This window comes from Lentibacillus cibarius (assembly GCF_005887555.1).
Lineage (GTDB): Bacteria > Bacillota > Bacilli > Bacillales > Amphibacillaceae > Lentibacillus > Lentibacillus cibarius.
On record NZ_VCIA01000001.1, the window covers coordinates 3,228,010 to 3,343,352 of the forward strand.

Annotated in this window: 117 protein-coding genes and 7 pseudogenes (2 of these 124 only partly in view); 90 read left to right on the plus strand and 34 right to left on the minus strand. The window is 41.9% G+C overall.

Annotation, left to right across the window (positions count from 1 at the left end; translation table 11 throughout):
- From thiT to FFL34_RS15840, 4 genes are all read left to right on the plus strand, one after another.
- Positions 1-561, plus strand: the 3' portion of a protein-coding gene (thiT, locus tag FFL34_RS15830; protein WP_138604291.1) for an energy-coupled thiamine transporter ThiT. 12 nt of this gene lie to the left of the window's left edge; only the last 561 of its 573 coding nucleotides appear in the window; the start codon falls outside the window, past its left edge; the stop codon is at positions 559-561.
- Positions 562-763: 202 nt separating this feature from the next.
- Entirely contained in the window at positions 764-901 is a 138-nt protein-coding gene (locus FFL34_RS18375; RefSeq protein ID WP_171046415.1) for a hypothetical protein, read from the plus strand.
- Positions 902-1,010: 109 nt separating this feature from the next.
- Positions 1,011-2,432, plus strand: coding sequence for a hypothetical protein (locus tag FFL34_RS15835; protein WP_138604292.1), 1,422 nt, complete (start codon positions 1,011-1,013; stop codon positions 2,430-2,432).
- 672 nt (positions 2,433-3,104) lie between these two features.
- Complete coding sequence (locus FFL34_RS15840; protein ID WP_234031526.1) at positions 3,105-3,506, plus strand: helical membrane plugin domain-containing protein; 402 nt, start codon at positions 3,105-3,107, stop codon at positions 3,504-3,506.
- A gap of 22 nt (positions 3,507-3,528) precedes the next feature.
- On the opposite strand, the gene FFL34_RS15845 is transcribed toward FFL34_RS15840, so the two are convergent.
- Positions 3,529-4,107 (minus strand): ribosomal eL19 family protein, encoded by a 579-nt coding sequence (locus FFL34_RS15845; RefSeq protein ID WP_138604294.1) that lies wholly within the window; start codon positions 4,105-4,107, stop codon positions 3,529-3,531.
- A 130-nt stretch (positions 4,108-4,237) separates the two neighbouring features.
- Between FFL34_RS15845 and FFL34_RS15850 the strand changes: the two genes are divergently transcribed.
- The 4 genes from FFL34_RS15850 (at position 4,238) to FFL34_RS15865 (ending at position 8,355) form a co-directional block, all read left to right on the plus strand.
- Positions 4,238-5,983, plus strand: a complete 1,746-nt coding sequence (locus FFL34_RS15850; RefSeq protein ID WP_138604295.1) for a carbon starvation CstA family protein — start codon at positions 4,238-4,240, stop codon at positions 5,981-5,983.
- 95 nt (positions 5,984-6,078) lie between these two features.
- Positions 6,079-6,336 carry a cory-CC-star protein gene (locus FFL34_RS15855; RefSeq protein ID WP_129673782.1) on the plus strand — a complete coding sequence of 86 codons (258 nt, stop codon included), beginning with the start codon at positions 6,079-6,081 and terminating at the stop codon, positions 6,334-6,336.
- Between the two features lie 96 nt (positions 6,337-6,432).
- On the plus strand, positions 6,433-7,365 hold the full coding sequence (locus tag FFL34_RS15860) for an ArsA family ATPase (RefSeq protein ID WP_138604296.1): 933 nt from the start codon (positions 6,433-6,435) through the stop codon (positions 7,363-7,365).
- 6 nt (positions 7,366-7,371) lie between these two features.
- Positions 7,372-8,355 (plus strand): zinc-binding dehydrogenase, encoded by a 984-nt coding sequence (locus FFL34_RS15865; protein WP_138604297.1) that lies wholly within the window; start codon positions 7,372-7,374, stop codon positions 8,353-8,355.
- Positions 8,356-8,490: 135 nt separating this feature from the next.
- Here the strand turns inward: FFL34_RS15865 and FFL34_RS15870 are convergent, their stop codons facing one another.
- From FFL34_RS15870 to FFL34_RS15900, 7 genes and pseudogenes are all read right to left on the minus strand, one after another.
- Positions 8,491-9,348, minus strand: coding sequence for a DUF421 domain-containing protein (locus FFL34_RS15870; protein ID WP_138604298.1), 858 nt, complete (start codon positions 9,346-9,348; stop codon positions 8,491-8,493).
- An 88-nt stretch (positions 9,349-9,436) separates the two neighbouring features.
- Positions 9,437-9,640 (minus strand): DUF1657 domain-containing protein, encoded by a 204-nt coding sequence (locus FFL34_RS15875; RefSeq protein WP_138604299.1) that lies wholly within the window; start codon positions 9,638-9,640, stop codon positions 9,437-9,439.
- Positions 9,641-9,650: 10 nt separating this feature from the next.
- The gene (spoVAE, locus tag FFL34_RS15880) at positions 9,651-10,001 is read right to left on the minus strand and encodes a stage V sporulation protein AE (RefSeq protein ID WP_138604300.1); all 351 of its coding nucleotides are present in this window, start codon (positions 9,999-10,001) and stop codon (positions 9,651-9,653) included.
- A complete protein-coding gene (gene spoVAD, locus FFL34_RS15885; RefSeq protein WP_138604301.1) occupies positions 9,998-11,014 on the minus strand; it encodes a stage V sporulation protein AD in 1,017 nt (338 codons plus the stop codon). The genes spoVAE and spoVAD overlap by 4 nt, the downstream gene beginning before the upstream one ends.
- Entirely contained in the window at positions 11,014-11,493 is a 480-nt protein-coding gene (gene spoVAC, locus FFL34_RS15890) for a stage V sporulation protein AC (RefSeq protein WP_138604302.1), read from the minus strand. Before spoVAC ends, spoVAD begins: the two co-directional genes overlap by 1 nt.
- Before the next feature lie 18 nt (positions 11,494-11,511).
- On the minus strand, positions 11,512-11,967 hold the full coding sequence (locus FFL34_RS15895; RefSeq protein ID WP_138604303.1) for a YhcN/YlaJ family sporulation lipoprotein: 456 nt from the start codon (positions 11,965-11,967) through the stop codon (positions 11,512-11,514).
- Between the two features lie 49 nt (positions 11,968-12,016).
- Positions 12,017-12,223: pseudogene (locus FFL34_RS15900) on the minus strand (DUF1657 domain-containing protein).
- A 197-nt stretch (positions 12,224-12,420) separates the two neighbouring features.
- Here FFL34_RS15900 and FFL34_RS15905 point away from each other — a divergent pair.
- From FFL34_RS15905 to FFL34_RS15930, 6 genes and pseudogenes are all read left to right on the plus strand, one after another.
- Positions 12,421-12,864 carry a hypothetical protein gene (locus FFL34_RS15905; RefSeq protein ID WP_138604304.1) on the plus strand — a complete coding sequence of 148 codons (444 nt, stop codon included), beginning with the start codon at positions 12,421-12,423 and terminating at the stop codon, positions 12,862-12,864.
- 178 nt (positions 12,865-13,042) lie between these two features.
- On the plus strand, positions 13,043-14,308 hold the full coding sequence (locus tag FFL34_RS15910; RefSeq protein WP_138604305.1) for a molybdopterin molybdotransferase MoeA: 1,266 nt from the start codon (positions 13,043-13,045) through the stop codon (positions 14,306-14,308).
- A 20-nt stretch (positions 14,309-14,328) separates the two neighbouring features.
- Positions 14,329-15,338: pseudogene (gene moaA / locus FFL34_RS15915) on the plus strand (GTP 3',8-cyclase MoaA).
- A 14-nt stretch (positions 15,339-15,352) separates the two neighbouring features.
- Positions 15,353-15,760 carry a YwpF-like family protein gene (locus tag FFL34_RS15920; RefSeq protein ID WP_138604306.1) on the plus strand — a complete coding sequence of 136 codons (408 nt, stop codon included), beginning with the start codon at positions 15,353-15,355 and terminating at the stop codon, positions 15,758-15,760.
- Positions 15,761-16,125: 365 nt separating this feature from the next.
- Positions 16,126-17,487, plus strand: coding sequence for a TrkH family potassium uptake protein (locus FFL34_RS15925; protein WP_138604307.1), 1,362 nt, complete (start codon positions 16,126-16,128; stop codon positions 17,485-17,487).
- 21 nt (positions 17,488-17,508) lie between these two features.
- On the plus strand, positions 17,509-19,440 hold the full coding sequence (locus FFL34_RS15930) for a putative bifunctional diguanylate cyclase/phosphodiesterase (protein ID WP_138604308.1): 1,932 nt from the start codon (positions 17,509-17,511) through the stop codon (positions 19,438-19,440).
- Between the two features lie 54 nt (positions 19,441-19,494).
- Here the strand turns inward: FFL34_RS15930 and FFL34_RS15935 are convergent, their stop codons facing one another.
- The 4 genes from FFL34_RS15935 to FFL34_RS15950 all read right to left on the minus strand — a co-directional run bounded on the left by FFL34_RS15935 (position 19,495) and on the right by FFL34_RS15950 (position 23,258).
- On the minus strand, positions 19,495-20,655 hold the full coding sequence (locus FFL34_RS15935) for a S1C family serine protease (protein ID WP_138604309.1): 1,161 nt from the start codon (positions 20,653-20,655) through the stop codon (positions 19,495-19,497).
- A gap of 22 nt (positions 20,656-20,677) precedes the next feature.
- Positions 20,678-21,844: a zinc ribbon domain-containing protein gene (locus FFL34_RS15940; RefSeq protein ID WP_138604310.1), complete on the minus strand. Its 1,167-nt coding sequence runs from the start codon at positions 21,842-21,844 to the stop codon at positions 20,678-20,680.
- 476 nt (positions 21,845-22,320) lie between these two features.
- Positions 22,321-22,845: a signal peptidase I gene (lepB, locus tag FFL34_RS15945; RefSeq protein WP_138604311.1), complete on the minus strand. Its 525-nt coding sequence runs from the start codon at positions 22,843-22,845 to the stop codon at positions 22,321-22,323.
- A gap of 62 nt (positions 22,846-22,907) precedes the next feature.
- Positions 22,908-23,258, minus strand: coding sequence for a PilZ domain-containing protein (locus FFL34_RS15950; protein ID WP_138604312.1), 351 nt, complete (start codon positions 23,256-23,258; stop codon positions 22,908-22,910).
- A gap of 379 nt (positions 23,259-23,637) precedes the next feature.
- Between FFL34_RS15950 and FFL34_RS15960 the strand changes: the two genes are divergently transcribed.
- The 3 genes from FFL34_RS15960 to FFL34_RS15970 all read left to right on the plus strand — a co-directional run bounded on the left by FFL34_RS15960 (position 23,638) and on the right by FFL34_RS15970 (position 25,792).
- Positions 23,638-24,867, plus strand: a complete 1,230-nt coding sequence (locus FFL34_RS15960) for an IS110 family RNA-guided transposase (RefSeq protein ID WP_138601661.1) — start codon at positions 23,638-23,640, stop codon at positions 24,865-24,867.
- A gap of 225 nt (positions 24,868-25,092) precedes the next feature.
- Positions 25,093-25,278, plus strand: a complete 186-nt coding sequence (locus FFL34_RS15965) for an aspartyl-phosphate phosphatase Spo0E family protein (protein ID WP_138604314.1) — start codon at positions 25,093-25,095, stop codon at positions 25,276-25,278.
- A gap of 355 nt (positions 25,279-25,633) precedes the next feature.
- Positions 25,634-25,792, plus strand: a complete 159-nt coding sequence (locus FFL34_RS15970; protein WP_138604315.1) for an FbpB family small basic protein — start codon at positions 25,634-25,636, stop codon at positions 25,790-25,792.
- Between the two features lie 157 nt (positions 25,793-25,949).
- Here FFL34_RS15970 and ric read toward each other — a convergent pair whose 3' ends face one another.
- Positions 25,950-26,660 carry an iron-sulfur cluster repair di-iron protein gene (gene ric / locus FFL34_RS15975; protein ID WP_411712747.1) on the minus strand — a complete coding sequence of 237 codons (711 nt, stop codon included), beginning with the start codon at positions 26,658-26,660 and terminating at the stop codon, positions 25,950-25,952.
- A 31-nt stretch (positions 26,661-26,691) separates the two neighbouring features.
- On the minus strand, positions 26,692-27,627 hold the full coding sequence (locus tag FFL34_RS15980; RefSeq protein WP_138604317.1) for a DMT family transporter: 936 nt from the start codon (positions 27,625-27,627) through the stop codon (positions 26,692-26,694).
- A 111-nt stretch (positions 27,628-27,738) separates the two neighbouring features.
- Here FFL34_RS15980 and FFL34_RS15985 point away from each other — a divergent pair, with 111 nt between their 5' ends.
- A complete protein-coding gene (locus FFL34_RS15985; RefSeq protein WP_138604318.1) occupies positions 27,739-28,053 on the plus strand; it encodes a hypothetical protein in 315 nt (104 codons plus the stop codon).
- A 21-nt stretch (positions 28,054-28,074) separates the two neighbouring features.
- On the opposite strand, the gene FFL34_RS15990 is transcribed toward FFL34_RS15985, so the two are convergent.
- Together FFL34_RS15990 and FFL34_RS15995 are read right to left on the minus strand one after the other, a co-directional pair.
- Entirely contained in the window at positions 28,075-28,581 is a 507-nt protein-coding gene (locus FFL34_RS15990; RefSeq protein WP_138604319.1) for a YkyB family protein, read from the minus strand.
- Positions 28,582-28,753: 172 nt separating this feature from the next.
- The gene (locus FFL34_RS15995; RefSeq protein WP_138604320.1) at positions 28,754-29,602 is read right to left on the minus strand and encodes a metallophosphoesterase; all 849 of its coding nucleotides are present in this window, start codon (positions 29,600-29,602) and stop codon (positions 28,754-28,756) included.
- Between the two features lie 83 nt (positions 29,603-29,685).
- On the opposite strand from FFL34_RS15995, the gene FFL34_RS18380 reads away from it, so the two are divergent.
- Positions 29,686-29,853, plus strand: coding sequence for a hypothetical protein (locus tag FFL34_RS18380; RefSeq protein WP_171046416.1), 168 nt, complete (start codon positions 29,686-29,688; stop codon positions 29,851-29,853).
- Here the strand turns inward: FFL34_RS18380 and FFL34_RS16000 are convergent.
- Together FFL34_RS16000 and trhA are read right to left on the minus strand one after the other, a co-directional pair.
- On the minus strand, positions 29,846-31,255 hold the full coding sequence (locus FFL34_RS16000) for an ISLre2 family transposase (RefSeq protein WP_138601467.1): 1,410 nt from the start codon (positions 31,253-31,255) through the stop codon (positions 29,846-29,848). The two genes, FFL34_RS18380 and FFL34_RS16000, sit on opposite strands and share 8 nt — an antisense overlap.
- A gap of 212 nt (positions 31,256-31,467) precedes the next feature.
- Positions 31,468-32,100, minus strand: a complete 633-nt coding sequence (gene trhA, locus FFL34_RS16005; RefSeq protein WP_138604321.1) for a PAQR family membrane homeostasis protein TrhA — start codon at positions 32,098-32,100, stop codon at positions 31,468-31,470.
- A 377-nt stretch (positions 32,101-32,477) separates the two neighbouring features.
- On the opposite strand from trhA, the gene cbpB reads away from it, so the two are divergent.
- From cbpB to FFL34_RS16020, 4 genes are all read left to right on the plus strand, one after another.
- Entirely contained in the window at positions 32,478-32,927 is a 450-nt protein-coding gene (gene cbpB, locus FFL34_RS16010) for a cyclic-di-AMP-binding protein CbpB (RefSeq protein ID WP_138604322.1), read from the plus strand.
- A gap of 64 nt (positions 32,928-32,991) precedes the next feature.
- Positions 32,992-33,492 (plus strand): peptidase dimerization domain-containing protein, encoded by a 501-nt coding sequence (locus tag FFL34_RS16015; RefSeq protein ID WP_318279691.1) that lies wholly within the window; start codon positions 32,992-32,994, stop codon positions 33,490-33,492.
- A gap of 12 nt (positions 33,493-33,504) precedes the next feature.
- Positions 33,505-33,654, plus strand: coding sequence for a hypothetical protein (locus FFL34_RS18970; RefSeq protein WP_318279692.1), 150 nt, complete (start codon positions 33,505-33,507; stop codon positions 33,652-33,654).
- 75 nt (positions 33,655-33,729) lie between these two features.
- Positions 33,730-33,981 (plus strand): YkuS family protein, encoded by a 252-nt coding sequence (locus tag FFL34_RS16020; RefSeq protein ID WP_138604323.1) that lies wholly within the window; start codon positions 33,730-33,732, stop codon positions 33,979-33,981.
- 160 nt (positions 33,982-34,141) lie between these two features.
- On the opposite strand, the gene FFL34_RS16025 is transcribed toward FFL34_RS16020, so the two are convergent.
- Positions 34,142-34,963 carry a mechanosensitive ion channel family protein gene (locus FFL34_RS16025; RefSeq protein ID WP_138604324.1) on the minus strand — a complete coding sequence of 274 codons (822 nt, stop codon included), beginning with the start codon at positions 34,961-34,963 and terminating at the stop codon, positions 34,142-34,144.
- A 197-nt stretch (positions 34,964-35,160) separates the two neighbouring features.
- Here FFL34_RS16025 and FFL34_RS16030 point away from each other — a divergent pair, with 197 nt between their 5' ends.
- From FFL34_RS16030 to FFL34_RS16045, 4 genes and pseudogenes are all read left to right on the plus strand, one after another.
- Positions 35,161-35,604, plus strand: coding sequence for a TlpA family protein disulfide reductase (locus FFL34_RS16030; protein WP_138604325.1), 444 nt, complete (start codon positions 35,161-35,163; stop codon positions 35,602-35,604).
- A 158-nt stretch (positions 35,605-35,762) separates the two neighbouring features.
- A pseudogene (locus FFL34_RS16035) lies at positions 35,763-37,511 on the plus strand (ABC transporter ATP-binding protein).
- 12 nt (positions 37,512-37,523) lie between these two features.
- Complete coding sequence (locus FFL34_RS16040; RefSeq protein WP_138604326.1) at positions 37,524-39,365, plus strand: ABC transporter ATP-binding protein; 1,842 nt, start codon at positions 37,524-37,526, stop codon at positions 39,363-39,365.
- Positions 39,366-39,507: 142 nt separating this feature from the next.
- Complete coding sequence (locus FFL34_RS16045) at positions 39,508-40,170, plus strand: potassium channel family protein (RefSeq protein ID WP_138604327.1); 663 nt, start codon at positions 39,508-39,510, stop codon at positions 40,168-40,170.
- Positions 40,171-40,640: 470 nt separating this feature from the next.
- On the opposite strand, the gene rnjA is transcribed toward FFL34_RS16045, so the two are convergent.
- The 3 genes from rnjA to def form a co-directional block, all read right to left on the minus strand.
- Positions 40,641-42,308, minus strand: coding sequence for a ribonuclease J1 (gene rnjA, locus FFL34_RS16050; protein ID WP_138604328.1), 1,668 nt, complete (start codon positions 42,306-42,308; stop codon positions 40,641-40,643).
- Between the two features lie 3 nt (positions 42,309-42,311).
- Positions 42,312-42,527: a DNA-dependent RNA polymerase subunit epsilon gene (locus FFL34_RS16055; RefSeq protein WP_138604329.1), complete on the minus strand. Its 216-nt coding sequence runs from the start codon at positions 42,525-42,527 to the stop codon at positions 42,312-42,314.
- A 572-nt stretch (positions 42,528-43,099) separates the two neighbouring features.
- Complete coding sequence (def, locus tag FFL34_RS16060) at positions 43,100-43,651, minus strand: peptide deformylase (RefSeq protein ID WP_138604330.1); 552 nt, start codon at positions 43,649-43,651, stop codon at positions 43,100-43,102.
- A gap of 305 nt (positions 43,652-43,956) precedes the next feature.
- Between def and FFL34_RS16065 the strand changes: the two genes are divergently transcribed.
- The 5 genes and pseudogenes from FFL34_RS16065 to lpdA all read left to right on the plus strand — a co-directional run bounded on the left by FFL34_RS16065 (position 43,957) and on the right by lpdA (position 49,891).
- Complete coding sequence (locus tag FFL34_RS16065) at positions 43,957-44,670, plus strand: YkyA family protein (RefSeq protein ID WP_138604331.1); 714 nt, start codon at positions 43,957-43,959, stop codon at positions 44,668-44,670.
- A gap of 477 nt (positions 44,671-45,147) precedes the next feature.
- Positions 45,148-46,191, plus strand: coding sequence for a pyruvate dehydrogenase (acetyl-transferring) E1 component subunit alpha (gene pdhA / locus FFL34_RS16070; RefSeq protein ID WP_171046446.1), 1,044 nt, complete (start codon positions 45,148-45,150; stop codon positions 46,189-46,191).
- 1 nt (position 46,192) lies between these two features.
- A complete protein-coding gene (locus FFL34_RS16075) occupies positions 46,193-47,170 on the plus strand; it encodes an alpha-ketoacid dehydrogenase subunit beta (protein ID WP_138604333.1) in 978 nt (325 codons plus the stop codon).
- A gap of 22 nt (positions 47,171-47,192) precedes the next feature.
- A pseudogene (locus tag FFL34_RS16080) lies at positions 47,193-48,481 on the plus strand (dihydrolipoamide acetyltransferase family protein).
- A 3-nt stretch (positions 48,482-48,484) separates the two neighbouring features.
- The gene (gene lpdA, locus FFL34_RS16085) at positions 48,485-49,891 is read left to right on the plus strand and encodes a dihydrolipoyl dehydrogenase (protein ID WP_138604334.1); all 1,407 of its coding nucleotides are present in this window, start codon (positions 48,485-48,487) and stop codon (positions 49,889-49,891) included.
- Between the two features lie 198 nt (positions 49,892-50,089).
- Here lpdA and FFL34_RS16090 read toward each other — a convergent pair whose 3' ends face one another.
- Positions 50,090-51,694 (minus strand): BCCT family transporter, encoded by a 1,605-nt coding sequence (locus FFL34_RS16090; protein ID WP_138604335.1) that lies wholly within the window; start codon positions 51,692-51,694, stop codon positions 50,090-50,092.
- Between the two features lie 511 nt (positions 51,695-52,205).
- Between FFL34_RS16090 and FFL34_RS16095 the strand changes: the two genes are divergently transcribed.
- The 4 genes and pseudogenes from FFL34_RS16095 to FFL34_RS16110 all read left to right on the plus strand — a co-directional run bounded on the left by FFL34_RS16095 (position 52,206) and on the right by FFL34_RS16110 (position 54,693).
- Positions 52,206-53,084 carry a polysaccharide deacetylase family protein gene (locus tag FFL34_RS16095; RefSeq protein ID WP_234031528.1) on the plus strand — a complete coding sequence of 293 codons (879 nt, stop codon included), beginning with the start codon at positions 52,206-52,208 and terminating at the stop codon, positions 53,082-53,084.
- A gap of 150 nt (positions 53,085-53,234) precedes the next feature.
- Entirely contained in the window at positions 53,235-53,339 is a 105-nt protein-coding gene (locus FFL34_RS16100) for a GapA-binding peptide SR1P (protein WP_138604336.1), read from the plus strand.
- Positions 53,340-53,449: 110 nt separating this feature from the next.
- A pseudogene (locus FFL34_RS16105) lies at positions 53,450-54,408 on the plus strand (NAD(P)H-dependent flavin oxidoreductase).
- 15 nt (positions 54,409-54,423) lie between these two features.
- The gene (locus FFL34_RS16110) at positions 54,424-54,693 is read left to right on the plus strand and encodes a UPF0223 family protein (RefSeq protein ID WP_138604337.1); all 270 of its coding nucleotides are present in this window, start codon (positions 54,424-54,426) and stop codon (positions 54,691-54,693) included.
- A gap of 58 nt (positions 54,694-54,751) precedes the next feature.
- Here the strand turns inward: FFL34_RS16110 and FFL34_RS16115 are convergent, their stop codons facing one another.
- Positions 54,752-55,372, minus strand: coding sequence for a YktB family protein (locus FFL34_RS16115; protein ID WP_138604338.1), 621 nt, complete (start codon positions 55,370-55,372; stop codon positions 54,752-54,754).
- Between the two features lie 200 nt (positions 55,373-55,572).
- Here FFL34_RS16115 and FFL34_RS16120 point away from each other — a divergent pair, with 200 nt between their 5' ends.
- Both FFL34_RS16120 and FFL34_RS16125 read left to right on the plus strand, forming a co-directional pair.
- On the plus strand, positions 55,573-55,761 hold the full coding sequence (locus tag FFL34_RS16120) for a hypothetical protein (RefSeq protein WP_138604339.1): 189 nt from the start codon (positions 55,573-55,575) through the stop codon (positions 55,759-55,761).
- A gap of 145 nt (positions 55,762-55,906) precedes the next feature.
- On the plus strand, positions 55,907-56,716 hold the full coding sequence (locus FFL34_RS16125; protein ID WP_138604340.1) for an inositol monophosphatase family protein: 810 nt from the start codon (positions 55,907-55,909) through the stop codon (positions 56,714-56,716).
- A 14-nt stretch (positions 56,717-56,730) separates the two neighbouring features.
- Here FFL34_RS16125 and FFL34_RS18385 read toward each other — a convergent pair whose 3' ends face one another.
- Entirely contained in the window at positions 56,731-56,901 is a 171-nt protein-coding gene (locus FFL34_RS18385) for a DUF5325 family protein (RefSeq protein ID WP_171046418.1), read from the minus strand.
- A gap of 266 nt (positions 56,902-57,167) precedes the next feature.
- On the opposite strand from FFL34_RS18385, the gene FFL34_RS16130 reads away from it, so the two are divergent.
- Positions 57,168-57,485 carry a YlaH-like family protein gene (locus tag FFL34_RS16130; protein ID WP_138604341.1) on the plus strand — a complete coding sequence of 106 codons (318 nt, stop codon included), beginning with the start codon at positions 57,168-57,170 and terminating at the stop codon, positions 57,483-57,485.
- Positions 57,486-57,510: 25 nt separating this feature from the next.
- Here FFL34_RS16130 and FFL34_RS16135 read toward each other — a convergent pair whose 3' ends face one another.
- The gene (locus tag FFL34_RS16135; RefSeq protein WP_138604342.1) at positions 57,511-57,714 is read right to left on the minus strand and encodes a YlaI family protein; all 204 of its coding nucleotides are present in this window, start codon (positions 57,712-57,714) and stop codon (positions 57,511-57,513) included.
- Positions 57,715-57,920: 206 nt separating this feature from the next.
- On the opposite strand from FFL34_RS16135, the gene FFL34_RS16140 reads away from it, so the two are divergent.
- The gene (locus FFL34_RS16140; RefSeq protein WP_138604343.1) at positions 57,921-58,178 is read left to right on the plus strand and encodes a hypothetical protein; all 258 of its coding nucleotides are present in this window, start codon (positions 57,921-57,923) and stop codon (positions 58,176-58,178) included.
- A 43-nt stretch (positions 58,179-58,221) separates the two neighbouring features.
- Here FFL34_RS16140 and FFL34_RS16145 read toward each other — a convergent pair whose 3' ends face one another.
- Both FFL34_RS16145 and FFL34_RS16150 read right to left on the minus strand, forming a co-directional pair.
- The gene (locus FFL34_RS16145) at positions 58,222-58,824 is read right to left on the minus strand and encodes a YhcN/YlaJ family sporulation lipoprotein (protein WP_138604344.1); all 603 of its coding nucleotides are present in this window, start codon (positions 58,822-58,824) and stop codon (positions 58,222-58,224) included.
- Between the two features lie 111 nt (positions 58,825-58,935).
- Positions 58,936-59,427 carry a hypothetical protein gene (locus FFL34_RS16150; RefSeq protein WP_138604345.1) on the minus strand — a complete coding sequence of 164 codons (492 nt, stop codon included), beginning with the start codon at positions 59,425-59,427 and terminating at the stop codon, positions 58,936-58,938.
- 170 nt (positions 59,428-59,597) lie between these two features.
- Between FFL34_RS16150 and FFL34_RS16155 the strand changes: the two genes are divergently transcribed.
- The 3 genes from FFL34_RS16155 to pyc all read left to right on the plus strand — a co-directional run bounded on the left by FFL34_RS16155 (position 59,598) and on the right by pyc (position 64,667).
- Positions 59,598-59,879, plus strand: coding sequence for a YlaN family protein (locus tag FFL34_RS16155; RefSeq protein ID WP_171046447.1), 282 nt, complete (start codon positions 59,598-59,600; stop codon positions 59,877-59,879).
- Positions 59,880-60,048: 169 nt separating this feature from the next.
- A complete protein-coding gene (ftsW, locus tag FFL34_RS16160; RefSeq protein ID WP_138604347.1) occupies positions 60,049-61,236 on the plus strand; it encodes a putative lipid II flippase FtsW in 1,188 nt (395 codons plus the stop codon).
- Complete coding sequence (gene pyc, locus FFL34_RS16165; protein ID WP_138604348.1) at positions 61,224-64,667, plus strand: pyruvate carboxylase; 3,444 nt, start codon at positions 61,224-61,226, stop codon at positions 64,665-64,667. The genes ftsW and pyc overlap by 13 nt, the downstream gene beginning before the upstream one ends.
- Before the next feature lie 58 nt (positions 64,668-64,725).
- On the opposite strand, the gene FFL34_RS16170 is transcribed toward pyc, so the two are convergent.
- Complete coding sequence (locus tag FFL34_RS16170) at positions 64,726-65,634, minus strand: COX15/CtaA family protein (protein ID WP_138604349.1); 909 nt, start codon at positions 65,632-65,634, stop codon at positions 64,726-64,728.
- Between the two features lie 500 nt (positions 65,635-66,134).
- On the opposite strand from FFL34_RS16170, the gene cyoE reads away from it, so the two are divergent.
- From cyoE to FFL34_RS16205, 7 genes are all read left to right on the plus strand, one after another.
- Positions 66,135-67,076: a heme o synthase gene (gene cyoE / locus FFL34_RS16175; RefSeq protein WP_138604350.1), complete on the plus strand. Its 942-nt coding sequence runs from the start codon at positions 66,135-66,137 to the stop codon at positions 67,074-67,076.
- A 61-nt stretch (positions 67,077-67,137) separates the two neighbouring features.
- Positions 67,138-68,190: a cytochrome c oxidase subunit II gene (gene coxB, locus FFL34_RS16180; RefSeq protein ID WP_138604351.1), complete on the plus strand. Its 1,053-nt coding sequence runs from the start codon at positions 67,138-67,140 to the stop codon at positions 68,188-68,190.
- A 50-nt stretch (positions 68,191-68,240) separates the two neighbouring features.
- Positions 68,241-70,094, plus strand: coding sequence for a cytochrome c oxidase subunit I (gene ctaD / locus FFL34_RS16185; RefSeq protein ID WP_138604352.1), 1,854 nt, complete (start codon positions 68,241-68,243; stop codon positions 70,092-70,094).
- Position 70,095: 1 nt separating this feature from the next.
- Positions 70,096-70,719: a cytochrome (ubi)quinol oxidase subunit III gene (locus FFL34_RS16190; protein WP_138604353.1), complete on the plus strand. Its 624-nt coding sequence runs from the start codon at positions 70,096-70,098 to the stop codon at positions 70,717-70,719.
- A 3-nt stretch (positions 70,720-70,722) separates the two neighbouring features.
- The gene (ctaF, locus tag FFL34_RS16195; RefSeq protein WP_138604354.1) at positions 70,723-71,046 is read left to right on the plus strand and encodes a cytochrome c oxidase subunit IVB; all 324 of its coding nucleotides are present in this window, start codon (positions 70,723-70,725) and stop codon (positions 71,044-71,046) included.
- 150 nt (positions 71,047-71,196) lie between these two features.
- Positions 71,197-72,117, plus strand: a complete 921-nt coding sequence (gene ctaG / locus FFL34_RS16200; RefSeq protein WP_138604355.1) for a cytochrome c oxidase assembly factor CtaG — start codon at positions 71,197-71,199, stop codon at positions 72,115-72,117.
- Between the two features lie 67 nt (positions 72,118-72,184).
- Entirely contained in the window at positions 72,185-72,640 is a 456-nt protein-coding gene (locus FFL34_RS16205) for a DUF420 domain-containing protein (RefSeq protein WP_138604356.1), read from the plus strand.
- A gap of 71 nt (positions 72,641-72,711) precedes the next feature.
- Here the strand turns inward: FFL34_RS16205 and ytvI are convergent, their stop codons facing one another.
- Both ytvI and FFL34_RS16215 read right to left on the minus strand, forming a co-directional pair.
- Positions 72,712-73,770: a sporulation integral membrane protein YtvI gene (ytvI, locus tag FFL34_RS16210; protein ID WP_138604357.1), complete on the minus strand. Its 1,059-nt coding sequence runs from the start codon at positions 73,768-73,770 to the stop codon at positions 72,712-72,714.
- Positions 73,771-73,957: 187 nt separating this feature from the next.
- Positions 73,958-74,323 (minus strand): YugN family protein, encoded by a 366-nt coding sequence (locus FFL34_RS16215; protein WP_138604358.1) that lies wholly within the window; start codon positions 74,321-74,323, stop codon positions 73,958-73,960.
- 155 nt (positions 74,324-74,478) lie between these two features.
- Between FFL34_RS16215 and FFL34_RS16220 the strand changes: the two genes are divergently transcribed.
- The 9 genes and pseudogenes from FFL34_RS16220 (at position 74,479) to coaD (ending at position 80,874) form a co-directional block, all read left to right on the plus strand.
- Positions 74,479-74,907 carry a CBS domain-containing protein gene (locus FFL34_RS16220; RefSeq protein ID WP_138604359.1) on the plus strand — a complete coding sequence of 143 codons (429 nt, stop codon included), beginning with the start codon at positions 74,479-74,481 and terminating at the stop codon, positions 74,905-74,907.
- A 238-nt stretch (positions 74,908-75,145) separates the two neighbouring features.
- Positions 75,146-76,207, plus strand: a complete 1,062-nt coding sequence (locus tag FFL34_RS16225) for a CAP domain-containing protein (protein WP_138604360.1) — start codon at positions 75,146-75,148, stop codon at positions 76,205-76,207.
- 90 nt (positions 76,208-76,297) lie between these two features.
- Positions 76,298-76,711, plus strand: coding sequence for a YlbD family protein (gene ylbD, locus FFL34_RS16230; RefSeq protein ID WP_138604361.1), 414 nt, complete (start codon positions 76,298-76,300; stop codon positions 76,709-76,711).
- Positions 76,712-76,720: 9 nt separating this feature from the next.
- On the plus strand, positions 76,721-76,954 hold the full coding sequence (locus tag FFL34_RS16235; protein WP_138604362.1) for a YlbE-like family protein: 234 nt from the start codon (positions 76,721-76,723) through the stop codon (positions 76,952-76,954).
- 192 nt (positions 76,955-77,146) lie between these two features.
- Positions 77,147-78,496: an ISLre2 family transposase gene (locus FFL34_RS16240; RefSeq protein ID WP_234031459.1), complete on the plus strand. Its 1,350-nt coding sequence runs from the start codon at positions 77,147-77,149 to the stop codon at positions 78,494-78,496.
- A 183-nt stretch (positions 78,497-78,679) separates the two neighbouring features.
- The gene (locus FFL34_RS16245) at positions 78,680-79,111 is read left to right on the plus strand and encodes a YlbF/YmcA family competence regulator (RefSeq protein ID WP_138604363.1); all 432 of its coding nucleotides are present in this window, start codon (positions 78,680-78,682) and stop codon (positions 79,109-79,111) included.
- 63 nt (positions 79,112-79,174) lie between these two features.
- Positions 79,175-79,450, plus strand: coding sequence for a YlbG family protein (locus FFL34_RS16250; RefSeq protein ID WP_138604364.1), 276 nt, complete (start codon positions 79,175-79,177; stop codon positions 79,448-79,450).
- Between the two features lie 361 nt (positions 79,451-79,811).
- A complete protein-coding gene (rsmD, locus tag FFL34_RS16255) occupies positions 79,812-80,372 on the plus strand; it encodes a 16S rRNA (guanine(966)-N(2))-methyltransferase RsmD (protein WP_138604365.1) in 561 nt (186 codons plus the stop codon).
- Positions 80,373-80,389: 17 nt separating this feature from the next.
- A pseudogene (gene coaD, locus FFL34_RS16260) lies at positions 80,390-80,874 on the plus strand (pantetheine-phosphate adenylyltransferase).
- 111 nt (positions 80,875-80,985) lie between these two features.
- Here coaD and ylbJ read toward each other — a convergent pair.
- Positions 80,986-82,200, minus strand: a complete 1,215-nt coding sequence (gene ylbJ / locus FFL34_RS16265) for a sporulation integral membrane protein YlbJ (RefSeq protein WP_138604366.1) — start codon at positions 82,198-82,200, stop codon at positions 80,986-80,988.
- A 210-nt stretch (positions 82,201-82,410) separates the two neighbouring features.
- On the opposite strand from ylbJ, the gene FFL34_RS16270 reads away from it, so the two are divergent.
- The gene (locus FFL34_RS16270) at positions 82,411-83,442 is read left to right on the plus strand and encodes a SepM family pheromone-processing serine protease (protein WP_138604367.1); all 1,032 of its coding nucleotides are present in this window, start codon (positions 82,411-82,413) and stop codon (positions 83,440-83,442) included.
- A gap of 58 nt (positions 83,443-83,500) precedes the next feature.
- Here the strand turns inward: FFL34_RS16270 and FFL34_RS16275 are convergent, their stop codons facing one another.
- Positions 83,501-84,715, minus strand: a complete 1,215-nt coding sequence (locus tag FFL34_RS16275; protein WP_138604368.1) for a nucleotidyltransferase — start codon at positions 84,713-84,715, stop codon at positions 83,501-83,503.
- Between the two features lie 184 nt (positions 84,716-84,899).
- Here FFL34_RS16275 and FFL34_RS16280 point away from each other — a divergent pair, with 184 nt between their 5' ends.
- The 3 genes from FFL34_RS16280 (at position 84,900) to FFL34_RS16290 (ending at position 86,416) form a co-directional block, all read left to right on the plus strand.
- Positions 84,900-85,427 carry a YceD family protein gene (locus FFL34_RS16280; RefSeq protein ID WP_138604369.1) on the plus strand — a complete coding sequence of 176 codons (528 nt, stop codon included), beginning with the start codon at positions 84,900-84,902 and terminating at the stop codon, positions 85,425-85,427.
- A 44-nt stretch (positions 85,428-85,471) separates the two neighbouring features.
- A complete protein-coding gene (gene rpmF, locus FFL34_RS16285; RefSeq protein ID WP_138604370.1) occupies positions 85,472-85,648 on the plus strand; it encodes a 50S ribosomal protein L32 in 177 nt (58 codons plus the stop codon).
- Between the two features lie 279 nt (positions 85,649-85,927).
- Positions 85,928-86,416, plus strand: coding sequence for an RsfA family transcriptional regulator (locus FFL34_RS16290; protein WP_138604371.1), 489 nt, complete (start codon positions 85,928-85,930; stop codon positions 86,414-86,416).
- A gap of 228 nt (positions 86,417-86,644) precedes the next feature.
- Here the strand turns inward: FFL34_RS16290 and FFL34_RS16295 are convergent, their stop codons facing one another.
- A complete protein-coding gene (locus FFL34_RS16295) occupies positions 86,645-87,124 on the minus strand; it encodes an N-acetyltransferase (RefSeq protein ID WP_138604372.1) in 480 nt (159 codons plus the stop codon).
- A gap of 210 nt (positions 87,125-87,334) precedes the next feature.
- On the opposite strand from FFL34_RS16295, the gene FFL34_RS16300 reads away from it, so the two are divergent.
- From FFL34_RS16300 to FFL34_RS16430, 27 genes and pseudogenes are all read left to right on the plus strand, one after another.
- Positions 87,335-87,715 (plus strand): DUF3397 domain-containing protein, encoded by a 381-nt coding sequence (locus tag FFL34_RS16300; RefSeq protein WP_138604373.1) that lies wholly within the window; start codon positions 87,335-87,337, stop codon positions 87,713-87,715.
- A 293-nt stretch (positions 87,716-88,008) separates the two neighbouring features.
- Positions 88,009-89,634: a bacillithiol biosynthesis cysteine-adding enzyme BshC gene (gene bshC / locus FFL34_RS16305; RefSeq protein ID WP_138604374.1), complete on the plus strand. Its 1,626-nt coding sequence runs from the start codon at positions 88,009-88,011 to the stop codon at positions 89,632-89,634.
- Positions 89,635-89,931: 297 nt separating this feature from the next.
- Positions 89,932-90,363, plus strand: coding sequence for a division/cell wall cluster transcriptional repressor MraZ (gene mraZ, locus FFL34_RS16310; RefSeq protein WP_138604375.1), 432 nt, complete (start codon positions 89,932-89,934; stop codon positions 90,361-90,363).
- Positions 90,364-90,497: 134 nt separating this feature from the next.
- A complete protein-coding gene (gene rsmH, locus FFL34_RS16315; RefSeq protein ID WP_138604376.1) occupies positions 90,498-91,472 on the plus strand; it encodes a 16S rRNA (cytosine(1402)-N(4))-methyltransferase RsmH in 975 nt (324 codons plus the stop codon).
- A gap of 2 nt (positions 91,473-91,474) precedes the next feature.
- On the plus strand, positions 91,475-91,855 hold the full coding sequence (gene ftsL / locus FFL34_RS16320; protein WP_138604377.1) for a cell division protein FtsL: 381 nt from the start codon (positions 91,475-91,477) through the stop codon (positions 91,853-91,855).
- An 11-nt stretch (positions 91,856-91,866) separates the two neighbouring features.
- Positions 91,867-94,077, plus strand: a complete 2,211-nt coding sequence (locus tag FFL34_RS16325; RefSeq protein WP_138604378.1) for a penicillin-binding protein — start codon at positions 91,867-91,869, stop codon at positions 94,075-94,077.
- A gap of 167 nt (positions 94,078-94,244) precedes the next feature.
- Positions 94,245-96,179, plus strand: a complete 1,935-nt coding sequence (locus FFL34_RS16330; RefSeq protein WP_138604379.1) for a stage V sporulation protein D — start codon at positions 94,245-94,247, stop codon at positions 96,177-96,179.
- Positions 96,180-96,485: 306 nt separating this feature from the next.
- On the plus strand, positions 96,486-97,958 hold the full coding sequence (locus FFL34_RS16335) for a UDP-N-acetylmuramoyl-L-alanyl-D-glutamate--2,6-diaminopimelate ligase (protein WP_138604380.1): 1,473 nt from the start codon (positions 96,486-96,488) through the stop codon (positions 97,956-97,958).
- 94 nt (positions 97,959-98,052) lie between these two features.
- The gene (locus tag FFL34_RS16340) at positions 98,053-99,423 is read left to right on the plus strand and encodes a UDP-N-acetylmuramoyl-tripeptide--D-alanyl-D-alanine ligase (RefSeq protein WP_138604381.1); all 1,371 of its coding nucleotides are present in this window, start codon (positions 98,053-98,055) and stop codon (positions 99,421-99,423) included.
- Between the two features lie 54 nt (positions 99,424-99,477).
- Positions 99,478-100,443, plus strand: a complete 966-nt coding sequence (gene mraY, locus FFL34_RS16345; protein ID WP_181954922.1) for a phospho-N-acetylmuramoyl-pentapeptide-transferase — start codon at positions 99,478-99,480, stop codon at positions 100,441-100,443.
- Positions 100,440-101,786 carry a UDP-N-acetylmuramoyl-L-alanine--D-glutamate ligase gene (gene murD / locus FFL34_RS16350; protein WP_171046419.1) on the plus strand — a complete coding sequence of 449 codons (1,347 nt, stop codon included), beginning with the start codon at positions 100,440-100,442 and terminating at the stop codon, positions 101,784-101,786. The genes mraY and murD overlap by 4 nt, the downstream gene beginning before the upstream one ends.
- 137 nt (positions 101,787-101,923) lie before the next feature.
- A complete protein-coding gene (gene spoVE, locus FFL34_RS16355; protein ID WP_138604384.1) occupies positions 101,924-103,036 on the plus strand; it encodes a stage V sporulation protein E in 1,113 nt (370 codons plus the stop codon).
- 149 nt (positions 103,037-103,185) lie between these two features.
- Positions 103,186-103,980, plus strand: a complete 795-nt coding sequence (locus tag FFL34_RS16360; protein WP_138604385.1) for a cell division protein FtsQ/DivIB — start codon at positions 103,186-103,188, stop codon at positions 103,978-103,980.
- A gap of 200 nt (positions 103,981-104,180) precedes the next feature.
- Complete coding sequence (gene ftsA, locus FFL34_RS16365; RefSeq protein WP_138604386.1) at positions 104,181-105,464, plus strand: cell division protein FtsA; 1,284 nt, start codon at positions 104,181-104,183, stop codon at positions 105,462-105,464.
- A gap of 110 nt (positions 105,465-105,574) precedes the next feature.
- Positions 105,575-106,732: a cell division protein FtsZ gene (ftsZ, locus tag FFL34_RS16370; RefSeq protein ID WP_138604387.1), complete on the plus strand. Its 1,158-nt coding sequence runs from the start codon at positions 105,575-105,577 to the stop codon at positions 106,730-106,732.
- 255 nt (positions 106,733-106,987) lie between these two features.
- Positions 106,988-107,683 (plus strand): hypothetical protein, encoded by a 696-nt coding sequence (locus FFL34_RS16375; protein WP_138604388.1) that lies wholly within the window; start codon positions 106,988-106,990, stop codon positions 107,681-107,683.
- Positions 107,680-108,429, plus strand: a complete 750-nt coding sequence (locus FFL34_RS16380; protein WP_138604389.1) for a hypothetical protein — start codon at positions 107,680-107,682, stop codon at positions 108,427-108,429. The genes FFL34_RS16375 and FFL34_RS16380 overlap by 4 nt, the downstream gene beginning before the upstream one ends.
- A gap of 387 nt (positions 108,430-108,816) precedes the next feature.
- A complete protein-coding gene (spoIIGA, locus tag FFL34_RS16385; protein ID WP_138604390.1) occupies positions 108,817-109,737 on the plus strand; it encodes a sigma-E processing peptidase SpoIIGA in 921 nt (306 codons plus the stop codon).
- Positions 109,738-109,814: 77 nt separating this feature from the next.
- Entirely contained in the window at positions 109,815-110,534 is a 720-nt protein-coding gene (gene sigE, locus FFL34_RS16390; protein WP_138604391.1) for an RNA polymerase sporulation sigma factor SigE, read from the plus strand.
- Positions 110,535-110,655: 121 nt separating this feature from the next.
- Positions 110,656-111,435, plus strand: coding sequence for an RNA polymerase sporulation sigma factor SigG (sigG, locus tag FFL34_RS16395; protein ID WP_138604392.1), 780 nt, complete (start codon positions 110,656-110,658; stop codon positions 111,433-111,435).
- Positions 111,436-111,590: 155 nt separating this feature from the next.
- Positions 111,591-111,863, plus strand: coding sequence for a YlmC/YmxH family sporulation protein (locus FFL34_RS16400; RefSeq protein ID WP_138604393.1), 273 nt, complete (start codon positions 111,591-111,593; stop codon positions 111,861-111,863).
- An 89-nt stretch (positions 111,864-111,952) separates the two neighbouring features.
- A complete protein-coding gene (gene pgeF / locus FFL34_RS16405) occupies positions 111,953-112,762 on the plus strand; it encodes a peptidoglycan editing factor PgeF (RefSeq protein WP_138604394.1) in 810 nt (269 codons plus the stop codon).
- A gap of 27 nt (positions 112,763-112,789) precedes the next feature.
- Positions 112,790-113,463: pseudogene (locus FFL34_RS16410) on the plus strand (YggS family pyridoxal phosphate-dependent enzyme).
- Between the two features lie 65 nt (positions 113,464-113,528).
- A complete protein-coding gene (locus FFL34_RS16415; RefSeq protein WP_456085606.1) occupies positions 113,529-113,918 on the plus strand; it encodes a cell division protein SepF in 390 nt (129 codons plus the stop codon).
- Positions 113,919-113,924: 6 nt separating this feature from the next.
- A complete protein-coding gene (locus FFL34_RS16420; protein WP_138604396.1) occupies positions 113,925-114,188 on the plus strand; it encodes a YggT family protein in 264 nt (87 codons plus the stop codon).
- A 9-nt stretch (positions 114,189-114,197) separates the two neighbouring features.
- Positions 114,198-114,974, plus strand: a complete 777-nt coding sequence (locus tag FFL34_RS16425) for a YlmH family RNA-binding protein (protein ID WP_138604397.1) — start codon at positions 114,198-114,200, stop codon at positions 114,972-114,974.
- Between the two features lie 111 nt (positions 114,975-115,085).
- A protein-coding gene (locus FFL34_RS16430; protein WP_138604398.1) for a DivIVA domain-containing protein crosses the window boundary here: on the plus strand, positions 115,086-115,343 show its 5' portion. The gene runs 258 nt beyond the window's last position; 258 of the gene's 516 nt are visible here — the first part of the coding sequence; its start codon is at positions 115,086-115,088; its stop codon lies beyond the right edge, outside the window.

Sequence of the window (115,343 nt, forward strand, 5' to 3'; positions counted from 1 at the left end):
CGTACATTGTTTATGATTGAGGTGGCTATTTTCACAGCACTGGCACTAATGCTTGACATCATTCCGTTTTTATCGATTAAGCTCTGGGCACAAGGTGGTTCTATTTCATTGGCGATGATACCCATATTTATTGTTGCCTTTCGCTGGGGGCTAAAGGGCGGTTTACTTTCCGGTTTTTTATGGGGAATGCTGCAAGTTGCGTTGGGAACGGCTTATGTGCTGCATCCGCTTCAAGGTTTCATCGACTATGCTTTAGCCTTTACTGTCATCGGTTTTGCCGGTATTTTTGCAAAACGGATTCAGGAAGCTGTTCAAGACGGAAATACGAAGACATACCTGACCTATATTACATCCGGGGTGTTTTTAGGAAGTATGCTGCGGTTTGCAGCCCATTACGTGGCAGGTGTTGTGTTCTTTAAATCAGCCGTGGACGGTCAATCGGTATGGTTGTATTCTTTATTATACAATATATCTTATATTATCCCATCACTGATTATTAGTGCCTTTGTGGTCTTTTTCTTATTCCACAAACAGCCTAAAACATTAGTACTTGCTGCATAGCAATGCTGACCGCTCACACGTGGAACAAAGGCGCAAGCGCACTTGCAAGCTAAGAACGCGATGTCCTGTACGTCGGATTCGGACGTGGCTTTACTTTGTCAGTAAAAATTTAATTGCTCATTTATTACTCGATGAAAAACTAGCCTTTTCGTATACAAGGGGCTAGTTTTTTATGTATAGTTGAACAAAAGGGGGGGATTCCATGCGTGAATTGATCGGTTCGTGCCAATCATGCGGTACAAATGTTTATTGTGAAAATGGGTTTTTCGACGGTGTTCAAGAAAATGGCCAACTGCTGTGCAATGATTGCGCCGAAGAAACGAGTGAATCAGAAGCGTAATGAACTTAAGAAATCCCCGAAGATTACTTTGACTTCCGCATGCTAATTCTGCACCGCTTTTTTTCCTTGTGCATAGGCTGTAGCACAGTTAGGAAAGGAAGTGGTGCATTTGGAGTTAACCTTATCCCACGGTCTATACGGTCTTTTTACACTGATTATCATCTTGACTATGATATTCCGTAGAGGGGTTGTCCTGCCGTCATTGCTTGGAACCTTCATTATTGCCTGGGTCTATAAAGGGAATCTTGTTGAAGGGTTTACGGCAATATTCAATGCGAATCTTGTGGCAGCGAAAGAATTGTTCAATATCTTCTTGATTATTACCTTCATGATGGCGTTATTGCATTCGTTACGAGACCTTGGCGCTGATCGGCGAATGATTCAGCCGATTCAAAAGCTGATGGTCAACGGTCATGTTTCCTTCTTTATATTGACTGTGGCAACGTATGTCATTAGTTTATTCTTTTGGCCGACCCCTGCTGTTCCGCTTATTTGCGCTTTGCTGGTGCCGGCAGCCATTCGCTCCGGACTACCAGCAATGACCGCGGCTGTGGCTGTTGCGCTGGCCGGACAGGGGATGGCGCTGTCGTCGGACTATATCGTTCAAGTGGCTCCAAATGTTTCAGCAACATCAGCAGGTATTGATACGGGAGTGGTTGCTGATAAGGCGCTTGTTTTATCATTAATCGCTGGTGGTGTTGCGATTGGATTGGCGTATCTTTTATACCGGAAGACTATCCGCCCGAAAGACAGTGAGCTGAATGAAATAGAAATGAATCAGATGCAAACGGCAAAGGAATCGGAAAATAAAACCAAATCAACCCATTTGAATACGTGGAGCAGGTTGTTTGCTGTCGTTGTCCCGGTATCCCTGTTGGCTGTTGTTGTTTATATGATGTTCACCAAACTCAACGCTGGAAGGATGTCTGGGTTTGAAGGTGGTGACGGCGCAGCATTTGTTGGTGGTGTGGCGGTGATCCTGCTGCTCTTATCAACGGTGGCGTTCGGCCGTGAAAATGCGCTGGATTATATTACGAACCATATCACAGAAGGCTTCGTGTTCGCGTTTAAGGCTATGGGACCGGTTATTCCGATTGCAGGATTCTTTTTCCTCGGTAGTTCTGATTTCTCTGGAAATATTCTTGGGATTGACGGAGAAGCACCAGGGTTGTTGTTCGATCTAGTGAAATCAACACAGGAATTTCTTCCGCAAAATGCACTCCTTGCTGCATTTAGCGTGCTGATTATTGGCATTATTACAGGTCTTGATGGATCTGGTTTTTCCGGCTTGCCACTGACAGGTGCTTTAGCATCATCACTGCAAAACGGTGCCATTGATGTTGGAACACTTGCTGCAATTGGACAATTGGGATCGATTTGGACTGGTGGCGGGACCATTGTTGCCTGGTCATCACTGATTGCCATTGCTGGTTTCTGTGGTGTTTCTGTGATGGATTTAGTTCGGAAAAACTTTGTACCGGTCATTTGTGGTTTGCTCCTGTCCACAGTTGCTGCCTTGATTATTTTTTAGCTGGTAGCTGCCATGTTAAATATTGGATAAAAATGGATATAGGAGAGATTTATCGAATCAATTGAACCTTCTATTTAAAGGCGGTGTTCGCTCTAAGACGAGGCGAATGCCGAGTTTTTCTAAACGACGACTTAAAATGAACTGCACGAAAAAACATGGCCTGAACGCAGGATTCAAGTTTCAATGGCATCAATTGATTCAAAATAGCAAGGGGGTTTATTAAGCTCCCTTGCTATTTTTCTACGTTGGTAAAGTGATGAGTGCCGGATGCGGCGGGAAACGTTACAAATTTAAAAAAAACGACATATTCCCCCATTATAATAAATAAACATAAAACATCGAGTAGTGCAGCGTCTATAAATCGTAAGTAAGAACTGTTTCATTATTTGTACCACCTTCCGAATCGTTGTTTACGCATGACTACCTGTCGCCACCAGCGTATAAGGAGGTTGTGGTGAAAATGGAATTCATCAGGAAAAAAAGGGGAAAATTTTTTGCACCCAAATAACTACCGGCGTGGCAATATACAACCGCAAATTAGTGTCCGTGTTGATGAGAAATAGGAACGCAATGACTATATTTTTCCGGGAAGTCAGGTGAAGCGAAATAGCTGAAAAACTATCAAATGTAAAGCGCAAGGAGGTCCACGCGGAGACAATCCGCCAGCATAATTTGGAAGAAGTAGCAACGGCGGTCAGCGAAAATAAGGAAGCTATCCTGAAGGGGATCGATTTACTGGAATCTTTAAACCAAAGCGAAACACTTGATATGTTGACTGCGCTCGTTAAACATCGGGAAGACGCACTGGCGAATGTCATGCGCGAGCTGAATAAGCCGGAATATGCCGCACCAGTGGAAAATATAACTAAACTCTTTCAAATAGCGGGAAAACTGGACGTGGATGAAACGCGATATGTTGCCGATCGGATGAACCACGCGGTCAAGGAAGCTGCCGCATCGGAGGCTACCGGTAAAACGTCGTATATGGATCTATTGAAAGCATTGAAAGATCCGGAAATTAACCGAAGTATCACCATGATGCTGCAGTTTTTGCGCGGGATGGGGAAAGCGTAAAAATCTAGTTGATTACATGTATCTACTTGAAATCCTGGCTGTGAATGACCACTGTCAGGATTTTTAATTTCAAAAAGATGATATGGAAGAGTGACAACGCTTTAGCAGCCGACATCAACGGAATAGCAGTTAACATCGACGCATTAGCGTCCGACATCAACGGAATAGCAGTCAACATCGACGGAATAGCGATCAACATCAACGGAATAGCGGCCGACATCAACGGAATAGCGGTCAACATCGACGGAATCGCGGCCACAATCAACGGAATAGCAGTCAACATCAACGCATTAGCGTCCGACATCAACGGAATAGCAGTCAACATCGACGGAATAGCAGTCAACATCAACGCATTAGCGACCGACATCAACGGAATAGCAGTCAACATCAACGCATTAGCGTCCACAATCAACGGAATAGCGGCCAACATCAACGCATTAGCAGCCGACATCAACGGAATAGCATTCAACATCGACGGAATAGCGGCCAACATCAACGCATTAGCGTCCGACATCAACGGAATAGCGATCAACATCAACGCATTAGTGTCCGACATCAACGGAATAGCGGCAACCTCCCCCCGGAGTACGCGAAGATCCATAAATGTGACACTATATTCAAAAGGTTTACATTTATCTGTTTTCGCAGTAAAATCAAGTTGTATTAGAAAGCGCTTTATCATATATTGTATTAGCGTTTTGAAAATTAAGATGGAAAAGGGGGAGGAATGGATGAGTGGTATTTTGGCAGCAGTGATCGGGCTGGTGGTTTTTGCGCTTGGTTATCGGTATTATTCAAAGTTAGTTGCGGAGAAAATTTTTCGGCTCGATCCTAACTATGTCACACCAGCACACAAGTATGAGGATGGGGTCGACTTTGTACCGACAAACAAATTTGTTCTATGGGGGCATCATTTCACATCTGTTGCAGGTGCGGCACCGATTCTTGGACCGGCCATTGCTGTTTATTGGGGCTGGTTGCCGGCATTGTTGTGGGTTGTCTTGGGAACTGTTTTTGCTGCGGGTGTTCATGACTTTGGTACGCTCGTTCTGTCCGTCCGCAATAAAGGACAATCTATTGGTACATTGGCGGATAAATTAATCGGTCAGCGGGCAAAGATGTTGTTTTTATTTATTATTCTCATTCTTGTGCTAATGGTGAACGCTGTATTTGCGTGGGTAATTGCTAATCTATTTGTTTCTTATCCGGCTAGTGTTCTTCCGGTGTTTATCCAGATTCCGCTGGCAATTTGGATTGGTCATGCTGTTTATAAACGGAAGACAAAGATGCTTGGTCCGTCACTTGCGGCACTCGCTGTGATGTATCTGTTCGCTATTATTTCCAGTAAATGGGGACTTTTGCAGATTGATTTGGTTCAGTATATGGGCGGAGAAGGAAGTACCGGCCTATTCGGTATGGGGGCTGTCAATTCCGCGTTTCTTATCTGGATTGTCATTTTGATGGCTTACGTCTATATTGCGTCTACTATCCCGGTCTGGAAGCTGTTGCAGCCGCGTGATTTCATTAATTCACATCAGCTTATCGTCGGACTTCTTATCTTATATCTAGGTCTGTTATTCACGAACCCGGAAATTACAGCACCTATTACTAATCCTAGTGCAGATACATCTTGGTTCCCACTGTTATTCATTACCGTGGCTTGCGGTGCGATATCCGGTTTTCACGGGCTAGTCTCAAGCGGAACATCGTCAAAGCAGCTTAATCGGGAAACCGATGCCCGCTTTGTCGGTTACTTTGGAGCGGTCGGTGAAGGGTCGCTTGCATTGATATCCATCTTGGCGGTTGTAACGTTTTTTGGCAGCACGGATGAGTTTTTGGCAACTTACAGCAGTTTTCAAGCGGCGAACGGTTCCGGGTTGAATGTTTTTGTCGAAGGAGCTAGTGCACTTGCTACTGGGTTGATGATTCCGCCTGAGGTCGCTGGAACCATTGTATCGGTCATTATTGTCAGCTTTGCCGCAACAACACTGGATACAGCGGTTCGTATGATGCGCTATATCATTTCTGAACTTGGGATGGAATATAACGTTCCAGCGCTTTCCAAAAAGCATGTAGCCACATCACTAGCAGTCATCTCCAGTACTGTGCTGGTGCTGCTTCCTGAAGGATCGAAAGGGTTCGGATCCGGCGGTTACTTGCTCTGGCCGCTGTTCGGAACCTCCAATCAGCTGCTTGCAGGCATCAGTTTACTGCTTCTGTCCATCTGGTTGAAAAAACGAGGCAGTAATTATCTGATTACGTTAATTCCAATGGTCTTTTTGATGTTCATGACTTTGTGGGCCATGTTCCAGAAAGTCATATTCGAGTGGTCATGGTTTGGCAGTGATCCGAAAATGCTTTTATTCGTTCTCGGGGCAATTATCTTTGTGTTTGCCGTCTGGATTGTATTGACAGCATTTAGCGCATTAACACGGAGCATGAAAACATCAGATGATTTGGATAAAACTGCGAAGTAACCTTTCTAAAGAAGGTGCCAGTACCCAATACCGGCACCTTCTCATTCATTGTAGCGGCACATGGAAAATGCAGGCCCTTAAAGAGAGGTGATCATATGTTTGAACAATTAAAGAAGCTGGCGGCTTTCTATGAAGAAGTGCTAACCATGCCGCATCGTCAGGAAATAGCCAGGGAATTGAGAGACCAGGATGATTTGTTTTTACTTCTTTTGTACTCGGAAATGCTGGGTATCCCTAATCCGGTTTATTACTATACGCTGGAGTTGTATCCGTACATGATTGAGGAATTTCACGACTGGCATTTGCGGATGGGGATGGCCAAATCACCGCTGACAGGTATCCGCTGTTGTTGAAGGTATGAACACTTGTTGAACAAACCGAACAACGTTTTGTGACAGCGGGAAACCTAAAACCGGCTAACGCAGAAAATCGTAAAGGAGAAGCGCTTAATGAAAGTATTAGAGAAAAAAATCATATTTGCAGGTGGCAAAGGTGGAACCGGGAAATCTACTTCAGCTGCGGCAATTGCATGGAGATCAGCGCTGGAAGGATTTCATACATTGCTTATTTCCACTGACCCGGCCCACAATGTAGGGGATATATTTCAGCGGCCGATTGGCGGTAGTTACACCACACTATCCAATAACCTTACTGCCATTGAAATCGATCCGCAAAAAGAAACGGAAGCTTATATCAAAGAGGTTAAATCAAATATCAGCAATGTCGTGCATTCCGGGATGACCGAAGAAGTACATCCTCAGCTGGATACAGCAAAAGCATCACCGGGAGCAGATGAAGCGGCGTTATTTGATAAATTAATATCAATTATTTTAGAAGAAAGCCAAAACTATGATAAGCTAGTATTTGACACGGCACCGACAGGGCATACAATCCGATTGCTGTCACTGCCGGAACTGATGGGCGTCTGGATTGAGGGGATGCTGAAGAAACGCCGGAAAACGAATGAAAATTACAGCCAGCTACTGCATGATGGCGAGCCCGTCGAGGATCCGATTTATGATGTGTTAAAGAAACGGCAGGAACGCTTTTCTAAGGCACGGGAAATACTTCTTGACGACAGTGTGACCGGTTTTGTATTTATCGTTAACCCGGAACGGCTGTCGATTGTGGAAACCGAAAAGGCAATTGAACTACTGGCAGATTATCATTTGCATGTGAAAACGCTGGTTGTCAATAAGGTACTACCTCAAGACGCTGATGGTGAATTTTTGCAAAAGCGGAAAGCGTATGAACAAAAGTATTTAGATCTTATCAATGAAACATTTCCTCATCAAGAGAAGATTTACGTGCCACTTTTTCCACATGACATTACCAGAAAGCAGCATCTCACTGAATTCAGTAACTATTACGAGGAGGGGTAACGGAAAATGAAATCATTTGTACATGAGAATGGGGAATTGAAACATAAGGAGATGGACAAGCCGTTTGCTGATCACGGGCAAGTCACTATCAAGCTGAAAGCGGCCGGATTGAATCGGCGGGATTGTGCTATCCCTGGTCGCAGAGGAGACAAGGCGGAGGCACTGATTCTTGGTTCGGATGGAGCGGGGGTCATTGCATCCGTCGGGGGAGGCGTAACTGATTTTTCCGTCGGTGACGAAGTAATTATCAATCCGGCGCTTGGTTGGTATGACAACAGTGATGCACCACCGGAACAATTTGAGATTTTGGGGATGCCTGATCATGGCACATTCGCTGAGTATATTGCGCTGTCTGCTGAGCACGTGGAAAAAAAACCTGACTATTTGTCGTGGGATGAAGCGGGTGTGCTAGCATTATCAGGTCTGACCGGTTACCGAGCACTGTTTACAAGAGGGAAATTACACCCTAACGAAACGGTGTTTATACCAGGGGCTGGCAGCGGTGTAGCTACGTTTCTTATTCAGTTTGCCAAGAAAGCAGGTGCGCGTGTGATTGTCAGCTCCCGTAGCGATGAAAAACGCAGACAGGCTGAAAAGCTTGGTGCAGATCGTGCCATTGATACAAACAGTAGCTGGCCGGAAAAACTTAAAGACGAAACGATTGATCTTGTCATCGATAGTGTTGGCAGGGCTACGTTCAACCGGTCACTCGAAGTATTAAAAAAAGGTGGCCGTTTCGTCACTTTTGGTGCTACTACGGAAGACACGATTGAACTGAACTTGCGCGCCTTTTTCTACGGACAATACAAATTGATAGGATCAACGATGGGAAGCAGGGAGGAGCTCCGCGCGATGTTATCGTATGTAGAAAAACAGCAAATTCATCCAGTAGTGGACCGGACATTTCCATTCAGCGAAACCGGTGAAGCGATGAATTATCTTCAAGATACGAAACAGTTTGGCAAAATTGCATTAAAAATCAGTGAATAAACCTTTTCACCGGTCAAAAACATGCCTAAAAGGTCATTCTCGTAAAAGTCCGGCTTTGTCTAAGTCAATGGAGCGGGGAGGGACTTCGCTTTTCCGGAAGCGGTCCTGGACATAAAGTGTAAATTACTCCCCGTTTTAGTTCACATATGGTGTTAATTTATCTATTGCCTGCTGGAGTCGTTCACTATTTTTTTGATACAATGCCTTGGCTTCCTCGTTTTCTGTTTCCAGCGCAAACATTTCGAGGTCAGCCTGGCATTTTTTCATGGTGGCGAGAAGAAGTGGTTTTTCTGTTGGACTTGGTACGGTAAGTTTGTCATCGAACAAGTCTACTGTCAGCTGTCCATCACTGTCAACTTGGCCGAGGAAAACATTTTCAATACTGACATTCATCTTCTCCAGTTCCGTTTCCAGCCATTTTGTATTCAGTGAGGCGTTTGCTAGCGGTTCAAGCAGCATTTTCCCGTCCATGATCACGGTTTGCGGTTCTTTGGCCGGGGATACCTTTGTACCAAGCATTTTTGGCGTGACAGGCTGATTTTCCTTTTTAGGAAGTACGTTGACATCCCCATTTGCTTCCATAACCGCAAATTCTACATCAGCAGCCGTAAAGACGTTATTATTGCGCAGTTGCCCGAGTAAATCATCAGTGGTGATGCGTTCTTTTTTTAAGTTATCTTCCATAATTTTACCATTTTGAATCAGCACGGTTCCTTTTCCCTTTGCCACGTCGCGAAATCGTTTGCTTTTAAGTGCAATAAATTCAGCAGCAAAAGGTATGAGGAACCATATAGCTAGTGCTATTAACCCATAGGCAACGGGTGCTGCCGGATTAACCACACTTAGGGCGACGATACCACCAATCACAATCGTCAGCATATATTGAAAGGTAGTAAGGTGTGATAGCTTTTTTTTGCCAAGCCCTTTACTTAGCGCGAATAAAGCAATGAGAAAAACAACCGATCGGATGATAATTTCAATCCATCCTGGCATAGTATCAGTCCTTTTTTGTTTTTTTGATGCTGTCGATCGCATGTGCGCAGGGGTTTCGGCTGGAAACATCAAGCCGTATAACACTTAATTAGCTTTTGTATTGTGGTTCTTCTTTCGTTAGGAAAATGACTTGTTCCTCTAGGTCATTTTTGACGATTTTCACTGCATTCCGAACCTCCCGGAAAACTTGTTCTGTTTCTTGGTTCGTGGTTTTGGCGGTAAGTGTTTCAAGTGTTGCTTCAACATTTTTCAGTGATGCAAAGCACCCTTTTACTTGGGAGCTGACAGTCATATTATTCCTCCTATCCTTTAGGTTTGAAGAGAAGAGCTCCAATAACACCGAAGATAATTGCTGCCGAAATACCGGCACTGGTCACTTCAAATATGCCTGTTACGACACCGATAATCCCGTGCTCCTCCGCTTCTTGCACGGCTCCATGAACGAGCTGATTACCGAAATTTGTGATAGGAACCGTAGCACCTGCGCCGGCGAAATTAATCAGTGGTTCGTATAATCCGAGTCCGTCCAATATAGCACCGGAAACAACAAAAATAGTTAAAGCCACTCCCGGATTAAGTTTGAATACATCAAACATAATTTGTCCGATGACACAAAAGATGCCACCGACAACAAATGCCCAGAAAAATATCATAATACATCACTTCCTGCTTCAATTGATACAGCGTGTGCGATACAAGGAATGGAATCCTTTTGCTGCACACTCAGCGGTGAATGCAGCGCCCCTGTTGCAACTACAAGAATGCGGTTTAGCTCCTTTTTCTTAAGAAGTTGTATAAAATGACCATAAGCGCCGACCGCTGAGCTGGCTGTTCCGCTTGCACCTGAAAAAACAGGCTGATCCTCCCGGTAAATTGTCAGCCCACAATCTTTGTAGTTCTCTTCTGTAACTTCAATATGCTTCTTTTGCAGCATATCTAAGGAAACTTCCCGACCAACCTGTCCAAGGTCGCCAGTTATGATTAAATCATAGAATGACGCATCAACATTACGCTCTCGTAAATGTGCTTCAATGGTATCAACAGCAGCAGGCGCCATTGCCCCACCCATATTAAATGGATCTTTTACGCCCATGTCGACGACCTTGCCAATCGTTGCGGAGGTAACTTTTGGTCCCACGCCTGCTTTTGCGACAAGTCCACATCCGGCTCCAGTTACCGTCCATTGTGCGGTAGGTGGTTTTTGTCCGCCATATTCGGTTGGATATCTGAACTGTTTCTCGGTTGCAGCATTGTGACTTGCAGTTCCACTTAAAATATAATCTGCCCCATTTCCATTAATTAGAAATGCAGCGAGCGCGAGACCTTCCATGGATGTAGCACACGCACTGAATAAACCGAAGTAAGGAAGATCCAGTGTTTTAGCAGCAAAACTGCTCGGTGTTATTTGGTTAATTAAATCACCACTGATGAAAAATTGTACTTGCTCTTTTTGAATAACACTGTTTTTAATGGCTGCCTGACACGCCTCCTCCATCATTGTCCGCTGTGCTTTCTCGAATGAAGATTGGTTCATCCATATATCATCGTGCAAGATGTCAAATGCTTCAGGTATGTTTCCATCAGCTTCCATTGGTCCGCCAACAGTTCCAGTAGAAATGATGACAGGTTCGTTTTCAAAAATCCACGTACGGTGCCCAGCTAACATCAGAAACCCCCCCACTGAACCAGAATTGTTTTAATAAGGGCGACAACAAATGCTGAAAACACGCCATACACAATAACTGGTCCGGCCAGTTTAAACATGTTACCGCCAACACCTAGAATAAACCCCTCGGAACGATGCTCAATTGCCGCCGAGACAACGGAATTTCCAAAACCTGTAACAGGTACAGTAGACCCCGCTCCGGCAAATTGCCCAATACGATCATATACACCAAATCCCGTCAAAAGCATCGTAATGAAGATGAGTGTTGCCACTGTTGGATTACCGGCTGTTTGTTCGGTGAAGTTAAAGAAATAGACATAGCCCGTTGAGATGACCTGACCGAGCAAACAAATAGAGCCACCAACCAAAAATGCTTTAATGCAGTTTTTTAACAGCGGTCTTTTTGTCTCCCGGTTTTTCTGAAATTCTTGATATCGTTGTGCCGCTGGCGGTAAATTTTTCTTTTTGTTATTTGCCATAGGTCCATCACACTCGCTTTATGTTTTATCTTTCATTAGTTTAATCTCTTGTTTAGCTTTTTTCCGCAATTGTTTTTTCGTCAATTTTCCGTTGGCTATTTTCTTTTCAAGCTTCTGAAGGTCAAGGACGATCCGTTTGTCTGTGGATACTTGTACCTTGTGGTCGGGAAAAGCTTTTTCCATTTGTTTATTTATTTTTTTTCTAATGGAATCCAGCTGAAATCGTTTATGGTGTTTGATTTCAAACGCGATGAGAAGCTTTTTATCCGTATTAATGGCATTAATCTTTGTGATAGCTTCCCGTTTTTTAAGCTTTTCCTTAGCTTGGTTGGCAATATGTTGGCTAACGGTATCGGTTGCCGCTATTTTTTGGAAATTTGTTCCGTCTTTTGTTTGTGATGTATCGTCTTGCGTTGTACAGCCTATCAGAAAGTAAATGATGGCGAGTATCAATATGAACCGAAATGATTTCATTGTTACCTCCAATTTAGCTGGGGCTGGCTGCAGCGCCAGCCCCACTATTTTAAAATCCTTTGTATTGTGGCTCTTCCTGCTCAATTTGCTGTACGCGTGTTTCTACGGACTGTAATACGCCTTGTGTTTGCTAAGCGGCATTCTCATAAAGCTGCTTAGCTTGCTTGTTTTCTGTTTGCAGCGCGAATTGTTCAAAGCTTGCTTGTGCACTTTTTAAACCTGCTAATGTTTGTTTAACCTGACTTGATACGGTCATTGGTTCTCCTCCTCGATAAATGTTTTTAAGTGAAAGTAACAAAATAAACATACCTTCACTTTTTCATTTGTTTCACCACTTATTTTTTAAAGAAACATGTGAATTATGCTTTCTATTTTTTTCCCTTTTTTTTTAGGATTTATGGAAACTTTTGGTCGGGTTTATTCGTCCTATAGGATAGGAATTGGAGGACAAGTATGAGAAAAGCAGGAAAGATAATTTTATTTTTATGTGTGATTGCTTTTATATCTCTGTATTTGTTTTATGCACGTGGGGAAGCGGAACTTGTTTGTGATAAGGCTAGGCAGGTTGTAAAAGGTGATTTTATTATGCATATCCGGGTAGAGGATTTAGAAGACGGGTTTAAGGTTTTTCGGTCCATTCAATATACCGGTGACAAACCGGTTGAGATGAAGCACCAGACACCACTTGTTTCTCTCTCGTTCAAAAATCGTAACCATGACTATACCGGCAGTCACATTACGAAAACACTAAGAAAAGGGAGCATTTATCACCCACAAAAGCCAAAAACATTTCAAGATCCAACTCCAGGGGAATATAATCTGTATTGCGAATCAGCATTCACTGTAGATGGTAAAGAAGTAGCAATCAACCTGAAGGAAAAATTAACGTTCGAATGAAAAACAATGCATGAACGGTCATGCATTGTTTTTCGTAAGTCAATAGGATTGCTCAGTTGTTCACAATAAAGTCATGAAATAAGTTACAGAATGATCACGATGGGCGCTCGTTATATCAATTTGCAGCCATCTTTGTTAGACTGGGGATAACGATGAGTTATGGAAGGTCTGATACTTTATGGTAGAAATGCGGAAACCAATACAAGTTAAAGAAGCTGTTGCCCGTGTTTGGGAACAGCGGCAAGAAGGGAACACAACATATGTCCCGCTTATCGAGAGTGACAATAGAAGACTTGCTGAAGATATAATAGCCGCGCATCCCGTTCCGACATTTTCCAAGTCACCTTATGACGGGTTTGCCATTCGTTCAGAGGATACACTGCACGCTGGTCGGAATAATCCAATATCATTGAAGGTTGTCGAACATATCGGCGCTGGTCAGGTTCCACAAAAACAGCTTCATGCTGGCGAGGCAACACGGATCATGACTGGTGCGCAAATCCCTGCTGGGGCAGACTGCATTGCAATGTTTGAAATTTGCCAGACTTACGAAGATGACCATAAGCAATCATATATGTCTATTAAACGTAAAATGGAATCGGGTCAAAATATTATTGAGGAAGGATCCGAAGTGGCAAAGGGCGATTTGCTTGTCCCAAAAGGAACGCTAATTAACCCCGGTGTAAAAGCAGTGCTGGCTACATTTGGATACAGTCAAGTAAAAGTAGCCAAAAAACCAGTCGTCGGAATCATTGCTACTGGTACGGAACTGCTAGATGTAGATGAGGCATTGCAGCCTGGTAAAATACGCAATTCCAATGCTTATATGATTGCCTCGCAAGTAGTCCGAGCAGGTGCTGACTATCATTATTTCGGAAAGCTCAAGGATGAATTAGAGGAAAGCTACCAAACGATTGCGAAAGCCTTGGATCAAGTTGACATTCTGATTACTACCGGTGGGGTGTCTGTCGGCGATTTTGATTTGATGCCGGATATCTATGAAAGACTCGGTGCTGAAGTGCTGTTTAATAAATTAGCAATGCGCCCCGGAAGTGTAACTACGGCAGCTGTCGCCGGGGATAAGATATTATATGGTTTATCCGGAAATCCCTCTGCATGCTATGTCGGTTTTGAATTATATGTACGGCCAATTTTACAGCATAAACTGGCTAATCAGAAACCATTTTTAAAACGGATAAAGGCGAAACTGGCTAACGACTTTCCGAAGCCGAACCCATTTACACGATTTGTGCGCAGTTATATAACTTATGATAATGGCCTTGTTTATGCAAAGCCAGCTGGTATAGATAAATCCAATGTGGTAACGTCTTTGGCGCATACGGATGCTTTAACGGTGCTGCCTGGAGGAACTCGCGGCTTTAAAGCGGGTGATGAAGTGGACGTATTACTGCTGGATGATCAAGAAGGCCAATGTGAATTTTAGTTTCCAAAAGGAGTGGTTCTGTGCAACCAATTAAAGATCATTTCGGAAGAGTGCTGAAAGATCTACGCATATCGGTGATTGACCAGTGCAATTTCCGGTGTACGTACTGTATGCCAAAGGAAATATTTGGCAAAGACCATGTATTTCTGTCTGAAAAAGAATTACTGAGCTTTGATGAAATCATCCGGCTCGCGAACATATTTGCTGATCTCGGTGTGGAAAAAATCCGCATTACAGGCGGTGAACCATTGATGCGGAGAGACCTTGACAAGTTGATTGCTGAGCTAGCAAAAATACCGGGGATAAACGATATTGCTCTAACAACTAATGGCGTATTCCTACCAAAAATGTCCAAAAAGTTGAAAGCAGCTGGACTAAAGCGTGTGAACCTTAGCCTTGATGCTATTGAGGATGAAGTATTTAAAGAAATAAATGATAAAGGCGTAGGAACTCGTTCTGTCTTAAAAGGGATTGAAGCGGCCAAAGAAGCGGGACTTCAAGTGAAAATCAACATGGTTGTTAAAAAAGGAATGAATGAAAGTCAAATTCTACCAATGGCTCGGTATTTCAAAGGGAAAGATATCATATTAAGATATATTGAATTTATGGATGTCGGCAATCATAATGGCTGGGATTTTAACAATGTTATTTCCAAAAAGGATATTATTCGGATGGTTGATAGTGAAATGCCTATCGAACCTGCTGAAGAAAATTATTATGGTGAGGTTGCATCGCGCTATCGTTATAAAGATGGGGAAGGCGAGATAGGGGTCATTTCGTCTGTCACGGATTCATTCTGTGGTTCTTGCACCCGGATCCGGTTACTGCGGACGGGAAACTTTATACATGTCTTTTTGCATCAGATGGCTTTGATATACGGGAAAAAATGCGTAATGAACTAACAGATGCTGAACTGGAAGAAGCTCTGATTAATCTGTGGGGAAGGCGGAAAGACCGTTATTCCGAGGAACGCTCAGAGGAGAAACGGCGGAACCGCAAAAAAATTGAAATGTCTTATATCGGTGGCTGATAAGGGGGATAACAGTGAAGACATTCCAACTTTGTTCAATGAAAATCATTGATAACGATCATAGAGATATGCTGCAACAGGATATCCCCCTGCTCGACGGTCTGATTATTAACCGTGAAGATGAACAGAACCAATGGGTGGTTGAGGCATATTTAGACCAGTCGTATCGTGAGTTTTTCCAGAATTTACGTCAAAAACAAGAAGTACTGCTGCAGGTGAAAATAACGAAAGAAAGTAATCGCCCGGCTACTTTTATCACATCCATCATCGGTATAAATGAAATAGGTAAACAAATGAATGTCCTTTTTAGGGGGACCATTGTTGATCAGCAAAAAGAAATGATTGAAGAAAGATTGAGAGCGCTGATTAAGCAAGGATATCAGGGCCAGTCTTTGTTGAAGAAATTTAAAGAAAAGGTTTGAAGAGGGCTGGACAAGGTGAATCATTCAACAAGATGCCAGGGACAGCTGCAGCACCATGCTAGTGAAGGCGGCCGGGTAGGACGTCGCGTTCTTAAACTGTAAGGGCACTTCCACCTTTGTTCACGTATAACATATCCGAACTGATTCGAAATTTAACAAATAAATTTTGAATCATCGTTCGGATTTTTCTTTGGTTCATACTTATTCCAATCTCCTTTTCTTTTAGCCCATTACTGCTGTAGTTGTATTCAAAAGTCTGTTAAAATTTACTGAAGTGGAGTAAGAAGTAAAATTGCCTGCTATAATATTATTAAGTTTTTACAGGATTAACCGATATAACTAATACAGGCATCAAGGAGTACAATATGTTTAAACTAACCATTTTTCGTTGGATAAAACAGTTGTCGCCGGTACAACTCATTTTTCTGTTCTATTTTATAGCAGTAATCGTATCTACGGCTGTTTTAGCATTGCCGGCTGCCCATCAGGACGGGGTGCATCCCCCGCTGATTGATATCCTATTTACTGCTGTCAGCGCGCTTAGTGTGACAGGTCTGTCCACACTGTCCATTGCAGATACATTCAATACAACGGGTGTTATTCTGCTTGCTATCATCCTTCAGCTGGGTGGTGTAGGGGTGATGGCTATCGGCACGTTCATCTGGATGATTACAGGGAAAAAAATTCGCCTGAAAGAACGTAAACTGATTATGGCTGATCAAAATCAGACATCATTTTCAGGTATCGTCAGGCTGGTTAGAGAAATTTTGCTCGTTATTTTAACGATTGAATTCATTGGATTTATTATTTTGGGAACCTATTATCTTCAGTACTTTCCGACTGTGAAAGAAGCTTATTTCCAAAGTTTTTTTGGTGTGATTAGTGCAACGACAAACGGCGGATTTGATATAACCGGTCAATCTTTAAAGCTATTTAAGGATGATTATTTCGTCCAGTTTATTAACATGCTGCTGATTGTTTTCGGGGCCATTGGCTATCCCGTACTCATTGAAATAAAGGAATATTTGTTTGCGGGAGAAAAAAAACGGGAAACACTCCGCTTTTCGCTATTTGCCAAGATTACAACGTTGACTTTTCTCGTATTGATAGTTGTTGGGACGTTGTTCATTATGCTTCTTGATATAGGTGGTTTTTTCGCAGGTAAATCCTGGCATGAGGTGTTGTTTTACTCACTGTTCCAATCCATTACAACGAGAAGTGGCGGGCTGTCTACAATGGATGTGAGTCAGTTGAGCGAACCCAACCACTTGTTTATGTCTATCCTCATGATTATCGGCGCTTCCCCGAGTAGTGCAGGAGGAGGCATCCGGACAACAACGTTTGCACTCGTGGTCATCTTTATCATTACGTATGCCAGGGGGAAAGAAAATATCCGGATATTCAACAGGGAAATACATGACGAAGATTTACGTAAAGCTGTTACCGTCACATTAATGGCGATTGTATTTGTACTCACGGCAACGCTTATGCTAACCATAGCTGAGCCGTTTGATCTGTCACAAATTCTGTTTGAAGTGTCTTCAGCATTTGGTACTGTAGGCCTGTCATTGGGCATTACCGGCGATTTATCGATGTTCAGTAAAATTGTTCTTATGATTTTGATGTTTATAGGTAGAGTAGGCATACTCACATTTTTATTCATTTTCAAAAGCAATAAGCAGGCTGGAAAATATCATTATCCAAAAGAGAAAATCATTATTGGATAAGCTTTATGAGGGGGTGAACCCATGAGTATACAGCAGCAATTGCCGGTTGATCAACGTATTTTGACCAGACTTAAAGATGCAGTCATATTTGTTGATCAAGACGGCACCATCATCAAAGGCAATCGTGCTGCTTTTTCTGTATTAGGATTGAATGAGGAAAAAGGCTCCTTGTATCAATACTTGGACTTTAGTCTTTTAAAGGCAAACGATGAAAGCCACCTTCTGATGGAATTGAAAAATCAGAACAATAAGCCCGTCGAAGTACAGTCCGTGCGAATGGATACAGATGTATTCTGTCTGATTATCAATGAATTTCCTATAGTTGACAAAACAGAAGAAGTGAAAAAATATATTAACCAGTTAACCATCAATAATGATGAAGGCATAGTCATGTATGACGATGGGGTGATTATTGATTGTGATACAGCATTTGCCCGTATGTTCGGATATACGGAAGAAGAATTAACGGACATGGAACTCCGACAGCTTATTCATCATCTCGACAACACCAATGATCAACTGGACAACCTTCATGAACTGACCGGAGTTCGTAAAGACGGATCACTATTTTATGTTGAGTGGATAGAGCATCCATATAATCATATAGGTGACATCATAGGTGTTGCTATTGTCAAAAATATAACCGATCGGATTGAGAATGAAAAACAGATTGAATACATGGCGTATTACGATGATCTTACTGATTTACCTAATCGAAACTATTTTAACAACGTATTACAAGAAGCTGTAGTCCATGCAGCGTCAAAGAAAGAAATGTTTTCCGTTTATTTTATCGACTTGAATTATTTTAAGGAAATTAACGACACATTGGGCTATGATTTTGGTGATGAATTGTTAAAGGCGTGTGGTGAGCGATTTAAGTCGTTTTTGAATACGAGCACGTTTATTGCCCGTATGGGTGGTGATGAGTTCATTATTCTGCACCGGCATGTGAGAAATCGGCATGATGCTGTCATATTTGCTAAGCGTCTGATTGCAGCATTTGCTAAGCCAATCAAAGTTGGTGATTGTGAACAGTTTACGTCCATCAGTATCGGAATCAGTATATACCCTGATCATGGAAGTACGTCGAGTGAACTGATTAAACATGCCGATTCAGCGATGTATGTCATTAAAGAAAGAGATGGCAGTAATTATAAATTATTTGATGCATCGATTTCGGAAAAATTTAGTGCGATGCTCACCATGGAAAACGATTTACGGACTGCATTGAAGGAAGGGCAGTTTGAGTTATATTATCAGCCTCAAAAAAATCTGTATTCCAACAAAATTGTCGGGATTGAAGCATTACTTCGTTGGAACCACCCTGTGAAAGGTTTTGTTCCGCCGAATGAATTCATTTCACATGCGGAACGGACCGGATTGATTATTGAAATTGGGGACTGGGTTCTTAAAGAAGCATGTCGGCAAAATAAAGCATGGCAGGATAAGGGATTTCCACCTGTTATTGTAAGTGTGAACTTATCGGCAAAGCAATTTCATCAGCGCGAATTGGTCGAGAAAGTTGAGGGCATTTTACAGGAAACCGGGCTTGAACCGGATTATCTTGAACTGGAGATAACCGAGAGCATGGCGATGACTAATGAACCGTATATTTTAGAAACACTGGAACGTTTACGTCGACTTGGTGTAAAGGTGTCTATTGATGATTTCGGTACGGGCTATTCTTCGTTTAAATATTTAAGCATGTTTCCTGTTTCCAAGCTGAAAATAGATAAGATGTTCATGAACGAAAATCAGAAACAAAATCAGGCAATTGTTAAGTCCATTATCCACATGTCCCATTCCCTGAATATGAAGGTCATTGCTGAAGGTGTTGAAACCTATGAGCAGCTGCAGTTCCTTACTGCTGAAAAGTGTGATGAGATGCAAGGATTCTTTTTGAGCAAGCCATTGCCTGCAAACGCAGTTATTCAATTGCTAAGGGAATAGTATGAATCCGAAACAAAACCAGCTTGCATGCGGAAAACAAGCTGGTTTTGATAATCATCGTATGCTATTTTTTTGCTCTGACGGTGACTTGTTGATTTTTAGGATTTTTAACTGATCATTTTCATGCCCGATAGTGAAAACATAAGTGAATGTTTCTTCTTTTGTTTTATCTTTGTCGGGCATGTTTCTTTGAGCTGTGATTGAAAGAGTTGATTGAACCTTACCATTTTGGATAACATCACTTGATAAATCAGCATATTCGAGTTTTGTATAATGGATGAATCGTTCCCGGAAGTCAGGGTAGGATGCCCCCGCCTGCATCTTGCTGCCAAGTAGCGTATAGGCCCCTACATAGTCCCGCATGGTAATACTCTCGAGGAAATAGTCAACAACATATTCCGCATCATCGATTAGTTGCTCGGTGTTTGCCGTGTTTCCAATATCATCAGTTTTGCCGAAGACCAGATCTTTATTTTTTGCCTTTTTCGACCATGCTGACAGTTCTTTATAAACATCCTCAATCGGTATGCTAAATCCGAGCGTTCCATCGTTTGTGCCTACAGCATTGATGCCGATAACCTTACCGGTTTCCCGGTTGAGAAGCGGTCCGCCACTATTACCATCCGTTATTTGTGCGGAAATCTGATATGCGTTCTTGTACTGATATCCATCGACGTCAAAATTTCGTTCTGTCCCTGATATAATTCCAAGTGTAACGGTATTTTGAAAACCGTGCGGACTGCCGAGCGCAATGACCTCATCACCTGTTTCAGCCTTTTTCTCGGTTTCGACGTCCAACGATTGTTGTCCTTCAAGCTGTGGTACACGGATCACAGCAATGTCGGTTTGTTCGCCTGTTCCGATGACTGCTGCGGGGTATATACGGCCATTTGCAGTTCGGACATAAATGACGTCAGCATCATTTACAACGTGGGCGTTCGTTACAATGTCGCCTTTTTCATTATATAAAAATCCACTTCCAGTGACTGTTGTCTGTTCGTTTTGACCTTCTATTTGTACAACGCTTTTTTCTGCTGTATGAATGATGGATTTTAAATCAAGTTTTTGGGTGACTGTGTCCATTTTACTAATAGCCGGATTATTGACGGTAATGCTGTCAGATTGCCATTTGTCATGCATCAGCAGTAAGATGAAGACCCCGCCTGCAATCAGTAGGACGGAAACAATGATTGGACCGAGTTGTTTTCTGTGCATATGTTCACCTCAAATAAAACGCCTATTGTTGTTGATCTGTGTACCACTTGATTCGGTCCACGTTAATAGTTAAATCATCCGTTTTTTGATCAATCTCATAATGCGTAAACGAGAATTGTCCAGTTTCATCGGGATAAAGGGTATCCGGATAAACATAGACCTTATTGGTTACGCGTGTTTTGTCATCAGTTAATAGGGAATACTCGACTAATATGGAATTCACTGGTATGGTTGCGGCGCTTTTAACTTTTCCTTGTACCGTCACTTTTCCTTGCTTATCCCGCTTAGCTTGAACAGTAACGAGTTCAATCGCATCATTCTCGTTCAACTTTCTTTCTTGTTCCGCGGAATTGATAGCTTGTTCCATTCGTTGTCGCTGTGCTGTTTCAAAGGCTGTTTTTTCCTTGTCAATCGTTGTTTTGAGACTATGAAGTTTTTTCGAATCGGGTGCATATTTTAAACCGTCTTCTACAATTAATAGCGCATCGGAAAACTGATGATCGTTGAGTTGTTCGCTTGCTTTAGAAAACGTATAGTCAACAATTTGATTGCGAATGGAGGTCATTATCTTGTCTGCTTCATCTGATTGAATTTCATCGGCTTCCCATAAAAGTACTTTTAAATCATCAATGTTCGGATCCTGATTCAATTTATGCTTTAATTGAGCCAGTTTAAGACGATTCCGGTTCTTTGTAAGCTTATCAATCAATTTAGTTACCGCCTCGCCGTTATAATTAGTAAGGCTGTCTTCTGCTTCATTGATCAGTGCTAAAGCTTGCTGGAATTTCTTTTTATCCAGCAAGTCTGATGCCTGTTCCATATTCTTTTGAATGCTTTTCGCTTTTTCTGTAAAATGCAATGCATCCTTAGCCTGTTGAAAGTTGTGAGCATTGTTAAGCGACTTTTGCAATGTGTCGTTTGCTTTCGTGTAATTACCTTCCATTGCGTACGTTTCTGCTTTTTGATACAGTTTAGCAGCCTTTGTCGATTGGTGCTGCATAAAGATATAATACAAGCCGGAAGCAAGAACCAACAAGAGCAAGACAGACATCGGTATATACCAGTAGTTATTGAAGGATTTCTTCTTTTTTTGCCGTTCCTGCATGTCTCCGGGCAATTTTTCACCGCATTCAACGCAATAAATCTCATTATCCAGGACTTTTGTGCCACAATAAGGGCAATGGTGCATGATTATACCTGCTTTCAACTATTTTCTGACTGTATTGTGGGATATTCTTAAATAGCCCAGATGAGCAGTGAGACACTGTCATTTTTATTTTACCACATTTTCGCTTTATTTTGGATGGAAGAATTGGTATGATAGTATTGAAATGATTCCTGTTTATGCGAAAATAAAACATGCGGATAAAGGGGGGTACAAGCACATGGAAGTATGGGAAACCGTTTTTGGTATCGTTGCTTTTGGTATACTTGTGCTTAATATTGGCTACTGTATCTTTGATAATGAATAATGTGGGTGACAGTTGTCTTTCACTATCAAGAACTTATTTAAGGGTTGGACAAATATGACGGAAACCGGGTCGGCTTTATTGTGGACCCGACTTTCCAGCCATCATTTGCGAAATTATCGGAATGGTATTGCTTTTTCCTGTAAGCTAAGGAAGGAGCCGTCCAACGAACGACTAGCGAGATTTCCTCCACCGTTTACCTGGTTGTTGACCATTCATTAAAAGGGAAAATAATCAACTCTGACTTACCGATAATCTCGCTCTCCCGTATAAAGCCAAGTCCATTTCTGCTGTCTTTGCTTATCGCTCTGTTGTCTCCCATAACGAAATAATTATTTTTCGGCACTTTAATAGGGCCTACATGGCCAGTCATTTTGAGTCGTTTATTATTTAAAAATGATTGGTTATATGCCTCACCATCAATATACAACGTTTTGTTTTTCACCGAAATGGTTTCACCTGGTAACCCGATTACTCGTTTCACATAGTTTTTTAAAGGCCTTTTTATGATAACGATGTCCTCTCGCTCGGGTTCTTCAAACAAATATGTAAATTTGTTAAAAAGAACGGTTTCGCCGTCCTCTAGCGTGGGCTCCATGCTTTCACCGTCAACAATCGATGTTGCGAATATGAACGTACGTAGAAATAGCGCCAATATGATTGCTATCAGAATGGCTTTTCCCCATTCCAGCCACTCGTTTTTCTTTTTTGTTTTTTCCAATTACATACATCCTTTCCCACACCTGAGTCAGAACTTGGCTGCTGATAGGATTTATACCGAGACTATTGTGTTTTGTTTTTGGCCATTTGTTTAAGTTCCGCCAGTATCTTCTCTTTGTATTCATCATCTGTGTCCAAGTGCAACCCAAGTTCCAATGACTGGCGGAATTGCTTAAGCCATACAATTGTACCTGGTGACTGGAAGAAAGTTGAATTTAGTTCAAAGGTCAATGATATCTTGGCATGTTCCTGAAGATTGACGACACTCGGGCAATAAATCTTGGCACCGTGATTACTTACATCAAGTATTTGGACATTCGTTGTCACGGTGTCGTCTGTTTCGGTTTTTGTCAGCTTCCCGTCAACGGGTTCGCTAAACGTGTAACGATAAGGTTCATTTCGTTTAAAATACATATTAATCCCCCTCGTATATTATGTTTAGGCCCTATCATTTGAGCCCATATTTTCTTACTTTTCCTGCTGGATATAGTCAAAAGTCTTGGACGTCCCGTGATGTTCCTAGATAATGGTCTTAGGATCATTTGGGACAATTCTTTTCCCCCTTGTGGCTAGACCACACGTAAAGACTGTTTCCCAGTGTGCGTTCGGACCTTCCTACTCGCAGGCTGTGCACCCTGAATCTCGAACCTGGGTGTTAGTAGCCCCAGGGCGGCTTTCGAATCAGGGTTAGTACTTATACACGAGGTTGCTGATCGGCGTTCACACTAGGGATATCTCAGGGCGTCCAAGAAATAGTACCAATGATTCTAAATCGAAAGGAGGAGAACCCCCCATGAAATTATTTGCTGGATTAGATGTTAGTTCTTTTGATATCAAGATTTGTTTGCTGGATGGTGAAGGAGAAAAGGTTAAATCCTTCACGGTTTCCAATGACCTTCCTGGTGCTAGTGAGCTTCGGGATACTGTTTTGGAATATTTGCGTGATCAGGCTGTTGATACGCTCAAATTCGGGCTTGAATCCACGTCCGTTTATAGTTTTCATCCATCCATGTTTCTTCATCATGATGAGGCACTCAAAGCACTTGGCGCAGAGGTATTTGTCATGAATCCAAAACAGATTGCGAACTTTAAAAAGAGTTATAGCGACATGGACAAAACCGATGAAATTGATGCGTTCGTCATCGCCGATTATCTGCGTTTTGGCCGATTGCCAATGTCTGTTGTCAAAGAGAGCCAATATGTTGCGCTCCAACAGCTTACACGCTCCAGGTATCAGCTAGTTCATCAGGTTACCAAGGAAAAGCAGCACTTCCTTCAACACTTGAGTTTTAAATGCAATACCTTCAAAGAGGAAGTCGATTCTTCCGTTTTTGGGAATGCCATGATGGAACTGTTTTTCGAGAAGTTCAGTCTGGATGAACTTGCGCAAATGCCGGTTGAAGATCTAGCTGATTTTCTACAAGAAAAGGGCAGAAATCGCTTTGGTGACCCGGAATGTGTTGCGAAATCCATTCAGAAAGCCGTTCGTTCTTCTTACCGTCTGGACAAGGTTGTGGAAGACTCTATCGATGTTATTCTTGGTACAACTATCGAAGTCATTCGCACACTCCAAAAACAGATAAAGGAAATTGATAAAGCAATCGAGCGTATCATGGCTGGACTGCCACAAACGCTTGTCACTATCCCAGGCATCGGGCCCGTGTTTACTGCGGGAATCATCGCCGAAATCGGCCAAATTGAGCGATTTGATGATGAAACTAAGATAGCCAAATATGCAGGCCTTTATTGGCGAAAGCACCAATCAGGCCGCTTCACAGCTGACGACACTTCACTTACGCGTAACGGGAATCAGTACCTCAGATATTACCTGGTTGAAGCCGCCAACTCGGTAAGACGGCACGTTCCTGAGTATCAAGCATATTACGCGAAAAAATACAGTGAAGTACCTAAGCATCAACACAAAAGAGCACTCGTCTTAACCGCAAGAAAATTAGTGCGTTTGGTGGATGTGCTACTACGCAATCACCAAATCTACACGCCAAAAAGGAGCGTGAATGCATGAAGCACAAATAGCTTCTAAATCCTTTTACTGATTACCAGTAATTTCCATTTATTTACTGGTCTAGTTTCCTGATGCCTTTTTTCGCAAAATTGAACCTTGACAATCGAATATTTAGTTATTTTCCTCTTGACATATCACCGCAGGTCTTTATCATAGAAACTTGTCACGTTTTGTTGAGATATGCTACAGTCGGGTTAATTAAAAAGGAGGTACAAAGTAATTACAATGTATGCTACAGACAACCTTTTGCAACATATCGAATATTTAAGGAATAAAATGATGGTCGTTGCCACGGAAAAAGGTTTTACCAGTGACGAAGCAATTTTATTAAGCCAAGAACTGGACAAGCTGTTAAATATCTATACGTCGGTGAAAGAGCAAAATACGGTTGAACAAATCGACCAGTATTGATAATGCTTGTCAACTCACTTTGTTTTGTATAAATGCCTCAAGACGATTAAGTTCTTCCTCAATCATATGCATATATATACATGTGAAAGTCGCATATATCCTTCCCCGACAGAAGAAAAGGAAATGCCTGGTACTAACGCTACTTTTTCTTTATTGCTGTTCGCAGTTCAATCAGGATACCATATTGAAAAACTTTCGTATCCCGGAAATCTCAATTCTTTCGACTGTTTTATTGATTTGCGGCTGCATAAAAGGAACCTCCATAGAAATGTTATAAAATGTTCAAACAATTTTGATTAAAAGAGTAAAAAATAGGTTATACTATAAATGAATACTAATAAAGGAGTGCATCAACATGCGTTCAAAATATCAGAATTTTGAAGATTTAGTGAAACAAAATAAACAGGAACTACTGGATGACGATAAAAAAGTACAGCAACTTGAGTATCGTCTCGACGAAAAGGTAATCAGTCAAAGCACTGATAATATGGAGCAGAATTCATTACAACAATGATAACATAAAATTACTGACACAAACCATTTCAGAATCAATAGAAAAGCGGGAGGCATATGATATGTGCCTCCCGCTTTTCTATATAAGAACAGGCGAGTCACCTGTGTCGAGCTGACCCTGAAACCTGTTTGAAACGTAAATATTAGTATTCGCCTTCTTACCCGTTTACGCGGGCTAAATTTTTAAACAATACGTGATTTTCCAAGTGAATATGCTGGAATGTATCTGCTTCCAATTCTGCCAGGCGAGCATATGTGATGCGGTAGGAGTTACAAGCATCTGCCGGTGGTTCAAATCCGTTTGTAATTTCCCGCATCCGTTTTAAAATGTTTCCTGCTGCATCATGCTCATCTTCCAGTCCGCCATTGGCTTCATGAATGCGCTGCAATAGTTCATCATTCGGATTTTCTTCATATTGTTTGATCAGTGGAAAGACTTCTTCTTCCTCTTTTACCGTATGTTCTTCCATGTCCACTTTGAAATCGTTATACAGACGATGCAATTCTTTTAAATGCGGATGATTTTTGCCGTGCACCCGAAAGATCTTTGAAACAAATTTTCCTAATGCTGGCAGTTCCTCATTTAAATAGGCATGGTGTGTGTGGACAATGTGATCGATAATCTCACTCGCAGGTACACGATCCCAGTCAACGGTTTCATGCTCTTCTTTCTGCCAAGCTCTATATGCATCGTTTAGGGCTCCCATAACAGCATTCTCATCCAGGTTCCGTTCTTTACAAACATCCCCCAATGGTCGGTCACCGCCACAACAAAAATCAATCCGGTGCCGTTTGAACAAATCACTAGCCTTAGGGAATACTTTCACAATTTCTGCTGGTTTATGGTCAATTGTAAATTCAGTCATCATTAAAACCCTCCTAATCATTGAGTTAATTCAATCATAAATGGTTTTTTACACGTGTGTCGTGATGGACATCACTTAATGCAATCTTTTTCGGGGTGTTCTCCGGAAAAACTTGAATGAAAATGACGGCACCAATGATGCAAGCCATCCCGGTCATCTGGACGATAGTAAACGGCTCTTGAAACAGGAATATGCCAATCAATGCTGCGACTACCGGTTCAACTGTTGTCAGGATGGAGGCAAATGATGCTTCGGTAAGATTAAGCCCGTATGTATAAATGATATAAGCAAAGGCTGTAGGCAGAAATCCTAATCCAACTGCATAAAACAGGACAAGCGGATCCATCAGCAAATGCATTTTTTCCTCATATGGGAAAAATGGCAGTAGAAATAATGCAGCGACGACAAATGTGAATAGTGTGACGGAAAGACTGGTATATTTCTTCAAGGCGAATTTGCTGAAAATACTATATAACGCATACCCAAAACCTGAACCAAGTCCGAAAAGCACACTGCTGAGCTCGAACGTGCTAAGATTAAGCGGCACCAAGCCGACGACCAGTGCAACACCAGCAAGTGTAACGATAAGCGCTACGATTTTCGGCTTTGTCAGTGATTCCTTAAACAGCAGAAATGACAATATGGTAACAAAAGCAGGACCTGTATAAAGCAACGCGGTCGCTGTCGGTATAGTTGACATATCGATAGCTGTAAATAGGCAGAAGTTAAAGAAAACAATGCTGAAGATGCCTGTTCCGATAAAAAAGCCAATATCACGAAAAGAAGTGAGTTTCAGTTTTTTCGGTGCCGTCATGGCTAAGTAAATGATTAAAAGAAAAGCAGCCGAAGATACACGTAATGTCACTACTTCCATCGGCGTAAAACCATAGGAATATAGGTTTTTCACATACCAGCCAATGGTCCCCCATAATGAGGCGCCCAAAAGAATATAGATGAATGCTTTATTCAATGCCACAATCCCCCTTTTCATCTTACTGTTATTATAGCAGGCTTAATCAAGTATATTGCAGAACTAATTCGTTCATATTGGTAATAAGTGACTGGAAAGGGGTTGAGCTTATTGCCAGAACTAATTACTTTCTGGAGGGAAATCGACGCTGCTTATATGTATATAACCCTCGTAATTATAGTAGTTTATTTGCTTATTCGTCCTGTCGTCAATTGGGTTGTTTTAACAAGAACAACTAAATTATTGAATTACATCGTTAGCAGCCTGCTCATTCTCGTATTATTTCTATCCGGGATTGTGCTGACAACTATTTTTGATAGGGTGCTTCTGGCGACGGTCATGCATTGCCTTGCTTTGTTTGGTTTCTTTCTGACTGTTATTCACATTGGTCAGCAATTCTTCCGGAAAAAAAGGAAGCGCGTCTGAAACGTTCAGGCGCGCTTGCGGTTAGAAACGTGTTCGGGAACTCCGTCGTGTTTTACTGGGTGGCCAATCAATTCTTCCAAGCGATGATGGGGTGAAACAAGCAGATTTATAGTTTTTTGATCTAGCATTTTTTCCCATTACACTGTGCTGTTTTGGCGGTTTCCAGTCAATATGACGATAGATGATTTTTTTCGCTTGTGATAGTGACATTCTTGCTGGGGGGTTCCGGTAGTGTTTGTCCAACTCACCCAAATGCTTCAGTTCTTTAAAATCTTCCTTTGTCGGAGGGATATGAAAGAAATAATCCCCAACCTTCACCAGAAGTGTCGAGTGCTGATTGCTGAATTTAGGGTGGTTTGAGAAGTGCAGGCCTATTTTCTCGGCACGTTTCTCTTTCAAAAGCAAGTTAATGGATTCTTTTTTGATATAATAAAGATGCTTGGGTTCTGGAGCTGTCTTGGCGTGGCGATTGATTGTGAACAATGCCCGGGCAAGTTCATTAAGCGGAATGTGCGTTTTCTGATTCATTTGTGTTTACCTCCTTTCCATCTACTAAGATTTACCTACACTTACTATTAGCCTACCGCATAGCTTGTCTTATTTCAATATACAAACACTGTCTAAGCAGAATAATTTTCTTTTCAACAATGAAAACGTCCAACTAAGCTCTGGGAGGGGAGAATGTATCTGGTGCCACCTGTCAGGATTTTAATTGAAACAGATGAATCTCAGGTTTGCATAGAAAACGGTATGGCAAGCGCGTGGTGCCGATTCCACGGTTCACATACAACGTCAAATTGCTTGTTTCGAATGTATGTTCACCCTGCACATACTTTTGTGCATAAAGTGGTGTATACAAGTGACCGACGAATGGCAGCCGGACTTGTCCACCGTGACTATGTCCAGAAAGCTGTACATCCACTGGGAATTGGACAGTTTCATCAGCATAATCCGGTTCATGTGCAAGCAGGATGGTGAAGGTGTCAGGGTCTGCATTAGTCAAGGCCTTTTCTAGGTCGGGTGAGCCAAGCATGACATCGTCAATACCTGCTACTACAAACTGCCGGTTATTGCGTTCAATGGTGGTATGTGTGTTTTTTAGCAGGTGGAAATCCGCTTTGTCCATCACCTTTTTTACAATGTCCGTACCATAGCCTCCGTGATCGTGATTACCATATATCCAGTATTTTCCGTTATTGGCTTGAAGCTTTTTCAGCAGCTGGGTTAGTTCGCCGCTCCAGTGATAGGTATCCGGCTTATCGACAAGATCCCCGGTGAATACAATTAAATCGGGCTTTAAGCTATTGATTTCATCTACTAATTCCGAAAATTGTTTGAGCGAATAATGAAACCCTATGTGCGTATCTGAAAATTGGACGATGGTAAAGTCATCAAAGGCGGCGGAAAGTTTAGTTGATGATAGTTCCTGCTGATGGATGGAAAGCATTCGAGGCTCAACATCACGTGCATAATAATAGCCTCCACCGCCTAACCCGACAAGCGCAGTCAAACTCCCAATTGTTCGTTTTAAAAATGTGCGTCTGTTCATCTATATCTGCCTCTTTAAGGGAACATTTTGCTGTTAGCTAATATAATCATAACCTATTTTGCATATACAGGAAATATGCCGCGGTGAAAAGTATGTGTCAATCTTTTCTCGATGTGGTTGTCACACCAATATATTTGGCACTCTATTTTTGTACACGTTTTCCGGCTACCGCGCTGTCGCTTGGTGGCCTGCATGTTTTCGTCACGTTCCAAAACCCGGAACCTGACAAAAACATGCAGGGTATTACCTAAAACTCTTCATCAAGTTTCCTATCGCTGATGAATGGGCTGTATATAAACTGATGGAACCTTCTTTTGCGCCAATCGATGGGCGTGTTGGCTGATTCAAATACTCCGTCATGCGAACGGTCTTTTCAACGTCTCGCTGCTTGCGTGCGCTTCGTTTTTGGGATGTGAGATAAACATCCCGCAACGTGTTATTGAGGATACCCTGTTTTACTTTCACCATAGCTTCACTGCCTTCTACGCTCCAATGCATCCCCCGTCTTTTCATCCGGAAAGAAACGCGACGCTGATTGGATTCCATAGCCCCTAAGCCTCGTGCGTCTTCTGGCGGGTCTTCCACTTTCTCACGCCAGTCAAAAATACGATCCCAATTGTGCTGAATGTAAGTTCGAAAACCGTTTACCTTTTCTACCTGTTTTGCGTTTTCCAGGGTACTTTCGTATGTATCCAGCCAAAGTATGAACTGTTGCCAATCGTGTTGTTTTAACGCTTTTCTTATCCCGTCCTTAAATTCACTCTTTTCACCGCCTAATGCCCGATTTAACGCCTGAGCTACATGGTAAGCGTCAAGTTGATTCAACACGGGATAACGGGACTGGGAAAAGGCTTCCTGGAACCGTTCAGCTGTGTAGCCCTGCCCGCCATCACTATTTGTCACAACCTGCGTATTCTCCAGCGAATAACCATGGGCCGCATATGACTGCACCTCTTTCCAAAAGTCATCAGTCGGCTTCGTTGTCATGATTACGTGTTGATTGCTGAGTGAGACCCGTTTGCCATTTTTGACCCAGCCTTCATGCATAATCGCATGCCGGACCTCATGGCTTTTCTTTTTCTTTGTAGAACGGACAAAAACGCCATCTGCCTCTGTATATAAATAGTCAACTTCTTTTCCCTCCGGAAGGGACGCTGCTTCCTCCAGTTCAGCCGCCAGTTCCACATCAGCCTGGGACTGCGCATCTCCAACACGCTTCACGATACTCCCGACTGTTTGATGACTCATCGTTACGGGGGTCCATTCCTTCAAAGTTTGGACTGATGCACGATACGTGCTCTCACTAGCCAATTCAGCCACTTTTACCTCCGTCAGGGGACTGTATCGTTGACTTTTCCGAAGACCAGCCCACTCATCAAAGGGATAGTGAGAATCACCTTTCAGGTCATGCATTAATGTATGCCGAAAACGAACTGCCCCAAACGTGAATTGAACCGTTTTCCAATCTTCACGCTCGACAGTCCAGCCCAACTTCTGTTTCTCAGCTTTAATCACCTTATTAATCTGTGTGAACACTTCCCCCATCTGGGAAGCAAACACCTCATACATATAGAGTCGAATGCTTTCTTCCAAATCAACTAAGTTGTTTGTTTCCTTTATTAATGCGTATAATCTTGATATAATAGTTTCCATGAGAAGGCCTCTTTCGAAATGTATTTGCCCGTCAAAGCATACATTTATGATAGAGTGCCTTCTCTTTTTTGACTAGAAAATTGCCTCAGGTGGCCCCGAGAATTATTTTACACATATCGGTGAAAAATAGTTGTTTGTTAATAAATAAGTTATGAGGACATACGAAGACACCAGCAGTTGTTACTGGTGCTATAGTGTCCATATTCATTTTGTCAGACAACATAATAAAAAATGCAAAGAAAATGAAACATAGACCCCGCCAGTACAAATATATGCCAGATGACATGATGGTAACAAAATCCTCGCCACAAGTAAAAAACAGTACCGATCGAATAGAAAAGCCCACCTATGATTAAAAGTAAAATCCCATTCTCATGCATAGTTGATAATAGTGGTTTCCATACAAATAGAATGAGCCATCCCATCAATAGATAACAGAATGTTGACAATACAAGAAAACGGTCAATGAAAAAAATTTTAAATATAATGCCTACTAGGGCAATTCCCCATACGATTGCAAGCATTTTCCAACCAAGTTCACCGCGTAATTGTAATACTAAAAAAGGGGTATAGGTTCCGGCGATGAATAGATAAATGGAGGAGTGATCAGCAATGACAAAGATTTCTTTCCATCGTCCGTTAGGCAAACTGTGTACAATGGTGGAACACAAGTACATCACAAACATGGTGGTGCCAAAAATGAAGGCTGATATAAGTTGTGTCATGTTTCCGGCCCATGTAGAAGCGGTAAGCAGGATGAGAGCACCAATGCTTAATAATGCACCAATGCCATGAGTTATGGCATGTATAACCTCTTCTTTCTTTGTGTATTTGTGTATTTGCATGTTTATGCCTCTTTTTCTTATGTTATATCGATAGTATACGCAAAGCCAACCCATTCTGTGCGGGAGCGGTCTTGAGCTAGGATGTGAATTTTTTTGTAATGCTATTCGGCGGGAAAAGATGTTTCTATGGTGTTCATATGGTAAACTGTACTATAGATGATGAACCAACTCCTTTCTGCAGCGTAAAATAATAACAAACCACTTTTTTAAAAAGATAAGAAAATAAAAATTGGCGATATGATTTTTACTTGCAAGATTAGCCACGTACGGATCCGACGTACAGGACGTTGCAGGCGCCCGGACAGAATGTCGCGTTGGGCATTTGCGCCTTTGTTTAGTTCTTCATGCATGTTTAGTATTTGAAAGGAGCGTTTTTAATGAGTGCAACCCAAGATAAGAAGTTAGCCGATATTGTTATTGATGATTTGATGATTTCATCGGAAAAAGTCGCCCATGTGCAGGTTAATAACCCATTGGAGCATGCATTGCTGATTCTTGTGAAATCAGGATATTCAGCTGTGCCAGTTTTGGATTCATCTTATAAACTTGTCGGAACAATAGGAAAAACACGCATTTTAAATGCAGTACTGGGACTGGAGCGGTTTGAAACAGAAAAATTGTCGGAGATGCGCGTGCAAGAAGCGATGAACACCGATATTCCACGTTTGTCAAGGACAGATTCATTCATGGATGGTTTGAAAGCGGTCATTAATTATCCATTTGTCTGTGTAGCCGATGAAGAGAATCATTTTGATGGGATACTAACAAGACGTGTCATTCTGAAACAATTGAAACGGGACTTTTATACATTTAAAAGTAATGAGTAATGATTCCATATTCCGGCGATTGCAAAGGCATCTATTCCAGATTACCTTTCATGAGAGCTGCTTGTTGCGAGCGCCGGATGTGTTTGCCAAAGTAAAGCTAACACTATACATATTGTTTGCCAATACCAGTGAATTGTTTCTTGATTTCAAAGGGCAGGGTGGTCATGCTGCATATCCGCATCTAACAAAGGATATGGGTGTGGCGGCATGCAGTTTTGTTGAGAAAACTCAGGAGGTTATTTCCAGGAAGGTAGATCCGCTGGAAAGTGCTGTACTGACAATTGGTAAAATCGAAAGCGGGTTTGTGCAAAATGCAATTGCAGAAACTGCCCGACTGGAAGGAACCATCCGCACGCTTGATGCCTCGTCCATCGATGTTATCAAACAAAAACTGGAAACGGTCATCCGCGGTTTTGAAATAGCCCACGACTGTTTCATTGAGGTTGATTACGGCGCAAATTACTATCAAGTGACGAATGATAAGCGATACGTCGATTTATTTGCTGATGTGATGAGCAACTCCGGTATCGATTATAAGGAAGCAGCACCAGCAATGACAGGTTAAGATTTCGGCTACATGCTTAAAGAGATTCCCGGGTTCATGGTCTGGCTTGGGGTAGATTCGGCATCCGGCTTGCACAGTGCACAGCTGAAGCCTAATGAATCTGCACTTGAAACGGGTGTCCATGCTGCAACAGCTATGATAAATGCTATTTCTGAACAATAATACATCTGTATACTTTCGCCACAAAGGATAAAACTAGGTATGAACATGTTGACTGAACTGGAGGAGGTATACACGATGGCACGAATAGGTGTGGAAGAAACACTTACAGACGTTAAAGAAGCGTTAGCAGAAATGGGGCATGATGTCGTCGATCTACATTCAGAAGATGACACCGGGTACTGTGATTGCTGTGTCATTTCTGGACAGGATAAAGATGTGATGGGGATGTCAACAGCAAGTATAGCAGGCCCCGTCGTTAATGCAGATGGTCAGAATGCCGAAGAAGTATGCCAAATGGTGAGCGACCGACTGAAAACAAATCAATAGAAAAAATAAGCTTCGGTTCAACTGCAATATTGCATAACCGAAGCTTATTTTATTTGTTAGGAATTTATAAATTTGGGTTGCTGAGGACAATCGAGGTACCAAATCAGCCACGTCCAGCAAGACGCACAGGACGTTTCGGTTTGAGCCTGTAAAGGTCTTTCTAATTGCTTTTTTGTATAACAACATGATGCGGGTAGGGAATGGTAATCCCTTCCTGGTCAAAGGCTTCCTTAATGGCTTTCCGCAAGGCACGTTCGCATTCCCACTGCAAACCGTTTTCCGTTTGTCCGACAACACGTAGAATGACTTCAGATGATCCGATGCTTTGTACTCCAATGACATTTGGACCATCCTTGAAACGTTCATCTTCCTGAAATGCAGCGCATACACGCTCGAGCACGGAAATGGCTTCATCCATATTGTCATGGTAACTGATCCGCATATCCACAAGCGCTCGCATATTGCCTCTTGAATGATTGGCCACTCCTTCTATATGGCGATTTGGCACATAATTTAACGTACCGTTGAAACTGCGTATTTTCGTCGTACGCAACCCTACTTCTTCTACTATTCCATCATAACCGGCAGTGGTTATGTAATCATCAATTTCCAACTGATGCTCCAGTAATATGAAAAATCCTGTCACGATATCACTGACAAGTCCCTGTGCTCCAAAACCAATGGCAAGCCCGATAATACCTGCTCCAGCAAGTAAAGGACCAATCGGAATATTCAAGACTGCAAAAAGCATGATAATAAATAAGAAGCCTGCCGCATAAGAGAATACATTCACCAATAACTTTTCCAGTGTTTTAATCCGGGTTGGTGACGCTTTCTGACTTGAACCAGCCCGCTGGATAGATTTCACGATAACTTTTTTCCCAATTGGTATGAAAAGGATAAATAAAAAAATCAGCAGTCCGACTCTTAAGGCAAAACTTATAATGGCTGCCAGATTGAACTGGATTCCCAAAAGTTCCATGTACAACTTCCTCTCTACAACAATTTTACATACAATCACTATATACCTTGTATCGTTTGATTTAAAACGTCCGACTCGGGCGAAGGTGTTTTAACCATAGTGATACAAGCATTTGATTTGTGTCTTAGTCGTCGGAAAAGCCACCGACAGACGGAATAAATTAATAGGGAATTCTTTGTCGGACAGGAGGAAATAAAATGAAATTACGTGATCAGATGCCTGAGCTTAAAGGCGCAACAAAATGGTTAAACAGTAAACCAATATCAAAAAAAAAGCTAATCGGAAAGAAGCCAACGTTCATTCATTTTTGGTCAATTAGCTGCAGCATGTGCAAAAAAATGATGCCGAAAGTGAATGAACTTTGTGCTGAATACAAACAAGATGTAAACGTGATATCTGTCCACATGCCGCTTTCTGAGAAAGATAAGGATCTAGAAGCGGTGAAACGGACAGCAGCAGAACACAACATAACCCAGCCGATTTTTATAGACGATCAGCACATACTGACTGATGCATTTGAAAATGAGTATGTGCCGGCATACTATGTGTTTGATGCAAGCGGTAAATTGAGGTATCGCCAAGCTGGGCGGACAGGAATAAAAATGCTTCAGAAACGTATTAACCGGATTTTAAACGAATAGTGAGTGAAAAAACATCTGCCAGTTCTTGGCGGATGTTTTTTCATGAATGATATTCCAAAAATTTATAAAAGTTTTTAAAATTTGCTCAAAGGGTATAGAATTTTACTTCGGAACCCGTTATATTAGATATGATGAAATGACATGAGGGAGGGAACACATTGCAGACGTTTAAAAAACTGAAGCAATTCTATTGGCCACATAAGAGATTTTTGATTTTCTCAGTGATTGCTTTATGTTTTGTGGTAACGATTACCGTCGTTTATCCGATTGTTTTGCAATTGACGATTGATGAGGTTGTACTAAAGAATCGGTATTATTTAATCCCCCTTATTGCGGGTGGTTTCTTTGGACTTATGCTCATAAAAGCGATAGCTACTTTCTTACATCAGTATATGGGAGATTTATTCGGAATCACTTCTGTTTACAAGGTACGGGAAAAGCTTTACGACAAATTACAGGTATTATCGTTCAAGTACTATGACAATGCCAGAACTGGTGACATCATGTCTCGGCTGACAACTGATGTGGAAATGTTCCGCAACTTTTTGTCATTTGGCTTTTCTGAACTAATTCGTATTGCATTGCTAATTGTGATCAGTCTGGGAGTTATGTTTTTCTATTCCATTCCTTTGGCACTCATTACGATGGCGTCAATGCCGTTTTTGGCAGTCGTTGCCTTTATGTTTGAAAAACGTGCTCATCCAGCCTTCAGAGGGATACGGAAATCATTCGGGCGGCTGAATACAAGGGTGCAGGAGAATATTAGCGGGATGAACACCGTTAAGTCGCTGTCTTGAGAAGACTTTGAAATTGGCAGGTTTTCTGACAATAACGACAACTACCGCCAGAATTATTTATACACTGCCGGCATCTGGTCGAAATACTTTCCGGTTATGGAGCTCATCGGAAATGCTTGTGCAGTGCTGTTACTAGCTTATGGTGGTTACCTTGTCATTAACGGTAATCTTCATCTCGGTGAACTTGTGGCTTTTTTCAGCCTCGTCTGGTATATCATGGATCCGCTTATGGAACTTGGCTTCGTCATTAATCAGTTCTCCCAGGCGAAAGCTTCCGGTGAACGTTTACTGGAGATTCTGGAGGCTAGGGAAGATATTACGGAGAAAGCTGATGCGATTGATATACCGATTAGTGGGCATGTCACATTTCGGGATGTAACACTGACATATATAAAAGAGGATGATACAGCGCTATCTGACATAACATTTGATGCGCCTCCTGGAAAAATCATCGGCCTGATTGGATCAACCGGGGCCGGCAAGACGAGTATCACCCAGCTAATTCCCCGCTTTTATGAGCCGGAAAAAGGGGAAGTGCTTCTGGATGGGAGACCTGTTAGTGATTATACGCTGAAAACATTGCGGAGGCATATTGGATTTGTACTACAGGAATCATTTTTGTTTTCCACAACCATCAGGGAAAATATTCGATATGGCAATATGGATATGCCTGAGGAACAGATCATTGATGCAGCTAAACGTGCACAGGCGCATGACTTTATCATGGAAATGCCTGACGGATATGATACGTTGCTCGGCGAACGCGGTATGGGGTTATCCGGCGGGCAAAAGCAGCGGATCGCGATCGCCCGGGCTATCTGCATTAATCCAAGCGTTCTTGTTCTTGATGATGCAACGTCCGCTGTTGATATGGAAACGGAATTTAAAATACAACAAGCATTAAAGGAAGTGATGAAAGGAAGAACAACCTTTATCATTGCGCATCGGATTTCTTCGTTAAAACATGCCGATGAAATCATTGTCCTTGAGGATGGACAGATTGCTGAACGCGGTAAACACGAGCAATTAGTGCGAAATAATGGTCCATACGAACGGATTTACAATATTCAGTATCAGGATCGTGAGCAAATTATGCATACTGCAACCTAAGGGGGATCTATGATGGCAGTAACAAATGAAGCGTCAAAAGAAAACCGTCAATTGAACAGGTTTCACTACACCATTGACCATGCAGTAGAAAAACCGTTTAATTGGAAGCAGATGTTGCGGCTGCTCAGTTATTTAAAACCTTATGCAACAACCTATTTGCCCGGTGCCATTGCAGCTATGATTATCTCAACAGCAGTCAGACTGATTGTACCGATTCTGATTGGTAAAGTTGCCATAGATATGGTGATTGCCAATAAAAACATGAACATGCTAGTTTATCTTGTCATAGGTACTGGCCTTCTATATTTGCTTAGCTATGTAGGCAATGTATTTCGAATTAAGTGGGTCAATATACTTGGGCAAAATGTTATTTATGATCTGCGGCAGCACCTATTTTCCCATGTTCAACGGCTGTCACACCGATTTTTTGATTCGCGTTCAGGCGGGTCGATTATCGTCCGAATCATGAATGATACAAATGCATTGCAGGAACTGTTCACAAACGGTATCATCAATCTTTTAATGGATATCGTGATGCTGTTGGGCATGATCGCTATTCTGTTTTCGCTGAGTCCAAAACTGGCACTTGCCATACTGGTCATTTTGCCGATTATGTTCTATATTTCAACAAAACTGCGGCGTAACATCAGGCGTTCGTGGCAGCAAGTGCGCATTCAGCAGTCACGGTTAAATTCGCATTTGAACGAAAGTATCCAAGGCGTTCGTATTACCCAGTCGTTTTCCCAGGAAACAGAAAACGCAGCATACTTTGATGGGGTGAATACAGATAACTTTTCCAGCTGGCGCACAGCTACCAAGAAAAGCGCCATGTTCCGGCCGTTTGTCGAAATGAGCAATGCCATCGGAACAATTATTCTTATTTCCTATGGAGTGTATCTTATTTTGCTTGGTGAAACAAACGGCGGCATTACAACCGGTACGTTTGTGTCATTTGGCTTTTACACTGGGATGTTCTGGGAACCGATTTCCCGGCTGGGTCAGATGTATAATCAGCTGCTAATGGCGATGTCGGCATCTGAGCGTATTTTTGAATTTCTTGATGAAAAACCGAATGTAGTGGATAAACCGGATGGCGTAGATTTACCTGATATGAAGGGACATATTGAATTTGATCGGGTTAAGTTTGCGTATGACGAAGAACGGGTTGCGCTGCACGACGTATCGCTGGAAATGAAAGCGGGGCAAACCGTTGCATTGGTAGGACACACAGGCAGCGGGAAATCAACAATCGCCAATCTGATCAGCCGTTTTTATGATCCGACAGAAGGTACTGTCAAGATTGATGGATTTGATTTGCGTGATGTCAAGCTCAATCAGCTTCGTCAGCAAATCAGTGTCGTATTGCAGGATACGTTTATATTTTCAGGTACCATTATGGAGAACATCCGGTTTGGGCGTCCGGATGCAACTGACGAAGAAGTAATCGAGGCATCAAAAGTGGTCGGTGCTGATGAGTTCATCAAGCGTCTTGCGAACGGGTATGAAACAGAGGTGGAAGAACGAGGCAACATACTATCAGCAGGTGAACGCCAGCTGCTATCCTTTGCCAGGGCGTTGCTGGCCAATCCGCGCATATTAATTCTGGATGAGGCAACCGCAAGCATTGATACGGAAACAGAAGTGAAAATCCAGCATGCACTGGAGCGTTTGTTGAAAGGTCGAACAGCGATCATCATAGCTCATCGTCTTTCCACCATTAGGGAGTCTGACAATATATTCGTTCTGGAAAACGGAAAAATACTTGAGAGCGGTAACCATGATGAGCTTATGCAGCAACAGGGGGAATACTTTGAGCTTGTTAAATCTCAATTTGAAATGTTTGATGCCATATGATTATTTAAAAGACATTTGTTGCTCCTGTAGCTGCTCCAGTTGAACGGATGCCTGATGTTCTTGCACAATTAACTTCTTATGTCATTTTTTGTGTGATGTGATAGACTATGAGGGAGCACATTGGATGATGGGGGTCAGTGGAATGAAACGAGATTATGCAGTAATCGGACTAGGCCGTTTCGGCGGCAGCATTTGCGAAGAACTGAACCAGGAAGGAATGCAGGTGCTGGCTATTGACAAAGATGAGGATAAGATAAACGAATTCAAAAATATTGCATCCCATGCAGTTATGGCTGATTCAACGGATGAAGCGACATTACGGGAATTAGGCATTAAAAATATCGATCATGTGATTGTGGCAATTGGTGACAACATTCAGGCTAGCATACTGACGACCGTTGTCCTGACTGACTTGAATATCAAAAAAATCACAGTAAAAGCACAAAATGACTATCATGAGAAAATATTAAACCGGATTGGCGCTCATCAGGTTGTCCACCCTGAACGGGATATGGGAAAACGGATTGCACGAAATATAATATCCAACAATATTCTGGATTATTTGGAGCTTTCAGATGACCACAGTATCGTTGAGGTGAAAGCCGGCGAGCGGATGCGCGGCAAGACGCTTGTGGATTTGGATATACGTGCGAATTACGGTTGTAACGTTGTAGCCATTAAACGTGAAAAGGAAATTAACGTATCCCCGGCAGCAGATGACATCCTAAAAGAGGGAGATATCCTAATTATTATTGGGTCAGATAAGGACATTTCCAGATTCGAAAAGCATCTTGTGATTGATTGACCATCTTTTGTTTGGAGTCGTTATGTTATTGTTGATACAGAAACCTGTAAGAAAAGAGCCGTGAGCATGCCATATGCTCACGGCTCTTTTGATGAAATTGTATCAGGATTCTGGAAAGAAGGGACGTTTAGGCGTTTTTTACCAGGGTAAGAAAGTATAAAGTGAAGCGATATAATTTTTAGTGGCAAAGTTAAGCCACGTCCGGCTCCAGCGCCCAGCGACTAGCGCGACTTCCTTCACCTCCGTACGATAAGTCAACATTGACTCCCTATGGTCGTCGTGTTTCCTTTATCTCCTGCGGCTAGTAGGGAAGATCGGCTAAACCCGCCGCGATGCGCGGCAACGCCAATCCACCTGCGACGCGCAGGCGCAATCCGTACGTCGCTACGACGCACAGGATGTGCTAGTGCAGGCGTTGTCACAGGACGTGACGGTTTTAGCCTGCTAGGGCGCTTGCGCCTTTGTTCTGTTTATACTTCCATAATGATCGGCAGCACCATTGGCCTCCGCTTTGTTTTTTCAAAGAGGAAAGGTGCGATGGTATTAGTTATTTCGTTTTTAATTTCGGACCATTGGCTTGTCCTGCGCTCCATCACCTTATCCAGATGTTTTGCTACAAGTTTTTGCGCTTCATTAATTAAGTCTTCTGATTCACGCATGTAAACGAAGCCGCGCGAAATAATATCAGGTCCGGATGCAATTTTAAATTCCTTCATATTAATGCTTACCACAATCATGACAAGACCTTCTTCGGATAGAATGCGGCGGTCACGTAACACAATGTTACCAATATCACCAATGCCGCTTCCATCGACATAAATGGAACCTGAAGGAATCTTTCCTGCAATCATGGCATTATCTTTTCCGAGTGCTAACACGTCACCGTTATCCATGACAAAGGAATTGTTAGGATTGATTCCACATGCCTCACCTAATTTAAGGTGTTCTTTCAGCATCCGATATTCACCATGGATTGGCATGAAGTATTTTGGCTGTATCAGTCGGAGCATCAACTTTTGCTCATCCTGGCTTCCATGTCCGGAAGTGTGAATATTACTGAGTTTGCCGTGAATAACATCTGCTCCCGCCCGGTAGAGTTTATTAATCGTCTTGCTTACACTGACCGTGTTGCCAGGGATTGGAGATGACGAGAACACGACCGTATCACCGGGGATTATTTGTATTTGCCGGTGAGTTCCATTAGCAATACGGGACAGTGCAGCCATTGGCTCGCCCTGTGAACCTGTACATAAAATGGTAACTTTATGGGCCGGTAAACGGTTGATTTGGTTCGGCTCGATAAATGTATCTTTCGGTGCTTGAATATAGTCTAGTTCCTGTCCGATACGGATGGCAGATTCCATGCTTCGTCCAAACACGGCAATTTTACGGTCATGTTTAACTGCTGCTTCCACTACCTGTTGCAGGCGATAGATGTTGGAAGCAAAGGTAGCAAAAATTAATCGCCCGTCAACCCTACTGAAAATATCATTAATGTTATCGCCAACGACCCGTTCGGACATGGTAAAGCCTGGAACCTCACTATTCGTACTGTCTGAAAGGAGGCATAACACACCTTCTTTGCCAATTTCGGCCATTTTGGCAATGTTTGCAGGTTCGCCAACGGGGGTGAAGTCAAATTTAAAATCACCGGTATGGACGACATTTCCTGGTGGTGTTTTTACGACGATACCGAATGAATCAGGAATACTGTGGGTCGTACGGAAAAAGGAAACAGATGTTTTACGGAATTTGATAACGTCTTCTTCCTGAATTGTATTCAATTTAGTGCTTCGCAACAAGCCATGTTCTTCCAGTTTGTTGCGTATTAATCCGATCGCAAGTTTGCCGGCGTAAATCGGCACATTTATTTCACGCAAGAGGTATGGGATGCCGCCGATATGGTCCTCATGCCCATGAGTTATGAATAATCCTTTAATTTTATCCTTATTTTGTATTAGGTAGGTGTAATCCGGAATGACATAGTCAATACCAAGTAATTCATCTTCGGGAAATTTAATTCCGGCATCCACCAAAATGATTTCATCCTGGAATTGGATGCCATATGTGTTTTTCCCGATTTCACCTAGTCCTCCCAAAGCAAATACCGCTGTCTGATCATTTTTGACAAACTTCATTTACTAGACAGTCTCCAGTTCAAAATGCTCGGATTGTTTTTCATAATTTAAATGTGCATCACTCAGCGGCTGGACAAATTCAATATTTATATCATAATTGCGATCGTACAGTTTATTGCGTACTTCTCTTTCGGATTCAGCTTCAACATATAAGCTTTGCGTGCGTTCACGTACAGGTATTTCATCAGGCAAATCCTGATAATACACTTTATAAATCATTGTTATCTCTCCTTTTTTCGTTTGTCAGTTAAAACGTAAATTCCGTATTCTGTTTCTTCGGCTAAACTAATTTCTTATTTACGCAGATGGATTCAGTAATCCAGCCGTGTAATCTTCTTCCAGTATCATCCTGTTATGGCTTTTTTACACAGAAGACCCGAATCGTCCGAGATTGACTTCGATATGGGTGGCACCTATAACCGATGAAGGTGCATGAAACTTCACATACGCTTTTTCTTTTTCTACTTAAGACAGTCCTTGTTAAATGTAGTAGGTACACGTCCTCTTCCCAGAAAATCTTTCAAGCGTTTTTTTAGCTTTTCTCTCAGGCGTTTCAACATGTGATACGCATCTCCTTTCCGAAGTTTAAGAAAAGCAATAAAAACGTTCTGCCGATCCAATCCCTCTTACCATACAGTATAATACGGTTTCAGTAATTTTGGAAATAAAAATACTGTATTTAGTTAAAAAAAGGTTATTTTCCGGAATTCGTACGTCTATTTTCTGCTGTTGGCTGGTATATTATTCAGTATAAAAAATAGGAATCCATGAACCATAGATTCCCGCAGATATCAGTCGATTGCTTTTGCGTTGTCTGGGATAGCAAAAGGATTTTCTTGATTAATGTGGTCGTAAAACATGACGCCATCAAGGTGATCGATTTCGTGCTGTACAACGATTGCGGCAAAGTCACGTAGACGCAACTTGATTTCGTTTCCCTCCATATCTAATGATTTAACAGTGACACGAGCATAGCGGGGAACATAACCTTCCACGTCCCGGTCGACTGAAAGACAGCCTTCCCCTGAAGCAAGATAAGCCTTTTCTACTGAGTGACTTACGATTTTAGGATTGACGAGTCCGTAGCTATACAGTTTGCCTCTTGGATCTTCAAAATGGACTGCACACAAGCGTTTGCTGATGCCAAGCTGTGGTGCTGCAAGCCCGACACCAGGCCTTAATTGGTACTTGTTTGCTAATTCCTCATTCTGACTGTTTTTAAGAAAAGTTAGCATATCTTCTAACAATTGCCTATCCTCGTCGGAGGGAGGAACAGGCACCTCTTGTGTTTTTGCACGTAATGATGGATGGCCCTCACGTACAATGTTCTCCATTGTGATCATGGTTCACACTCCCTAGTAGTCGAAATAGATTCATTCATCCGCACTTTTTGCCCTTGGATACATAGGGCTTGAGCAGACTTTAGTATGTGTGTAGGTAATCGTATTTTAACATAATTTGTTTACCTGTATCATAAAATTTGTTGTAGGATGTGTGTTTTTTGATTGATGAATTAGTTGATGCAAGTTAGGATGATTGCAAGCAGTGGGTTTATTGCTAAGGCAAAATTGGTAAACAGGATTTGGTAACTTAAATGTATGTTATACTAAAAAAAGCTTGCACCAGAAACGAAGGAGGCCTCATTAACGTGATATGGAAAAAGTCATTAATCATCATGGCTGTTACCTTGGTTGTAATCCTGTCAGCGTGCAGCGGCACATCAGCTTCTGAGCAGATTTACAATCACTTGGAAAAAGCAGTCGAACTTGAGGAGACATTCGAGAAACAGCAAAATCCAATCGTTGCGTTGGAACAGAAGGAACAGGAAATATACAATAAAATTATTGAACTGAGCATGGATGAATACGATAAGATGAAGGAGTTGTCAGAGGAGGCAATTGCCAACATTGAAAAAAGGGAAAAAAAGATTGGACTGGAAAAGGAAAGTATGCAGGCATCCAAAAAAGAGTTCATGAAAATGGAGGACGAGCTTGCCGACCTAGAGGATAAATCTGTCCGTAAAAAGGCTGACAAATTGAACACGGTCATGAGCGACCGCTATGATGCATATATGAAGCTGCATGAAGCATACTCCAAATCTTTGTCATTGGAAAAGGAATTATATACGATGCTCCAGGATAAGGAACTGGAACAGAAATCATTATCAAATCATATTGAAGAACTGAATAAAGCTTACGAAAAAGTCATTGAAACAAATGAAAAATTTAATGAGCTTACAAATAAGTATAACGAATTGAAGAAGGATTTTTATGAAGCGGCTGAGATCAACGTTAAGTACGAGGATACAAGGAATAAAAATGACAAGAAAGAAGAATCTGGGAAAAGTGAATCCGCTGAATAAAAGAACCGGGGACCGGAAACGGCCCGGTTCTTTCTTCGTTAACTACAAAAAGCGTCCAATTTTGAGCCAGTGCTGTTTAAACATTCCAATCCTTGGGAGAAGTGTGTAGTAATACAGTCGTCGTCCAGTATTATAACAGTTCCCTTCTAATGGGCGAAAAAGTCACGAAAACGGTATCATCCCCATGAAAAATGATAAAATAAAACAAAATGATTGACCAATCATCTTGAAATGAGCTAAACTTTAACATGGATTAAACATTGTACTAATTAATTTTGCCTTTTAAATGTAACAGTTTAATGAAACGCTGATAGGATGATTGGCAATGCCTGATAAAGGGAACAGTAATAAAGGCAAATGAGTACAGATTTACTCATATTTTGGGAAGGCTAGACAAGAATATAAAACAGGTGATTAGAAAGGAAGAGGTGAACAATTTTGAAACAAGTACTAGAAAATGTTGAAAATCAGTTCGAAATGTTCCAGGTTCTCGATGAAAATGGAGAAGTCGTGAACAAAGAATATGAGCCCGACCTGTCAGATGACAATTTAAAGGAACTTATGCGTCGTATGGTTTATACAAGGGTTCTTGATCAGCGGTCGATTGCGCTGAATCGTCAAGGGCGTTTAGGTTTTTATGCACCGACGGCAGGACAGGAAGCATCCCAGCTTGGAAGTCATTACGCCCTAGAGCAAGAAGACTTTTTACTGCCGGCATATCGTGACGTGCCACAGCTTATATGGCATGGCCTCCCGCTGTATCAGGCGTTCCTTTTCTCAAGAGGACACTTCCATGGTAATCAATTTCCGGAAGATGTTCATGGGCTTAGTCCACAAATTATTATCGGTGCACAATATACACAGACTGCCGGTGTTGCGCTAGGACTGAAAAAACGCGGCAAAAAGGCTGTTGCTGTAACCTATACCGGCGACGGTGGAACGTCTCAGGGTGATTTTTATGAAGGTGTAAACTTTGCAGGTGCTTATAATGCTCCGGCGCTTTTCTTCGTCCAGAATAATCAGTTCGCTATTTCGGTTCCGGTTGAAAAACAGACAAATGCCAAAACATTGGCACAAAAAGCTGTTGCTGCCGGTGTAGAAGGTTATCAAGTAGATGGTATGGACGTACTTGCTGTCTATGCTGTTACGAAAAAAGCCCGTGAAAGCGCGATTAATGGTGAAGGGCCGGCTTTAATAGAAACGCTGACGTATCGTTATGGTCCGCATACGATGGCAGGTGACGACCCGACACGCTATCGTACAGATGACCTTGATAACGAATGGGAGAAACGTGATCCATTAATCCGTTTCCGTAAATACCTGGAAGCAAAAAATCTATGGTCTGAAGAAGATGAAAACAAGGTTATCGAAGAAGCGAAAGAAGAAATTAAAGCAGCAATCAAAAAAGCGGATAACCATCCAAAACAGAAAGTGACTGACCTAATCGATATTATGCATGAAGAGCTTCCGGTCAACTTGCAGGAGCAAATGGAAGAATACAGGGAAAAGGAGTCGAAGTAAAATGGCGCAAAAAACAATGATTCAGGCAATTACAGATGCAATGCAACATGAGCTGAAAAATGATGATAATGTCCTCGTTTTCGGTGAGGACGTTGGTCAGAACGGTGGTGTGTTTCGTGCAACAGAAGGATTGCAGGATGAATTCGGGGAAGAACGTGTATTTGACACGCCACTTGCTGAGTCAGGCATTGGCGGGCTTGCATTAGGCCTAGCGCTGCAGGGTTTCCGTCCAGTGCCAGAGATTCAGTTTATCGGCTTTATTTATGAAGCGATGGACGCACTCAATGGCCAGATAGCACGTATGCGTTATCGCTCGGGTGACACGAAATCAGCTCCAATCACCGTACGTACGCCATTTGGAGGCGGCGTGCATACACCTGAGCTACACGCTGATTCACTGGAAGGCATGATTGCGCAACAGCCCGGCTTCAGGGTAGTGGTTCCTTCCACACCATATGATGCCAAAGGACTCTTAATTTCTTCCATTCGCAATAATGATCCGGTATTTTTCATGGAGCATATGAAACTTTACCGCTCCTTCCGTGACGAGGTTCCGGATGAAGCGTACACAGTGGAACTGGATAAAGCGGATATTAAACGCGAAGGTAAGGATGTCACTCTTATTGGTTATGGGGCAATGGTGCATACAGCATTGAAGGCTGCTGATGAACTTGAACAGGAAAATATTGATGCGGAAGTTATTGACCTGCGTACGTTATCACCAATTGATACCGAAACCATCGTTGAATCCGTGAAGAAAACGAACCGTGTTGTCGTGATCCAGGAAGCACAGCGTCAGGCAGGAATTGCTGCAAATGTTGTATCCGAAATTCAGGAACGTGCTATCCTGCATTTGGAAGCACCAATCATGCGCGTAACCGCACCTGATACCGTTTATCCATTCTCACAAGCAGAAGAGGTGTGGTTGCCAAACCATAAGGATGTCATCAATAAGGTGAACGAGGTTATTAATTTTTAATGAATAATTGGAGGTTGTCATAATGGCATATAATTTTAAACTCCCTGATATTGGGGAAGGCATTCATGAAGGTGAAATTGCCAAATGGTTCGTTAAAGAAGGGGATGAAGTCAAAGAAGACGACGTACTGTGTGAAGTGCAGAACGACAAAGCCGTTGTCGAGATTCCATCCCCAGTTGAAGGCACTGTCACAAAAGTCCATGTTGACGAAGGGGAAGTAGCTGTTGTCGGCAATACACTCATTACCTTTGACGCAGAAGGTTATGAGTCAGACGATGAAGAAGCCGAAGAAGATGTCCAGGACAAGGAAGAAGAATCCAGTACAACGGATGCCGAATCAGCGGAAAAAACTGATGAACAGGAAGAATCCGTTAAAACTGATGATAAAGGTGACAGCGAGAAGCGTGTAATCGCGATGCCATCTGTACGCAAATATGCACGTGAAAACGATGTGAACATCGGGGACGTGCAAGGCTCCGGAAAGAACGGCCGGATTTTGAAAGACGACATTGATCAGTACTTAAGCGGAGATCAAAAAGCAGAAGAACCTGCTGTTACAAAAGATGAGTCCGAACAGTCGGCTGCTGCAACCAAGGTTCCTGCGGGCGACTATCCAGAAACACGTGAAAAAATGTCTGGTATACGCAAATCCATCGCAAAAGCAATGGTCAATTCAAAAACAAAAGCACCGCATGTTACGCTTATGGATGAGGTTGATGTTCCGAACTCGTTGCGCATCGTAAGAAGTTTAAGTCTGTCGCAGCGGAACAGGATATTAAATTAACGTATCTACCTTATGTTGTTAAAGCACTAATTTCAGCGTCGAAAAATCATCCGATCCTTAACGCTTCCGTTGACGATGAGACAGATGAGATTATTCACAAGCATTATTACAACATTGGTATTGCGGCTGACACAGATAAAGGTTTATTAGTACCAGTTGTGAAAGATGCCGACAGAAAATCCATTTTCACCATTTCCAAAGAAATAAATGAATTGGCAGAAAAAGCTCGCAGTGGTAAACTAGCACCAGAAGAGATGAAAGGTGCATCCAATACAATTACCAACATCGGTTCTGCTGGCGGACAATGGTTCACTCCGGTTATCAATTATCCGGAAGCGATCATCCTTGGTATTGGACGTATCCAAGAAAAACCAATCGTTCGTGACGGTGAAATTGTAGCAGCTCCTGTACTAGCGGTGTCACTAAGCTTTGATCACCGAATTGTGGATGGAGCTACTGCACAGCTGGCCTTGAACCAGATTAAGCGTCTATTGAACGATCCACAACTAATCATGATGGAGGCGTAAACTATGGTAGTAGGAGATTTTCCAATTGAAACAGACACAATGGTTATTGGTGCAGGTCCCGGAGGCTATGTAGCAGCTATCCGGGCTGCCCAAACCGGACAAAAAGTAACGATTGTTGAAAAAGGTGACCTAGGAGGAGTTTGCCTTAACGTTGGTTGTATTCCCTCTAAAGCACTGATTGAAGCCGGGCATAAAGCTCACAGTGCACATGGAAGTGAAGAAATGGGAATTACCACTGAAAATGTATCGGTAGACTTTTCTAAAGTGCAAGAGTGGAAAGGACAAGTTGTCAACAAGCTGACATCCGGTGTGGAAAGCCTTCTAAAGGGGAACAAAGTGGATATTGTTAAAGGGGAAGTCTTTTTCGTAGACCAAAACACCTTAAGGGTGATGGATGAAAAGAACTCGCAAACGTATACGTTTAACAATTGCATTATTGCTACAGGCTCAACACCGATTGAAATTCCAAACTTCAAATATACTGATCGTGTCTTGGATTCCACAGGTGCGCTGAATCTTGATGAAATTCCAGAAAAAATGGTTGTTATCGGCGGTGGATATATTGGTATTGAGCTAGGAACGGCATATGCTAATTTAGGTACCGAAGTAACCATTCTTGAAGGAACAAAAGAAATTTTGGGTGGGTTTGAAAAGCAATTGACCCAGCCGGTTAAGAAAAGTCTTAAAAAGAAAAACGTTACGATTGTTACCGAGGCCATGGCAAAAGGCGTTGACGAATCTGACGATGGTGTAAAGGTTAGTTATGAAGTGAATGGTAAAGAAGAGACGATTGAAGCTGATTACGCTCTCGTTACTGTCGGTCGTCGGCCAAACACGGAAGAAATTGGCCTTGAGCAAGTAGGCATTGAAGTGGATGACAAAGGACTTGTAAAAATTGATAATCAGTGCCGTACAAACAAGGAAAATATTTATGCAATTGGTGATATCGTGCAAGGACCGCCGCTTGCTCATAAAGCATCTTATGAAGGAAAAGTGGCCGCTGAAGCAATTAGTGGGGAAAAAACAATAATTGATTATCTCGCTATTCCTGCTGTAGTTTTTGCCGATCCGGAAGTTGCCGGTGTTGGCTACACAGAACAGGAAGCTAAGGATGCAGGCTATGATGTGAAAGCGTCTAAGTTCCCGTTTGGAGCTAATGGTCGTGCCTTGTCACTGGATAGCACAGATGGTTTCCTAAAACTTGTTACACGAAAAGATGATGGTTTGGTCATTGGTGCGCAAGTTGTTGGTCCAAACGCTAGTGATGTAATTGCAGAACTAGGGCTAGCAATTGAGGCAGGGATGACTGCTGAAGATATTGCACTCACCATTCATGCTCATCCAACATTGGGCGAAGTGACAATGGAAGCTGCCGATGTTGCTTTGGGTACACCTATCCATACGATGTAAAGCAAACGAGGAATTAAAAATGAGCCATGTCCATAACAGCTTGGACAATGGCTCGTTTTTTAGTTTGAACTTATTAAACAACAAGCTCCAGATAAATGCAATCCCGGAAAGACTGGAAAGAATATAACTTCCAGCCTATTCGGCCTTCATAAAAAAGCTGTCCGGAATGGGGAATCCATTTCTGGACAGCTTTTTGTATCAATATTCACTTTCATTATCAGCGTCAGGTAGTGTTTTCTGAAATCCTTTGCGCATTTTTCTCAGTTTTCTGCGTTGCTTCTCCCGGAACTCCGGATCGTGTTCGCGCTGTTTCCTTTCCATTTGCAAAATGTAATGTTCGCTGTTCAATGCTTTAAAGAGCGAAATACACATGAAAATCATCAAAATCGCAAACGGGAATGCAGCAATCAGCATGGCCATCTGAAGTGCTGACAGCCCGCCTGACCACAACAGAACCGCGGCAGTTGATGCAAGGATAATTCCCCACACAACTTTAACGCCCGTACTCGGATTTAATTTGCCACCTGTCGTCAGCATGCCAAGCACAAATGTACCAGAATCGGCTGAGGTAACAAAGAAAGAAGTAATCAAGAGTACTGCAATACCGATAACAACAGTTGCCGCAGGTGTTGACTCAAGAAATGCGAATAGAGCTACTTCATTTCCCATTTCGTTCATCAGCTGATGGATCATGCCACCTTCAGCTGAGTCCATTTCAAATCCGGCAATGCCAAAAACAGAAAACCAAAAAGCACTGAATATAACCGGAATGGCAGTTACCCCAAGAACAAATTCACGAATAGTCCTTCCTCTGGAGACTCGGGCAATAAAGGTTCCAACAAATGGTGACCAGCCAATCCACCAAGCCCAGTAAAAGAGCGTCCATGAATTAAGAAACTCTCGGTCCCCTGTAAATGCATTCATGCTGAATGTCATCGTTGGGAGGTTTTGTAAATAATTACCCATTGTTGTTGTAAATGACTCGATCATCCTTACTGAAGATCCAAGAACAAACACAAAGAGCATCAGTGCGACGGCAAGAACAATATTCGTCCAGCTCAGATAGCGAATACCTCGGTTAATGCCAGTCGTTGCGGAAAGCATGAATAATATGGTGATTACTAAAATGACAATTAGATTCGTAGTCAGTGTATTTGGAATTCCTTCAAAGGTGTAGCTTAAACCGGCTGTAATCTGTGTTGCGCCAAGTCCAAGCGAAGTTGCAATACCAAATACGGTGGCAAAAACGGCCAGTGTTTCAATAGCGATTCCTAAACTGCCTTTGGACCGATTGCCAATCAGTGGCGAAAAAGCAGAACTGATTAAAGCAGGCGCCCCATGACGGAACTTAAAATAAGCTAGTGTTAATGCCAGCACTGCATATGTAGCCCATGGATGGAACCCCCAGTGGAATAAGGTGTACTGCATGGACTCTTCTGCGGCAGCCACTGTTTCCGGATCAGCGGAAGGTGGTGAATAAAGATGTGTTATAGGTTCCGTCACACCGTAGAATACGAGGCCGACACCCATGCCGGCAGTGAATAAAAACGCAAACCAAGTAAAATAACCATACTCCGGATCATCATCAGGCTTTCCAAGCTTGATTTTTCCATATGGTCCGAAGATCAAATACAATGCAAGAATAACAAAACCTGTCGTAACCACTAAATAAAACCAACCAAATGTATGTGAAATAAAACTGTCAACTATGCCTAATACATATTCAACATTTGTTGGTAAAAAGACTCCCCATATAATAAATATAGATACCATTGCAAGAGATACCCAAAAAACGGCCGTCATTGTTTTTGATTTAATAGTAAGACCTCCCTGTTTTTTGAAAATTCGTAGTTTACCATGAAAAGGGCAACATTGGACAACAGAACCTTGTTCAAATTACGAAATTCGACATGCTTAATTTGAATCTGTAACGTTTCCCCTTAGAAGTTGTCGGGGGGTACCTTTATTCCCTTATATGCTCATGGTATTTTTTAATTTATTGCCCATCACTTGAAAACGCATTGTAAGGTTATCGTGTGTAACTTTTTTCATTTTACCTATTCCTTTCTATGTAGATTACGGTGAGGGCTAGCACAATTTAACATTTTGTCATAATTTGTCGTCTAATTCAATTGATAAGGTGCTAAAAATTATTATCCCACTAATTAAAAATATAATACTGCCTTAACTTCTAAAATGATGTATACCCAAATTTTATATAAATAAACAATGAATAATCAGCAGATAGTCAAACCACAGAATATACGATATAATGTATATAATTATTCTAAAAGTGTATTAGGGGGAGCAGCAGTTGAAATACGGCATATGGGTTTTATTTTTTGCACTTATGATACTTGGTGCGTGCACAGAAAATACGGACGGTACAGGAATAAATACTAGCTCTGATCATCATCAGGAACAGGAAAATGAACAAACGGGAAGTGATGGCCAAACAACAACAGACCAAAATAAAAATGAGCCGGAAAAAAATGAGCAAACTGATCAGCAGGAAGCCGATGCTCCTGCCGAACCGCAGTATAAGATTAATGCAGAAACATCTTCTGTGGTCCCGATAGACGATGCTAATGAGAAAGTGGTACTTCTAACATTTGATGATGCGCCTGACGAGTACGCGTTGGAAATGGCAAATACATTAAAGTCAATGGATGCAAATGCGATATTTTTCATTAATGGCCATTTTCTTGAATCAACAGAAGGCCAAAACATGCTGAAGAAAATTGATGACATGGGTTTTGTGATTGGTAATCATACCTACAATCACAGCTATCTACCTGATTTATCCAAACAAGAACAAAAAGACCAGATTGTCCGTTTGAACGATACCATTGAAGATATTATTGGTAAACGTCCGCAATTTTTTAGGCCGCCAAATGGGGCTAACACCGACTTCACTAAAAAATTAGCGGAGCAAGAGGGTATGGTTTCCATGAACTGGACATATGGATATGATTATTTTGAACCATACATGGATACGGAAAAAATAAAAGAAGCAATGATATCCGGTAAAGGTCCGGAAGTGGATGTTCCTTATAGCCTGCTTAAACCTGGGGCCAATTTGTTGATGCATGACCGTGAATGGACGGCTGCGGCGTTAGAAGAAATTGTTACGGGCCTTCGTGATAAAGGGTATAAAATAGTCGATCCAACTCGTATTCAAACAATAGAATAAACAAGTGTGAAAAAGCCAGCCGCATATGATGCGACTGGCTTTTTAACAAAAACATAAATTTTTAATATGATATACTAATACACGGTTGATTTTTTGATTGTGTCATACTATAATAAGAATATCACTTCAGTTAAAAAGGAGCTGGGATTAATGGGGACCATCATTTGCCAAGACTGTCAAGAGGTAATAGAGCACTTTGACGATGAGAAAGTATCGACACTATATGGAACATGCACGAACTGCTGTGATAATTAAATACGTTTTCACCCATAAAAAGCTGTATGTAAACATACAGCTTTTTTTTCGTCTGATTAGCCATTAACGGGTATGAAATGCTATGATGAAAGAAAAATGGGGTGTAACGTGTGAAATGGGAGACAGGGGTAACAAAACTGTTACATATTGATTATCCGATTATTCAGGGGGACTTGCTTACTTGGCATATGCCGACCTAGCTGCAGCTGTATCCAATGCCGGTGGGCTAGGGCAGATAACAGCTATGAGTTTGGATGGACCGGAAGCACTGCGTGAGGAAATCCGGAAAGTGAGAAAAATGACAGAGAAACCATTTGGTGTGAATTTTGCCATCGGGCAACACGGGAGACCTTTTAAACATATGGTGCAAGTGGCCATTGACGAACAAGTGCCAGCCATATCGGTAACAGGCGGAAACCCTAAACCTGTTCTTGATATGGTGCACGCACATCCAATTAAAAAACTGGTTCTCACGGCTGCACGCAGACAGGCTGAAAAGGCGGAAGAACTTGGTGCAGATGCTGTTATGGTTGTGGGGCAGGAAGGTGGTGGTCATCTCGGCCGAGGTGACACCGGTACGTTTGTGCTGACACCGCAAGTTGTTGATGCGGTATCAATTCCGGTCATTGCTTCAGGAGGCATTGTTGACGGACGCGGCATGATGGCAGCAATGGCACTCGGGGCTGAAGGGGTGGAAATGGGAACACGCTTCATCGCCGCAAAGGAATGTGTTGATGCTCATCCTGCTTATAAACAGGCGCTAATTGATGCGGATGAAGAGGCAACGGTCGTTATTAAACGATCACTGGGGACGCCTGCACGCGCGTTGAAAAATCCGTGGACAGAAGAGATACTGGAACTTGAAAAACAGAACGGTAATTATGAATCACTACGCGAGCATATAAGTGGGGAAGCGAACAAACGCTATATTTATGATGGCGATGACACGAAAGGATTTGGCTGGGCTGGTCAAGGTGCAGCACGGATCAAACACACATCGTCTGTTCGCGAGATTATTAATGTTATGATAGATGAAGCCGGCGCTATCCGTCGAAAATGGAGTAAATGAGGTGACACGCAAGTAATGAATTACCATTATCCACTCGATGATTCCTGGTCAAAACAGGAAGTGATTGATGTCGTTAACTTTTTTGCTCTTGTGGAGCAAGCGTATGAAAAACAGGTGCAGCGGGAGGACGTGCTTGCTGCCTATCATCGATTCAAGCGTATTGTTCCATCTAAAAGTGAGGAAAAAACATATTTCCGGGAATTTGAGCGGGCATCAGGCTATGCTTGTTTCCCGGTTGTGAAAAAGGCGAGAAACAGTGACGAGAAAAATATTCGTATGAAATAACGAAAAGACCTTTCATGATGAAGGGTCTTTTCGTTTTACTTTTTGAAAGATAAGAAACTCATTGATCCATTGAAATATTATACAGCGGTGTCAATGTGCTGAAAGTGGTTTGTGCTTCATGTAAAAAACGTTCCCGGTCTTGTAGGACAGGATCATCCGGGCGGAAATGCCTACCTATTAGAAATTCAGCTTTTTTGACATTCTGAAGCCGTGTTAATGCTTTCTCAAGGTCAATGGTCTCCAGACTTTCTGCTTCTTTTTTCGTATGATCGAGGGAAACCACATAGTGTGCTGGTAATGACGCACGGATGTCGGTAGTATGACTTAAAAAGGTCTTCGCGATATTTTCTTTTCCGGGGAGTTCATAAATATAGGCTAGCCACATAAACAAATGATCATCAAAAAGCCCAATCTGGAAATGGGGGTGTTTCTTGTACCCTCTTTTGTCGTGACAAAAGGCCATCCACGTATCGTTTGGCGGATTCTTTGTCCTTCTGGCATGTTTGGCAATATGTACATACATTTCTTTACCTGTCATGTCTGAGACAGGTCCTGCAAGCTCATCCCCAATCGTCTTGAATTTTGGTTGTATACGTTCTTTTAGCGCCTTCATACGTTCATCAAGGCCATCGATTGTAAAGACGTCAAAATCTGCTTTATTAAACCCTGTGAATTCCATCGTTTCATCCCCCTTGTTGTATTTATTTCTTTGTTTATAGTCATTATTATTCGCGAAAAAGCCCAAGCAGTCAAGCTGTGCATATATATGAACGTTTAATATCACAGTGACCGGGGAATTTTTAAATCAGGGAATATGTGAACAAATTGTTGAAGAATAGCATATATATAATTAAAGCCACCAGAAAGGTAGTGGGTGACGTGAAATACGTTGTGGAGAACTTGAGGAGGCAAGCCGATAAAAACAAACTGCCCGTTATCCGCATTGAAATCGATTATGAACTTATGACTTTATATGATGCTATACAGGCAAATGACCGCGTACAAATAATAAAATCGAAGGAAAGACTAAAAACCTTACGTTTGCAGCTTTTAGATTTGCAGGAATAAGATTGAGAAAAATGGCCCCATGAATCAACCTTGGGGTCATTTTCCATTACAAAGTAGCCGTTACTGTTCTCAAAGAACCCAACATGTGATTCTTGTCCATTATTTTGGTATGATTGTGGCAGATTGAAAAAATGGAGGCATACAAATGAATATGCAAGAACGTAACGCAATTTACCAATTGGCAAGAGAATGGGTACTGGAAGCGGGGCAAGCTATAAGGAAACGCATGAATACCCCGTTGACCATTGAAACAAAAGCTGACGCCAATGACCTAGTGACTACAATGGACAAGGATACGGAATATTTTTTCATGAATAATATAAAAAAGGTCTATCCGGATCATTTGATTATCGGTGAAGAAGGTTATGGCGATGATGTGACATCCCTTGATGGAACCGTCTGGATTATTGATCCGATTGACGGGACGATGAATTTTGTCCATCAAAAGAGAAATTTCGCCATTTCTGTAGGCATTTACCATGATGGCGTCGGAGAAATCGGTCTGATTTATGATGTTATGGCCGATCATTTATATAGCGCGAAAAAAGGAGAAGGTGCGTTTAAAAACGACACACCATTAACACCGCTTCCTGATAGTAAAAGGTTTGATGAAACTATTTTGGGTGTGAATCACTTTTGGCTTTGTGAGAATCATCTCGTTAATGAAAAAAAGATGCAGGAACTAGTAAGGACGGTAAGAGGAACAAGAACATATGGGTCGGCAGCGCTCGAATTTGCCTATGTTGCAGAAGGAGTGATGGATGGATACATAACCATGGGGCTGTCTGCATGGGATATAGCAGCAGGAATTGTTATTGTCAATGAGGTGGGTGGTGTGACAACCACTTCATTTGGTGAACCAATCAACCTGTTACAGAGTGCTTCTGTATTAACCTGCAACCCGGTTATCCATGAAAGGATTGTTAATGGCTTTATGCTGAAGGGAAGAAAGTGACTTCAAGCGAGAAGTCACTTTCTTTTGCGTTTCAGGAATAGACCGAAACCCATGAATAAAAATCCGAGCAACAAGAACAAAAGTATGAGCCAAATACTCCGAAATGCGATGGATATGCCGACAAGAACGAACATGGATATGACGAGTGTCGCCAATAATAGCATTGGTATGTTAAGTTTTTGCATCTAACCACCTCGTTTTCTAGATAAGCCAAGAAAGTATAAAATGTAGCGATATAACTTTTACTTGCAAAGAAAGCCGCGCTCGGCTCCAACGTAAAAATGTACCAGTGCAGGTGCCCGCACAGGATGTCGCGTCTGTACCCTGCAAGGGCGCTTGCACCTTTGTTCACCATATCCATATGTAAAGCTGTCGATTTTTCTGGCATGCACGCACAAGATTTAGTATGATAGAAAAGTAGATTGATTGCAAGACTGGATGGAGGATTTAAATGGATAGCAATTACAGTTTTATTTTTGATTTAGTTATAAGTTATCGTGACAGCATAAACGTTTTTTGGACATTTTACATCATCAATTTGATTTTATCGGCAATTGCATACAAACTAGGCTTTGCTCGACGGCTGCCGATATTGAAATCAGTCTTGGTCTATATCATGCTTGCTTTTGGAATGCTCATATTAAACTTTTTCAGCTTAGTCGGTTACCCGGTGACGGACAGTTTGATTGCTATTTGCCTTGTTCTGGGGATTTACCGGTACCGTCTTCATTTGCAGCGGAAGTCAGAAAACAAGGAACCGGTTAAATAAAAAACTCCCAAATAAGGGGAGTTTTTTAAATAAGATCTTTCTTTTTCTTGTGTCCATTATATAGCTGGAATTTGCCTGTTGCATGACGTTTTTGGGTTTTGTCATAAATTCGCCCGTCACACTCATCACATAGATACATGCGAATTCTTCGGTTGCGCAGGCGTTTGGCCTGCAGCGAGTCATCTTTTATATCATGTATAGCATCACATAGTACACATTTTACTTTCATCATCTTCACCTCCGACGCACAGGACGTGCTAGTGCAGGCATTGTCACAGGACGTGACGAACTTAGCCTGCCGACGCACAGGACGTGCTAGTACAGCCGACCTTACTTTTTACTATAACATGACAAGTTATTGTATAAAAGAATATGTTTCAAATCAAACTAAACGGGAACAGAAAAGTAAGGAAATCATTTGTGAGGGGGGATTGGATGAAAAAAAGGTACATCGCCTCAGCGGCTGGTGTCATTGGTGCTGGTGTGACAGGCTATTTTCTGTTTAATCGTCGAAATGGTCATAATAACCCTGATTTCTCAAATGGTCAGTTTAATGAGACGCTTACAGATGCCGGTATACCTGACCAAGTCGAAGTAAATGATGCTGCACAGCTGGAAAACGCAAAAATGGTTTCTGAGGGCTCTCAGTTCGGCGTGCATTATTACAATGAGGTGACAAACGAGAATGAATAACAGTAAAAAGGTGCACTCCCGATTCCGGGAAGCGCACCTTTTTTTATTCTTTATTATGGTGGTTGGATTGTTCCTCTTCCACATCATCCAATTGTTTTTTGTCATCTTTCGGGATAGATTTTTTGTTTTGATCCCGTTCTTTGGGGCGGTCCTCATTGATTGGAAAATCAGGCATATATCTCCCTACAATCGCTGCTAATTCATCAATAAATCCCTGTACAGGATAGCCTTGTGAAATCTTATCACCCATCGATCGGATGCGTTCAACAACGTCCCCATCAGCAACAACGACGGCTGTCTTTCCATAGGGGTCCTTTTGTAGAGCTTCAAGCACAGCGTATTTGATGGAACCAACCCGGGATCGGTCTAAATCTTTGTCCACATCAATCCCAACGACGGCATATGGTCCTGCTACAACGGAAGTAGCGTCATGAACGTCAGGCACATTCCCGGCAATATTGGCTAAATGGGTGGCTATTTCATTATTGGACAGGTTTTGTTTTTCTTGTGGGTGTGAATCTTCTACTTGGATATAACGATTATTTTCTGTTTCCTCAGGCATTGATCGTTCTTCATCATTTTGTTGACAACCGAAAAGGACCACGGAAAGACTTAGTAGCGATAGTATTCCTGCGCGTGTTAGCATGTATACTCCTCCTTTATTCAAGCAGGGAATTACTGTTATTACTAGTTTGGTTCATCGCCGGTGAATTATACAAAAAGACTGACTGCAATCCATATGCAGCCAGTCTTTTACTCAGTTTATAATAATTTTTTTGACGCCTTTAATCGGATTGTCACGGTTGGAACCATCGCGATAGAGGAAGTGAACAGGACCGTCATCCTTCAACGGCTTGCCGTCCATTGCAAATAGCAGATAACATTCCTTAAGTGCCTGAAGTGAAACCTGTTGTTCATCGCCATTAGTTATCACAAGTGTTGCATCAGTTGCATTTTCGTTTATTTCAGCATGGTTCAAAAATTCATTGATTGGCATGACATACGAGTTTTCAAGGATTTTTTTCCCTTCCATACGGGAGATGCTTTTGTTAACTGGCGGGTTGATTTTTTGTTGATACACTTCCTGATTAAATCGCCGGGATGCTTTTTCCAGTTCGTCTTCCTGGTCGTGATCCACTTTATTTTCTGTAAATGCTTCATCCAATAATATCTTCCGGTCATCAAAGATCCATACAGTCGGATCTAATGTAATCGTATATGTAACATTACCGGTAATGGGCACTATCATGTTTTAACCACCTTTTCCCTATGTATGTTTTCCGTACCAAGAATAGCAGACATTGGGGATTTTTTCATTAGAAAAAGGCTTTCATAGTGATTAAATTTTATTTGCATTTTTAAGGTACAAACGATAATATAAATAATAAGGAAGTCTTTTATGATGGAGGGATATAATTGATTCCAGAGGTGACGGAAACGCATCGTGAAAAAGCTTATGCCCTTCTAAAGGCGGATGCTGAAAAGATACACAAGCTTATTGAAGTACAAATAGAAAATCTGACAATGCCGCAATGTCCTCTTTACGAAGAGGTTCTTGATACACAAATGTTCGGTCTTTCAAGGGAAATCGATTTCGCTGTACGTTTGAATTTGATTAGCGAACATGAAGGTAAAGCGCTTCTTGAAAACTTGGAAAGGCAACTCAATAGATTACATGAAGCAGCACATAAATCTGTGTAGAACGGTGTCAGCACTGAAAACTTTGCCTGAATTGAATAGTGGCAAGGTTTTTTATTTTTATAGTGTAGTAGATTTAGGTAAAATATGATATACTATTTAAAATTTACCCTATGCTCTTTGGATTTTGATTTCATCCACCGTTCAAATACATATTCTGGGGAGACGTACGATGATAAGGAAGATTAAGGACTACGATTTCACGCTGATGATTACACCGGTGTTCTTGACGGCATTCGGGATTGTCATGATTTACAGTGCAAGTATGGTGTTGGCGGTGGTGGAAGGCTATGAAAGTTCGCATTATCTTGTGAAACAGATTCAGTGGTTTGTCTTGGCTATGGGGGCGTTTGCTATAACGAGCATATTCCCGTACAAAAATTATCAGAAGCTGATAAAATTGATTGTACTTGTGATTGTTATTTTGCTGGTAGGTGTGCTTTTGTTTGGGAGCACTATTAATAATGCCCGTTCATGGTTTAACTTTGGTCCGGTAAGCTTACAACCGGCAGAGTTTGCCAAGCTCGGTTTGATTATATATCTGGCATCTGTATATTCCAAGAAGCAATCCTATATTAATGAGTTTTACCGAGGAGTACTGCCGCCATTAGTTTTGACCGCTGTCATACTTGGGTTGATTGTATTACAACCAGATATCGGCACGGCGGCAATCATTTTTCTGATTGCCTGTTCTGTCATATTAAGTTCCGGGATCAACTTTAAGCATCTTTTATTGCTTGGCAGTCTTGGCGCCCTTCTTGTTCTGTTCACAATCCCAAGTATGATCACTGATGAACGGATTAGCAGGTTTGCCGGTGCTTATCAGCCATTTGAAGACCCAGCGGATGACGGTTACCACCTGATTCAATCCTACCTTGCCATCGGTGCGGGTGGCCTCAATGGTGAAGGGCTAGGTCAGGGTATCCAGAAGCTTGGTTATCTACTGGAACCACACACTGATTTTATCATGGCAGTCATTGCAGAGGAACTTGGGTTTATCGGTGTGATTATTGTTGTTGGCATGCTGGCAGTGATTGTTCTGCGTGGTTTGTTCATCGCAAGGAAGTGTCCCGATAGTTTTGGGTCACTGTTGGCCATCGGAATATCTGCTATGGTTGGAATCCAAGCCTTTATTAATCTTGGTGCCATTAGCGGAATGCTGCCTATTACCGGTGTTCCGCTTCCATTTGTCAGTTATGGCGGGTCAAGCCTTCTCGTTATGATGATGGGTATGGGTATTTTGAATAATATTGCAAAGTCAGTCAGAAAAACAGAACAAGAGCCCGTTCCTGTCAGCGAAGATAAAAAATCTGGAAATAATCATGTATCGACTGGAGGAGGAAAAGTATGGGTGAAGTAAAACAGATTAACAAAGTATTAGTCGCAAACCGCGGGGAGATTGCTATACGTGTGTTTCGTGCATGTACAGAACTGAATATTCGGACGGTTGCGATTTACTCAAAGGAAGATATTAGTTCCTATCATCGCTATAAGGCTGATGAAGCCTATTTGGTAGGGGAAGGGAAAAAGCCCATTGAAGCTTATCTTGATATTGAAGGAATCATTGATCTTGCCAAAGAGGTTGGGGTCGATGCCATTCATCCCGGCTATGGTTTCCTGTCTGAGAATATTGAATTTGCTAGACGTTGTGAAGAAGAGGGAATTATTTTCATCGGCCCGACAAGTGAGCATCTGAACATGTTCGGTGATAAGGTTAAAGCGAGAACGCAAGCAGTCAAGGCCGGACTCCCAGTTATCCCGGGCAGTGATGGTCCTATTACTTCATTGCAAGAAGCTGAGACATTCGGGCGGGAACATGGCTATCCGATTATTATTAAAGCCTCACTCGGTGGTGGCGGCCGAGGGATGCGGATTGTCCGGAGTGAAGAAGCATTGGTAGAGGCATTTGACCGTGCCAGATCCGAGGCGAAAGCATCCTTTGGCAGTGATGAAGTATATTTGGAAAAATTAATCGAGAATCCGAAACATATTGAAGTACAAATCATTGGTGACACCCATCAAAATACCGTTCATTTATTTGAACGTGATTGTTCCGTACAGCGCCGGCATCAGAAGGTAGTTGAGGCAGCTCCGAGTCTTTCCCTATCCGAAGAAATCCGGGATGAAATTTGTGATGCAGCTGTTCGGCTAATGAAGAATGTAAATTATATCAATGCCGGAACTGTCGAGTTTCTCGTAACTGATGAAGCGTATTATTTTATCGAAGTAAATCCACGGGTACAAGTGGAACATACCATTACGGAAATGATAACTGGTGTTGATATTGTTCAGACGCAAATTAAAATAGCTGAAGGCAGAAACATACACGACTCATCGATTGACATTCCTAAGCAGGAAGAAATTTCAACGTTGGGGTATGCTATCCAGTCCCGCGTAACCACAGAGGACCCACTGAATAATTTTATGCCTGATACCGGTAAAATTATGGCATATCGTACTGGTGGAGGCTTTGGCGTCCGTCTTGATGCAGGGAATGGATTTCAAGGGGCGGTTATTTCGCCGCACTATGATTCATTGCTTGTAAAAGTTTCGACATGGGCGCTGTCGTTTGATCAAGCTGCACAAAAAATGATCAGAAATTTAAAGGAATTCAGGATACGAGGGATCAAAACGAACATCCCGTTTTTAGAAAATGTCATCTCGCATGAACAGTTTTTATCAGGTGAATATAGTACAACGTTTATCGATCAGACACCCGAATTATACGTATTTCCTAAAAGAAAAGACCGCGGGACAAAAATGCTAACCTATATCGGGAATACGACGGTGAACGGATTTGAAGGTGTCCCTACAAAAGAAAAGCCTGATCTTATTCCACCGGTAATACCGGCAGTAAACAAGCAGAAGCCTTTTCCGGATGGAACAAAACAAATTCTAGATAAACACGGCCCGGATTATTTAGCAAAATGGCTGCAAAAGCAGGATAACGTGATGCTTACCGATACAACATTTCGCGATGCTCATCAGTCATTGCTTGCAACAAGAATACGTACAAAGGATTTAGAGCAAATTGCCGAACCGACGGCAAGAATGCTTCCGGAACTTTTCTCTGTTGAAATGTGGGGTGGTGCCACATTTGATGTTGCCTACCGCTTCTTAAAAGAAGACCCTTGGCAGCGGCTCTTAAAACTGCGTGAAAAAATGCCGAACGTCTTAATGCAAATGCTGCTACGGGCAAGTAATGCAGTTGGTTACAAAAACTATCCGGATAACCTGATTAATGAATTTGTTGGAAACAGTGCGACTGCTGGAATCGATGTATTCCGAATCTTTGACAGTTTGAACTGGGTGGAAGGCATGCGGCCAGCAATACAGTCGGTTCGTGACAATAATAAGATTGCCGAGGCAGCCATGTGTTACACCGGGGATATCCTCGATTCCGGGCGTTCGAAATATGACCTGGATTATTACAAAAAACTTGCCAAAGAACTTGAGCAGTCCGGCGCACATATTCTCGGCATAAAAGATATGGCAGGATTATTGAAGCCTGAAGCAGCTTATCAGCTCATCGCATCACTGAAAGAAACAGTTGATTTGCCCGTACATTTGCATACACACGATACAAGCGGTAATGGAATTTATATGTACGCTCGTGCAATCGACGCCGGCGTGGATGCAGTCGATGTGGCTAATGCACCGATGGCCGGACTGACATCACAGCCAAGTGCGCAATCGCTGTACCATGCGATGGAAGGATCCAATCGTCAGCCGAATATCAACATTGATAACTTTGAAAAACTGTCGCATTATTGGGAAGGCATTCGTACCCACTACCAGGATTTTGAAAGCGGTCTGAAAGCCCCGCATACGGAAATTTACTTTCATGAAATGCCTGGTGGACAATACAGCAATCTCAGGCAGCAGGCCAAGGCAGTGGGGCTGGAGGAGCGTTGGAATGAAGTGAAGACAATGTTCCGGCGTGTGAACTATATGTTTGGGGATATTATTAAAGTGACACCATCCTCCAAAATAGTCGGGGACATGGCACTGTTCATGGTACAGAATAATTTGACTGAAGATGACATCTATGAACGTGGCGAATCAATTGATTTTCCTGAATCAGTCATTGAATTCATGCAAGGATATATCGGCCAACCATATCAAGGATTTCCAAAAGAGTTACAGCGGATTATCCTAAAAGGGAAGAAGCCAATTAAAGAGCGGCCGGGCGAACTGCTTGATCCGGTGAATTTCACCGAACTGCGAAATTCACTGTTTAAAACACTTGATCGGCAAGTGACGGATTTTGATTTGATTTCTTATGCACTGTATCCGAAAGTGTTTATGGATTATCACCGTTTTTATGAAACGTATGGGGATATTTCCGTTCTTGACACACTTACTTTCTTCTATGGCATGAAATTGGATGAGGAAATTGAAGTGGAAATTGAACAGGGCAAAACACTATTTGTAAAACTAGTTTCTATTTCTGAGCCTCGTTCGGATGGAACAAGAGTTATTTATTTTGAACTGAATGGGCAAGCAAGGCAAGTGGTTGTCAACGACGAAAATGTAACATCCCAGGTGGAAACCAGACCGAAAGTTGATCAGGAAAATGAGAAACAAATTGGTGCTACGATGCCAGGGACGGTCGTTAAGGTCATCAGTGAAGAAGGTGATACCGTTCAAAAAGGTGACCATCTACTTATCAATGAAGCTATGAAAATGGAAACAACTGTTCAAGCCCCGTTTAGCGGTGTTATTAAGCGAATTTATGTGAAGAATGGGGACGCAATCGAAACGAATGATCTACTAATAGAATTTGAATAGAAAAAAGGGTAATGGAAAATTCCATTACCCTTTTTAACGTTAGAAAGTAAGGCCTAATTCAATTACCTTTACATCTTGAGGCGAGGAGGACAAAGTAACTGAGCATGGAAAAATAACAGGTGACCACAAATGCATGTAATAATGCAATACCAAGGTTAAGCATAGAAAAAATGATCATTGCACCAAAAAATACTTGCAGACTGATCAGCAAGATTGTAGTTATTGAGCCCCAGAACATGACACGGTTTTTTCGATAATTTGTCATAATTTTAATAAATAATAGGATTGTCCATATGAATAATATACTAGCAAAAAGCCGATGCCCCATTTGAATCCACTGGTCAAAGCTGTATGCACCAAATGCAAATGGTGAACCGTTTGTACAAAATGGCCAGTCGCCACACACCATGCTTGCTTCTGCGTGCCGTACAAGTGCACCTGTGTAAACGACAACTAAGGTGAAGAGGGTTATGGCGTATATTTCGTAACGGTGCTTTTTTTGTATGACTAGAGACGACGCATCAAATTTCTTATCGATTTCAAATATAAGGAGCATCAGCAAAAACACAGCTGTGAATGAAATAAGTGAAATCCCGAAATGGGTAGCCAGGATGAAATCGGATTGATTCCATATGACAGCCGCTGCCCCGATTAAAGCTTGCAGCAGTAGGAAAAACGACGACATAAACGCAAGGAACTTAACCTCGCGTTTATGTCCAGCGACAATCCAAGAAATAACCGACAAAGCTAAAACAACAATTCCCATAATGCCGGAAACAAGTCGGTGACTTAATTCAATAACTAATTCAGGAGTTATATTGGATGGCAACAATTGACCATTGCAAAGTGGCCAGCTTGCACCGCAACCCATGCCTGATCCAGTTTTTGTAACCAGCGCACCACCAAGTAAAACAAATATCATTCCTAACGTGGAAACGACAGAGAGCCACTTTAAAGTCCTAATCATATGATTGCCTCACTTTTATCAAAAATAATTACGTTGCTTCTATCTATCATAATAGCACTGCTGTTATACGGCAAATGAAAATAGTCGATTGCTCTGAATACACAATTGACATCTTACCATGAGTTAACACTATTTTCACCATAAAAATATAAAAAACGCTTGCATTGTTGAGCGTTGTTTGCTAGAAATAATATAGGGGATATTCAGTAAGCATCATACTTTCATGCCCTGTTTTCATGGGAAAAAAGTACATAGGTAGATTGATGGAAACTAAAAATTATAGCCTTTCGTTTATTTAGGACACCATCTTTCACAAATTTGTCACACTTTTTTCGGGTTAATTAAATTGTATTATGTCATACCTAAATAGAAAGTATGTTCATTCCATGATACAATTGGGATAATTCAAAAAGGATAATTTTGGGGCTACTTAGGTATGATAATACTATGCTAGGTTATTGTGCTTTTTGTTGGGATGAGAGAAAAGGGGGGATGTATATATGGATAAGGTAGAGACGACTACTAAACCACTAATTGAAAGGTCGTCCTGCATTAAGGGGGAAAACCCGACATTTTTCGCAGACCTTAAAGCATTGATCAAAGTGGGAATTGTGAATTCAAATCTGATAACGGCGTTTGCTGGTTTTTGGCTCGCTATTCATTTCACAGGTACTTCGTTCACTGCTAACTGGGGGCTTTTTCTGTTGACGATGGCGGGAAGTGCACTAGTAATTGCGGGCGGATGTATTATGAATAATTGGTATGACGCTGATATCGATCCAGTCATGTCAAGGACAAAAACTCGTCCCTCGGTGACCGGTAGTATACCACGTAACCGTATTCTCATGATGGGAGTTTTTTCATCTGTGCTAGGTCATGTTCTTCTTTTGTTTACAACATTGGAAGCTGCAATTATTGCTTTTTTGGGCTGGTTCACCTATGTAGTCCTTTATACAGTATGGTCGAAGCGCAGATATACACTTAACACTGCAATCGGAAGTTTTTCCGGTGCGGTGCCGCCGCTTATTGGGTGGGCAGCTGTTGACCCCGGCCTCCACTCGGTGGCTTTTGTGCTGTTTTTAATCATGTTTATTTGGCAGACGCCACATTTTCTGGCGCTGGCAATGAAAAAAACAAAAGAATATAAAGCTGCTGGTGTGCCAATGTTGCCTGTTGTACACGGATTTGAAATGACTAAACGTCAGATTGCCGTGTATATCGCATGTTTGTTCCCGCTACCGTTTTACATGTGGGAATTAGGGCCTGTTTTCATTGTGATTGCCACGCTTTTGAATATTGGCTGGCTAATAATGAGTATCAGTGGATTCTTTGTGAAAAATGATTTGAAATGGGCGAATATGATCTTTGTCTATTCCTTAAATTATTTAACGATCTTATTTTTGATGATGGTTGTCGTAACGTTTGAATTCCCCTTAAGTTAAGCTGGTTTCTGTATGATAAAAAACATAGGAAACTCAAAAGAAGAAAGAGAGGTATGAATACATGAAAGGTTGGATGGGTAAAATCCGTGCAGTTTTTCTACTGGGTCTGACGGCTCTGGTGCTTTCGGCATGTGGTAGGGAGAACCTAACCGCACTTGACCCGAAAGGTTACGGGGCACAAAAATCATTTGATTTAATCATTCTTTCAACTGTTGTAATGCTTTTTGTGCTGGCTGCCGTCATGGTTGTTTATACGATTGTATTGATCAAGTACAGGAAGAAAAAAGGTCAGGAAGATTATATCCCGAAACAGGTGGAAGGTAATAAAACACTGGAGACGATATGGACTATTATTCCGATTATCCTGCTGTTAATCATTGCTGTTCCTACCGTTACTGCAACATTTGACTTGGCGGATACTTCGGGTTCTGATGATCACATGAATATTCAAGTGACTGGTAACCAGTACTGGTGGCATTTCAATTATGAAGGACAGGAAATCCAAACAAGTCAGGATATGTATATTCCGGTGGGTGAAAAAGTTTACCTTAACATGAAGTCAGCTGATGTCACTCATTCATTCTGGTTGCCTACTGTTACAGGGAAAATGGACGTAAACCCGGATAATGAAAACACCATGTACATCGAAGCTTATGAAGAGGGTGTTTACTGGGGTAAATGTGCTGAATTCTGCGGACCTGCTCACTCGCTTATGGACTTTAAAGTCATTGCCGTAAGCCAAGATGAATTTGATCAGTGGGTAGCAGACATGCAGAATGTCGATCCTGATGCTGAGCCGGATAGTGCTGTGGCACAGGATGGAAAGGCTCTCTTTGAAGAAAATAACTGCATGGGGTGTCACGCCATTGGATCATCCCCGGTACAAGTCGGTCCAAATCTGACAGACTTTGGTAATCGGTCTAAATTAGCCGGTACAGAAGAAATGAATAAAGAGAACCTTGTTCAATGGATAATGGATCCTGAATCCATGAAACCCGGTAATAAAATGACCGGTAATTATCCAGAAGTATCAAAAGATGAAGCGGGTAAAATTGCAGAATATCTATTGCAATTAAAACCGTCTGAAATCACACCTGAAAGCGCAAAGGATTAATGTTTCATTCTAAATTATGACTTGAAAAGATGAAAGGGAGGTTACTGATTATGAGTATAGCAGCTGCTCAAAAACGGAGCTTCGGCGCTGTCCTGTGGGATTATTTAACTACTGTCGACCATAAGAAAATTGCACATTTGTACTTGATTGGCGGAGGGTTTTTCTTCCTGCTTGGCGGACTTGAAGCGATGATTATCCGTATACAGCTGATTAAACCCGAGAATGATTTTGTCAGTGCTGGTTTTTATAATGAAGTTTTCACCATGCATGGAACAACGATGATTTTTCTTGCTGCCATGCCGCTGTTATTAGGTTTGATGAATGCCGCAGTTCCATTGCAGATTGGGGCGCGGGATGTCGCTTTTCCATTTTTAAATTCATTAGGATTCTGGTTGTTTATGTTTGGTGGTCTTTTGCTGAACATGAGCTGGTTCTTCGGAGGTGCACCTGATGCCGGCTGGACATCATATGTACCGGTATCCACAACGTCCCCGGGGCACGGTGTAGACTTCTATGTGATGGGCTTGCAGATAGCAGGTGCCGGAACATTGATCGGTGGTATTAACTTCCTGGTGACGATTATCAATATGCGTGCACCTGGTATGACTTTTATGCGTATGCCACTGTTTTCATGGACGACATTTATAACAAGTGTTTTAATCTTATTCGCATTCCCGGCATTAACGGTTGGATTGTTCCTGTTAATGTTTGATCGTATGTTCGGTACAGCGTTTTTCGATGTTAGCCTAGGTGGTAACACCATTATTTGGCAGCATTTATTCTGGATATTTGGGCATCCGGAGGTATATATATTAATACTTCCGACGTTTGGCATATTCAGTGATGTGTTTTCAACATTCTCTAAAAAACGCTTGTTCGGCTACACGGCAATGGTGTTTGCGACTATTCTGATTGCCTTTTTAGGTTTTATGGTTTGGGCGCACCACATGTTCACCGTAGGCCTTGGTCCTGTAGCAAACTCGCTATTTGCGATTGCAACAATGGCCATCGCGGTGCCAACGGGAATTAAAATCTTTAACTGGCTAGCGACAATGTGGGGAGGAAGTATAACCATAAACACAACGATGCTTTGGTCATTAGGTTTTATCCCTACATTTACAATTGGCGGAATGACTGGTGTCATGGTTGCGTCAGTTGTTGCAGACTATCAGTACCATGATACGTACTTCGTTGTTGCACACTTCCACTATGTAATTGTTGGTGGTACGGTATTTGGAATCATGGCAGGTCTGCATCATTGGTGGCCAAAAATGTTCGGACGCATTCTTAATGAGACAATGGGTAAATTGACTTTCTGGACATTTTTTATCGGTTTCCATTTGACATTCTTTATCCAGCACTTCCTTGGTTTAATGGGAATGCCGCGTCGTTATTGGGTGTTCCTCGAAAATCAGGGGCTTGATCTGGGTAACTTGATAAGTACAATTGGTGCCTTCTTCATGGCATTTGGTGTCATCGTGTTCATGATTAATGTTGTGTATTCAGCGGTTAAAGGAGAAAAGGCCGGTGCGGACCCTTGGGATGGACGTACGCTTGAGTGGACAATCGCATCACCGCCGCCATTCTATAATTTTAAACAGACACCGCTGGTTCGTGGACTTGATCCATTGTGGATTGAAAAGACAGAAGGAAAAGGGAAAATGACACCTGCAGAGCCACTGGGTGATATTCATATGCCAAACCCAACGTTCTTGCCGTTCATGATGTCATTAGGACTATTCGTTGCCGGCTTTGGTTTTATTTACCAAGTGAACTATGATTGGGCATATGGACTGTTATTCGGTGGTATGGCAATCACCTTAGTTTGTATGCTCCTGCGCTCGCTGAAAGACGACCATGGTTACCATATTCCGAAAGAGGAATTAGAAGGGAAGGCTAAATAATATGAGTCATGATCAATCATTGAATCCGGAAATCATGCCGAATGAGCCGGAAAAAGCCACCCTTGAAGGAAAGAATAAATTTCTCGGTTTTTGGTTCTTTCTTGGTGGGGAAACCGTATTGTTCGCCAGCCTATTTGGTACATTTCTTGCCTTGCGCCATTCAACGGCTGACGGGCCAACGGCAAATGAACTGTTCGGATTGGAACTTGTCTTCATCATGACCATGCTGCTTTTGACAAGTTCACTCACAAGTGTATACGCTGTATACCAAATGCGGAATAACAATTTTAAGAAAATGCAACTCTGGTTTGGCATTACTGCTGTTTTAGGTTTTGCATTTCTGGGGTGTGAAATATATGAGTTCACACACTATATTACTGAGTATGGTTTCACATTCCGTTCGTCTGCATTTGGATCAGCTTTCTATGCACTTGTTGGCTTCCACGGAGGTCACGTAACATTTGGGCTGGCATGGCTGATAGCCTTAATGCTACGCAACGCAAAACGGGGACTAAACTTGTATAATGCACCTAAATATTATACGTTCAGCCTTTACTGGCATTTTATCGATGTTATTTGGGTGTTCATTTTCACGGTAGTCTACCTAATGGGAAAGGTGGGATAATCAATGGCTGAGAACACCAATTCCGGAGAAGGCAATCCGTTCCATAGACAAAAGAACAGAGAGGAAATGAAAAAACAGCTTATTTCCTTTGCCTTGATGATTCTATTTACAATTATTGCCTTTGTTATCGTTACAACGGATATGATGAAAGAAATGTACGTTATACCCGTGCTGCTAATTTTGGCTATCGTACAGGTTGCTTTCCAGTTATACTATTTTATGCATTTAAAGGATAAGGGACACGAGTTCGCCAGTGTCATGATTTACGGCGGTGTGTGGGCCGCGGCGCTGACTCTGGCAGGGCTAGGTGTTATCACATGGTGGTAATGTGTTAAAAGACCGGGGACTATCCCGGTCTTTTTCATTACAGAAGATTGTGATTTTCTGTCTTTAAATTGTCATATTACATGTGTGTGTGTTGGTGAAAAATACGTTATAATAAAATAAGTATAATACTCATTTTTGGAGTGTGTTTATATGTGGCTTGAGTTACAGATATTCGGTTTTCGCGCGCTGTGGAGTCCCTACTTCTTGCTATTTGTTTTGGGGCTTGCATTAACATATTATTTGATTACAGGACCATACCGTCATAAGTTTGGTGGTAAAGGGGAAGCACGTCCATCAGGGAAGCAACAAGCCTTTGTCTATTCTGGCTTGGTTCTTCTATATGCTGTAAAAGGATCACCAATTGATTTATTGACCCATATCACACTAACAGCCCATATGATACAGATGGCCATTTATTTACTAATATTCCCCATCTTTACCATTAAGGGTATACCAGCATGGTTGTGGGAAAAGGCTGTCTGCCGGCCATTGATTGAACCGGCTATGAGATTCCTGTCAAAACCGCTCATATCATTGCTTTTGTTTAACACATTGTTTTCGTTTTATCATTTGCCGGTAATATTTGATTTTGCGAAGTCTTCACAAATGGCACATTCAACTTTTTCGGTCGTTCTTTTAATCGCAGCATTTGTTGTTTGGTGGCCAATGCTTTCGCCTATGAAGGAATTTAACCGCATGCAACCGCTTGGGAAGATTTTCTACATTTTCACAAATAGTGTTTTAATTACACCTGCTTGTGTATTGCTTATTTTTGCTGATGCTCCTGTTTATGCTGCCTACACGCGGGACGGGGCTTGGATACAGGCATTGGCTTTATGCGTGCCAGCCGATGTACTACAAGGGCTGCCTGGTTCTATTTCCGGACCAGAGTTTTTCTCGCCAATGACGATTTTAGAGGATCAACAGCTTGGTGGAATTGTCATGAAATTTATGCAGGAAATAACCTATGGTGTTGTTCTAATGACAGTTATCGCTGATTGGTTTAAAAAGGAAAATAGCGGTGTGGACCCATTGCCTGCGAATGCATATGAAGAATTACAGAATGACTGAATAAACACACCCTGATTTCTGGGGTTATGTTTTATTCAGTCATAGTGAAAGGATTGATTACCGGATTATGCCACTTTTACCGACGATAAGTACCTTTTTTATTGTGGCGAGTGCTGTATTAGTTGCAATTGGCTGGACATTCATCGCTAAGGGACACAAGAAGGCTCATAAGCGAACGATGCTTTCCGCGGCTGTATGTGCTTTGTTATTCTTTATTATTTATGTATCCAGAACAGCTTTCATTGGAAATACAAGTTTTGGTGGGCCGGATGATATAAAAATTTATTATACAATCTTTTTAATTTTTCATATCTTCCTTGCTACTACCGGCGCATTGTTTGGCGTTGTAACAATCACGCTTGCTTTCAAACGAAAAATACGTATACATAGGAAAATTGGCCCTATTACAAGTATTATTTGGTTCTGTAGTGCTGCTACTGGTGTGGCTGTTTATTTGCTTTTGTACATTATTTACGATGGAGGAAAGACAACCAGCATGCTAAAGGCAATTCTTGGTGGCTAAAGATTGATGCTACCTATGAACTGATGATGATTAAATGAAGATAAAAAACGTGTGCGGGATGTTCGCACACGTTAAATTTTTGTATTCCATTTGATAATACCGGCTTCTTTTGCTGAATTGAACGCTATTAGCAACAATGGTCCAAGAATAAATCCGAGCAGTCCAAGCAGTTTTATTCCTAAAAACATGGCAATCAATGTGGCCAGTGGAGAAAGCCCAATATGTTGACCCATTACTTTTGGTTCGACTGTTCTCCGTATAGCTAGCAATACAATCGCCAATATGGCCAACTGTATTCCAAGGAAGGTATCTCCACTGATAAAGGCAAATAAAGACCATGGTCCAAGGACAGCAATAGAGCCTATAATTGGGATGAAATCGACAATCCAGATAAAGAGTGACATAATAATAGCCACTTGTGGAATAATCAGGAATAGCCCGATTAAAGTAACGACAAAAATAATGATACTTACAAGAAACTGTGCTTTGAAAAACCCAAGGATAACATGGGAAAGCCTCGTGTTCATGAAAGAAACCTTTTCTGCTGTTTCCTTCGTCATGAAGCTGTATAATTTTGACTTGAGTACCGGCAGTTCAAGCATGAACAAAAATAGGGCGATCAAATAAACCAGAAAGCTGATTAAGTATTGTGGAACCTGGGCAACAATCTGAGAAATACGTTCGATGGTGATGGTTTCATTTAGTGTCATACTCATTGATGTAAGCTGTGATTCAATTGTGTTTGAAACTTGTTCATAAAATTCATTCGGAAGATTTTCAGTATACTTTCTAAAGCTGGCATCCCAATTTCCATATGCACTGTTCAATTGTGTTATGTAGGAAGGGATATCTTCAGCAAACGTAATGACTTGTGTTACCGCTTTTGTTACAATAAATGCCCCACCGAGTCCCAGGAAAATCAGAAATAGCAGAAAGACGATGATGACTGAAGCTTTCCTGCTGAGTTTTGTCTTTCGCTGAATGAATCTGATAACTGGATTAAGCATTAAGGCTGTAACCAATGCCAGAACTAATGGAATGGAGACTGGCAAAATAAAGAATACAAAAAGCAGTAGAATCAATATTAAAAAAATCAATGACCATTGGCGCTTAGTTATCGATCGAAACAATGTAAGTAGGAGTCCCCTTTCCTCCAAGAGTTACATATATTAGAAATATGTAGGTCATCATAGCCCTCTTGTATGGAGGTTATGATACATTTCACAAGTTTCCAAGCTCTCGGGAAAACAACGGTGAATTCGGCTTTGAAAAAACAACTGCTCGTTGTTAAATCAACGACGAGCAGTTGGCTTACTCTTATTTTTTGTACTGATCGATATCATCTTTTATTTTGGAAATAAGATTTGTCGCACGATCAACAAGGTTTTCCGGGAAATTCTCATCTTCCCCGTATTCCACGCCGTGTGGATAGTAATGTTTGCCAAGAAGCGGAGTTTTCAACTGAATGACAGCATCACCCCGGTCGACGTCACCTTCAATAGCATATCCTTGAATACGAATATAATATGTAATGTTTTTTTCTTTAGAAGCAATTTTATAATCGTATGTTACACGCTCGTAATCCCACTGGCCCGCACGTATAAAAGCATGATTTCCCATCAGGCGATCAAGTGGTTGAATATCAACAACTGCTTCTTCAATTTCTGTATTTTCCAGTTTCATTTTTTACACCTCACAAAAATATCCTCTTTACGTTATGATAATCGAAAAAGCTTCGAGTTTCAATTGAAAAGGAATGCGATTTTCATGAAAGATATAGCCGATTTTGGGAATAAATAAGAAATGTACGATTAAATTTACACAAGGAGGGTACATCGATGAAGTCGCTAAAAGATGTAATGAGTACTGATATAACTGTCTGTCGTAAAGACGATACGTTATATGATGCTGCAACGAAAATGAAAGAGCACAATGTTGGGGTTATTCCAGTGTGTGACGAAAATAAAAAGTTGGATGGTGTTATAACCGACCGTGATCTGGTTTTACGTGGGTATGCTGAACGAAAGCCGGACACGGAGGCAGTGCAGCAAGTAATGAGTGAACAACTACATTATGAAGCTCCGGATACTTCGGTTCAGACGGCCGCTAGTATCATGGCACAGAATCAAATTCGTCGTCTGCCAGTCGTTGAAAATGGGAAACTTGCCGGAATTGTTTCATTAGGAGATCTCTCCTTGGAGGATAAGTCTAATGAAGCAGCCGGAAGTGCACTTGAAGAAATTTCTGAACAACCAGGGTTTCATTAATGACTGTAGACCACATCATCTAATAGAGCGTGTTGAGGCCCATAAGACGTTTATAAAAAGGATTTTTCTACGTTTTGATATAACAACCGTATGCATTGACATACGGTTGTTTTTAAATGAAACAAGAAGTGGTTCACTTTCCAAAGGTGTCTCAGGTTGTAGGTGGATAAATAAGCATGTATTCATCGGTTGTAGCATATAGTTTATTATAGAAGATTTAATAGAAGGGGAAACTTATATGCGGCTGATTCGAATTGCTATTCTAGTATTATTAATTATTTCTGGTGTCTATTATTTACTGGACAAGTATGATCTTGTCTCGAATGAAAAAGTCGTTGGTCCTAATGTATTGGAACAGAAGGAAAGTAAACTGGAAACAAAAGAAATTCCAAAAGATCGTTCCCTGATTCCGTATGAGGGGGATATCTATCAATGGATTGGAAAAGAAGCTAAACAACTGACGGAAAAACTGGGGGAACCACTTAGAAAAGACTTGACTGATTATGGATATGAATCGTGGGTGTATACGGATGGACGCAAACACTATATTCAGTTTGGAATTAATGATGACAGCATAAAGACGGTTTATGCAACGGGTCGTGATTTATCCCTTGAGCCCATTCACATTGGCCAAGCTTATGATTCCGTAAAAGAGCAGCTATCGTTTCCGGGAGAGGTAACTTACAGTAAGGACCTATCATCGTATTCATTCCAGCTGCGTGATGAGGAACGACAAACCAGGCCGTTGGTAAAAGTCACGGATGATATTTTTATGCAGTTATATTTCGACAGGTATACGGATGAATTGGCTGGTATTCGTGTGCTCACTGCGAATCTTTTGCTACTCCATCGTCCGTATGAAATGAAATACCGCGGTGCGTTGCCGGAAAAACCTGTTTATGATGATGATGAACAGCAGCAAATTGACACGGGAATGGAGAAACGAATATTTCATATGACCAACGTGTTCCGGAATCACTATGGGAAACAGGTGCTGAAATGGGATGATGCTGTTCGCGAGGTTGCTTATCTCCATAGTAAAGACATGGCAGAGAAAAACTATTTTTCCCATTATGGTAAAAACGGTGATGGGTTAAAAGAGCGTCTAGCCACCAAAGAAGTATTTTATAAGTCGGCTGGGGAAAATATTGCTGCACAATATCCTGATGCGCAGGCAGCCATGCATGGATGGATGAACAGTGAAGGTCACCGTGATGCATTGCTTAAAGACGATTATACACATTTAGGGGTTGGAGTGTATAAGTCTTACTACACACAAAACTTCGTCAAAAAGCGATGATTAATAGTCCGAACATTCGCCTTAGGCACAGTATCGGCCCGGTTTTCATAAAATAAAGTAACAACATATCCGTTGCCGAGGTGAGTAGGAATGAGTGATAAACTTCATCCAAGTGTAAGAGAATTCAAGGAATTTCTGCAGCGGCATCCGAAGCTGGTGGAAGAAGTTCGGAAAAGTGGCAGAGGCTGGCAGGAATATTATGAAAAATGGGCATTGCTCGGGGAAGATGACCCATTTTGGGATAAATACAAGGAGGAAAAATCGTCAAAAACAGAAAATAAACGATCCCGCGGAAATGGAAAAAAAGAGATGATGGAGCGCCTGATCCAAATGTCTGAGAATATCGACATGGATAAACTTCAGACGCAAGTGGATAACATTAATAGTGCCATTTCCACGGTACAGGGATTATTAGGTCAATTTCAGTCTTCAGATCATTCGTCACAGCAGTCATTCGATCCGTCAACCCAAAATAATCGCCCATTTGGCGGATTCCGGGATTGAGGTGGGAAGATGCAGACATCGGTTCGCAACTTTCTGGAACAAAATCCGAAGCTTGCTCATTTCGTTCGTTTCAATCCTGATTGGTATCGTTACCTGTCACGGAATCCAAATAGTGTCATGGAACTTGAGAGAGCGTCCAAGTCTTTTTATGGAAATACGTTACCGCAGCAAGTAGACAAAATCGGCAGCCATATACAAATGGCAAGTATGCTATTGAATGTTGCCGATTTGATGAAGGATTGATGCTGGTTAGAGTAAAATGTTTATGGGAGAACATATACCTCATCTTTGGTGTTGAAGTCGGAAGACTTCTACGCCAAAGATGAGGCCAGCAAGCGAAGCGCGGTAGTTTAAAGGGTGTTTTACATGAAAAAGAGGACCTTTTCTTGTATAGTTAAGTCTGCTACAACAACAACTATAGAAAGAGGTCCTCTAATGAAAGATATCATATCTGCGCTTACAATGAAAGAATTAGAACAAATTACATACCGTGCATTGCAGGAAAGTTTTTCTCAGGTGATGGCACAGACGTTACAGGAAATAGATGAGGCGATTGCTTCAGAAAGGGATAAGCAACGATTTTATTTGAAGGATAAAAGAACATTAAAGTTTGAGTCCGTCTTTGGGCAGGTGGAACTGAAAAGAAATTATTATCAAGATAAAGAGACGGGAAAGTATGTCTATTTATTGGATCAGTATTTAGCTTTTGACGGCACAAAGGGAATGAGTCCGGTGGTGCAAGATTTGGCTATTGAACTGGCTGTAACAGGCGTTTCCTATCGACAGGCTGGGAAGGCAATGGAGAAGCTTTTGGGCTACCCTGTCATCAGTCATGAAGGTATACGCCAGCAGCTTTTGAATACGGAGGTTGTGCCGGAAGAGTCAGTGCCACTCGAACAGGATGTTGTATTCGTGGAGGTGGACGGGCTTTATACGAAAAGCCAAGAGAAAAAGAAAAAAGGCAAGGAAATTAAGATTGCCAGTGTGCATCAGGGCTGGGAAATGAATGGTAAACGAGCAAAGCTGATAGAGAAGCGACATTTCATTCATGAAGGAAATCTGCCGTTCTGGGAAGAATTTGAGCAGTATCTAATGGCTACTTACGAGTATGATCCGACCAGGCACCACCTCGTTATTAATGGGGATGGAGCGAAGTGGATCACATCCTGCCGGGATCATTTCCAGCATAATGCGACCTTTGTCATCGACCGTTTTCATGTTGCCCGGGATGTGCAGCGTTTGTTTCGGGGTCATTCAAGATACCGCTCCATCCGAAAGAAACTAGCAAGCTATGACTGGGAAGGTTTCATGGTGGAATTAAACAGTGCGGTGGGTACGCTTGAAAATGAAAAGAAGGAAGAACGGCTGGAAGAGTTAATTGCCCAGCTTTCCCAATATCCAGAGGCACTGGGAGATTACCGTGAAAAACTAAAAGAGAGGGGCATAGATACAACAGGATTCCGCCCGATGGGGAGTGCAGAGGGAACGATGAGTGTGTTCGCTAGAAGGCTCAAAAACGGGCGTAGTTGGAGTGATAAAGGGCTTGATAAATTCATCGATATCATGGTTGCCCTCAAAGATAATCTGAAGATAAAAACGCTGCAGGGGATACTTGAACAGACGCAGGAATTAATACAGGAAAGCAAAGAAGAAAAGCCGCCTAAACACTTTGTAGAAAAGCTAAAAGAAAGTGCTGCAGAAGCAACACGCAACAATCTGGGTTATCTGAGGCAGGCTATCGGGAAACCAATTACAGACGCATTAAAAGGATTACGGGGAATTTGAAAAAGTAAAAAAGCACCAACTGATTAAAATGATATAAACATGAAACCGTTACCAAAAGTTGACTAAAACAATACAAAAAAGGGACTTGAAAAAAATCTCCCACAAGTACTTGACTCAATCTTGATGCTGGCGGCGGTTTTTTTTGCAACCATTCCATGATATGATACAAATGGAGGTGAAAGAATGATAGGAACAATGGAGTATGCGGACATACTGGATCACTCCGAACAGCTCAGTGAGATGATTCTACAGTCTGATGTCTTGAAAGCTTATCAACAGGCTCGTAAATCAATGGAAGAAGATGAAGAAGCACAGCAATTAATAGGTGCGTTTAACGATATAAAAGAACAATATGAAGAAGTCCAGCGTTTTGGGTGGTACCACCCGGATTATAAAGAAATTATGAAAAAAGTTCGCACTAGCAAACGGGAAATGGACATGAACGACAAAGTTGCGGCATTCAAAGTTGCTGAACGTAATTTACAGAAAATGCTTGATGAAGTCAGTGAATATATTGCGTTCAGTGTCAGCGATCAGATAAAAGCACCGAAAGATGGTGCCGCGCTGACTGATACCGGATGTGGCCATGGGGGAGCATGCGGATGTAGCGCCTAGATTGAAGCCTTGGCCGCATTCTGGTAAACTTATCTGTAAACAAGATGTTAGTGAGGATGCAATATGAGAACGAAACGCCAAGGACTTATAGTCTGGTTCAAGCATATGAAAAATATTAGGCATATCAAACGGTACGGGCATCTAATTTACACGTCTAAGAATTTGAAGTATGCCGTGCTTTATGTTGATCAGGATACACTTGAACGTACGGAAGCCAAATTGCTAAAGCTCCCGTTTGTTTCAAAGGTGGAGCGGTCGCAAAAGCCGTTTATACCGACCAACTTTGACAATGCAAAACCTGACAAAGCGAAACAATATGACTATAAAATGGGTATCTAACCTTTGCGGACATACATAATGACGTCCGCAAAGGTTTTTTCTATTGATTAAGTTTAAAATATCAAAAAGAAAAACCTGCAGAAATAACTCTGCAGGTCCTTTTGTTTTCGTATTGGAAAACAAAAAGGCAAAGGGAGAGGAGAAACCGGAGGAAGAACTTATGGGGAAGTGTAAGTCTTCTCCGAGTTTTTGAAACAGCCAAGCAATTTTGTGCTGCTTCACTACGATAGTATAACCATCATTATTTTTTATATACATAAACAAGCAATTTTTTGCTGAAGTAACTTTTTAAAAGGAAGTTTGGCTTCTGGTCTTGCGCTTTTAATCGGTTGCGATTATTATGATTTATTGAGGTGGTTATATGCGAGTTGTCTCAGGTTTACATAGAGGGCGGCAGTTAAAATCGGTACCTGGTAAAATAGCCAGGCCCACTACTGATAAAGTGAAAGAAGCGATATTTCAGGTGCTTGGACCTTACTTTCGTCAAGGTGCCTGTCTCGATTTGTTTGCCGGAAGCGGAGCGCTGGGTATTGAGGCGTTAAGCAGAGGTATGGAGAAGGCAATCTTTGTTGATAAACACCCGAAAGCGATACATACTATTAATGAAAATATCCGGATGCTGCAGCTGGAGAATAATGTTGAAATATTCAAGTCAGATGCCTTCAATGCTTTGAATGGTGCGGCCAAAAGAGGACTTCAATTTGATTTAATACTGCTTGATCCCCCTTACTATAAAGTGAATTATGCGAAATTGCTTGGTAAAGTGACTGAATTGGACTTGCTTCATGACGATGGTATGATTTTCTGTGAACATGATGCTACTGAAGATATGGCGATGACTGATGAACGTTATGAAGTACTGAAACGAAAATTGTATGGTGAAACAACTGGTATAACTATCTATAAAAAGAAGCGGGAATAAATGAGGGGGCATGACCAATGAACCGATTAGCAATCTGTCCAGGAAGTTTTGATCCGGTTACATACGGACATCTTGATATTATCGAACGGGGCGCTAAAATATTTGATCAAGTAATCGTGGTTGTATTTAATAACCAGTCAAAAGATCCATTGTTTTCGGTTGATGAGCGGGTGTCATTACTACAGGAGACAACAAGCTATTTGTCGAATGTGTTTGTTGATCGGAGCGGTGAACTCTTAATTGATTATGCCAGACAGCACAAAGCTGATGCAATTTTGGGGGGCTGCGTGCAGTCAGTGATTTTGAATATGAGATGCAAATTACAGCAATGAACAGGAAATTGGATCAAAACATCGAAACGTTTTTTATGATGACAAATAATCAATATTCATTTCTTAGTTCAAGTATTGTTAAAGAAGTTGCCAAGTATAAAGCGGATGTCACCGACCTGGTTCCTGATGTCGTCCAGACGGCCTTGCAAAAGAAGTTTAATATGAAATAACGAACAAAGGCGCAAGCGCCGGGCTGGCTTACCTTGCAAGTAAAAGTTATATCGCTAAACTTTATACTTTCTTAGCTCTTAAAAAAGATGTTGCGACATGCAACATCTTTTTTAGCTATTACGCCAGCGTTTCACCAAGATAAGAAAAGCAATAAACAGGAAACTGAATGTGATGATTGGTCCAATTTCAGCGAACAAATACAAAAATTGCATCCACGTTTCTTCTTGCGGTCCGCTAGAAACAGGGACCCCCTTAAAATCAAATGATGTTCTGTTCAAATATAATGGTGTATAGAAGACGCCTGTGAGCACCGCTGCAAACAGCCCGTGCAGAATCCGGGCAAAGAAATACGGGGCAAACCGAATATCTGACGGTGCGATGATACTAGCAACTTGTGCCTGAACAGAAAGTCCGTTAAAACCTAAAATAAAACTGACAACAATAATCTTTTCCAACAGATTAGCTGCATCACTTTGCGAGATTAGGTTTGTGCCCAATGTGATTTCAAACAGACCGGATAACATGGGTAGCGCGAGTTCGACCGGTATCGAAGCGATTTTTAGCAAATATTGGAATAACACAGAAACCGCCTGTGAGATTCCGACAATATACAACAGTTTTGTGAATACGGAAAACAGGATAATGAAACCGCCGACCATGACAAGCGTCTGAATTGAATTTAGTACGGCATCTCCGACTATTTTTCCGAACGGGCGTGGATCATTCATTCTTGTGCGATGCATTTCTCGAAAAGCTCGGATAATCGATACACTTTGTTTTTCTTTAGCCAACGTAACTGTTTGTTTTTCTTCCTTTCTTCCATAAAAACGCATGCAAACCCCGACAAGCGCATTACCTAAATAATGGGCTGCTGCCAAGACAATCCCCAATTTCACATCATAGAAAAAACCCACTGATACAGCGCCAAAAATGAAAAGCGGACTAGAAGCATTTGTAAATGATACGAGCCGTTCAGCCTGTATCTGTGTTAGCTGATTTTGTTCCCGAAGCCGCGCTGTGATTTTTGCACCTGTCGGATAACCACTGGCCATACCCATTGCCCAAGCAAAACTGCCGGCCCCTGGTACGTTAAATAAAGGGCGCATGATTGGCTCACATAGTACACCGATGAATTTAACAAAGCCAAAGCCAATCAATAGTTCAGCCGTAATAAAAAAGGGCAATAAAGATGGAAAAACAATTTCCCACCACATATTCAGTCCCCGTATGCTTGCTTCAAGAGACTGATCGGGGTACTTTATTAAGGAGATGGCAATAAAAGCGGTGATACCTGTCAATGCAATTGTTTTTATTTGCTGTTTCAATGTCCGGCCTCCTAAGAACGAGCTAATCCTGTACTTCTTTTCCTGATAGTAGTAGAATAATCCTAGCTTATTTTATAGTGCGTTAATTGTAGGTTATTAAATGAATGTACAAGTCTATATCAATATACGCACATACAGCCCATTTTTATGACATACACTTTTGAATACACTCCAAAAGAGTTACCGGTGGAAGGTGAAAGGAGTTTTACGGTGCAATTTACAAAAAGACATATTATCACCATGATTGCCGTGATGGCTATTGCTTTATTTATTTCGATTTATAAATTACCTTATTATGTTTATAAGCCTGGCGGTGCTGATGCACTCAATTCGATTGTTCAAGTCGAAAATGGCCATAAAAGTGAGGGGGACATGCACCTGGTCACAATTCGTGGAGGCCAGGCAACACCGATACAGTATTTATTGGCAAAAATTCTTCCGCATCAAGAAGTCCTTCCACTTCGGAATATAAGGCCGGAAGGGGTATCAGAAGATGAATACTTCCATGCACAGCTGAAAATGATGGAAAGTTCTCAAGAAAAAGCAATCGTTGTAGCTTATGAAGCGGCAAATGAGGAGATTAATATTACTTATAACGGGGTGTATGTCGTTTCTGTAGACGAAAAAATGCCTGCTAGTGATGTGCTAAAACCCGGGGATCGTATAACAGGAATTAACGGCCACCCAATTGAGAAAGCAAATGATTTAATTGACTATGTCGGTTCCAAACAAGCAGGTGAAATAATAACCGTTGATGTTGAGCGTGATGATCGCAAGCTAACAAAGAAAATCCCGTTGAAAAACTTCCCTGAAAATGATAATAAGCCCGGCATCGGTATCAAGCTTGTAACAGACAGGGCCGTGCAAGTTAATCCAGACGTTAATTTTTCCAGCGGGAAGATTGGTGGTCCAAGTGCCGGATTGATGTTTTCATTGGAAATATATGATCAGTTGACTGAAACCGATATTACGCAAGGTTACCAAGTTGCTGGAACCGGGGAAATTGATTATCAGGGGAACGTATTACCTATTGGCGGCATTAAGAAAAAGGTCGTTGCTGCAGATGAGGAAGGGTGCGATATTTTCTTTGCCCCGAATGAGAACGGCGCGACTGATTCAAACTATGAAAGAGCTGTAGCGTCGGCTGAGGAAATTAATTCTGACATGAAAGTTGTTCCTGTTGATACATTTTCAGAAGCATTGGAGTATCTAAAGCAACTTCAGTCTACGGAGGAAGGGTAATAAGCAGGGGGACCACGGTTCACAGTGGTCCTCTAACTAATGTATGAAGGTCGTTTATTCAATCTATCATAATTGGCGGCTGTAATTCCTGTTTGCGAAGCTTCTCCCGTTTGTCAGCAGGAAGCATGCTGTAATACGCGTTGCTTGCTTTTTCTTCAATGAATAAAAGCGGGTTTATATGATGGCTTAGTTTAGAAACAAGTGGGACATTCATTTCTTTTTTCTGTGCATTCAAATAGGTTTGTCCATTTCTAGTCATGCCGAGCAGTCGGACGTAAGGGACTGTCGTTGTATTTTTTAGCTGATACATGTCTGTTTTAGTTGTGTTGGTCAAAATATGGGCAAACATACGTTGTAACCTTGTCCACGTGTAGCGTTTTGTTTTGATTCGTTGCATCCATTCATAAAACGAGGTCACGCCCCGTGCTGTCTTTTTAATGCGGTATTCCAACCCTTCATCAACACCGTGAATGGCAGCCAGCTCTTCTGTAGTCATTGTCATAACACGATAATGGATAAGATGGAAATAGCCTTCCCAAGCGTGCCAACAGCCAGCTTGCCATTTATATTCATGAAGTTGACGGATAGTCGCATTGGGCATGGTTGCAGCAACGTCCTCTGAGATGTCATGATCAGCCAGCAATTTGCTGCGTATGCTGGTAGCACTGGCAATTGGCCCGGTTATTTCCTCGTCATGATAGTTGCTCTTTTTCCGCTTAATCGCCAGGGGTGTAATAGGCAAATGCGCATCCATGATTGTTTGGACATAACTAAACCCAAGAATGTTGTTCGGTTGTGATAGGTCCATTTCTTCCGTTGTCAGACCGATTTTCTGATATGCAAGTCTGCTCGCTTCCGGAAAGGCTATCCCTTGCTTAAGATAGTCTTGCAACAATTCACGATAGAAGGGTTCGTTTTGCCTGAAAACGTCATACCCTTCCATGAAGTGCTGTGTATTACCGGATTCACTGCCAAAACAAATACTTGACACACCGCTTTCATGCAGTGTGCGGACAGCCCCTTCAGCAAACAGATCACTGCTTTGAACGGCGTATAAATAAGGAAGTTCCAAAACGATATCCACCCCTTCAAGCAAAGCAGCCTTTGTCCGGTGGAATTTATCGATGATTGCTGGTTCGCCGCGCTGGAGGAATGATCCGCTCATAACGGCAATTAGGCAATCCGCATTAGATGCATCTCTGGATTGTCGAACGTGATAGACGTGTCCGTTGTGGAACGGATTATATTCAACGATTAGTCCACAAGCTTTCATATACGCTAACCCCCTAGCAATAGACTAGGTTACATTTTAGCAGAAAATAAGATCTGCTGCATGGCTGGGTGAGTTGAAAATGACAAATCAGGGTATATTGTAAATAGAGATACTGACAAGAAAATATGTTGACAAAAGATCATTTTCCTTTTAAAATTACTCTTGTTGCCTAGAGGTGATAACAATGAAAATTCCAATAGCGCATATTAAGAAAAACGCTGACAATGTCCCTTTCAAATTTGATGAGCAAGTAGATGTCTCTGAATTGGAAACAATGAACAATGATATACGTGAAATTAATTCCGTTCATGTTTACGGTACGGCAGATGATCAAGGGAACGACATTATCTTTTCGTTCAGCATTGATGGGGAAATGGTGTTGCCATGTGCCCGTACACTTGCAGATGTTCCTTATCCATTTGCGATTAATGCACTTGAGATATTCTCAGAGTCGCCGTATGATATTGATGATGAAGACAATGACATTCACCCGATTGAAGGGGAAGTACTTGACTTAACTCCGCTCATCAAAGAAAATATTTTATTGGAAGTGCCATACCGGGTTTTCTCAGATGATGAAGAAGTGATTAGCCAAGCCTCGTTTGAAGGGGAAGGTTGGGAATTCATCTCCGAGGGAAAGCGGGAGAAAAAGACGGATCCACGCATGAAAAAGCTGGAATCTTTACTTAAAGATAAGGATAAAGAAGAATAGGACTATCTATCATATTTGTTTAACAATCGAAGGAGGTGTAAGTCATGGCAGTACCAAAGCGAAAAACTTCTAAAAAGGTAAAAAACCAACGCCGCACGCATAAAAAATTGCATGTGCCTGGCATGGTGGAATGCCCAAATTGTGGTGAACTAACAAAATCGCACCATGTATGTAAATCATGTGGGCATTATGACGGCAAAGAAGTAGTGGCAAATGACTAATCGGAACTGATAGCTATACCGACAGATCACTAGTGAATAGTGATCTGTTTTAGTAACCTCTGAAAAACCTTGTATAAAGGCTTCGATATTTACTATAGCTGAAGTTAAATCTGTTTTTGCCATATACATACACAGCAAAAATTATCTGGCCACGAAAATGCTCCTCAGTAGACTATGTCCGAGAAATAATTGTTCGTAGCACTTAAATAAAATCAATTGAACGATTCTATCACTCCTACTTTTTGCATACATTGATAGCAAACAGTAAGGAGGGGTGTTATGAATGCTGCACGTCAGGATGCGTGGACAGAAGATGAAGATATATTGCTTGCAGAAACGGTTCTTCGTTATATAAGAGATGGCAAGACGCAGCTTGAAGCTTTTAAAGATGTTGCCCAACAATTATCACGGACATCGGCTGCATGCGGTTTTCGCTGGAATGCATCCATCCGCAAACAGTATGCTAATGAAATTGAACTGGCTAAAGAAGACCGAAAGAAACATAACAAACCGCAAGCCAACGGACATCATGGACAGGCGGAAGGGATGGGGCTAGAAGCAAATCCGATTGATAGTGCTATAACCATACTTAAAAAAATGCGCACTGGTTATCTGGACAACAATGCCTTTTCCATTTATGAAAAAGAAGTAACCATCAAACGGCTGGAGAAAGAAAATGAAGTACTTAAACAGCAACTGGATCGGTATGAACAGGCATGGAGGGAAATGGGCAAACTATGGAGTTGGGTAAGTGAGTCGGAGAAATGATAGGAAAAGACATGAATGCTTGTATGATACCATTCATGTCTTTATTTTAACGTCAGAAAGTATAAACTACGGATAACCTTATTAGAAAGTTTCACATTTGTTACAAGGCGAAGCGAATGCGACTTTATCTAAAAAGTTGCGCTTTAGTTCTATACATGAAAGACAGTAACCGGAGAGGGTCCGGTTATCCATCCATCTGCATTCTTTATTGTACGGAAAAAAACCGTTTTATACGTCTTTTTCCGAAACACCTTCAGGAAGCCATATAAGAGGATTTTGACCGAGGTCGCGTTCCATCTCATATTGTGCTTTTTGGAAACCCATCTTTTCCCAGAAACCGTGCGAATTAATCCGCGGGTTTGTTTTAATCGGTAGCTGAAAACTTTTCGCGAATTCAACCATAATTTTGCCATACCCCTGTCCCCGGTAATCTGGTAACACTTCAAGTTTCCATAGCTCAAGATAGTCTTGGGCCGGGTTAAAGTAGTTGTCATATTTCGCCTTCATTCTGTATAGACTCATGCGTGCGATAAGATTGTGCCCAAAGTAGATTCCGTAAAATGGCGATTCGCTATTGTTCTCCACAATATTATTCTGTAAATCCTCCATCATGGAAAGTTCTTGATTTCCGTATTCCTTAAAACGCTTAAATTGTTCTAATGTTTTATAGTTGATTAAAAGCTTTTCCACGTTTGCATTGTTGATCATTGTATCCTTCCCCCTTCAACAAAATTATTTAGAATTTGTATATAATTTATTATAATATAAAAAAGCAGGGAAGGGAATGATGGAATCCTTCTTGTAGGAAAGATTCCATCATTGCTCGCTTCGCTGACCGGGCGCTTGCGCCTTTGTTCTTTTAGTATTGGACGATTGAAAAATAGAAGTTGGTGGAAGATAGGAGGGTGGATACTTGCTATGATTTTGAATGCAGTTGCTAATCTGATTGGTATCATTATTACCTTACCGATGCTGGTTACTTGGGGTGTTTATTACATTGTAGCCAGGATTGGGCATAACAAATGGAAGGCAATTCATGCTGCAGTGAATTGGACAACCCTCCTGTATATATTGGCGGTGACAGCAATGCTCTACATGATGTTTGGGGCTAGCTATCTCGGCATCATTACAGTCTTATTGCTGGTGTTGTTTACTGTCATTATTGTGATTCGATGGAAAATGTTTACGGAAGTCGTTTTCCGCAAAGCCTTTAGAATCTTTTGGCGCATTTGTTTTTTACTTTTTGTGTGTTTATATTTCCTGCTGGCCATAACAGGAATGATCCGCTACTTATTATGAGAAATTCGTCTTTCGTTGCCTGATCTGAAATGATCACATAAGACTTGAAAGAATAAAGTTGGATGAATAATTCATCTTGTTATCATAGTTGATATAAACGGCAACATAGTTTTTGTATGAATGTTAACCACCGCTGCGGAAATACCTGAGAAGCTTCATTTTTTGATGTGGGGTTAAGTGAGTAAAATAAAGGCTTCGCGAAATTCATATAAACAGATTAAGTGCAATTTACAAGGTTTTTCTATACAATACATATGGAATATATTTAATAAAGCAAAAGGAGCTTGCAATCTATGCGGATCAGTCCGATTAAATTACAGGCACAGCATACTTTAATAAACGATTATCGTAATCAAAAGCCGGACATTATGCAGTACTTTGATTATGATCCATACAAGGAAGCAACTTACAAGAAACGGTTGGAGATATTACAAGAAAAAGACATTAACCGTGAGCAACTGACAGAAGCACTGACAGAAATGAATGAACAGTGGGATGCTCCTGAGTCAGCGAACCGGGCAATTGAACGATTGAAAGACGAAAACAGTGTTGTTGTAATAGGAGGTCAGCAGGCTGGTTTGCTGACAGGTCCGCTATATACCATTAATAAGGTAATATCAGTTATACAATTTGCGAAACAACAGGAAGCTAAACTGGACGTACCAGTTATACCAGTGTTTTGGATAGCTGGTGAGGATCATGATTATGAAGAAATCAATCATGTGTATTTACCTGAAATGAACAGGATGAAAAAGCATACATTGCCGCAGCAGACAAGTGGCAAGCTACCTGTCTCTGATATCCAAATAGATGGAACAAAATTACTGACCTGGATTAATCATTTGTTTGACCAGCTGCCCGAAACTGATCAGACAAAAGCACTCTATCAGACTATACTGGATTGTCAGGAACAATCAGCTACATATGTAGACTTTTTTGCACGGTTCCTTTATCAGTTGCTTGGTGATGAGGAAATAATCCTTGCTGACTCAGGGAATCCGGCTATGCGCAACCTTGAACGAGAGTATTTTGTCCGGATGATTGAACAACAGGCGCAAATAAGCAATGGTGTACAAACGTCAGTCCAGCAATTGAAAAATCAGGGATATACGGTATCACTTGATGTTGAACCGCATGATGCGCATCTCTTTTATCACCGTCACAATGAACGAATTCTGCTTGTACGTGATAACGAAGGCAACTGGTGCGGTAAACAAAATGAAATGATACTGACTCACCAAGAAATGCTTGAAATAGCTGAAAATCATCCATCCCACTTAAGCAATAATGTCGTTACCAGGCCGGTTATGCAGGAGAGTTTGTTTCCGACACTTGCCTTTATCGGTGGACCTGGTGAGGTCAGCTATTGGGCAGCTTTAAAACCAGCTTTTCATGCAGTAGGGATAGAAATGCCGCCGGTTCTTCCACGTTTGTCATTTACATTTGTTGACAGAGGTGTGGAAAAAATATTAACCAAGTATGGCATAGAAGCATCACATGCCATCAATTATGGTCTGGATGATGTCAAAACCCAATGGCTTGCTGCACAAAGTGATCCTCCGGTGCGACAAGTTGCCGAAGAAGTAAGACAGGCCATTCGCCGGGTGCATCAGCCATTGCGCGAGATTGCCAGTGATATCGGTGCCGATTTAGGTGAGCTCGCGGATAAAAATCTCTATTACCTAAATGGCAATATTGATTTTCTTGAAAAACGTCTCCTGAAAACGATGGACACCAAATATGCAAAAGAAATTAGTGAGTTTGATCTTGCCCATCATATATTCCATCCGGAAAACGGACTCCAGGAACGGATTTGGAACCCTTTACCACTAATCAATGACCATGGTCCCTGTTTTATCCGACAACTGGCAAGCGAGTCACTTTCATTCACGGAGGAACACTATATCGTATATCTGTAATGTAAATCCCCCACTTTCTACCACGCTTACAACAAGCGAGGGAAGAAAGTGGGGATTTTTTGATGACCAAAATTTAGCCACGTCCGGACGTACTAGTTCTGGCGCCAGAGCAGGACGTCGCTGTGGTCGCTCAGGAAAAAGCAATTCATTGCAACAAGCTGATTTTTACGGTGGTTGGCGTAAATGATGATAGAACCTTAGTCCCAATTTGAAAAATCTCATAAATAAATTTGAAAATTAAGTGGTGAATTGTGGTGGAATGTGGTAACATGTGAATATGAAAGTGGGGAGAGCTCTATGTTCATGGGTGAATTCCAGCACAATATCGATACAAAAGGACGAATCATTGTGCCGGCCAAGTTTCGTGAAGGGCTTGGAGACAGTTTTGTAGTCACCCGTGGACTTGATAAATGTCTGTTCGCCTACCCGATGGATGAGTGGAAATCACTTGAAGAGAAACTGAAGCAATTACCACTCACTAAAAAGGATGCGCGCGCTTTCACACGCTTTTTCTTCTCTGGCGCAATTGAATGTGAAGTGGACAAACAGGGGAGAATAAATATTCCACAGCCATTGCGGAATTACGCGGGGCTGGATAAAGAATGTGTTGTAATTGGCGTCTCCGACCGGGTTGAATTCTGGGCAAAAGATCACTGGGAAGATTATTTCAACGATTCAGAGGAATCTTTTGGTGAAATCGCCGAGAATTTAATGGACTTTGACATTTAAGTGAGTAACAGTAAAACAGGCTGCTGGAGCGGTGTTTATTTCAATTTTCCCCTCTGATTGCAGTAGCTCCGGCTTCCTCAGTTCGAGTTTTTAAAACGGGACGCCAACTGATCATTGGCAAAGCAGGTGTGACCATGTTTAATCATTACAGTGTACTAAAAGATGAAGTGATAGAAGGACTGGCAATCAAATCTAATGGGACTTATGTAGACTGTACAGTCGGCGGCGGCGGACACTCAGAGCAGATTGCTTCTCGCCTTGGAGAGGATGGTTTGCTGATTGCGTTTGATCAGGATAGTGAAGCGCTTGATGCTGCAAAAAAACAGCTCAGTGCGTATGAAAATAGGACAATCTTTGTTCATGCAAACTTCCGCGAACTTGAAAAACAAATAGTACGCCAACAGGTGGGAAATGTCGACGGGATTTTATTTGATCTCGGTGTTTCCTCCCCGCAACTTGACCGTGGTGAACGAGGGTTTAGCTACCAGCATGATGCCGAGCTTGATATGCGCATGAACCAGGATCAAAAATTAACTGCCAAAGAGATTGTCAATGAATGGTCCTACCAGCAACTTATTAAATTATTTTTTCATTACGGTGAGGAAAAGTTTTCTAAGCAAATAGCCAGAAAAATTGAAGCAGAACGGAAAAAACAGTCGATTGATACGACCCATGAACTGGTCCACATCATCAAAGAAGCAATACCGGCTCCTGCACGAAGAAAGGGAGGGCATCCGGCAAAGCGTATTTTCCAGGCATTACGGATTGCTGTTAACGATGAATTGGCTGCATTTAACGATGCATTGCACCAGGCAGCACGAATGACAGGGGTTAATGGGAGAATTGCAGTCATCACGTTTCATTCACTAGAAGACAGGCTTTGTAAAAAAGCATTTAAAAAATGGGGTACAGCCAAACCAGTGCCGAGAAATTTACCGGTTATACCCGATGATCATAAGCCACCATTTCAATTAGTAAATAAAAAGCCGATATTGCCTAGTAATCAGGAACTCGATGCTAATCGCCGCTCACGATCAGCGAAACTGCGCATTGCAGAAAAAGTGCGTGAATGGGATGAAGGATTTACATATGAAGAAGGGTGGAATTAAGAGTGGATGGAAATGCAGCACGTAAATGGGAACAAGCGTATACATCATACATACCCAAGAAAGAAGAACAGACGTCAACAGTTACTGTTAAGCAAAAGCGCTGGATTACAAAAGGGGAAAAAGTCCTTTACTCCGCTATTGGATTTTTATTGATTGCGGCTTGCATTTATGTTGTTTCTTTTGCATCCGCAACCGATACCCTGAACAGGAAAGTAGAGTCATTGGAGCAATCAATACAGCAGCAGAAAGTCACTAATGAAGGGCTATTGTACGAGAAAAAGCAATTAAGCAGACCGGAGCGCATTACAAGAATTGCTAAGGAGAATGGTTTGAAGATCCAAGAATCCAAAGTAAAACAAGCCCAGGCATATAACAGTAATTAAGGCGGATTCGTATGAAAACAAACAAACGAACCTATTTGATGTCCAGTATCATGATTGTTTTGTTTGCTACCATATTTCTACTGATTGTCGGCCGGTTTTTATACATTCAAGCTACAGGTGAAATTGATAATGTTTCGCTGGAAAAATGGGCCGAAGAAAAGCGAACGACATCGTACACACTTGATTCTCAACGTGGAAAAATATATGGCAGAAATGGTATGACGCTGGCGTATGATCGGCCTGTTTACCGAATTCAGGCGATTGTCCGTGACTCGTATACGACTAACCCTGAGGATCCAAGGCATGTAAAGAATCCGGAGAAAACCGCAGAAAAGCTGGCTCCTTTGCTGGATACGGATAAAAACTATATATTAAGGCGACTAACAAAAGCCATCGAACAAGAGCGGTTTCAAGTTGAATTCGGAAATGCTGGTAAAGAACTTTCTCAACAAACAAAGGAAAGGATTGAAAAACTTGAACTTCCGGGGATCCGTTTTAAGGAAGAATCAATCCGTTACTATCCTAATGGAATGTTTGCAGCACATGTTATTGGATTTGCCCAGAAACAGGATGGACTCATTACCGGTAAGATGGGTATTGAGCAGGCGATGAACAAAAAGCTGAGCGGAAAAGATGGACATATTTCATATGAACAGGATCAATACGGTGATAAGCTTCTTGACCCGAATGAAATCATTGAAAAGCCTGAAAATGGAAATGATGTATATGTAACCATCGATCAAAAAATACAGACACTCCTTGAGGACGTTATGACACAAGTTGAGACTGAGTATAGTCCTGAGGGGATCACTGCAGCTGTTATGGACCCAAAGACCGGAGAAATATTGGCTATGAGTAATAGGCCAAGTTATAATCCGAATAAACTGGAAGACGTAGAAAATTGGAATAATGATATCATTTCCACCCCATTTGAGCCTGGTTCAACAATGAAGATGTTCACCTGGGCTGCTGCAATCGAAGAAGGGGTTTATAATGGAAATGAGCAGTTCCAATCTGGTACATATAAAATTAACGACCGTGTTAGAGGAGTAAACGACCATAACTGGGGAAAAGGTTGGGGGACAATCACATTTGATGAAGGTTTTGCCCGATCGTCAAATGTTGCCGCCTCCAGACTTGTTTGGGAAAAGATAGGAACAGAAGCGTACCTGAATTATTTAAAGGCATTCGATTTTGATGAAAAGACGGGAATCGAACTGCCGCGTGAACGAAAAGGAACCCTTGTCTATAATTACCCGCGTGACAAAATTACAACAGCGTTCGGTCAGGCGACCAGCCTCACCCCGATTCAGCAAATGAAGGCCGCAACCGCCATCGCAAATGACGGCAAAATGGTGAAGCCTTATGTCATTTCCAAAGTCGTTAATCCTGCTACCGGCGACGTGATTAAAGAGAAAAAACCGGAAGTGGTGGGCGAGCCCATTTCCAAGGAAACATCCGATCACGTGTTAAACCTCCTTGGTTCAGTTGTCTCCTCCGAACATGGAACAGGGAAAAAATATAAGCTTGCGGATTACTCTGTTGCCGGCAAAACCGGAACAGCACAAATCTATGAGGATGGTAGCTATTTAACCGGGTATGGTAACTATATCTATTCATTTCTCGGAATGGCACCAAAAGAGGATCCACGGCTAATGATGTATGTATCGGTCAAACAGCCTGATGTCGAAATAGGCGAAGAAAGCGGGTCAACCCCGGTAGCATTCATTTTCAAAAATGTGATGCAAAAAAGCTTGCATTATTTGGACATTGAACCTGACAAGGACACTAGTGAACAAGTAAATCCCATTGAGCTGCCGAAGCTCACAGGAAAAAATACTTCCTCTATCAAGCAAACCCTTAAAGAAAAAGGTCTGAATGTAACATTGATTGGCTCAGGTGATACGATTAAAGCTGCCAGTGCCGTGAAAGGGGAAGAGCTTCTTGAAGGGGATCGAATTATTCTTGTGACGAACAAACCAGTCATGCCGGATATAACAGGATGGTCAATGAGGGATGTACTTCAGCTGGCCAACCTGCTTGACTTGAAAGTAGAAACAATGGGTAATGGCTATGTGATCAAACAAAGTGTCACTAAAGGAACCCCTCTGAAGAAAAATGACTATCTGGGTGTCGAACTGGAACCACCTGAACCGATGCGGGAGCAAACAGAAGGAAATGATCACACCGAAACTGATGATGGAAGTGATGAACAAGCGTAAATAGCTATTGATAAGGCCACGTCACCTTCAAGCGGTTGACGTGGCCATTTTATCCCACATATGACTGGCAGTTGAAATTTCATGCTACCACAAAATAAACAGTGTTCTATTCTGTATTTGAAAAACATATAGTGGATACAAGCCAGCCTATGAAAAGGGGATGGAGAATGAAACGTGTATCTTCTGTCACTGTAAGAAAACGAATAGTTATTGTGTTTCTTTGTGGTTTGTTATTTTTTACAATAATCGATGCGAGGTTAGGTTATGTCCAGTTTTGGATAGGCGACGAATTGATGAAGCTGGCAGATGAATCTTGGAGTAGGGACATAACGTTTGAACCGGAGCGCGGAAAAATATTGGACAGGCATGGAGAGGTACTGGCGGAGAATGTATCCGCACCGTCTGTTATTGTTGTCCCAAGACAAATCAAAAATCCGCAGAAGACAGCCGCTGAAATGGCCGACATATTGGACATGTCGGAAAAGAAAGCATATCAGTATGTTACAAGGGATGCGGTGTATACACGCGTTCATCCGGAAGGCCGAAAGATTTCAGAAGAGCAGGAGAAAGCATTCCAGACGCTTAACTTGGATGGCGTCTACCTTGCCAAAGACTCCAAACGTCATTATCCATTTGGTGATTACCTGTCACATGTACTCGGCTTTGCAGGTATTGACAACCAGGGACTGATGGGGCTTGAACTTAATTATAATGATAAATTAAATGGGAAGGAGGGAAGTCTATCCTTTTATTCGGATGCAAAAGGACGGAAACTGGAACAGATTGCTGATGAGTATAAACCGCCGGAAGATGGATTGAACCTGAAAACGACCATTGATTCCAAAGTTCAGACGATTATGGAACGGGAGCTTGATCTTGCTGAAAGTAAATATAATCCGGATAATGCACTAGCAATCGCGGTCGACCCGGATAATGGCGGCGTTTTGGGGATGGCCACAAGGCCGAATTTTAACCCGGAAAATTATCAGCAAGTTGATCCAGATATATACAACCGTAATTTACCGATTTGGAAAACATATGAACCTGGATCCACTTTTAAAATCATCACATTGGCATCAGCCCTGGAAGAAAGCGTCGTTGACCTGAAGGAAGATGAATATAATGATGACGGTGCTATTTCAGTCGGTGGTACCCAGTTGCACTGCTGGAAGAGCGGCGGTCATGGAAATCAGACATACCTCGAAGTTGTCCAGAACTCATGTAACCCAGGCTTTGTGACATTAGGTGAAAAGCTAGGGAAAGAAAGGTTGTTCAGCTATATTAAAGAATTTGGTTTTGGACAGAAGACTGGCATTGACCTGCGGGGAGAAGGCAAAGGAATCCTGTTTGATGAGGAAGATGTCGGTCCAGTTGAGCTTGGGACAACATCGTTTGGGCAAGGTGTTTCGGTAACGCCGATCCAACAGGTGATGGCAGTTGCGGCGGCAGTGAATGGTGGGAAATTATATGAGCCACGCATTGCTAAAGAATGGATTGATCCGCAGACAGGGGACACAGTCGAAAAAATACAACCAAATTTAAAAGAAAATGTTCTCTCACAATCAACGTCCAAAGAAGTTCGCCAGGCATTGGAAAGTGTTGTCGCTAAGGGAACCGGTCGTTCAGCCTATGTTGATGGTTACCGTATAGGAGGAAAAACAGGTACCGCACAAAAAGTCGGTCCGGATGGCAATTACCTTGCGAATAATTACATCCTTTCGTTCATAGGATTTGCCCCGGCGGATGATCCGGAAATTGTTGTATATGTCGCCATCGATAATCCAAAAGGGACGGCACAGTTTGGCGGAGTTGTTACAGCACCGGTCGTAGGTACCATCATCCATGACAGTCTGCAAGTGATGGGGGTAGAACCGAGAGAAGGCGGGCTTGAGAAAGAGTACACATGGCCTGACAAACCAAAAGTTGAAGTGCCGGATTTAATAGGGAAAACAAAAAAGGAATTATCCGGATACTTAACGAATTTATCCGTTGAAACAAGTGGTTCAGGAAAGTATATCGTCAATCAGGCACCAAGTCCGGGTACAAAAATCGAACAAGGCAAAAAAATAAGAATTTATCTATCTGATAAAAATCCATCGTGAATGAAGTCGATGTTTGCTATAATGAACAAAGACGAACGTATTTCCGTTAATGGACGGTAAGACCCCCACATTAACCATTAAGGCAACGAAAAGTGATGAGTGGGGGGAACCGTCCCATTCACAGGGATCAAAGAAAACCGCTACCGATTGACGTTCGGGGGGCAACAGTTAGAAGCGTTTCAGGTTTGCTACAGTCAACCGTTTGAGTGGTGTGAAAGTTGCGTTACTAACCGGTGATGATTCACAAAGATTAATAGGATATCACACCCTTCTGGTAAGAGAAAAATGAAGAATAGGATGTTTGAAATGAAACTGAACAGTTTGCTTTCTGTTTTACCTTTTTATGATACATCAGAAACAATAACAGATATCGACATCAGCCATATAGAGGCCGACTCCAGAGAGGTGACAGCAGGGAGTCTGTTTGTATGTATTGAAGGATATACTGTTGACGGTCATGACTACATCAATCAGGCTATAGCGAATGGGGCAGTTGCAATTTTGGCAGAAAAAGATGTAGATACATCCGTGCCGGTGATTCGTGTCGCAAATACATCACGAGCGATGGCAGTTGTCGCAGCGGCTTTTTATGACCATCCGACAAAGCAGTTTCCGCTTATTGGGGTTACGGGAACCAATGGCAAAACAACGACGACCTACTTGCTGGAATCAATCCTGAATGAGTTCGATCAGAAAACAGGGTTGATTGGGACCATTCAAATGAAAATCGGACAGAATACATATCCGGTACAAAACACAACGCCTGATGCCTTGTTTTTGCAGCGGACATTTCAGCGTATGCATGCTGAACATGTTGATGCAGCAGTTATGGAAGTATCATCACATGCGCTTGATTTGGGGCGTGTGCATGGCTGTGATTTTGATATTGCGGTTTTTACGAATTTATCACAGGATCATCTTGATTACCATAAAGATATGAATGATTACTTGCACGCCAAGAGTCTTTTGTTTGCGCAGTTAGGGAATACTTATGATGAGACGCGCAAAAAATTCGCGGTCATCAATGACGACGACCTTGCCGCTGCCACCCTGAAAAAAAGCACTGCGCAGCACGTTATTACATATGGTTGTCAGTCATCTGCACAGGTAAGGGCAACGGATATCCATATGGAAGTGACAAAAACGACATTTACCATGGAAACACCAATTGGATCCATCCGGATAAACAGCAGTCTAATCGGGAAGTTCAATATTTATAACATGCTGGCAGCAGGGGCAGCCGCCATATGTGCCGGTGTGCCACTTTCCGTTATTCAACGCTCCCTGGAAAATATGAAAGGTGTAAGTGGAAGATTTGAACCAGTTGATGGCAGTGATGACTTTGCTGTCGTAGTGGACTATGCACATACACCAGACTCACTGGAAAATGTACTGGAAACGATTAATGGATTTGCCGAAAACAATGTCTATGTTGTTGTCGGCTGCGGCGGTGACCGTGATAAACAGAAACGGCCGTTAATGGCATCCATCGCTATGAAGTATGCTGACCATGCCATTTTTACATCAGATAACCCGCGTACAGAGGATCCGAATGCTATTTTAGATGATATGACTAGGGATTTATCAGGTACGGGTTATGACGTTATCGAAAGCCGTAAAGAAGCGATTAGTCATGCGGTTAGTCTAGCTGAGAAAGGCGATATTGTTCTGATTGCCGGAAAAGGACATGAAACATATCAGGAAATTAATCATACCAAATATGACTTTGATGACCGTGAAGTAGCAAAAGCCGCCATCAAGTCAGCGGCCGGGAACTAGGCAAAACTTATGCAACGCTTTGCTTAGTGGAAACGGCGGTCCATCAGACAGACCGGCTGATGAATGAATTGCTTGTCATGAAGGAGAGTCACTTATGTTGTTCACAACGGAATGGCTTACAACGATTTTTCCCGATTATCGGGGTGCGGCAAATGAACGGATCGCCATTAATGAAGTAGCGACAGACAGCCGAAAAACGATGCACCATTCCCTATTTGTTCCGTTGATTGGTGAAAAATTTGACGGTCACAATCATATTCAGGAAGCGATTAAACAGGGGGCAGCAGCAGCGTTATGGGATGCGGGAAAAGAACTGCCGGCGTTTCTGCCGGAAGATTTTCCGTTGTTCATTGTCAGGGACACGTTGCAGGCGCTGCAGACACTTGCAGCTGCTTACAGGAAAAAGGTAAATCCGGAGGTTATTGGCGTCACCGGCTCAAATGGGAAGACGACAACGAAAGATATGATAGCATCAGTTGCTGCATTATCATTCCGGACGCACCATACAAAAGGCAATTTAAATAATCAAATTGGTGTTCCGCTCACCATTTTATCCATGCCCGTGGAAACAGAAGTCCTCGTTGTAGAAATGGGTATGAACCATGCCGGTGAAATTAACGTACTATCTGAAATAGCGAGGCCGGACTATGGGGTCATTACGAATATTGGTGAATCCCATATTGAATATTTGGGTTCCAGAGAGGCGATTGCTAGCGCGAAATTGGAAATTACCAAAGGAATGCCAAAGGATGGCTGTTTAATCATCGATGGGGACGAGGCACTACTGAGGCAGGCATCTACGTGTGATTGTGTCATCACGTGCGGTTTTGACGCTAGTAATGATGTTGCTATAAACAATGTGAATCTGACAAATAACCACACAGCATTTCAGCTTAACGACGATGAGCAGCTATATACGATTCCACTTTTGGGTAGTCATCATGCATTGAATGCTGCTTTTGCTGTAACGGTAGCTGAACTGTTGAACATTAAAAAACGGGACGCCAAACAGGCACTTGCATCATTGGAATGGACCTCCATGCGGTTTGAATTACTAACCGGAAGAAATGGTTCATCTGTTATTAATGATGCTTATAATGCTTCACCGACATCCATGAAGGCGGCAATCAATGTTGTCAAACAGATGGAAGGATTTAAACGGAAAGTGCTTGTGCTTGGAGACATGTTTGAACTCGGCGAGCATGCAGAAACGCTTCACCGGTCTGTTGCTGCAAGTATTGACCAATCATTTGATGCTGTTTTCACATTAGGGAAGCATGCGGCAGAAATCACCTTAGCTGTCAATACTGAGGATAAGATTGACAGCAGGCATTTCACAACCAGAGAAACATTGCTCCGTGCTGTCGAAGCGTATACAAAGGAAGGCACACTCATTTTATTTAAAGCATCACGAGGAATGCAATTTGAATCACTGCTTGATCAAGTAATGAAACCATCAACATAATCGTGGACGGTCGCTGCAAGAGGAGGAGAAACAGTGAATTTATTTGTATTAGTCATGACAATTGCTATAGCCTTTTTAATAACCGTCCTTCTGTCCCCAATCTTCATTCCGTTTCTGAGACGTCTGAAGTTTGGACAAAGCATCCGTGATGAAGGTCCGCAGTCACATATCAAAAAAACCGGGACACCAACAATGGGCGGCGTCATGATTATTGTCAGTGTGGTCATAACGTCTTTGATCATGGTCAGCAAGTATAAGGCTGCCCCTGTCGGTTATGAATTGTGGCTATTGATTTTTGTATTAGTCGGTTATGGTTTGCTCGGGTTTCTGGATGATTTCATAAAAGTTGCTATGAAACGGAACCTCGGGCTGACTTCAAGACAAAAGATGCTTGGACAGGTACTTATCGCACTTATTTTCTATGCTATTTTACAGTATAACGATTTTGCGACCTATATTCAGATCCCTGGTACGTCTATTCAATGGGAACTGGGCTGGGGATATGCCATATTGATTGTGTTTATGCTTGTAGGCGCTTCTAATGCTGTGAATTTAACCGATGGACTGGATGGACTACTTGCAGGAACAGCTGCCATTGCATTTGGCGCGTTTGGCGTTCTGGCTTGGTATGGTATCCCACAAAATGACGTGACCATTTTTTCATTGGCGGCGGTCGGTGCATTGCTCGGCTTTCTAGTGTTCAATGCCCATCCGGCAAAAGTATTTATGGGGGATACGGGGTCGCTTTCCCTAGGTGGAGGCATCGCTGCTGTAGCCATCTTAACCAAACTTGAAGTCATTTTAGTGATTATTGGCGGTGTATTCGTCATTGAAACGTTATCCGTCATCATTCAGGTCATTTCATTTAAAACAACAGGTAAGCGAGTCTTTAAAATGAGCCCGCTGCATCATCATTACGAACTGCTTGGATGGTCCGAGTGGCGAGTAGTGACGACCTTTTGGCTGATGGGACTAATTTTTGCAGCGCTTGGTGTATATATAGAGGTGTGGTTAGTTTGAAGGCATTAGAAAAATTCCCTTATAGAAACGTGCTTGTATTAGGGCTTGCCAAAAGCGGAACGGCAGCGGCAAAGCTTTTACTGGAAGCTGGGAAAAAAGTTCGGGTGAATGATAAACAAGTAGCAGATAAAGCACTGCTTCATGAACTGCAATCACTAGGAGCGGAGATGATTACCGGTTCCCACCCTTTATCTGTACTTGATGATGTGGAAGTGATCATTAAGAACCCGGGAATACCATACGACAATCCCGTTCTGGCGGAAGCGGCAAAACGGGATATACCGATTTTGACAGAAATAGAGCTGGCAGGAATACTTGCGGGTAACGTTATTATTGGAATCACCGGTTCAAATGGCAAAACGACCACCACAACATTGATTGCTAACATGCTCAATCAAGGTGATCGTTCTGCAAAGGTTGCCGGGAATATCGGTGCTGTTGCAACAGAAGTAGCACAGACGCTTGAAGAAGATGAGCAATTGGTACTTGAATTATCATCCTTCCAATTAATGGGTGTTCCCACGTTTAAGCCAAGGATTGCTGTCCTTTTGAATATATTTGAGGCGCACCTTGATTACCATAAGACATTTGAAAATTACCGACAGGCGAAATGTAATATTTTCGCCAACCAGACGGCTGATGACCACCTGATTTATAATGCGGATGATCCGGTTGTGCAACGTTCTGTTACGGCTGCCAATTCTATCAAAATACCATTTTCAGTTACGGAACGTCTCGAAAACGGGGCGTGGGCAGACGAAACAGGTATCTACTTTGCGGACGAAAAAATCATGGATAAAGCCGACATCGTGCTTGTCGGGAAACATAATGTGGAAAACATACTAGCTGCAGTCTGTGCGGCTAAATTGAGTGGTGCTACAAACGAAGCTATTCGACAAGTTCTGATGACGTTTTCAGGTGTGAAGCATCGTTTACAGCATGTTGCAACGGTGAAGGGGCGCATGTTTTATAACGATTCGAAAGCGACAAATATGCTGGCTACACAGAAGGCCTTATCTGCATTCTCTAATCCGGTCATCCTGCTGGCGGGGGGACTTGACCGCGGCAATGAGTTTGATGATTTAAAGCCTTATTTGCGTGATGTGAAAGGGATTGTTCTCTTCGGTGAGACAAAAGAAAAACTACGACGTGTCGCCGTCGAAGCAGAGGTACCATCCATTCAGGTGGCCGACAATATGGATGAAGCTGTTAAACTAGCATATGGTCTATCGGAGCGCAAAGATGTTATTTTGCTGTCTCCGGCATGTGCAAGCTGGGATCAATACCGGACATTTGAAGAAAGAGGTGACATGTTTGAACGAGCTGTGCATACATTAATGTAGGGGCTTGTTTCAAACAGCGGCCGGATGTGGAACAGAAAGTAGAGTTCCTGTTTCAATTTGGATCGACTATGTTCATAACGGAGATGCTACAAAGAAACGATGCCCCTATTCCAACAATCCGGAACGGGGTGTTTTTTATGTCTCGGAAAAAAACTAGTATCAAATACGCACCTGATTATACGCTTTTAACTATTATATTGGCCTTACTTGTGATCGGTACAGTAATGGTTTACAGTTCTTCTTACGTGTGGGCGGAGTATAAGTATGCAGATCCGCATTTTTTTCTGAAGCGGCAACTCCTTTTTAGTGGTATAGGCACGATCGCAATGTTCTTTTTTATGACTATTCCATATACTACGTGGAAAAAGTACAGTAAGGTCATACTGCTGGCATGTTTTTTGCTGCTTTTAGTCGTTTTGATTCCCGGTATAGGGATGGAACGTGGCGGTGCACAAAGCTGGATTGGGGTCGGTGCATTCAGCATTCAACCATCAGAATTCATGAAGCTTGGATTGATTATCTTTTTGGCTGCTTATTTGACTGTCCAGCAAAAGTATATAACGTCTTTTAAAAAAGGTTTCTTCCCGTCGCTCATTTTAGTTTTTACCGCTTTCGGGCTTATTATGTTGCAACCGGATCTAGGTACGGGTGCTGTTTTAGTTGCTACTTGTATGGTAATGATTTATGCGGCCGGTGCAAGACTGCTACATTTTGCCGGTCTTATAGCCATTGGTATTATTGGATTTGCTGGATTGATCCTTTCCGCTCCATACCGCATTAGTCGGATTACAGCTTTTTTGAATCCTTGGGAAGACCCAACCGGGGATGGATTTCAAATTATCCAGTCGTTGTACGCAATTGGTCCAGGGGGGCTGATGGGACTCGGATTTGGGGAAAGTATCCAAAAGTACTTCTATCTGCCTGAACCACAGAATGATTTCATTTTTGCTATTCTAGGCGAGGAATTCGGATTTTTAGGTGGCACCTTTGTTATTGGACTATTTATTCTGTTATTCTGGAGGGGGTTAAAGGTAGCTTTGGAGGCACCGGATGCTTACGGACGGTTTTTAGCCCTTGGCATTGTATCTATGCTGACTATACAGGTGATGATGAATATTAGTGTTGTCATTGGCCTAATCCCCGTTACAGGTGTTACACTGCCGTTTTTGAGCTACGGTGGCTCGTCATTGACGCTGACACTATGCTCGGCTGGAATCCTATTGAATGTCAGTAGGTATGCCAAACTATAATTGGCTCTGCTGATATTCATAAACTGGAACAAGTTTACTACATATTACAAGACAATCTATGATATAATGGCGAGTAATAGAAACGGCATGAAACAATGCCGTTTTCATGCTTTGGCAGATTTAATTTTTGAAAAAGGAAGAAAATAGAAATGGGGAAAAAGAATGTTGTTTCCATTGAAGACCGTATACCTACACTGAAACAGGAGCGTAAAAAGAAGGCAAACCGCCGTCTAATAGTTTATCTTTCTATTTTTTTCTTTTTAATTTGTTTCATCGTTTACCTTCAGTCACCGTTGAGTGATGTACGGACCGTTGACATTGAAGGAAATTCATTTGTACCTGATGAGCAAGTGATTGAACAGAGTGGAATAGCAAAAGGAACAAACATATGGACTGTCAATAAAGAGGCAGTAAGTAAGGCTGTTGCCGAACATCCGGCAATAAGTGAGACTGACGTCAAGCGGCGCCTTCCCTGGACAATTGAGCTACATATAACAGAAGCCGACCATGTTGGTTATATTAAGCAGAACGATAATTATTACCCAATCCTCGGTAACGGAAAGATACTTACCAATCGAAAGCAATCTGAATTGAATGGAAGTGCTCCATTGCTTATTGGCTTCTCAAAAGAACCGGTTTTGCAGAATATGACGGATGAACTTGATAATCTATCCGAAAGCATCCGCAATCTGATATCAGAAATACATTGGAAGCCGAGTGATGGAGATAAGCATAAGATTCTGCTTTATATGAATGATGGTTATGCTGTAGACACAACACTCAGACAATTCGCTGATAAAATGAGTGTCTATCCGTCTATTGTTTCTCAGTTGGAATCAGATAACAAAGGGATTATACATATAGGTGTCGGTGCTTATTTTGAAGAATTTGGCAGTAACGAAGAAGAAAATGGTGCAATGGATGAAGCAGTAAATGAAAATTAAACAAAATAGAAAATAAAATGATGAAAAGAAAAGGATTTAGCCCATTTTGTGTAGAATTAACGAATATATATTTTCTTTTTTTAATTATTCCTTTAAAATAATGGATTATAGGCAATTAATAGAATGAAATAAAAACATCTGGTTCCAGGCTGAATGGAACAGGATCGAATCAGATGCTTTCGATCAGGAGGTGCCTTTCTTTGAACAACAGTGAAATACTAGTAAGTCTTGATATAGGTACATCAAAAATCAAAGTAATTATTGGCGAAGTTTTAAATGATAGCCTGAATATTATCGGGGTGGGTACAGCCCACTCAAACGGCATGAAGAAAGGTGCAATAGTGGACATTGATCAGACTGTCCAGTCCATTCGGAATGCAGTTGAGCAGGCTGAGCGTATGGTGGGCATGCAAATCGACAGTGTGGTTGTAGGAATTAATGGCAAACATATTCAATTGCAATCGTGCCATGGGGTTGTGGCAGTCCAAAGTGAGAATCGGGAAATTGATAATGAGGATATCCAGCGTGTCATCGATGGTGCACAGGTGGTCTCGATTCCGCCGGAGCGTGAAATCATTGATGTCATCCCGAAGCAATTCATTGTCGATGGATTGGATGAAATTAACGATCCGCGCGGGATGATTGGTGTACGACTGGAAATGGAAGGGACAATTATTACCTGTTCCAAAACCGTCTTACATAACATCCTGAAATGTGTGGAACGGGCTAATCTAAATGTATCGGACATATGTCTACAGCCACTTGCAGCAGGAACAGTAGCCTTATCGAAGGATGAGAAGAACCTTGGTGTTACGTTAATTGATATTGGCGGGGGTTCAACAACTGTATCTGTCTTTCAAAATGAGCATTTGGCAGCTACAAGTGTTGTACCGCTTGGTGGTGACAATATTACGAAAGATTTGTCGATTGGGCTCCGAACGTCAACAGAAGAGGCTGAAGATATCAAGTTGAATTATGGTCATGCATTTTATGATGATGCCCAGGAAGACGAAACCTTCAAGGTGTCTATCATAGGCAGCAATCACTCGGAAGTGTATAATCAGCTGCAAATTGCTGATATGATAGAGGCGCGACTTGAAGAAATTTACGCGTACGCTGAGCGGGAGATTCGCCGGATGGGATTCCAGCAATTACCAGGCGGTTACGTTCTGACAGGTGGTACAATGAAAATGCCAGGTGTTTTAGAATTGGCACAGGATTTATTCCAGTCCAATGTCCGTATAGCGATTCCCGACTATATAGGGGTGCGTGAACCGCAATTCGCTGCCGGCGTTGGTATCTTGCAATTTGCTTACCATAATGCGAAAATACAAGGAAAAGAATTATTACCTTCCGTTGCAGTGAATCAGGGTGAGGCCAAGCCGAAACGCACGAATAAGCCGGCAGATGCGGATGAACCGGCTAAAACAAAGAAGAAAAAAGAATCCGGTATCGCAAATTTGTTTAAATACTTCTTCGATTAGACAAAATGCCGATTTCCGGTGTACGATCCGAGGTTTTAACTTAACCGGACGAACGAAATAGTATTAGTATTCGAATACGTTGTAATCAGCATATTAGGAGGAACGGATGTATGTTAGAGTTTGATACGAACATGGACCAGCTGGCAACAATAAAAGTAATTGGCGTTGGTGGCGGCGGAAGTAATGCTGTCAACCGCATGATTGAACATGGTGTGGAAGGCGTTGAATTTATTGCTGTAAATACAGATTCACAGGCTCTTAATCTATCAAAAGCGGAAACAAAATTGCAAATTGGCGGAAAATTAACGCGCGGACTCGGTGCAGGTGCCAATCCGGAAGTAGGCCGAAAAGCCGCCGAAGAGAACAAGGAACAGATTGAGGAAGCCTTGCAGGGTGCCGACATGATTTTTGTCACTGCCGGTATGGGCGGGGGTACTGGAACAGGTGCTGCTCCGGTAATTGCCCAGACAGCAAAGGAACTTGGTGCACTAACTGTAGGTGTTGTAACTCGTCCGTTTACTTTTGAAGGAAAGCGGAGGTCCACACAGGCAGGAACAGGCATTGATGCATTGAAAACAAATGTTGATACGCTTATTGTCATTCCAAATGATCGGCTTCTGGAAATTGTTGATAAGAATACACCTATGTTGGAAGCGTTCCGTGAAGCCGACAATGTATTGCGCCAAGGTGTACAAGGCATTTCTGACTTGATTGCCAAGCCCGGCCTTATTAACGTGGATTTTGCTGACGTCAAGACGATTATGTTTGATAAAGGCTCCGCATTAATGGGGATTGGTATTGCAACTGGTGAAAACCGGGCATCAGAAGCAGCTAAAAAAGCGATTTCCTCCCCGTTACTGGAAACGTCAATCGATGGTGCCCATGGTGTCCTGATGAACATTACCGGCGGAACGAGTCTGAGCCTGTATGAAGTACAAGAAGCCGCCGACCTTGTGACTTCGGCTGCCGATCAGGAAGTAAACGTCATCTTTGGATCCGTTATTAACGAAAGCTTAAAAGACGAACTTATCGTAACGGTTATTGCAACCGGATTTGACGAGTCAAAGCAGGAAGAAAGTCAGCCACGGCAGCGCCCGGCTATCAGCCATAATCAATCTGCCGCAACGAGAACATCGGAAGAGCCGGTACGTGAACAAGCACAAACACAAACACAACCAAATCGTCCGAGTTCGAATCCTAGTCAGAACTCACAGGAGGACGAATTGGACATCCCTACATTTTTACGAAATCGCAACCGAAAACGATAAAGAAACGCATTCAGTGGAGGGACTTTGATCCTTTCACTGAATTTTTGTTTGCTTAAATTTCTGGGGTATTTCAATTACCCTGGGAAACGATGGTGGTTTACTACAACAATTATTACTAGATTTTTCCTAAACTAACAATTGGTGGGAGAGCAGGCTAAAACTGAGACGCCTCGTGCGCGTCGGCAGGCTAAGTTCGTCACGTCCTGTGCGTCAAAAGTCTCACTTGATGTAGTGTTTTATAAGGGGGAGAGTAGTGTGGTTGCGATTACGGCAAATATTCTGGGATGGTTGGGCGTAGCAATCATCTTTTATTTCACCTATAGGAAACAGAACAGAAAACCGGTGCTTTGGAAGGTTATTCTAGTTTTCATCATTGGGATGGTTTCCTTCTCTTTCAATTGGAACTTCCGCGGTGTCAAGATTGGACTCCCTGTTTTACCGTTGGGTGTTTGGATACTCCTGCTTGTGTTTCGAGTTAAGGGATATTCATGGCAAACGTACCGTAGTTTTGCATGGTTGGGGTTCATTTCAATGTTCATCTTTGTTGTCACAACGCTTTTAACGATTCCAGCGCAACAGGCTCTATTTCCAAAGGATGAACTTTCTACATATATGACGAATGTGGAAAATGCCTCTATTATAAAAACACATCCTTCAGCAGAGGAGCACGTACTGGATAAAGAGGGATTGGCAAAGCAAATAGGGAATATGGAACCTAAACCGATTCATAGTGAACAGTGGTATGGTGATATAGTTAGGGACAATCGTTCAGTCTACAAGGAAGAGAAGTTCCCCTATCAGCTGACTGGTGTACTGCCAAAATGGGGGAGTGGTGCAATGGCGATTATTTATGTGGAGAAAGATGGTAAAGGTTTACTTGTCACTACCCCGAAGAGTCAATACTATTACCGTTCTGACGACTCCCTGTTTAAGGAGGGGACGTATCGATGATGAAAAAAAGAACAGCGCTCATCACCATTGGTATAATGGTTCTGTTGTTATTGTCTCTATTCTTCATTTATCGATTTTATTTTGCCAAACCAAGTGCGTTTCCGCCTGACGAGCAATTGGCAGAGCAAATGAACAACGTCTTTCCAAAGGCAAATGTTGAAACCATCCAGGATACGATTAAACTTGATACAGAACATGTCTTTGTCCCTTTTCAATCCAGTGATAACCATTATGGCGCGAGTTATTGGATATGGGAAAGGAACGAATGGAAACCGGCGAAAATTGATACGTTGGGAAAACCGATGATTTGGAATATCGATAGCGAGAATCCTTCAGCGTCTCACATCGTGTGGAACCTTCATCCCAGTGACGGAATTAGCAAGGCAGATTTTTATTTGATACGGAAGCGGAGTTATTTTATTTCACGTGGTGAACATACCTATATTCCACGCATTCAAATGAAAGAGAGTGTGAATTTTGGGGAGGAGTCCTATGGTGTCTTAGCGCTTCCCGATGATTGGCGTTCGTTTATGACAGAAACGACTGAAATGGCCTCTGAACAAAAACTAAACACGGCGTTTACCAATATTTTGACAGACAAGAATATATTCATAGGATGGATGCCATTAAATGATCATCATAAAGTAACCTATCCCGAGCACTCAGTTAATGGAAATTCATTTAATCATTCCTATATCGATATTGGTTTTGTAGGAATGGTAGATAAAGATGAACTGGAGAAGTAATTACTTTTTAACTTAAGGGGGGAGGGAGACCTATTTATCGCGCGTATAACCGGCGAATGCAGGCCTCCCTCGCTTTAAGCCTAAGTTGAATAAGTAAGGGCACTCCTCGGCTAATCATAACGCAAACTATCCTTAAGAAAACAACTGGCTCTGCGTGCGATGTGTCGCTGTCATAACCTTCTTTAATCTGTCACCGAAGCCCCTCACTGATTGAAGCCCACTTTATTTTTGCGAGCATCATGGCCGCTGCAGAAAATATCTCCGACAAAGTCCCTGATAAGCAGATAAAATTAGCCCCTCTTATCCTACATAAATTGACAGACTTTGCTGTCCAATCCCGATATACTTTTCTGTAAAGGATTTTAGTTACAGGAAAGGAAGAACAATGTGACCATTTATCTTGATGCTGTCTGGCTTTTAAATTTCCTTTTAGATTTAATGCTTTTAATGCTTACACAGGCACTTGCAAAAGACAGCACAAGACGCTTGAGAATTATTTTTGGTGCGTTTATTGCTTCATTGCTTGTCCCGCTGTCCATTTATTATCCTGATACCGTTTTTACCAGCTTATTAGGGAAGCTGCTATTTTCAGTCATCATTATCTTATGCGCGTTCCGATTTTTTTCAATCTATCGGATGTTTAAATTGCTTCTCCTGTTTTATTTTGTAACTTTTGCCATAGGAGGAGGATTGATAGCGACACAATTTGTTTTGCAAAACCCGGTTAGTCTATCTGAAAATGGCGTACTTACGTTTAACAGTGGATATGGGGATCCAGTGAGCTGGTTGTTTATTGTCATTGGTTTTCCGCTCGTCTGGTATTTCACAAAGAACCGTATGGACAAGCATGCATCGGAAAAAATCCGTTATGATCAGCTGTATTCGGTCACCATTCAAATTGCAAATAGTAAATATGCAACGAAGGCGTATATTGATAGTGGCAACCAGCTGGTAGACCCATTAACAAAGAAGCCAGTTATTATTTGTGATGAACATTTTTTAAAACAATGGTTTACTGAAAATGAGTGGAACTTGCTGAAGGCGGCCCATGCTGATCTGGATTTCGAAAAACTTCCGGCTAGTTGGGAAAGCCGCATCCAGATTGTTCCTTTTCAAGGTGTTGAAGGTAATCGTACATTTATGATGGCAATTAAACCGGACAATCTTACTGTTGTTTATAATGATGCAGAAATCGTCACCCAAAAAGTGTTAATAGGTATTCAATTTGCAGAACTAACAAAAGACCAAACGTATCACTGTCTGCTGCATCCGCAAATAATCAAAATGGCAGCGGCTGCGTCTGCTTGATTGAGATTACTGTATGACAGGAAACGATGGCTTATACTGCCATTGCTTGTAAAAATAGTGAAAGGGAGCGACTTAATTTGAAATTACTAAGACTTCGACTGCGTTTATGGTGGTATAAATTATTATTCAAACTGGGTCTCAAAACAGATGAAATTTATTACATAGGTGGAAGTGAAGCACTCCCGCCACCATTGTCAAAAGAAGAGGAGCAGCGGTTGCTGGAATTGCTTTCTAAAGGGGACAAATCGGCCAGAGCTATGCTTATCGAACGAAATCTGCGCTTGGTCGTTTATATTGCACGGAAGTTTGAAAATACCGGCATAAATATTGAAGACCTTATCAGCATTGGTACTATCGGACTAATCAAGGCTGTGAATACGTTTAATCCTGAAAAGAAAATTAAACTTGCAACCTATGCATCAAGATGTATTGAAAATGAAATACTAATGTACTTACGAAGAAACAATAAGTTAAAATCAGAAATATCTTTTGATGAGCCACTAAATATTGATCTGGATGGAAATGAATTACTTCTATCCGACGTAATGGGGACCGAAGAAGATGTGACAACGAGAGATATGGAAACAAAGGTTGATAAACATCTCCTAAAAGACGCGCTTTCTCAGTTGAATCCGCGGGAAAAGCAAATTATGGAATTGCGATTTGGTCTGGCCGGTGAGGAAGAAAAGACACAAAAAGATGTAGCCGATATGCTAGGTATCTCCCAATCATACATTTCCCGACTAGAGAAGAAAATCATCCGCCGGCTGCAAAAAGAATTTAATAAAATGGTCTGACGTACGCTCGCGTGAAGTCAAGCCGGTTCCAGACAAGCTGTAACCGAGAAGTGCCTGCATAAAAACCCTCCTATGGGGAGATACTGTCCATGAACAGCATCTCCAACCGGGAGGGTAGAATATGACAAAACATAAAGTTGAGATTTGCGGAGTTGATACGTCAACTTTACCAGTACTAAAAAACGATGAAATGCGAGCATTATTTAAACGAATGCATGAAGGTGATTTACAAGCACGCGAAGAACTGGTTAATGGCAATTTGCGGCTTGTATTGAGTGTTATTCAGCGATTTAATAACCGTGGTGAATACGGTGATGATTTATTTCAAATAGGCTGTATTGGACTTTTGAAATCAATCGATAATTTTGATTTAGGACATAATGTACGGTTTTCCACGTATGCTGTTCCAATGATTATAGGCGAGATTAGACGATATTTACGTGACAATAATCCAATCAGAGTGTCACGGTCATTACGAGATACTGCCTATAAAGCACTTCAGGTTCGAGAACAACTAATTAATGAGACTTCAAAAGAACCGACAGCAATGGAGATTGCCGAAAAAATGGGTGTACCACACTCGGATATTGTATTTGCGCTTGACGCTATACAGGATCCAGTATCCTTATTTGAACCAATTTATAATGATGGCGGAGATCCGATTTATGTCATGGACCAGTTGAGTGATGAAAAAGAAACGGATTCTTCGTGGGCTGACAAGCTGTCACTTAAAGAAGGAATGTATCAATTAGAAGAACGGGAAAAATCTATATTAAATAAACGCTTCTTTCAAGGCATGACCCAAATGGAAGTGGCAGATGAAATTGGCATATCTCAGGCACAAGTCTCCCGTCTTGAAAAAGCGGCAATTCATCAGATGAATAAAGAAATGTTTGAATAAATATTGTGCTTGCCGCACTTATTGACCAAAATAAAATAACTAACAGTACAATCGGCGCCAGCTATTAAACGGCGCCGATTTTTATATGGTGTTATGCTGTAATAATATTTTCGGCCTTATCCTGCATATGATGGGAATAAGGCAGGTGAGTTCAAGTGATAACATTATCGGAGTTGCAAATAAAAGAAGTTATCGTTCGGGATGATGGCAGACGGCTAGGACATATTGCCGATTTGGAAATAGACGGTGATAGTGGAAGGATTAAGGCGATTGTTATTTATGTTAAAGATAAAAAGGCAGGCTTTTTCGGTAAAACAGACGAATTGATTATCCCATGGAATCATATAGAAGTAATCGGATCAGATATCATTTTGGTGCGTGATGTAAAAACACCTTCTCTTTACCCGGAGCAGCATATCCATTATTGACATTGATAGAAGTATCAGCAGACAGGATTGACTGCCTGTAACGTTCAAGTGTGGTAGAATGAAGGAAGAAAAGAGCAGGAGGTACCTTTATGACTGAACCATTCCAGCCACTGACTGAATCCATATTGACATTAAACAAATGGCAGGCAATGAGCCCGGGATTAAAAGCTGGTTTTACAACGAGAAAGGAAGGTGTTAGTGCTGATCCTTTTCATTCGCTAAACCTCGGTCTCCATGTATCCGATAGTAAAAGAGATGTGCTCACCAATAGAAAAAAGCTTGGTGAATCAATCGGTTTTCCGTTATCAACATGGGTATCGGGAGAACAGACACACAGTACAAATGTGCATACGGTAACCATTGAGGATAAAGGAAAGGGGGCAACAGCCTATGAACATTCACTAGCATGTACTGATGGACTGATTACAAATGTTAACGGTTTATTGTGTACCGCTTTTTTTGCAGACTGTGTCCCTATCTTTTTCCTTGACCCCGTATCTAGATATATCGGCATCGCGCATGCGGGCTGGAAAGGTACCGTTAACGGCATAGGTGAAAACATGATTGAAGCGTTTAAGGTTGTGGGTACAAACACTGAAAATTTATATGTGACGATAGGACCTAGTATTTCCGGTGAGTTTTACGAGGTTGATGAACATGTAATCCGGTATATTCCACGTGATTTTCACAAAAAAGTCGTTACTCCCAAAGCCAATGGCCGTTTTTTACTCGATTTAAAACAATTAAATTCAGAAATCCTTTTACATCATGGTGTCTTACGTCGTAATATAGATATGACAGATTATTGCACATTCCGTGATGAGTCACTATTTTTCTCGCATCGCCGAGATAATGGCAAAACGGGGAGGATGTTAGGTTATATTGGATTTGAAAATTGATTATCAAGGGGAGGGCAATGGGTTAAAATGGATGTAGCAACTAATTTGGAACGCATTAATCAAAATATTAGGCAAGCGTGTGAAAACAGCGGCAGAAATCCTGCAGAAATAACGGTAATAGGTGTTACGAAATATGTTACAATAGAGCGAGCAAAAGAAGCGATAAACGCCGGGATCGCGAATCTTGGCGAAAATCGACTGGAAGGCTTTCTAGAGAAATATGAATACATACAAGATGATGCATCATGGCATTTCATTGGTACATTGCAATCACGAAAGGTCAAGGATATTATAGACAAAGTTGATGTGATTCACTCACTTGACCGAATGTCACTTGCTAAGGAATTGAATAAACGCTCCTCTCGCCCTGTTGACTGTTTTGTACAGGTGAATGTAAGTGGTGAAGAATCTAAACATGGTATTGGCGCCGACGATGCTGTCTCCTTTATTAAGGAGCTGAAACAATATCCGAATATCCAGGTTGTCGGATTGATGACGATGGCACCGCACATTGATGATGAAGCCTATTTGCGCAATATTTTCAGGAAGCTGGCATCATTACGGGAGGCGGTAAAGGCTGAACAGTTGCAGCATGCCCCGTGTAATTATTTATCAATGGGGATGACGAATGATTATAAAATTGCGATGAAGAGGGAGCGACACATATCCGTATTGGATCAGCACTAGTTGGTCCCCAATAAGCGAGGTGAAGATAATGAGTGTGATGAACAAATTAAAAACATTTTTCACAGTAGACGAGGAAGAGATGTACGTTGACCAGGGTGCAGATAACGATATGCCTGATGCTAGGTCCGGATTCGAGCAAAAACGGAGCGGCGAAAATGTTGTTAATTTAACAAGTATCCAGCAGCAGTCATCGAAAGTTGTATTATATGAGCCGCGCAATTACAATGAAGCACAGGAGATTGCCGACAATGTGGTGAATAGACGGGCCGTAGTCATTAATTTGCATCGTGTCGATCACCAGCAGGCGAAACGCATTGTCGACTTTTTAAGCGGAACCGTGTATGCCGTGAATGGAGACATTCAGAAACTTGGTTCCGGGACATTTTTATGTACACCGGAAAATGTGGATGTTTCGGGAAGTATAACTAATACATTAACAGAAGAAGACGAATCTTATAAAGGATGGTAACAGCGTATGGGAACACTATTTGTTTTATTGTCCGGGGCATTGCAACTGTACAGCTTTGCGCTAATTATTTATATTTTCATGTCCTGGTTCCCCGGGGCACGTGAATCAGCATTCGGGAGTTTTTTAACGAAAATATGCGAACCGTATCTTGAACCATTCCGGAAGATCATACCACCACTAGGCATGATTGATTTTTCCCCGATTGTCGCTATTATGGTTCTTTATTTTGCCAGAATGTATGGTGTCCCGGTTCTATTCAACTGGTTCTAGGTGGTTGCGATGGATATATACCAGCATTTCAGAAAAGAAGAGCAGCCATTCATTGACCATGCCTTGTCTTGGATAAGGGATGTGGAGATGACGTATCAGCCAAAGCTTACTGATTTTTTGGATCCGAGGGAACAGCAGATTGTTGACATGCTTGCCGGGACAAGTCTTGAGGATTTACAGGTCTGCACATATGGAGGAAGTCCAGCAGCCGAACGGAAACGGGTCATGATTGCACCAATGTATGAAACCATTACGGAAGATTCGTTCCACTTGGCTTTATTGCAGGCTTCCTACCATAATAAGTTTATTTCCATTACACACCGTGACGTAATGGGCGCATTCTTATCACTCGGTGTCAAACGGAAAAAACTGGGCGATATTACTGTGGCGGATGGACAGGTGCAAATGATCACAACGGATGAAATTGCTATGTATATACGGTTGAATCTTACAGCCATCAAAAAAGCGAGCATCAGCCTGGAAGAAAAGCCGCTTTCAGCAATCATAGAAAGTGAAACGACTTGGGTGCCATCCGATTATATTGTGTCTTCATTGCGACTGGATACCGTTTTGAAATCCATCTACAAATTATCCAGAAAACATGCAGCTGAAATGATTACAAAAGGTTTGGTAAAGGTGAATCATAAGGTTGCCGACGACAAAAAATTCACCCTTGAAGAAGGTGATATACTTTCACTGCGGGGAAAAGGCAGAAGCAAGCTAGTGCGTATCAACGGGTACACGAAGAAAGATAATATAAGTATAACTGCCGCTGTATTAAAATAATTCGGCACATGATGCAGGATTTTTGGATTTAGTGTCGAAAAAGATAATATGCTGCACTAATTGACTTATATGATGATGATTGTAACTGATAAATATAAGGAGGTGGTTTGTGTGTCATTATCACCGCTTGACATTCACAACAAAGAGTTCACACGAAGTTTTCGCGGCTATGACGAAGATGAGGTCAACGAATTTCTTGATCAGATTATTAAAGATTATGAAATGACTATTCGTGAAAAGAAAGAATTACAGGAACAGGTTGAACAACTGAACGAGAAACTGTCCCACTTCACCAATATCGAAAACACACTGAACAATTCCATTTTAATCGCCCAAGAAACGGCTGAAGAATTGAAGGGAAATGCACAG

Bases quoted from the DNA above. Each gene is read 5' to 3' on its own strand.
- FFL34_RS18375 (WP_171046415.1), top strand. From the start codon at position 764: ATGCGTGAATTGATCGGTTCGTGCCAATCATGCGGTACAAATGTTTAT.
- FFL34_RS15845 (WP_138604294.1), bottom strand. From the start codon at position 4,107: ATGGATCTTCGCGTACTCCGGGGGGAGGTTGCCGCTATTCCGTTGATG.
- FFL34_RS15850 (WP_138604295.1), top strand. From the start codon at position 4,238: ATGAGTGGTATTTTGGCAGCAGTGATCGGGCTGGTGGTTTTTGCGCTT.
- FFL34_RS15855 (WP_129673782.1), top strand. From the start codon at position 6,079: ATGTTTGAACAATTAAAGAAGCTGGCGGCTTTCTATGAAGAAGTGCTA.
- FFL34_RS15860 (WP_138604296.1), top strand. From the start codon at position 6,433: ATGAAAGTATTAGAGAAAAAAATCATATTTGCAGGTGGCAAAGGTGGA.
- FFL34_RS15865 (WP_138604297.1), top strand. From the start codon at position 7,372: ATGAAATCATTTGTACATGAGAATGGGGAATTGAAACATAAGGAGATG.
- FFL34_RS15870 (WP_138604298.1), bottom strand. From the start codon at position 9,348: ATGCCAGGATGGATTGAAATTATCATCCGATCGGTTGTTTTTCTCATT.
- FFL34_RS15875 (WP_138604299.1), bottom strand. From the start codon at position 9,640: ATGACTGTCAGCTCCCAAGTAAAAGGGTGCTTTGCATCACTGAAAAAT.
- spoVAE (WP_138604300.1), bottom strand. From the start codon at position 10,001: ATGATATTTTTCTGGGCATTTGTTGTCGGTGGCATCTTTTGTGTCATC.
- spoVAD (WP_138604301.1), bottom strand. From the start codon at position 11,014: ATGTTAGCTGGGCACCGTACGTGGATTTTTGAAAACGAACCTGTCATC.
- spoVAC (WP_138604302.1), bottom strand. From the start codon at position 11,493: ATGGCAAATAACAAAAAGAAAAATTTACCGCCAGCGGCACAACGATAT.
- FFL34_RS15895 (WP_138604303.1), bottom strand. From the start codon at position 11,967: ATGAAATCATTTCGGTTCATATTGATACTCGCCATCATTTACTTTCTG.
- FFL34_RS15905 (WP_138604304.1), top strand. From the start codon at position 12,421: ATGAGAAAAGCAGGAAAGATAATTTTATTTTTATGTGTGATTGCTTTT.
- FFL34_RS15910 (WP_138604305.1), top strand. From the start codon at position 13,043: ATGGTAGAAATGCGGAAACCAATACAAGTTAAAGAAGCTGTTGCCCGT.
- FFL34_RS15925 (WP_138604307.1), top strand. From the start codon at position 16,126: ATGTTTAAACTAACCATTTTTCGTTGGATAAAACAGTTGTCGCCGGTA.
- FFL34_RS15930 (WP_138604308.1), top strand. From the start codon at position 17,509: ATGAGTATACAGCAGCAATTGCCGGTTGATCAACGTATTTTGACCAGA.
- FFL34_RS15935 (WP_138604309.1), bottom strand. From the start codon at position 20,655: ATGCACAGAAAACAACTCGGTCCAATCATTGTTTCCGTCCTACTGATT.
- FFL34_RS15940 (WP_138604310.1), bottom strand. From the start codon at position 21,844: ATGCACCATTGCCCTTATTGTGGCACAAAAGTCCTGGATAATGAGATT.
- FFL34_RS15950 (WP_138604312.1), bottom strand. From the start codon at position 23,258: ATGTATTTTAAACGAAATGAACCTTATCGTTACACGTTTAGCGAACCC.
- FFL34_RS15960 (WP_138601661.1), top strand. From the start codon at position 23,638: ATGAAATTATTTGCTGGATTAGATGTTAGTTCTTTTGATATCAAGATT.
- FFL34_RS15965 (WP_138604314.1), top strand. From the start codon at position 25,093: ATGTATGCTACAGACAACCTTTTGCAACATATCGAATATTTAAGGAAT.
- FFL34_RS15970 (WP_138604315.1), top strand. From the start codon at position 25,634: ATGCGTTCAAAATATCAGAATTTTGAAGATTTAGTGAAACAAAATAAA.
- ric (WP_411712747.1), bottom strand. From the start codon at position 26,660: ATGATGACTGAATTTACAATTGACCATAAACCAGCAGAAATTGTGAAA.
- FFL34_RS15990 (WP_138604319.1), bottom strand. From the start codon at position 28,581: ATGAATCAGAAAACGCACATTCCGCTTAATGAACTTGCCCGGGCATTG.
- FFL34_RS15995 (WP_138604320.1), bottom strand. From the start codon at position 29,602: ATGAACAGACGCACATTTTTAAAACGAACAATTGGGAGTTTGACTGCG.
- FFL34_RS16000 (WP_138601467.1), bottom strand. From the start codon at position 31,255: ATGGAAACTATTATATCAAGATTATACGCATTAATAAAGGAAACAAAC.
- trhA (WP_138604321.1), bottom strand. From the start codon at position 32,100: ATGCAAATACACAAATACACAAAGAAAGAAGAGGTTATACATGCCATA.
- cbpB (WP_138604322.1), top strand. From the start codon at position 32,478: ATGAGTGCAACCCAAGATAAGAAGTTAGCCGATATTGTTATTGATGAT.
- FFL34_RS18970 (WP_318279692.1), top strand. From the start codon at position 33,505: ATGCTTAAAGAGATTCCCGGGTTCATGGTCTGGCTTGGGGTAGATTCG.
- FFL34_RS16020 (WP_138604323.1), top strand. From the start codon at position 33,730: ATGGCACGAATAGGTGTGGAAGAAACACTTACAGACGTTAAAGAAGCG.
- FFL34_RS16025 (WP_138604324.1), bottom strand. From the start codon at position 34,963: ATGGAACTTTTGGGAATCCAGTTCAATCTGGCAGCCATTATAAGTTTT.
- FFL34_RS16030 (WP_138604325.1), top strand. From the start codon at position 35,161: ATGAAATTACGTGATCAGATGCCTGAGCTTAAAGGCGCAACAAAATGG.
- FFL34_RS16040 (WP_138604326.1), top strand. From the start codon at position 37,524: ATGGCAGTAACAAATGAAGCGTCAAAAGAAAACCGTCAATTGAACAGG.
- FFL34_RS16045 (WP_138604327.1), top strand. From the start codon at position 39,508: ATGAAACGAGATTATGCAGTAATCGGACTAGGCCGTTTCGGCGGCAGC.
- rnjA (WP_138604328.1), bottom strand. From the start codon at position 42,308: ATGAAGTTTGTCAAAAATGATCAGACAGCGGTATTTGCTTTGGGAGGA.
- FFL34_RS16055 (WP_138604329.1), bottom strand. From the start codon at position 42,527: ATGATTTATAAAGTGTATTATCAGGATTTGCCTGATGAAATACCTGTA.
- def (WP_138604330.1), bottom strand. From the start codon at position 43,651: ATGATCACAATGGAGAACATTGTACGTGAGGGCCATCCATCATTACGT.
- pdhA (WP_171046446.1), top strand. From the start codon at position 45,148: ATGTTCCAGGTTCTCGATGAAAATGGAGAAGTCGTGAACAAAGAATAT.
- FFL34_RS16075 (WP_138604333.1), top strand. From the start codon at position 46,193: ATGGCGCAAAAAACAATGATTCAGGCAATTACAGATGCAATGCAACAT.
- lpdA (WP_138604334.1), top strand. From the start codon at position 48,485: ATGGTAGTAGGAGATTTTCCAATTGAAACAGACACAATGGTTATTGGT.
- FFL34_RS16090 (WP_138604335.1), bottom strand. From the start codon at position 51,694: ATGACGGCCGTTTTTTGGGTATCTCTTGCAATGGTATCTATATTTATT.
- FFL34_RS16100 (WP_138604336.1), top strand. From the start codon at position 53,235: ATGGGGACCATCATTTGCCAAGACTGTCAAGAGGTAATAGAGCACTTT.
- FFL34_RS16110 (WP_138604337.1), top strand. From the start codon at position 54,424: ATGAATTACCATTATCCACTCGATGATTCCTGGTCAAAACAGGAAGTG.
- FFL34_RS16115 (WP_138604338.1), bottom strand. From the start codon at position 55,372: ATGGAATTCACAGGGTTTAATAAAGCAGATTTTGACGTCTTTACAATC.
- FFL34_RS16125 (WP_138604340.1), top strand. From the start codon at position 55,907: ATGAATATGCAAGAACGTAACGCAATTTACCAATTGGCAAGAGAATGG.
- FFL34_RS18385 (WP_171046418.1), bottom strand. From the start codon at position 56,901: ATGCAAAAACTTAACATACCAATGCTATTATTGGCGACACTCGTCATA.
- FFL34_RS16130 (WP_138604341.1), top strand. From the start codon at position 57,168: ATGGATAGCAATTACAGTTTTATTTTTGATTTAGTTATAAGTTATCGT.
- FFL34_RS16135 (WP_138604342.1), bottom strand. From the start codon at position 57,714: ATGAAAGTAAAATGTGTACTATGTGATGCTATACATGATATAAAAGAT.
- FFL34_RS16140 (WP_138604343.1), top strand. From the start codon at position 57,921: ATGAAAAAAAGGTACATCGCCTCAGCGGCTGGTGTCATTGGTGCTGGT.
- FFL34_RS16145 (WP_138604344.1), bottom strand. From the start codon at position 58,824: ATGCTAACACGCGCAGGAATACTATCGCTACTAAGTCTTTCCGTGGTC.
- FFL34_RS16150 (WP_138604345.1), bottom strand. From the start codon at position 59,427: ATGATAGTGCCCATTACCGGTAATGTTACATATACGATTACATTAGAT.
- ftsW (WP_138604347.1), top strand. From the start codon at position 60,049: ATGATAAGGAAGATTAAGGACTACGATTTCACGCTGATGATTACACCG.
- pyc (WP_138604348.1), top strand. From the start codon at position 61,224: ATGGGTGAAGTAAAACAGATTAACAAAGTATTAGTCGCAAACCGCGGG.
- FFL34_RS16170 (WP_138604349.1), bottom strand. From the start codon at position 65,634: ATGATTAGGACTTTAAAGTGGCTCTCTGTCGTTTCCACGTTAGGAATG.
- cyoE (WP_138604350.1), top strand. From the start codon at position 66,135: ATGGATAAGGTAGAGACGACTACTAAACCACTAATTGAAAGGTCGTCC.
- coxB (WP_138604351.1), top strand. From the start codon at position 67,138: ATGAAAGGTTGGATGGGTAAAATCCGTGCAGTTTTTCTACTGGGTCTG.
- ctaD (WP_138604352.1), top strand. From the start codon at position 68,241: ATGAGTATAGCAGCTGCTCAAAAACGGAGCTTCGGCGCTGTCCTGTGG.
- FFL34_RS16190 (WP_138604353.1), top strand. From the start codon at position 70,096: ATGAGTCATGATCAATCATTGAATCCGGAAATCATGCCGAATGAGCCG.
- ctaF (WP_138604354.1), top strand. From the start codon at position 70,723: ATGGCTGAGAACACCAATTCCGGAGAAGGCAATCCGTTCCATAGACAA.
- ctaG (WP_138604355.1), top strand. From the start codon at position 71,197: ATGTGGCTTGAGTTACAGATATTCGGTTTTCGCGCGCTGTGGAGTCCC.
- FFL34_RS16205 (WP_138604356.1), top strand. From the start codon at position 72,185: ATGCCACTTTTACCGACGATAAGTACCTTTTTTATTGTGGCGAGTGCT.
- FFL34_RS16215 (WP_138604358.1), bottom strand. From the start codon at position 74,323: ATGAAACTGGAAAATACAGAAATTGAAGAAGCAGTTGTTGATATTCAA.
- FFL34_RS16220 (WP_138604359.1), top strand. From the start codon at position 74,479: ATGAAGTCGCTAAAAGATGTAATGAGTACTGATATAACTGTCTGTCGT.
- FFL34_RS16225 (WP_138604360.1), top strand. From the start codon at position 75,146: ATGCGGCTGATTCGAATTGCTATTCTAGTATTATTAATTATTTCTGGT.
- ylbD (WP_138604361.1), top strand. From the start codon at position 76,298: ATGAGTGATAAACTTCATCCAAGTGTAAGAGAATTCAAGGAATTTCTG.
- FFL34_RS16235 (WP_138604362.1), top strand. From the start codon at position 76,721: ATGCAGACATCGGTTCGCAACTTTCTGGAACAAAATCCGAAGCTTGCT.
- FFL34_RS16240 (WP_234031459.1), top strand. From the start codon at position 77,147: ATGAAAGATATCATATCTGCGCTTACAATGAAAGAATTAGAACAAATT.
- FFL34_RS16245 (WP_138604363.1), top strand. From the start codon at position 78,680: ATGATAGGAACAATGGAGTATGCGGACATACTGGATCACTCCGAACAG.
- FFL34_RS16250 (WP_138604364.1), top strand. From the start codon at position 79,175: ATGAGAACGAAACGCCAAGGACTTATAGTCTGGTTCAAGCATATGAAA.
- rsmD (WP_138604365.1), top strand. From the start codon at position 79,812: ATGCGAGTTGTCTCAGGTTTACATAGAGGGCGGCAGTTAAAATCGGTA.
- FFL34_RS16275 (WP_138604368.1), bottom strand. From the start codon at position 84,715: ATGAAAGCTTGTGGACTAATCGTTGAATATAATCCGTTCCACAACGGA.
- FFL34_RS16280 (WP_138604369.1), top strand. From the start codon at position 84,900: ATGAAAATTCCAATAGCGCATATTAAGAAAAACGCTGACAATGTCCCT.
- rpmF (WP_138604370.1), top strand. From the start codon at position 85,472: ATGGCAGTACCAAAGCGAAAAACTTCTAAAAAGGTAAAAAACCAACGC.
- FFL34_RS16290 (WP_138604371.1), top strand. From the start codon at position 85,928: ATGAATGCTGCACGTCAGGATGCGTGGACAGAAGATGAAGATATATTG.
- FFL34_RS16295 (WP_138604372.1), bottom strand. From the start codon at position 87,124: ATGATCAACAATGCAAACGTGGAAAAGCTTTTAATCAACTATAAAACA.
- FFL34_RS16300 (WP_138604373.1), top strand. From the start codon at position 87,335: ATGATTTTGAATGCAGTTGCTAATCTGATTGGTATCATTATTACCTTA.
- bshC (WP_138604374.1), top strand. From the start codon at position 88,009: ATGCGGATCAGTCCGATTAAATTACAGGCACAGCATACTTTAATAAAC.
- mraZ (WP_138604375.1), top strand. From the start codon at position 89,932: ATGTTCATGGGTGAATTCCAGCACAATATCGATACAAAAGGACGAATC.
- rsmH (WP_138604376.1), top strand. From the start codon at position 90,498: ATGTTTAATCATTACAGTGTACTAAAAGATGAAGTGATAGAAGGACTG.
- FFL34_RS16325 (WP_138604378.1), top strand. From the start codon at position 91,867: ATGAAAACAAACAAACGAACCTATTTGATGTCCAGTATCATGATTGTT.
- FFL34_RS16330 (WP_138604379.1), top strand. From the start codon at position 94,245: ATGAAACGTGTATCTTCTGTCACTGTAAGAAAACGAATAGTTATTGTG.
- FFL34_RS16335 (WP_138604380.1), top strand. From the start codon at position 96,486: ATGAAACTGAACAGTTTGCTTTCTGTTTTACCTTTTTATGATACATCA.
- FFL34_RS16340 (WP_138604381.1), top strand. From the start codon at position 98,053: ATGTTGTTCACAACGGAATGGCTTACAACGATTTTTCCCGATTATCGG.
- mraY (WP_181954922.1), top strand. From the start codon at position 99,478: ATGACAATTGCTATAGCCTTTTTAATAACCGTCCTTCTGTCCCCAATC.
- spoVE (WP_138604384.1), top strand. From the start codon at position 101,924: ATGTCTCGGAAAAAAACTAGTATCAAATACGCACCTGATTATACGCTT.
- FFL34_RS16360 (WP_138604385.1), top strand. From the start codon at position 103,186: ATGGGGAAAAAGAATGTTGTTTCCATTGAAGACCGTATACCTACACTG.
- ftsZ (WP_138604387.1), top strand. From the start codon at position 105,575: ATGTTAGAGTTTGATACGAACATGGACCAGCTGGCAACAATAAAAGTA.
- FFL34_RS16380 (WP_138604389.1), top strand. From the start codon at position 107,680: ATGATGAAAAAAAGAACAGCGCTCATCACCATTGGTATAATGGTTCTG.
- sigG (WP_138604392.1), top strand. From the start codon at position 110,656: ATGACAAAACATAAAGTTGAGATTTGCGGAGTTGATACGTCAACTTTA.
- pgeF (WP_138604394.1), top strand. From the start codon at position 111,953: ATGACTGAACCATTCCAGCCACTGACTGAATCCATATTGACATTAAAC.
- FFL34_RS16415 (WP_456085606.1), top strand. From the start codon at position 113,529: ATGTACGTTGACCAGGGTGCAGATAACGATATGCCTGATGCTAGGTCC.
- FFL34_RS16420 (WP_138604396.1), top strand. From the start codon at position 113,925: ATGGGAACACTATTTGTTTTATTGTCCGGGGCATTGCAACTGTACAGC.
- FFL34_RS16425 (WP_138604397.1), top strand. From the start codon at position 114,198: ATGGATATATACCAGCATTTCAGAAAAGAAGAGCAGCCATTCATTGAC.